Raw genomic sequence first — 115,343 nt, 5'->3', positions numbered from 1 at the left:
CACACGAGGCGACCGACGAACCGTTGTGGAATGAGAGTTGGTACTTCGACTTCGCCGATCTCGGTCAGGGATTGGGCGGCTGGATCCGGTTGGGGCTGTATCCCAACCAGGGAATCGCGTGGATCAACGCGCTGCTGTGCGGGCCCGACATGGCCACCGTGGCGATCAACGACTTCCAGGCGGCGCTGCCCGGCGATGTAGGCGCGGTGCAGACGGACCGCGTCGCACTCACCCTCGATGCGAGTGAACCGCTGCAGACCTACCGGGTGACGGTGCGTGGACAGGGTCAGGCGTACCAGGATCCGGCGGCGCTGCTGCGCGGCGAGACAGGTGAACCGGTCGAGATGACGATGGACCTGCTGTGGTCGACCACAGGAGCGCCGTACCTCTACCGGATCACGCCGCGTTACGAGATCCCGTGCACGGTGTCCGGCACGGTCACCGTCGACGACCGCGAGGTGATTCTCCGCGAGGTCGCAGGCCAGCGTGACCACTCGTGGGGCGTGCGCGATTGGTGGGCGATGGACTGGGTGTGGAGCGCACTGCATCTCGACGACGGCACACACCTGCACGGCGTGGACATCCGCATCCCTGGCGCTCCTCCGATGGGCATCGGATACGTGCAGCAAGCCGGCATGCCGCTGGTGGAACTGCAAGCCGTCGAATCGCGAGAGGCGTTCGACGACAACGGCTTACCGACGACGACCACCATCGCCTACCGCGATGTGACGGCTACCATCGACATCCGCGGGCACGCGCCGGTGCTGCTGACCGCTCCCGACGGCCGGATCAGCCACTTCCCGCGAGCCTGGGCGACGGTCACCACCGACGACGGCCGCAGCGGCGTCGGCTGGATCGAATGGAACCGCAACCAGTCCTGACCCCTTCTCCGCGAGCGCGCGTGTTTGTACGTCGACACGCCGCGAGATCCCGTGCAAAAGCGGTCGCTCAGCGCGGCCAGTCACAACCCGTCAACTCTGCGGAAAGCTCCCACAGTCGGCGGGCCGCCGCCGGATCGCGGGCCTTCTTGCGTAACCGGGTGACACGCGGCTTACCCCACTGATTGAACCGCGGCGCGAAATACGTACCGCTCGGCAAGTCGGTATCCACCGCCGCCAACGTGGCGCGCGCACCTTGAGCCGAGGTATGCATCATGTGCCACACCGGATTTCGTTCGCCCACGGGCAGCCCCTCGGCTGCCCGTCTGGTGATGCCGCTGTCGGTCATACCCGGGTCCGACGCATAGGCACGAACGCCGCGGGCCGAGAGTTCCCGCACGAACAGCAGATTGGCCAGCTTCGATTCCGAGTATGCCAACGTGCGTACATATCTCCTGTGCTGCCAATTCAGATCGTCGAAGTGGATGCGCGCGAAGTGATACATGGCGCTGGCCACCGAGACGACCCGGTCGGCGATCCTGTCGGCGAGCAGACACGTCAACGCAAAGTGGCCGAGATGGTTGGTTCCCATATGCGCCTCGAAGCCGTCCGCGGTCCGCGTCAACGGCAGATTCATCACCCCGGCGTTGTTGACAAGCACGTCAACGGTTTTCACCGATTCGGCGAAGGCTCGCACATTGGCCAGATCAGCAAGGTCCAGTTCAGCGACCGTGACATCACCGGACATGCCCGCGGCGGCTCGTTCGGCCTTGTCGATGCTCCGGCACGCGAGCACGACGCTGTGGCCCTTGTGGGCCAGGGCGGCGGCCGTGGCCTGTCCGACGCCGCTGTTGGCGCCGGTGACGATGATCCGCATCAGCGCGGAGCGTACATCAGCAGGCCAACGCCGATCAGGCTCACGACGGCACCCGTGATGTCCCAGCGGTCCGGCCGGAAGCCGTCGGCGACCATTCCCCAGATCAGCGAGCCAGCGATGAACACCCCGCCATACGCGGCCAGTACCCGTCCGAAATGGACGTCGGGCTGAAACGCCGCGACAAAACCGTAGGCACCCAGCGCGATCACCCCCGCGCCGGCCCACAACCATCCTCGATGTTCGCGCACGCCCTGCCACACCAGCCAGGCGCCCCCGATCTCCAGCAGCGCGGCGAGCACGAACAGAGCGACGGATTTCAGCACGATCACGTCCTCAGCGTGCCGTGAGCGTGCGCGAAATGTACGCAGAAGGCGGCGTGTCGGTGCGCAGACCCGCACGGTCGCGGGAAATCAGGGGAGGTGGGCGCTGTCGTCGTGCAGGTCGTCGCGGTCAAGGCCCATCGGCGTCGCGGCGGGCACATCACCTGCGGCGACCACCTTGCGCGTGATCGGCGTGAGCACTCGAAACAGTCGCTCGACCTCGTCGTCGGACAGCGCGTCGAGCGCCGACAACGCCAGCACGTCGGTCATGTCCTCGATGCGTTGCTTGAAGTCGCGGCCCGCGTCGGTGAGCGCACCGTCGTCGTCGAGCAGCCCTCGCTCAGACAGCTGCGAACAGTACCGCTGCCATTGCGCGTCGTCGTAGTCCCGGCTCCGCATGATCATCTCTTTAGGCACTCGGCCCGCTGCGGCGTGCAGGACGTTGCACTCGCGGCCCGACAGGCCCAGCGTCGCGAGCACCGCGACATGACCGTCACCCCGCTGTTCGCGCAGCAGAGTCACCGCATGCCACAACCGGGCGACGGGGTCCTCCGGCCAATCCAGGGCCAGGTTCGCCGCGAACAACGGCCGCCCATCCAGCGGTGCGTTACGCGCGGCCTTTTCAGCCAGCTCGGCCGCGGCGGCGGCTTCCTGGTCTGTCACGCCGTAACGGCGAAGCGCCTCGGCTGCGGATTCCTCGCGCACGCGCAGCGCATCCGCGGGCGTCGCGACGTCCCACGCCGCGGGTAGCGCCTTGGCGACGCGTTCTGGCGCGAAGTTGTAGAACGTGGCGGTGACGACCTGCGCCGGCACTGTGCCGAAAGGCGCGGACCGAGCCGCGAAGTAGCTCATCCAGAACCCGCGAAACCCCAGCCCGTCGAGGGCTGTTCGAGCTTCGGGGGCGAAATAGGTGACGGCGTGTACGGGTTCGAAGCGATCAAAGAACCGGCGGGCAAGCGATGGTTGTCTGCGCACGTCTGCAGTTAACCATCACGTCGTCGGGGCGCTGGTCTCGCCCTGAGATGCGGCTGTCGGCACGACGCCCTGAAGCCCTAGTTCGGGTCGGAAAACTCCTCGGCCACAGCCGAAACCGCCTCGTCGATGATGGCGCGCATGGCGCGCTCGGCGCCGGCTTCGTCGCGGAGCCGAACTGCGCGCGCGACCTGGTCGTGCAGTTCGATCGCGGCGGGGTTTGGCGTGTCGGGCATCATGCCGTGGTGGGTTCGGCCCGCCAGCACCTCGGCCACCACGCCGTTGAGCGCACGGAACATCTCGTTCCCGCTGGCTTCCAGCATGGTCTGGTGAAAAACCTTGTCCGCCAACAGGTATGCCTCGAGGTCGCCAGAGCGGCCGTGCATCACCATGTCTGAGACCGCGGCCGCCATGATCCGGCACTGGTGCGGATCGGCGCGTCTGGCGGCCAGCGCTGCGGCGGCGGGCTCGAAACCGCGACGCAGTTCAGACAGCGACACCAATTGCGCGGCGCGGTCGCCGGCCTCGAGCCGCCATCGAATGAGCCTGGGATCAAAAACATTCCACTTCAGCGCCGGCTGAATGGTGATGCCCACCCGGCGGCGCGATTCGACCATCCCCATCGACTCCAGCACGCGGATCGCCTCGCGGGCGACGCTGCGTGAGACCCCGTGTTCTGCGCCTACCCCGTCGAGTGTCAGCACCTGCCCCGCCGGGTGCTTCCCCGACACGATCGAGGTGCCCAACGCGGTGAGCAAATTGCCGTGCAGTGCGCCGACGTTTGCCTCGGAGGTCACACATACATCTTGTCATAGCTTTGCTGGCAGGGCTTAAACCATATTTTTTCGTGATTAGGTTGCAATCGTATGATCATTACTGCATGCTGTGTGATGTCAAGCACAACTGGGTAGGTGGAGGGAATGGCGTCACCAATCGTCGTCATGGGCGTTTCCGGCTCCGGAAAGTCGACGGTCGGTGCGGCGTTGGCACAGCGTCTGCGCGTGCCCTTCGCGGACGCCGATGACTTTCACCCGGCCGCCAACATCGCCAAAATGACCGCCGGTGAACCGCTCGACGACGATGACCGCTTCCCGTGGCTGGAGGCGATCGGGGGCTGGCTCGCCGAGCATTGCGGCAGCGGCGGGGTGGTGAGCTGTTCGGCGCTGAAGCGTAAGTACCGCGACCAATTGCGCCACCACTGCGAGAGCGTCGAATTCTTGCATCTCTCGGGCACACCCGAAGTCATCGGTCGACGCCAGGCCAGCAGGCCGGGCCACTTCATGCCCGCGTCGCTGCTGGCATCACAATTCGCCACCCTCGAGCCGCTCATTTCCGATGAACGTGGCATCGCCATCGACGTCGACCAGAACATCGACTCCATCATCGACAACTACGTCGCGTTATCCGCCGCGCGCACAACGGAACAGGAGAACTGATGACTTCCGATATCGGACAGGCGCTCACTGTCTTGGCGGCCGACGCCGAGCTACCGGAACCTGTTGCGCCCGGTTGGCAGCTGGTGCTGGCCGCGTTGGCGGGCATCGCGCTGATCGTCGTGTTGATCACCGTCACCAAGTTGCATCCGTTCCTTGCACTGATCTTCGGTGCACTGGCCGTCGGTATCGTCGCCGGCGAGAACGTCGGCGACGTGCTCGACTCGTTCGGCGACGGCTTCGGGACCACCGCGGCGGGGGTGGGCATCCTGATCGCTCTTGGCGCCATGTTCGCGAAACTGCTCGCCGACTCCGGCGGCGCCGACGAAATCGTCGACACCATCGTCGGCCATGCATCGCCGCGGGCGCTGCCGTGGGCGATGGCGTTGGTCGGCGCCATCATCGGGTTGCCGATGTTCTTCGAAATCGGCCTGGTGCTGTTGATGCCGGTCATCTACCTAGTTGCGCGGCGATCTCAACTGTCGCTGATCACGGTGGGAATCCCCGCGCTGGCAGGTCTTTCTGCCATGCACGGGCTGGTCCCTCCACACCCGGGGCCGTTGACGGCGATCGACCTGTTGAAGGCGGATCTGGGTGTCACATTGGCGCTGGGCGTGCTCGTCGCGATCCCGACGGTGATCGTCGCGGGCCCGCTGTTCGGCAGGCTGGCCGGGCGCTGGGTGGTCATCGACATTCCGGACCGGTTCGATGCCGACGACTTCTCGCGCGACGGCGGGGGATCGGTGGTGACCGCCGCGGACGTCGCCGAGGGAGAAGCCACGGCGACCAAGACGGCGACCCGCGTTGAACGGCAACGGCCCAGCTTCGGTATCACACTGTTCTCCGTGCTGCTGCCCGTCGGGTTGATGATGGGCAAGGCTTTGGTCGACATCTTCATAGACGAAAAGACGAACCTGTTGCGGCAGGTTTTCGACATTCTCGGCCGCCCGCTGATGGCGCTGCTGATCGCAGTGGTGGTCGGCATCTTCACACTGGGCCGCGGCGCGGCGATGACGCGCGATCAGATCGTCAAGTGCATCGAGACATCGCTGCCGCCGGTGGCGGGCATCATCCTGATCGTGGCGGCGGGCGGCGGGTTCAAACAGGAACTCGTGGACAGCGGAATCGGCACACTCCTCGCCGACTGGGCCAAGGGTGCCAACATTTCAGTGATCCTGCTGGCCTGGGTGTTGGCCGTATTGATCCGCCTCGCAACGGGTTCCGCGACCGTCGCCACCATCACCGCGTCGTCGCTGATGCTCGGGCTCGTCGAAGGCATGAGCACCGGCCAGGTTTCGTTGGTCGTGCTCGCGGTCGGCGCAGGCTCGTTGTTCTTCTCGCACGTGAACGACGCCGGCTTCTGGTTGGTCAAGGAGTTCTTCGGAATGAGCGTCGGTCAGACCATCAAGTCGTGGTCGATCATGGAGACCGTGTTGTCGGTGACCGGCCTGGTGCTGGTGCTGGTGCTCGGGATCTTTATCTGACGACCGCCGCTAGGCCTTGACGACCTGGGTGCCGCCCGCGAGTTCGTCGTGCTTGCCCTGCTTGGTCGGGCTGCCGTTGATGGTCACCGCGATCACGATGACCGCGATGAGGGTCAGCAGACCGCCGATGAAGGGCACGATGTTGAGCAGCGTCCACACGTTACGGATCGCGGCCTGCTTGAGATCGGGTTTCGCGGCGCCGCCAGGGCCGTGCACGCTCAAACCGAGCACCTTTTTTCCTGGCGTCCAGCCCTGACTGGACTCGAACGCCACGAAGTACAGGAACATCAGTAGACCGGAGAACAGGCCGGTCACCCAGTAGTTGTTCAGGGAACCGATGGCAATCGCGATCACAAACGCGACGATGTTGACGATGATGCCGTCGATGAAGCGCGCCACGAATCGCGGAACCAATCCGCCCGGTTCCTGACCACCGGGAGGCGGATATCCGCCGGGTTCGCCGTACTGCCCGGGCTGGGGTTGATACTCACCGCTTGTCATGCGGCAAATGTACCGCTCACGTGCGCAATTGCCGGCGGTTTGGCGCGCAAGCACCGCAACAGCCGATCATGGCGCGCAACGGAATTGGAGGTCAGCTCCAGGCGCGACGGCGCTGCTTGGCCTGGGCGCGCGCGGTTTCGGCCAACTCGCCCGCGCGTTCACGGGCGGTATCGGCCAGTTCGGGGGCGCGATCCCGGGCCACTTCTGCCCATTCTGCGCCTCGCTCGCGCGCCACCTCGGCCAGTTCTGCGCCGCGTTCGCGGGCCGCCTCCGCAAGGACGGGCGCGCGTTCACGGGCGATCTCGGCCAGCTCCGCACCTCGCTCGCGTGCCGCTTCGACAACGACCGGCGCGCGGTCGCGGGCGATCTCCGCCCATTCGGCGCCGCGTTCGCGAGCCACATGCGCCAGTTCCCGGCCTCGTTCGGCCCCGACCTGCAGGCCGTGCCCCACCTTCTCCGCGAAAGCGCTGTCCGTCAGCGCGCCGCCGGTGGCCGCACCGACCGGCAAGGCGGCGCCGACCGCCTCGGTGACCTTGTGAGCCGCACGGCGCCCGCGCCAGCCGAGCGAGGGTTTACCTTCGGTGTCGAGCGCGGCAATGATCAGGCCGCCGATCAGGCTCACGTCGGTGAAGAACGCGCGACGTTCGTCGGCTTTGCGTTGTGGATCTGTCTCACTCCAAAATGTATGTCCGCCAAGGCTTCCCGGCACAACGGAGAAGGCCAGCGCGGCAGATGCCAGGCGTGGCAGCTTTCCGCTGGCGAGCAGCAACCCGCCGCCGATCTGTACCGCGGCGTTGACGCGGGCCACCGTTTCGGCGTTGGACGGAACGTTGGTACCTACCGGATCCGGCAGCTTGCTCAGGCCCTCGAGGGTGGGTCGGGCCGCATCTGCCGCGGGTTTGGGGCTGCGAAGGGCATCGACGCCGCGGCTGATGAAGACTGCCGACAGCATGGGGCGCGCGATTCGTCGGATCAACATGGGCCCTGAGTTCCCCGGCCCACCATGACGCAAACGTCAGTAGCGGTTGTTCCGGCCGCGTCGACCGATCAGCGGCATGGCGTACCAGAAGGCCACCAACGCAATCAAGGTCAGGCCGCCTGCGATCCATGCTTGTGCCCCACCCACCACCGCGTCAAAGATGACGACGGCAACGCCTGCCAGCGCCACACCCAGCAGAACCAGGCCGACCATCGCGTAGCTGTGCGCTGCCGACACCAGCGTGTCGAGGCGGTGCCTGCGAAACAGAAGTCGGTGCATGCTCACCGGCGCGACCAGCAGTACCGTGGCGCCGATCGAACACCCGACGGTGATGAGGTAGACGGTGCGCATGACGTGATCGAGTTGGGTGAACCGTTGCTGGAACGGCAAGGTCAGCAGGAAGCCGGTGAGCAGCTGGACGCCGGTCTGCGCGACCCGCAACTCCTGAAGCAGGCTCGACCAATTCCGGTCCAGTCGTTGGGCTTCCGTCTCGTCACGATCCCGGTCCCACTTCTGGGCCTCCGGATGCTCGATGTCCGACACCAGGTAAGTGTGACAGTCGATGCGACGGCGCCTACCTTGAACGCGGCAATCACGCGGCGTAGCGCAACAGCGTGATGCCCGAGCGGAACGATTTCGGCGCTCCGATCGGTGTCAACCTGTCGATTGCCGTGCCGTCGGGAAACAGTCGGCGGCCTCGTCCCTGCACCGTGGGATAGACGAACAACCGGTACTCATCGACCACTGCGCCGGCGATCAGCGCGTGCGCCAGGCTGATGCTGCCGGTCACTACGATGTCGGAGCCGGGGTGAGACTTCAGCGCGGTCGCCTGCTCGACGGCATCCCCGGTGAGCACGGTCGAGTTCAGCCAACCGGGTTCGGTCAATGTCGACGACACCACGTATTTCCTCACGCGGTTGAGATAGTCGGTCACGCCGGTCGGGTCGTCGATCTGCTCGGGCCAGTAGCCGCGGAAGTCCTCGAACGTTTGACGCCCGAGGAGCAGCGCATCGGCCTGCGCGTCTTGGCGATGCGACTCCTCGAGCAGGTCCTCGTCCTGCAACTGCGGATCGAACCAGTCGTCCAGCATTTCGATGGAGCCGTCGAGTGTGACGTTTTCCGTGATCACGAGTTTCCGCATACAACTACTGACAACGCGGTTCCCGCGAACTCATCGGCCGGCGAGAAGCAACTCCGCCAGGTGTGTCGTGGTGGCGACCCCGTCGTCGTAGCCGCCTGCCCGGCGTAGATCGTTCATGATCGCGAGCGTGTACCGCTGCCCAGGCCCCGCGAAGCCGACGGAGTTGACCACCCATCCGGAGTCCTCCAACGACCAGCCGTCCTTGTTGCCGGGCGCCATCGCCGGTCCCGCACCCCACACGCCCCACTGCTGATTGGCATCGACGTGTTGCAGCTGAGCGACGATGCTTGCGGTGTCCGCTGGATGCAGTCCGGTGAGCGTGTAGTTGATCAACCGGTCGAGGTCGTCCGGGGCGGCCTTCTGAAAGCCCCAGTAGGGGAAGGTGTTGCTGTATCCGCGCTGCGGCCGAAGGCCCGACATCCCGTAGGCCGGGAAGTCTTTGTTGTAGGCCAGGTGGTCTGTTCCGCCGTAACGCGACCACAATGCGTCGGCCGCGTCATCGTCGGAGGAATGCAGCATGGCCGCGATGAGGCGGTTGTCGGTGTCTGTCAGTGTGATCGCGCCCGCGCGCTGACGGGTGAGCAGATCGACCACCATCGCGAGCTTGATGGTTGACGCCGTCCACACCGGGTCGGCGGCATGGGCGTTGCGGAATACCGCCCCCGTTACGCGGTCCCGCAAGACGTAGCCTGCGGTGCCCGGACGGGTGCGCAGATAGGAGTCCGCCGCGGCAACCCTGGCCGTCATGTCGTCGTCCCCGTGCGCGACGGGCGCCGCTGCCACGGTGAGCATCAACACCAGGATGGTGACCAACAGCCGTCGCACCGTAGTAGCTTCGCAGGCGTGGCTCTCGTTGCGGGAATCGACTCGTCCACCCAGTCCTGCAAGGTGGTTGTCTGTGACGCGGATACCGGTGAGATCGTCCGGTCCGCGTCCTCACCGCATCCGGACGGTACCGAGATCGATCCGCGGTTGTGGTGGTCGGCGTTGGAGGCGAGCATCACCGCCGCGGGCGGCATCGACGACGTCGCCGCCGTATCGGTCGGTGCCCAGCAGCACGGCATGGTGTGCCTGGATGGTGGGGGCGCCGTCGTCCGGGACGCGTTGCTCTGGAACGACACTCGATCCAGTGACGCGGCGGCGGCTCTCGTCGAGGAACTCGGCGGGCCCGGCGAATGGGCGAAACGGATCGGCGTGGTGCCCGTCGCGGCCATCACCGCCACCAAGTTGCGGTGGTTGACCGACCATGAGCCGGCCCACGCGGATTCGACAGCAGCGGTGTGCCTGCCTCACGACTGGCTGGCGTGGCGGCTGACGGGGTCGACGGACATTGCCACGTTGCGCACGGACCGTAGCGATGCGAGCGGCACCGGGTATTTCTCGTCGGAGACCGACAGTTACCAGCTCGATCTGCTCGAGTTGGCAATGCGCGGCCGGCGGCCGTCGCTGCCTACCGTGCTCGCGCCATCGGAGCCCGCGGGCCAGACTTCGACCGGCGCGGTCCTCGGTCCCGGAGCAGGTGACAACGCCGCCGCGGCATTGGGCCTCGGGGCGGCCACCGGCGACTGCGTCGTTTCCCTTGGCACGTCTGGGGTGGTCAGCGCCGTCGGGGAGGTCGCGCCCCACGATCCTGAGGGCATAGTCGCCGGATTCGCCGACGCAACCGGTCGACAACTACCCCTGGTGTGCACGCTCAACGGCGCGCCGGTGCTGGCGGCGGTGACGATGATGCTCGGCATCGACTTCGATGAGTTGGACAGGTTGGCGTTGTCCGCCCCTGCCGGCGCCGAGGGGCTCACCCTGGTGCCGTACCTGGAAGGCGAACGATCGCCGAACCTGCCCGCGGCGGCAGGCGCATTTCATGGTGTGACGACTCGTAATCTGTTGCCCGCCAACGTGGCTCGCGCGGCCGTCGAGGGACTGTTGGCCTCGATGGCGTATTGCGTCGACAAGATCGCCGGACAGGGGGTCGACGCCCAACGCATCATCCTGATCGGCGGTGGAGCGCGCTCGGAGGCGGTGCGCCGTATCGCCCCTGCGGTGCTCGGCGCACCGGTACATGTGCCCATCCCCGCGGAATATGTCGCGATCGGAGCGGCTAGGCAGGCGGCTTGGACTCTGTCGCAGCAGGATTCGCCGCCACAGTGGTCCGTGCAAACGACCGCGTCCTACACCGCTGACCCCACGCCGCAAGTCATCGAGCAATACCGGGCCGCGCAACCGCTGACGCTGGGGCAATGAAGTGTGACACAGGTCAATCTGCGAACGTGATTCAGATCATTGCTCGAGGCAGCGATCGTCGGGAACGCTACCGCGATGCGCGATCTGGATTTCTCATTCGACCTCACTTTTGATGAGGGCCGCCGTCGTGCGGCGGTACTCGAGGCGATCGGCGACGACTGGGACCCCGTAGCGGTGCTGGCCGAGGAGGAGAAAGCCCACGACATGCTGTACTCCGGCCTCGACGACGAGCAGCAGCGCATCTACGACGACCTTGTCAGTGCGGGCGTCCTGCCGGATCGGACGGCGAACTGTGTTGCCGATTGATCCAACCGCGGACCGCTGCCGCCGAGCCTGGCTGCCCTGCCCCGCGTGCGACCAGGGCGCAGACTGCGCCGATTGCCAAAGCACAACAAACTGCCCATCGCACTGGCAGTACTTGTTGAGCAATGAGGCGACCGTGGTGCATTTGCAGTGCCCGAACTGTGCCACGTTGTGGTCGACCGACACCCGCGAGCGCAGCGTGCGTCGCTACAGGGCCGCCTGACACTCACCGCTGCGGCGGCCTCCGGCCTGTATATGGTGGGCGATCATGAGTCGCCGGCAGTCGCAAGTGTCGTGGGCGCTGTGGGACTTCGGCGCGACGGGCGTGAACGCGATTGTGGTGACGTTCGTCTTCTCGGTCTATCTGACCAGCAGCGTCGGCGACGATCTGCCAGGGCAGACCAGCGCCGCCAGTTGGCTCGGCCGTGCGCTGGCCGTTGCGGGTCTCGTGGTTGCCGTACTGGCGCCTGTCACCGGGGTCTGGGTCGACGCGCCATGGCGGCGTCGCCGCGTCCTCGCCATGCTGACCGGTGCAGCAGTGCTGCTGACGGCCACCATGAGCCTGATCCGCGATGACTACCGCTACCTGTTGCCGGGTCTGATCCTGCTGGCGTGCACCGCCGCGTGCAACGACTTGGCGACGGTCCCGTACAACGCAATGCTGCGACAGGTGTCGACGACCGAGAGTGCCGGCCGAGTTTCCGGATTCGGTTTGGCCATGGGCTTTTTCGGCAGTGTGCTGTTGCTTCTGATCGTGTACTTCGGGTTCATTTCCGGCGACGGCGATCGGCATGGACTGTTGGGAATCTCAGGCGCCGACGGACAGAACGTGCGGGCGGCGGTGTTGCTCGCGGCCGTATGGTTCGCCGTCTTCGCGCTACCGGTGTTCATCGGCATGCCCGCCGCCGAACCGGGGGTTCGCCGCGAGTCGGTCGGATTTCTCGGGGCATACCGGGCGCTGTGGACCGAGATCGTCGGCGAGTGGCGGCGTGACCGCAATATCGTCTACTACCTGCTTGCCAGCGCGGTGTTTCGCGACGGAATCACCGGCGTCGCAACGTTCGGCGCGGTGCTCGGTGTCAAGGTCTACGGCATCTCGGCGGCCGACGTGCTGTTGTTCGGGGTCGGCGCCAGCGTGATCGCCGCCGCGGGCGCGGTGCTCGGTGGTTTCCTCGATGACCGACTCGGGTCGAAATCAGTGATCGTCGGGTCGTTGCTGGCGATGCTCGCGGTCGCGACCACTCTGATGGCCCTGTCAGGACCTGCGGCGTTCTGGCTGTGCGGGCTGTTGCTGTGCCTGTTCATCGGCCCGATCCAAGCGTCGGCGCGGACGCTGATGCTGCGCATGGCGGCCGACGGCAAGGAAGGCGTGGCGTTCGGCCTGTTCACCACGACGGGGCGGGCAGTGTCTTTCCTTGCGCCATGGTTGTTTTCGGTGTTCATCGACGTGTTCGGCACGGATCGCGCCGGGATGGGCGGAATTTGCGTGGTGCTCGCCGTCGGTCTTGCCGGCATGCTGGCCGTGCGGACACCGGCCCATCGCAATTCGGTTGCGGTGGTGCAGCCGAAATTGCCAACATAGTTGTGCACGGCTGTCGATCAAGCCAGCGACACGTGAGTTCCAGCGAGTCTGGGGGTAACTGAGATTCGGTACCGCAAAGGAGATCCCATCGTCGCTCGCCGGCGGATTGAGGGGATGAACGTTCCGGAAGTCCCTGCAGGCTCTGTCGGGACGGTGGAGTCCACCACCGTTCTCGGCAAACCGAAGACAGTTTACTTCGCCCTCGCCACAGGCTGGGGTCCGAAGCGATTCACCGTGGATGTCCGGCGTGGGGACGTCGAGGCAGTCAGCCAGACAAGCGCTTGACTGGATTCTGCCGCGTGCAGACACCGTCTATGTCGCGGGGACCGGGCGCGGCCATTTCGGCTGGGGCAGCGTGGCGCCGGGGGGTGATCGCATCCGGTCGAGAACAGTGCGCAGTGGTGGCCAGGTCGCCCGGCCACGCCGGATCACCGCATATGCGGTCAGTATCGCGGTCGGGTCCGATAGCGGCAGCACCTTGACGCCCGCCGAGGTCGGCCTTCCGATCGGCAACAGTCCGACGCCGTAGCCGGCGATGATCAGGTCCTCCACCAGTTCCAGGCTGTCGATCTCGTGTGCGATGCGCGGCACGAATCCGGCGAGCGAGGCCAGCGTGCGCACGGCGTCCTCGTCGGCGGTGTTGCGGGAGTTCACGATCCAAGTCCGGTCGGCGTAGTCGGCGATTTCTGCAGGCCCGTCCGGAGTGTCGGCGGGAACGCCGAGACCCCACGGAACTGTCCACAGCGCAACCGTTTCCAGCACCGGGCCTGGCGATGCGGGCGCCAGGTTGTAGTCATACGTCAGTGCGAGGTCCAGGTCGTCATTGGTCAACAGCGCGAACGCCTCGATGGGCTCGTACTCACTGATCACGAAGTGGACCTTGGGGAACTCCTCGGCAAGTTCGCCCACGATCGGCAACAGCGACAACCGGATGCCCGTCGCGAACCCACCGATCCGGACGGTGCCTGCGGGATCGGCGTCCGGATCGAGATCCAGGCGTGCACTGTCGACGGCAGCCAAGATCGTCACCGCGTGCTCGGCGAGACGCTGTCCGGCGGGCGTGAGCCGCACCCGACGTCCTGCGGGCTCGATCAACTGGGCCCCGGTTTCCTTGGCGAGCGCAGCGATCTGCTGCGACACGCTGGACGTGGTGAGGTGGTGCGTCTCCGCGACGGCCCGCATGGATCCGAGCCGCGACAGCGACAGCAACAGTTGCAGTCGACGGGTGTCCATCGCACGTCATTGTTCAGCATCTGTGAACGATGCAACCGCAATTCATCAGATTCAGGCCGACCTTCAGCGGTTTCGCAGGCATCCCTCTGGACAAAATGGGATAAACAGCCCAAATTAGTGGGTTGGATGTCCCAAAAACCGACCTGCCATGCGGACGGCTTATGGCCGCGATCGCCGATCGCAATTGCGGGCCGTCTTCATTCACCGGGCGGGAGGCGTTCAGGTAATCGGTGGCACGCAATGGGAGGAACAATCATGGAGACACCATCTGACCGCTACGACGTGATCGTGTTGGGTGCAGGCCCGGTCGGCCAGACTGTCGCGGCGCGTACCCGTGCCGCGGGTTTGACGGTAGCGGTCGTCGAGCGCGAACTGGTCGGCGGCGAATGCTCCTACTGGGGCTGCATTCCGAGCAAGTCTCTACTGCGACCGGTGCTTGCAGTGGCAGACGCCCGTAAGGTCGACGGTGCCCGTGAAGCGGTGACCGCGCCCGTCTCGGCGCAAGGCGTGTTCGGCCGCCGTGATCGCTACGTCACGCTGTGGGACGACACCGGCCAGGCCAATTGGGTCAAGGAGATCGGCGCCGACCTCATTCGCGGGCAGGCGAGACTGCACGGCCCCCGACGCGTCGCCATCGAGACCGCCGACGACGAACTCCTCGTGCTGACGGCCCGGCATGCCGTGGCGATCTGCACCGGAAGCACCGCGGCCCTGCCCGATATCCCGGGAATCGCCGAAGCGCAGCCGTGGACCAACCGCAAAGCCACCGACAGCAGCGAGGTACCGCGACGCCTTGCCGTCGTCGGAGCGGGCGGTATCGGCGTCGAAATGGCGACCGCCTGGCAGGGTCTCGGCTCACAGGTCACCCTGCTGGCTCGCACCCATGACCTGTTGCCCCGCATGGAACCTTTCGTCGGTGAACTGGTTTCCGCGGGTCTCAGGGCCGCCGGTGTCGATGTGCGCACAGGAGTCTCCGTCACCGAACTGCGCCGTCCCGGCGGCTTCGGCCCGGTCACGGTGATCCTCGACAACGATGAGGAACTGCACGTCGACGAGGTGCTCTTCGCAATCGGCCGGACCCCGAACACCGGCGACATCGGCCTGCACACAGTCGATCTCGCGCCGGGGTCCTGGCTCAACGTCGACGACTCCTGCCGAGTGGCTGGGGCTCACAATGAATGGTTGTATGCGCTCGGTGATGTCAACCATCGCGCACTGCTCACCCACCAGGGCAAATACCAGGCCCGGATAGCAGGCGCCGCGATCGCGGCATCGGCTGTTGGCGCGCCGTTGGACCGCGCACCGTGGAGCGCGCACATGGCAACCGCCGATCTGCACGCGGTGCCTCAGGTGTTCTTCACCGACCCAGAAGCAGCGGCTGTCGGACTCACCGCGAAAGAAGCCCAGCGCGCCGGCTACCGAGTACGTGTCGTCGACCTCGACATCGGCGAAAGCGTCCCAGGTGCAAACTTTTACGCCGACGGATACATCGGCCGGGCCCGCATGGTCGTCGATCTCGACGGTGGCTATCTGCTCGGGGTCACCTTCGTCGGCCCGGGCGTCTCGGAACTCCTGCACTCGGCGACGATCGCGGTCGCTGCCCGGGTTCCCGTGGACCGACTGTGGCACGCGGTGCCGTGTTTCCCGACGATCAGTGAGGTGTGGCTGAAGCTGATGGAGGCAAACCGGGACATGGCACTGGAGGGTCGTTCGTGAATCCGCACAAGCGCCGGTTCACGCGGGTGGCACGGCGCGCAGCCATCGTCGCGATGATCGTGATCACCGCTGGGTGCGCACACACCAACACCCCGACGCCAACGACCACGCCGCCGACCACGACAACCCCCTCGACCACCGCGTCGCCCGCACCGCCGACCGAGAAGAACATCAACCCGACGAGCGGCAATATGTTCACTCCTCAGGTGATCGCTCCGGCGGCGCCAACGGAACCTCCTGGCGTCCACCGCCACCGCCGAGGCTAACCGCGCCGACGGGCCGGAGAACTGGACAATTATTTGCTCGGCCCTGTCGACGTTTGCGTTGCGGCGCTGGACGGTGCCGGACCGGAGGACCACGTAGGGTTGTCGCGTGGACTTGCTGCTCGGCATCGACATGGGCACCGGGAGCACAAAAGGCGTCCTGGTGGACACCACGGGTTCGATCATGGCGTCTGAGGCCATCTCGCACACGATGGATCTGCCGCGGCCAGGGTGGGCCGAGGTCGATGCCGAGGCCCTGTGGTGGCACGAGGTGTGTTCGATCAGCGCCTCGCTGATGGCCAAGATGCCCGCAGGCGCAAAACTGGCTGGGATGTGTGTCAGCGGCGTCGGACCCTGCCTCGTGTTGTGCGACGACGACCTGCGACCACTGCGCCCGGCGATTCTCTACGGCATCGACACCAGGGCCACCGCCGAGATCGAGTCGTTGACCGCCGAGCTGGGCGAGCAGAACATCCTGGACCAGGCGGGCACCCTGCTGTCGAGTCAGGCCGTCGGCCCGAAACTCGAATGGGTCCGGCGCCGCGAACCAGAGGTGTTCGACAGGGCCACCGGATGGTACGGCTCCAACTCCTACATCGCGGCCAAGCTGACCGGTGAATACGTGATGGACCATCACACCGCCAGCCAGTGCGCCCCGCTGTATGCCGTGCGCAAATTCGACTGGAATCACCACTGGGCACAACGTATCTGTGGACACTTGCCACTGCCAAGACTGGTATGGCCGAGCGACGTGGTCGGCTCCGTGACCCCGGCCGCCGCGGAAGCGACGGGAGTTCCTGTCGGCACTCCGGTTTCGGCGGGCACAGTCGACGCCTACTCCGAGGCGTTCTCGGTGGGCGTGCGACAGCCAGGGGACCAGATGTTGATGTACGGCTCGACGATGTTCTTGGTGCAGATCATCGATGAGTACCACAGTGACCCGACGTTGTGGACCACGACCGGTGTGGAGCGCAACAGCTTGGCGTTGGCGGCGGGCACCTCAACGGCGGGCAGCCTCATCTCGTGGCTGCAAAAGGTCACCGGAGAACCGTCGTTCGACGAGCTGACGGCCGAGGCACAGGGCGTGCCACCCGGCAGCGAGGGCCTACTGGTGCTGCCCTACCTGGCGGGCGAGCGAACGCCGGTCTTCGACGCGCGGGCCCGTGGCGTTGTCGCGGGGCTGACCTTGCGCCACGGCCGCGGACATCTGTTCCGGGCTGCCTACGAAGGGATTTCGTTCGGCATCCGGCAGATCCTGGAGCGCTTCGACGACGCCCACAGCGCGACAAGGACAGTCGCCGTTGGCGGCGGGCTGCGCAGCCCGGTGTGGGCGCAGGCGGTCAGCGACATCACCGGACGCCCACAACTCGTTCCCGAACAGGCCATCGGCGCCAGCTACGGCGACGCGCTGCTCGCAGCCATCGGCGTCGGGCTTGTGGACGGCGACACCGATTGGGCGAAAATCGCCCGCGAGGTCAAGCCCGACGCACGCAACCGCGAGCTCTACGACGGCCTCTACTCGACGTGGCGTGAGCTGTACCCGGCCACCCGCGAACAGGTGCACCGGCTCGCCGAACCCGACATCGGGCAGCGTCAGCCCATCGTGTAGCCACCGTCGACGGGGATGTCGACGCCGTTGATCATGCTTGCCGCGTCGGACGCCAGCCATACCACCGCATCGGAGACTTCCTGTGGAACGGCAAAGCGGCCCAATGGAATCCGGTCGAGCATCGGTGCGGCTTTCGTCTCTTCGCCCCACACTCGCTGCCCCATCTCGGTGAGCACCACGGTAGGACACACCGAGTTGGCGCGGATACCGTACGGACCCAGTTCACGCGCCAAGACCTTGGTCGCCATCACAAGCCCTGCCTTCGACGCGCAGTACGCATAGTGGTCTGGCAGCGGAGCCAACGCCGCCGCCGACGCCACGGTGATGATGGATCCGCCAGTGCCCTGCTCCACCATGGCGGCGCCGACTGCGGAAGCCAGCAGCGCAGGGGCCCGAAGGTTCACCGCGATCGTCACGTCGAACAGCGCCGGATCCGTCTGCAGTACCGATTGCGGATGGGACACGCCCGCATTGTTAACCAGGACGTCGAGGCCGTCGAACACGTCGCGGGCCACCTGAGCCAGTTGCGCGGCCCCGTCCGGCTGCGCCAAATCCACTGCGGCGGTGTGTACTTCGGCGCCGAAGTCGACTTCCAACGCCTTCTTGGTGACCGCCAGCTCACCTTCGTCGCGGCCACTGAGCACCACGCGCGCACCTGCCGACGCGAACGCCTTCGCGATGTCGGCGCCGATGCCCTTCGTTGCACCGGTGATCAGTGCGCGCTTGCCGTCGAGTCTCAGGGCGCCCGCATAGCGCCGTTCCGCCGTCGTTGTCACGGGCCACCTTTCGCAGGCTGGTGGTCGGCGTCCACACTGGCCAGAATGGCCGCCGCGGTAGCCGGATCCGTCACCAGCTGGTTGAAATAGCCACCCCGCGCCCCGGCGATGATGGAGTCGATCTTTTCCTGCCCGACCGCCACCGCGATGGTCACCGGAACATGACGAAGGGTCTCGAGTTCGACGGCGATCAGACGCTCGCGTCCCTCGAAATCGACTTCGTCACCGGCACGGTCGTAGAACCGCGAGCAGACGTCGCCGACGGCAGAGCGTAACGACGTGGAATCCGTTGGCACGAACCGCGGAATGTCCGAACGCAGCAACGGTGGCGCGCCCACACCCATCAATGCGCAGCGGGCACGCGGCCACAAGTGGAGTACTCGCTGAATACTCGGGTCCTTCAACAGCGACGGGTACAGGTCTGGTCCCGGCAACGCGGGCGCGAACAGGTAGTTCGGCCGTCCGCCCACCCGGTTGGCGACCCGGCGGGTGATCTCGTTGGTCTGGTACCACTCCTCGGGCTGGTCGTTGCCGCCGACCGTCGGCGCCACCAGCACACCAGGTAGCGAAACCAGCTCATACTGCGCGACTTCGTAGACGGTGCGGCCGGACGACACCAGCAGCGCGTCGCCCGGCAACAGCCCGGCCGCCGCCAACGCGCGACCAACGGCGGGCGCCAGCGCGCCGCCCATCACGTCGATGATCGTCCGGCCCGGGCCGGGCGCGGGAAGCGGATGGCTGAGGAACACCGTCGTCAGCGACAGCGCGCGAACAAGCCGATCGGCGAGATCACCGGCTGCCACCTCCTCGGGTGGAACGACCTCGATGCGGACGATCCCGCGCCGCTTAGCCTCGGCGAGCAACCGGCTGACGGTGGCCCTGCTGGTGCCCAGTTGCGCTGCAACCTCGGCTTGGGTGGCCTCTTCGGTGTAGTACAGCTTGGCGGCCGTGTACAGCAACGATGGCTGGAAATGCCCGGCGTCGACCTCGGAAACGGCGCCGTCGACGCCGTCCGCTGGGGTGGGGTGTGCAGACCCTGGCACGTGACGAGTATGACACTGAACATCCGTTCGGAGTCAATTTTCTATGAACATCTGTTCTGGACATTTGTGCACCAGCTGTTTTAGTGTGACTGCAACCACATCGATATGGCGCTGTGACCGGCCGGTTAACCGACATCGAAGGAGCATCAGATGTCCGACCAAATTCCCGAGAAGATGCAGGCCGTGGTCTGCCACGGGCCACATGACTATCGCCTCGAGGAGGTGACGGTCCCCGACATCGGCCCCGGCGAGGCCCTGATCAAAGTCGAGGCCGTCGGCATCTGTGCCAGCGACTTGAAGTGCTACCACGGTGCGGCGAAGTTCTGGGGCGACGAGAATCGGCCTGCTTGGGCGGAGACCATGGTGATTCCCGGTCACGAATTCGCCGGGCGTGTGGTGGCACTCGACGAGGCCGCCGCCGCGCGATGGGGCATCACGATCGGCGACCGAGTGGTTTCCGAGCAGATAGTGCCGTGTTGGGAATGCCGCTTTTGCAAGCGCGGCCAGTACCACATGTGCCAACCGCACGACCTGTACGGCTTCAAGCGGCGCACCCCTGGGGCGATGGCGAGCTACATGGTGTATCCGGCGGAAGCGTTGGTGCACAAGGTCTCCGGTGATATCGCTGCACACCACGCGGCGTTCGCCGAGCCGCTGTCGTGCTCACTGCACGCCGTCGAACGCGGCCAGATCACCTTTGAAGACACCGTCGTGGTGGCGGGCTGCGGACCGATCGGGCTCGGCATGGTCGCCGGGGCCCGCGCCAAGAACCCGATGCATGTCATCGCGCTGGACATGGCGCCGGAGAAGCTCAAGCTGGCGGAGGCCTGCGGCGCCGACATCACGATCAACATCGCCGAGCAGGATCCGGTCAGCGTGATCAAGGACCTCACCGACGGTTACGGCGCTGACGTCTACCTGGAGGGGACCGGCCACCCGTCCGCGGTTCCCCAGGGTCTCAACGTGTTACGCAAACTCGGTCGCTACGTCGAGTACGGCGTCTTCGGCAGCGAGGCATCGGTCGACTGGAGCATCATCAGCGACGACAAGGAACTCGACGTCCTCGGTGCGCATCTGGGCCCGTACTGCTGGCCCGCCGCGATCAAGATGATCGAGTCCGGCGTGTTGCCGATGGACCAGATCTGCACACATCAATTGCCGCTCACCGACTTCCAGAAGGGGCTCGACCTGGTCGCAAGCGGCAAGGAGTCGGTCAAGGTATCGCTGATTCCGGCGTGATCACCCGAGTCGAAGCGAAGGACGAGAGATGAGTCGAGAACTGTCGCGTCGCGACATCTTGGCGGCCATGGGTCTTGCGGGCATGGCCGCGGTCAGCCTACCGGTGTTGTCGGCATGTGGCGTCGGAGGAAAAGCCAACGCCTCCAACGGGGCCGGCGAAGTCACCGGCGGCTTCGACTGGAAGAAGGCGTCCGGGTCGACCATCAACATCCTGCAAACCCCGCATCCATACCAGAAGTCCTATCAGCCCCTGCTCAAAGAGTTCACCGAACTCACCGGGATCAACGTCAACGTCGACCTGGTGCCTGAGGCCGACTATTTCACCAAACTGAACACCGAATTGGCCGGCGGCAGCGGCAAACACGACGCCTTCATGCTCGGTGCCTACTTCATCTGGCAATACGGGCCGGCCGGCTGGATCGAGAACCTGGACCCCTGGCTGCAGAACTCCTCAGCCACCGGGCCCGATTACGACTTCGAGGACATCTTCGAAGGGCTGCGGACCTCGACACGATGGGACTTCGTCACGGGCAACCCGTTGGGCACCGGCGGGCAGTGGGCGATCCCATGGGGATTCGAGAACAACGTTGTCGCCTACAACAAGAAATACTTCGACCAACGAGGCATCAAGAAGCTGCCGGACCGGTTCGACGACTTCATTCAACTCGCCGTCGACCTCACCGACCGCTCACAGAACCGCTACGGCATCGCCACCCGCGGCTCGAAATCATGGGCCACGATCCACCCCGGGTTCATGACGCAATACGTACGCGAAGGGGCAGTGGACTACACGTTCGACGGTTCCGACCTCGTCGCCCAGATGGCCAGCGATAAAGCGATCGATTTCACCAAGAAGTGGATCGAGATGCAGCACCAGGCGGGGCCGACCTCATGGACCTCGTATGACTACCCAAACGCCACAGGCGATCTCGGCGACGGCACGGCGATGATGGTGTACGACGCCGACAGCGCGACCTACCCGAAGAACAAGCCGGGCGCCAGCGCGCTTGCCGGCAACCTCGGCTGGTATCCGGGTCCGGCGGGCCCGGACGGCAACTACAAGACAAACCTCTGGACGTGGAGTTGGGCGATGAGCGCCAACTCTCGCAACAAGTTGCCTGCCTGGCTGTTCATCCAGTGGGCCACCGGTAAGGACTCGCTGAACAAGGCCGTGGAAGGCGGCACGTACGCCGATCCGGTTCGCAAATCGGTGTTCGACACCACGTTCAAGCGGGTGGCCGCCGACCAGTTCGGCTACCTGGAGGCGTTCGAGACCGTGATCGGGTCGTCGAAGATCCAGTTCACGCCGCAGAAGAAGTTCTTTGACACCACTCAGAATTGGGCTGTCGCGCTGCAGGACATCTACGGCGGGGCGGATACCGCGTCGCGACTGCGCAGCCTCGCCAAGACCAACACCTCCAAGGTCAACCTGTAGGAGTCAGGCGCACCATGACAACGCAGACGTCCAAGGCCGCACAGTCCGCACCCGAGCAACCCGACACCACTTCACGCCGCCCGCTGCCGGAGATCCCGCGGTGGCGCCGCAAGTTGCGGCCCTACCTGCTGTCGATCCCCGCGCTGGTGATCGTGATCGGCATCCTCTACCCGTTCGTGTTGGGCGCCTACTACGCATTCCTCAACTACGCGGCGGTCAACCCCAGCCCGCACTTCATCTGGTTCGACAACTTCAAGTCGGTACTGGGCGATCAGGTGTTCTGGCAGAGCGTCAAGGTCACCGGCATCTTCGCGGTGGCGGCGACAGCGATCGAGACCGTGATCGGCGTCGGCCTGGCTCTGCTGCTCAACCGGTCCAGCATGATTGGGCGGCTGTTCGAGAAGGTGCTGATCGTTCCGCTGATGATCGCGCCCGTGATCGCGGGTGTGATTTGGAAGCTGATGTTCAATCCGCAATTCGGCATCCTGAATCACGTTCTGGGGCTGGGGAGTACCTTCGACTGGCTGTCCGGCCGAACCGCCCTGATGTCGGTCATCCTTGTCGACACGTGGATCTTCACCCCGTTCGTGGCGATCCTGGTGCTGGCCGGCATCCGGTCACTACCCAAGGAACCGTTCGAAGCCTCCGAGGTGGACGGCGCCAGCTGGTTCTACATGTTCCGCAAGCTGATGCTTCCGATGCTGTGGCCCTACATCCTGGTCGCGGTGATCTTCCGGTTCATGGACAACCTGAAGGTGTTCGACCACATCTACGTCCTGACCGCCGGCGGACCCGGCGTGGCCACCCGAACGCTGCAGATCGGCGCATTCGAGGATTCGATCATCAACCTCGACTACTCCCGCGGCAGCACCTACATGCTGCTGCTGTGGATCATCGTGTTCATCACCGCGCGCTACCTGGTGAGCGTGCTCGGCAAGGCGCAGCGTCGGGCTGCGGGAGCGGAGTCGTAGACCATGGCCAAACAAGAGTTGCTGCCCGGCCAGAAGCGTTTCTCCGTGGGCGCCGCCGCCGCCGACCTCGGTCTGCTTTTCTGGTTCCTCTTCTCGCTCTTCCCGATTGCATGGATGTTGTTGTTGGCGTTGAAGAATGACGAGCAGCAGACAACCACCTACTTCCAGTTCAGCCCCACCTGGTCCAACTTCGCGACCGTGGTGAGTGACAAGGGCACCCAGATGACCAGTGTCGACTTCAAGGCGTCCCTGATCACCAGTCTGGTCAATTGCGGTGGCGCGGTGATCGTGTCACTGGTGATCGGCATTCCGGCGGCGTACGCCGCCGGGCGGTGGCGCTACCGCGGCAGCGAAGACCTGATGTTCCAGATGCTGTCCTTCCGGTTCGCGCCCGAATTGATGGTGATCGTGCCGTTGTTCGTGATCTACAACCAGATCGGGTTGTTCGACACCAAAGTCGGCATGATCTGGGTCCTGCAGCTCGTGACGATGCCATTGGTGGTGTGGATCCTTCGGTCATATTTCCAGGATCTACCCGAAGATCTTGAACAGGCTGCGCTGCTCGACGGCTACACCCGCACACGGGCGTTCCTGATGGTCGCACTGCCGATCGTGCGGCCAGGCATCGCCGCGGCGGCCTTGCTGGCCTTCATCTTCGCGTGGAACAACTATGTGTTCCCGTTGATCCTGGCCGACACCAACGCCGGCACCGTCACGGTCGCGATCACGAAGTTCCTCGGCGGCGGCGGGCAGGCGTACTACAACCTGACGGCCGCGGCGGCCATCATCGCCGCACTCCCGCCCCTGATCCTGGCGTTGACCATCCAGCGCTATCTGGTACGGGGCCTGTCGTTTGGGGCGGTGAAAGCCTGATGGCAACGGTGACGATCTCCGATCTGCGCAAGTCGTTCGGCAAGACCAAAGCCGTCGACGGCATCTCGGTCGACATCGACAACGGCGAGTTCTTCGTGATCCTCGGCCCCAGCGGGGCGGGGAAGACCACGACGCTGAAGTCGGTCGCAGGATTGGTCGACGTCGATGCCGGCGCCGTGACCATCGGCGGCGTCGACGTGACGCGCGTCGAGCCTTACCACCGCAATGTCGCAATGGCGTTCGAGAGCTACGCGTTGTACCCGCAGAAAACGGTCAGCGAAAACCTCGCCTCGCCGCTGAAGTCCGGACGCACCGGCAAGTACACCGAGCGGCAACGCGCCGAGCGGATCGACCAGGTGACCACGACACTGGGAATCAACCACCTGCTCAAGCGATTTCCGCGCGAGTTGTCGAACGGTCAACGACAGCGGGTGGCGTTGGGTCGTGTGCTGGTGCGTCCCGCGGACATCTACCTGCTCGACGAGCCGCTCAGCCACCTCGACGCCAAGCTACGGGCGTCGATGCGGGCTGAACTCAAACAGCTCGGCGCAATGTCGAACACCACCACGCTTTATGTCACACACGACTATCAGGAGGCGCTCGCGCTCGGTGACCGCATCGCCGTGATGCGCGAGGGGCGGTTGATCCAAATCGGTGCGCCCGAGGAGATCTGGCGGCGACCGGCGGACACGTTCGTCGCGCGTGCGCTGGGTCAACCGGAGATCAACCTCCTCGACGGAGTTGTCGACGACGACCGGGTCAGGCTGGGAGACGGATCGTTCGACGTCCCTGTACCGGATGGCGTGCGGTGCGACAGGGGTGATCGCGTGCGGGTGGGGCTGCGGCCCTGCGATATTCACGTAGCCGATCCGGATTCGGCCGCGATTCGCGGACAGGTGGTGCTAGCCGAGCGGCTTGGCCGCAACATCGAGCTCACCGTCGACGTCGCAGGAGCGCAACTGATCGTCCTTGCCTCCGGGCGTGACGGTGTCGGCGAAGGGGCGCGGGTAGGGCTGACGGTGGCCGACTCGAACATCCATGTGTTCGCCTCCGGCGCGGGGGATACGCCGCGACTGAATGCAAACGACTCGGTGGAGGTGGCACAGTGACCGCGACGCTCGACAAGTCAACGACTGCCACCGCACAAAGTCTCACGTTGACCGACCTGGTGAAAACTTATGCGTCACGAGGGCGGGAAAGCGTGACCGCGGTCAAGGGCATCAACTTGGCGATCGAACCCGGTGAACTGGTGGCCCTGCTGGGGCCGTCGGGTTGCGGGAAGACCACCACGCTGCGGATGATCGCCGGACTGGAAACCGTGACAAGCGGTTCCATTCGGATCGGCGAGCGTGAGGTGTCCGGGCTGCCTGCCGCCAAGCGGGGAATCGGAGTCGGCTTCGAAAGTTACGCGCTGTATCCGCCGCTTTCGGTCCGGGAGAACCTGCTCTACGGTCTCAAGGCCCGCAAGGTCAAGGGCGCCGAGCAGATGGTTGCCTCGATCAGCCGTCGGCTGGAGATGGACGACATGCTCGAGTTGCGCCCCGCTGGGCTGTCCAGCGGCCAGAAGCAGCGGGTCGCACTGGCCCGCGCGCTGGTGCGCAACCCTCCGGTGCTGCTGCTCGACGAACCGCTGTCACACCTCGACGCCTCGGCCAGGCAGCGGGTCCGTCGCGAACTCAAAGTGCTGCAGCGGGAATTCGGCTACACCACGATCGTCGTCACGCACGACCAGGTGGAGGCGCTGTCGCTGGCCGACCGCCTCGCGGTGATGGATGCCGGCGTGGTGCAGCAGTTCGGCACCCCCGACGAGGTGTTCGACGATCCGGCGAATCTGTTCGTCGCACAGTTCGTCGGTGAGCCGCAGATCAATGTTTTGCGCGGGGTGGCGAAGGTCGCCGACGGCACGGTGTGGGTCGAGATCGGTTCCAACGCAGGTGGTTTGGCAACCAACGTCAAGGGCGTGGCCGACGGCACCCGTGTCGCGGTGGGTATCCGCCCGCAGGACTGTGCGCTGACCTCGACGGCGGACACGGGCATCACCGCCACCGTCGCGTACTTCGAGCACCTGCTGGAGTTCGGCCTGGCGACCAGCACCGTGGCAGGCATGGAGGAAGGCATCATCGTGCAGACGCCTGCGGCCGATACCTACGAACCCGAACAGCGAGTCGTGGTGACCGCGCCGCCGGAACGCGTCTACCTGTTCGACACCGAAACCGGAGAGCGGTTGCGATGACCAAACTTTTCAACGATCCGGCCCGCTTCACCGAGGACATGCTCGTCGGCTTCCTCGACGCCAATGCGAAGTACGTCAGTGGTGTCCCCGGCGGCGTGGTGCGTGCACACAAGACGAGGCCGGGCAAGGTCGCGGTGGTGATCGGCGGCGGGTCGGGGCACTATCCGGCGTTCTGTGGCACGGTCGGGCCCGGATTCGCCGACGGTGCCGTGGTCGGCAACATCTTCACTTCGCCGTCGGCCGAGGAGGCCGCGTCGGTGGCGCGCGCGGCCCACGGCGATGCGGGCGTGTTGTTGACGACAGGGAACTACGCCGGCGACGTGATGAACTTCAACCTTGCTGTCGCGCAGTTGCGCAGTGAAGGCATCGACGCGCACTACTTCGCCGTCACCGACGACGTCGCCAGTGCGCCGAAGGGTGAGGAGAGCAAGCGTCGCGGGATCGCCGGAGACTTCACGGTTTTCAAGTGTGCAAGTGCGGCGGCCGAACAAGGGCTCGATCTCGTCAACGTGGTGCGGGTGGCCGAGAAGTCGAACGACGCCACCCGTACCCTCGGGGTCGCGTTCGACGGCTGCACCTTGCCGGGCGCGGATGAGCCGCTTTTCACCGTTCCCGACGGCCGGATGGGACTGGGACTGGGCATCCACGGCGAACCGGGTGTCGCGGAACGCGACATGCCGACCGCGGCGGGCCTGGCTGCCACGTTGGTCGACGGGGTGCTGGGTGACAATCCAGACGCAACGTCGCGGCGAATCGCGGTGATTCTCAACGGGCTCGGCCGAACCAAGTACGAAGAGCTGTTCGTGGTCTGGGGTGAGGTCGCGCGACTGCTTCGCGAGCGGGGCTACCAGCTTGTCGAGCCCGACGTGGGTGAACTGGTGACCAGCCTGGACATGGCGGGTTGTTCGCTCACGGTGATGTGGCTGGACGACGAACTCGAACGCTACTGGACGGCGCCAGCGGACACTCCCGCGTACAAGAAGGGAGCCGCCCATGCAGCGACCGCTGCGGGGGAGCGGCGGACCGACGCAGACGTTGAAAGCCGCACCGATGCAACGGAGCTGGCCGCACTCGCCGACAACGATGGCCGCAACGGCGGCAGGTTGGTGGCCCGGGCGTTGGAGGCGATGGCCGAGACGCTGATCGCGGCGGAACAAGAACTCGGCCGCATCGACGCGGTGGCAGGCGACGGAGACCACGGTCGCGGCATGGTCAAAGGGGTGACGGCTGCACGTGACGCCGCACTGCGCGCGGTTGACCAGGGCGCCGGTCAGGGTTCGGTGTTGGCACTCGCCGGTGAACAGTGGTCGGCAAGGGCCGGCGGCACCTCCGGGGTGTTGTGGGGTGCGTTCCTCAAGGCGCTCGGCGCGCGGTTGGGAGACACCGGAAGACCGGATGCCCGCACCGTTGCGGCGGGCATCCGTGATGGTTATGACGCCTTGATCCGACTCGGCGGCGCCGCGCCGGGAGACAAGACGATGCTCGACGCGTTGCTGCCGTTCGTCGAAGAACTCGAACGCCAAGTGGTGGATGGCACGGCCTGGCAGCGGGCGTGGGCGTCGGCCGCCGATGCTGCGACCGAGGCGGCGCGCGGCACGGCCGAGATGCGACCAAGAGTCGGCAGGGCCAGGCCGCTCGCCGACCGCAGCGTCGGGACGCCCGACGCCGGGGCGGTGTCCCTTGCCATGTGCGCGGTCACCGTCGCGGACTGCTTCACTCTGAGCGCCAAAGGAGAACGCTGAAATGACCGAAAATGCTTCGGGTTTGCGGATCGTGGTCGGCTCCGACGATGCCGGTTACGAATACAAAGAGGCGCTCAAGGGTGACCTGCTCGCCGATGACCGCGTCGCAGACGTGATCGACATCGGCGTAGGCGCCGACGACACCACCGCTTACCCGCATGTGGCGGTGGCGGCGGCCAGGATGGTGGCCGAGGGCACCGCCGATCGGGCATTGTTGGTGTGCGGCACCGGGTTGGGCGTGGCCATCAGCGCCAACAAGGTGCCCGGTGTCCGCGCCGTGACCGCCCACGACAGCTTCTCTGTCGAGCGGTCCGTCCTGTCGAACAACGCCCAGGTGCTGTGCTTCGGCCAACGCGTCATCGGCTTGGAACTGGCAAGGCGGCTGGCCCGCGAATGGCTGGGATATGAGTTCGATCCGCAGAGTTCATCGGCGGGCAAGGTGGAGGCGATCGGCGAATACGAACCAGCCAAACGAGCCAGTGCGGGGTGACGATGGCCGACACCCTCCTCGAATGTTCGGAAATCGCAAAGGGGTTCGGCGGTGTGCCGGTCCTCAAAGGTGTCACCCTGCATCTCGAACCAGGCACGGTGACCGCGCTGGCGGGTGAGAACGGCGCGGGCAAGTCGACGCTGATGAAGATCATCAGCGGTCAGTACAGCGCCGACGCCGGCACCGTATCGGTGTCCGGCACCGCACTGACACCAGGAAGTCCGCGCGACGCCGTCCGCCACGGCGTGGCCATCGTCCCGCAGGAACTGGCCTCCATCGAGGACATGACGGTGTACGAGAACATGTTCGTCGGGCGGGAGTTGCGCCGCGGACCGCTGCTGAATCGGCGTGCGATGATCGCCGAAGCCAAACAGACGCTCGGCTTGTTCGACGTCGCCATCTCGCCGACCGCGCGCATGGGCAGCCTGCCCGTCGGACTGCGACAGATCGTCGAGATCGTGAAGGCGGCTAGGACCGGTGCACGCGTGATGATGCTCGACGAGCCGACGTCGGCGATCTCCGAACGCGAGGTGGAGGGCCTCTACCGCATCGTGCGCCGCCTGCGTGACCAGGGCGTGGCGATGGTGTACACCACGCACAAGATGGCCGAGATTCGCGCCGTCGCAGACCGCGTGGTGGTGCTGCGCGACGGCGGGCTGATCATGGACAGTCCGATCGCCGAGGTGTCTGACGACGAGATCGTCACGGCGATGATCGGCCGTGAACTCGACGCCCTGTTCCCGCAGCGTCCCCAGCCCGGCACCGACACCGTGCTCGAGGTGCGGGATCTGGAGGTGACGGGCGCCGCGGGCGCGGTGTCGTTCTCGGTGCGCGCCGGTGAAATCGTCGGCCTGGCAGGGTTGGTCGGCGCGGGCCGGACCGAACTGCTCGAGGCGATCTTCGGCTCACGGCGCAGCACGGCGGGCTCGGTGCTGGTGCACGGCAAGCCGGTCAAACGCAACCAACCCGCGGCCGCCATCACCGCGGGCATGGCGATGGTGCCCGAGGATCGCAAACTCAACGGAGCTGTGTTGTCGATGAGCGTGCTCGACAACGGTTCGCTGCCGCGGCTGTCGTCGTTCTCGTTGGCCGGCTGGCTGCGCGGAAAAGCGCGCACCGCATCGGTTTCTGAGGTGATGACGTCGGTGCGTCTGCGCAGCCGCGGCCTCGGCCAGGAGGTCGGCACCCTCTCCGGGGGCAACCAGCAGAAGGTGGTACTGGCTCGGTGGCTGACCGGTGACGTCAACGTGCTGCTCCTCGACGAACCCACCCGTGGCGTCGACGTCGGCGCCCGCAGCGAGATCTACCGCATCATCACCGAATTCGCGGCCAACGGCATGGCGGTGGTGATGGCGTCGTCAGATATGCCCGAGATCGTCGGCTTGTCGCATCGCGCGTTCGTCATGCGCGCGGGGGTGTTGGTCGGCGAACTCGACCGCGACGCGCTGGACCACCCGGCAGTCCAGGAATCGGTTTTCCGTCTGGCCACCGCCCTGGACGCATCACCAACTCAGGAGGCCGCATCGTGACCACCCAGCTCGACAGCGAAGAAACCGCGCCCGTACGGGCGCGCAGGGTCGCCTCGCCGGCGACAGGAGAGCCGGTCCGCCTGTTCTCCCGCGAGTGGTTCGCCGGTTTGGCGCTGCGGTACGCGATGGTGCTGGTGATGCTGCTGGTCATCGCCTACTTCAGTTACCGCAGTGCGCGATTCAGCACCGTCGACAACCTGGTCACCATTCTGGTCGCCGCCGCCCCGTTCGCGCTGATCGCGCTCGGCCAGACGCTGGTGATCCTCACCGGAGGCATCGACCTGTCGGTCGGCAGCGTGATCGCCGCGTCGGCGATGGCGTCGGCGGCCACCGCCAAAGCCAACCCCGGGCAGGTGTGGCTGACGGTCGTGGTCGCGATGGCTGTCGGCCTCGCCGTGGGCTGCGTGAACGGAATCCTGGTGTCGCGCATCAACGTTCCGCCGTTCATCGCGACGCTCGGCACCCTGACCGCGGGTTCCGGGTTGGCCTACGTCATCGGCGGCGGCGCACCGATCAACGGGCTACCGCCGGAGTTCGGGTCCATCGCCAACACCAAGATCCTCGGGCTGCAGATCCCGGTGCTGTTGATGATCGTCGGCATCATCGCGCTCGCGGTGGTGATGAAACGCACCACGTACGGCATGCGGGTCTACGCCGTCGGCGGCAACCGCAACGCCGCCGAGATCGCAGGAATCAACACGAAAAACGTGCTGTTCAGCGTCTACGCGTTCTCCGGCCTACTCGCAGGCATCTCGGGAGTGATGCTGGCCTCCCGGGTGATTTCCGGACCGCCGAACCTCGGCCAGGGCTACGAACTCGACGCGATCGCCGCGGTGGTGATCGGCGGTGCCAGCCTAATGGGCGGCCGCGGCACCATCTGGGGCACCGCCCTCGGCCTGCTGATGATTCAGACGCTCAACAACGGCCTGGACATCCTCGTCGTCCCTGCCTACTGGCAGGACGTGATCAAAGGCGTGTTGATCGTGGCGGCCGTCGCCGTCGACGTGTGGTCGTCGCGCCGCCGAACCGGAACCTGAACGACTTCCCCCGATCCGCCGACTCCAGAAGAGAAAGAGAACCGTCACATGAAACTGGCAACCAAGATCGGCGCCATCGCCGCGGCAGGGGCGCTCACCGTCGGCATGACGGCCTGCGGCGCCGGCGACACCGAGGCCAAGAGCGGCACCACCAGGGTCGGGGTGACCGTGTACGACATGAGCTCGTTCATCACCGCCGGCAAAGAGGGCATGGACGCCTACGCCAAGGACAACAACATCGAATTGCTGTGGAATTCAGCCAATCTCGACGTATCCACGCAGGCCAGTCAGATCGATTCGATGATCAACCAGGGTGTGAAGGCCATCATCGTCGTTCCTGTGCAAGCCGATTCGCTCGGGCCTCAGGTCGCCGCGGCCAAGGCGAAGGGCATCCCGCTTGTCCCTGTCAACGCGGCGCTGAACAGCAAGGACGTCGCGGGTAATGTCCAGCCCAACGACGTGGCGGCCGGTGCGCAGGAGATGCAGATGATGGCCGACCGGCTTGGTGGCCGCGGGAACATCGTGATCCTCCAGGGTCCGTTGGGCCAGTCGGGTGAACTCGACCGCAGCAAGGGCATCGAACAGGTGTTGGCCAAGTATCCCGACATCAAGGTGCTCGCCAAGGACACCGCCAACTGGAAACGCGACGAGGCCGTCAACAAGATGAAGAACTGGATCTCCGGTTTCGGCCCCCAGATCACTGGCGTCGTTGCGCAGAACGACGATATGGGCCTCGGCGCCCTGCAGGCGCTGAAGGAGGCGGGCCGCACCGGCGTGCCGATCGTCGGCATCGACGGCATCGAGGACGGCCTCAACGCGGTGAAGAGCGGTGAATTCATCGGCACCTCACTGCAGAATGGCACCGTCGAACTGGCCGCAGGACTCGCGGTGGCTTCTCGGCTTGCCAAGGGCGAATCGGTGAAAACCGATCCGGTCTACATCATGCCGGCGATCACCAAAGACAATGTCGACGTCGCCATCCAGCATGTGGTGACCGAGCGTGCACAGTTCCTCAAGGGGTTGACCGAGTTGACCAACCGAAACCTCGAAACCGGTGACATCGCCTACGAGGGCATCCCGGGTCAGAAGCAGCCGTGACCCCCCAAACCGAAGTGGGCACAGTCGATCTCGACTTCCGGCTGGATGGTAAGGCCGCCGTGGTGACTGGCGCGGCCGCCGGCATCGGGTCCGCCATCGCCGCGGCCTACGCCGCCAAAGGGGCGCGCATCGCGGTCGTCGACCTCGACGAGACCGGTGCGGTGTCAAGAGCCGGCGGTCTTCCCACGGATAGTCGCGGCTTTCGTTGCGACGTAACCGATCCCGATTCAGTGCAGCGCACCGTCGGCGCGGTGCTGGACATGTTCGGACGGGTGGACATCCTGGTCAACAGCGCAGGTGTCGTCCATCTCGCGCCCGCCGAGGAGTTGTCGGAGAAGGCGTGGGACGCCACCCTCGACGTCAACCTCAAGGGCACCTTCCTGATGTGTCAGGCGGTAGGCCGGTCGATGCTCGACGCCGGCGGCGGAGTCATCGTCAACATGGCCTCGCAAGCAGCCAGCGTCGCACTCGACCAGCACGTGGCCTACTGCGCGTCGAAGTTCGGCGTGGTGGGGGTGTCGAAGGTGCTGGCCGCCGAATGGGGGCCGCGCGGCGTGCGCGTCAACACCATCTCGCCCACTGTGGTGCTCACCGAACTCGGCCGCAAGGCGTGGAACGGGCCGCACGGCGATGCGCTCAAGAAACTCATCCCCGTTGGGCGGTTCGCTTATCCGGACGAAATCGCCGCTGCTGCAGTGTATTTGGGGTCCGACGCGGCTGCCATGGTGAACGGCGCCGACCTGGTGATCGACGGCGGCTACACCATCAAGTGATCGTTCGTGATTCCTGAACGGTATATCCAGGAAAATCACGTGGACGTGAACGGTCGTCGTCCCGTTGAATTCAGGGGTGACCACGAACCAAGCCCGCACCGGCGCGCTGATGGCGATGGGGTCGATGCTGTGCGTCCAGATCGGCCTCGCGCTCGCCGTGACGCTCATCGACCGCATTGGCGTCGAGGGTGCGGCGTGGCTGCGACTGGCGTGGGCGGGCGTGCTGATGCTCATCATCGTCCGGCCCCGGTTCTCGGCCTTCACCTGGGCGACCTTCCGGGTCTGCGTGGCGCTGGGCACCGTGACCGCCGCCGTCACGCTGCTGTTCATGGCCGCGCTCGATCGGATTCCCCTCGGTACCGCCAGCGCACTGGAGTTTCTCGGACCCCTCGGCGTTGCGGTGGCGCACGGTAAGGGCAGCCATCGAGTGATCTGGCCTGGGCTGGCCGCCGTCGGCGTGGTCCTGCTCACCGGTCCGTGGACCGGTTCGGTCGACCCGGTCGGGGTGTTGTTCGCGCTGGGCGCGGCCGCGTGCTGGGCCTGCTACATCGTGCTCACCCAGCGCGCCGGTGACGAGGTGTCGGGCATCAACGCTTTGGCGGTTTCCATGCCCGTCGCCGGCCTTGTCGCCACCATCGCCGTCGGCCCAGCGGTGCTGCCGCGGATGACCCCCGACATCCTGCTGATCGGCATCGGCCTGGCGATCCTGCTGCCGGTGGTGCCGTTCGCCCTCGAACTGCTGGCACTGCGACGGTTGACCACCGCCGCGTTCGGCACCCTGATGGCACTGGAGCCGGCGTTCGCGATGATCGTCGGACTGATTGTGCTGCACCAGATCCCCGGCCCGGCGGGCACCGTCGGCATCTGCTTCGTGGTAGCCGCAGGCATCGGTGCCGCACGCACCGGTGCACGCCCGTCGCCGGTGCCCGCCGAGGTCGGCTGACTACCCTTTGGAGTCATGGCATCCGGACCCTTCTATACGCCCATCGCCGGCATCGTCAACAAGCTGTTCGTCGCTCTGATCGACGCGCCGATCCTGGGCCCGTTGGTGCGGCGCGGCGTGATCAACATCCGTTACGTCGGCCGTCGGTCGGGCAAGACGATCCAGACTCCGGTGGGTTACCGGCGGTCCGGCGATCGCATCGTCATCAATGTGATGTCACCCGACAACAAGACGTGGTGGCGTAACTTCCTTGGCGATGGCGGTCCGATCACGCTGCTCAGGCTCGACGGTCAAGACCGCACCGGACACGCGATCGCCAGTCGCGACGACAAGGGCCGCGTCAAGGTCGTCGTCCAGCTCGGCTAGTCAGAACAGTCAGGCCTCGAATCGCTTGCGCCGGTACAGGGTTCCGACGGCCAGCAATGCCAGGCTGATCACCAGGATCGCGGTCGCAAGCACGTTGATCTGCGGCGGCACCGCGGCCTTGACCGCAGCGTTCACGTACAGCGGGTAGGTCACCGTCGACCCGCTGACGAAGTAGGTGATGATGAAGTCGTCGAGCGACAGTGCGAACGACAGCATGCCCGCGGCCACGATGCCGGGAACGATCAGCGGAAGCGTCACTTTGAAGAACGTGCGAGTGGGGGAGGCCCCCAGATCCATCGACGCGTCCTCCAGCGTCCAGTCGAAGCCTCGCACCCGCGCCCTGACGGTCATCGCGATGAAGCTGATTTCGAAGGCGATGTGCGAGATGACGATCGTGGTGTAACCGGCCGCCCAGCCGAAATCCAGGAACAGAGTCAGCAGCGCGGCGCCGATCACCACCTCTGGCGCGGTAAGGGGTAACACCAGGAACGTGTCGACCGCGGTCTGGCCGCGGAACCGTTGCCGCACAAGCGCTATCGCCACCAGTGTGCCGAATACCAGCGCAATCAACGTCGACACCAACGCCACGTTCAGCGACAGCTTCAACGCGTCGGTCAACGCCGGATACTTGAATGGATGCATCCAGTTCTCGAGCGTGAAGCCCTGCCACGTGTAGTTGAACTTGCCAAGCGGCTTGTTGAACGAGAACAGGATGATCACGAAGATCGGCAGGAACAGGTACAGCAGCACCAGGCCCGCCACGATCCGCAGAATCAGGTCGCCCCACTTCGGGCTGCCCTTGACGACTGTGGTCTCGGTGCTGGCGAGGTCGGTCATGGCCTGAGTCGTCATACCAGGTCCTCCGTCCCAAGCGCCCGCGTGTACAGCAGCACACCGACGAGGATGATCGCCATCAGCACCATCGACAGCGCCGCGGCCGCCGGATAATCCTTGACCACCAGGAACTGTTTCTGAATGACGTTGCCGATCATCGTGGTTTGCGTACTGCCCAGATAGTCGGCATTGATGAAGTCACCGACCGCGGGAATGAACACCAGCATGCTGCCCGCCAGCACACCGGGCATCGCCAACGGCAGAATCACCCTGCGGAAGCTGCGCGGCGCACCGGAGTACAGATCGCGCGACGCCTCCAGCAGTCGTGGGTCGATCTTTTCCAGCGACACGTACAGCGGCAGGATCATGAAGATGATCCAGTTGTAGATCAGCCCGCCGATCACCGCCCATGCCGTCGAAAGCAACCGGCCCTCGTCGGGCAGCAGGCCGATCGTCCCGAGCGCTTTGACCACCCAACCGTCGTCTTCCAGAATCGTCTTCCACGCGATGGTGCGGATCAGGAACGTGACGAAGAAGGGCAGGATCACCAGCCCCAGGATCAGGTTCTTGTACCGGCCGGCCTTGAACGCAATGACGTAAGCCAGCGGAAAGGCGAGTAGCAGGCAGACCACCGTGGCAACCAACGCGTACGAGAACGACCGGATGATCTGATCGCGGTAGGTGCTGAACGCTTCGGCATAGTTGCCGAAATCCCAGTTGAACGTCAGCGTCGGCAGATACACCGAGCCACCGGAACTCGACAACGATGTGCGGGCCAGCGTGAACAGCGGCACCACAAAGAAAATCCCGAGGTACACGAGCGCGGGCAAAATCATCAGGTACGGCGCGATTTTGCTCCGCTGCCGACTGCTGCTGGCGACACCTGCCATCGGATCAACCGCCAGTGACTGCGGCGTACATCGTGTTGAACTCCTGCGTCTGCTCGTCGGTGAGGTCGGCCCAGGACTTCAGCTTGTCGAGGCTCGCCTGCGGCGGGTTGATCAACGGGTTGGCCCCCAGCTTCGGATCGATCTTGTTGAGCTCGTCCGTCATGTCCGAGAGGACGGGAACATACTGAGTGAAGGCGACCAACTTGGCGTAGTTGGGCCGGTCGTAGACATAGTTGATCCACGCCTCGGCGCCCTTCTGGTTCTGGGTCGTGTAGGGGATCACCATCGTGTCGATGAACCAGTCGCCGCCCGACTCGGGGATGACGAACTGCAGGTCGGGATTGTCGGCCTGCAACTGCACCACGTCACCCGAATATGCCTGCGCGACAGCGATATTGCCGGCCGCCAGGTCGTCGGCGTAGTCGTTGCCGGTGAACCGTCGGATCTGGCCCTTGTCCTTCTGTTCCCTGACCAGATCGACTGCCTTCTGGACGGCCTCCGTGGTCGGCTTCTCGATGGAGTTGCCCTGCGACTGCATGATCATCCCGAGCCCGTCCTGCGTGTCGGAGAGCAGGCTGACCCGGCCCTTGAACGCGGGGTCCCACAAGTCGTCGATCGTTCTGATGTCTCGCTTGGTGGCGGACTTGTTGTAGGCCAGCCCGACCATGCCGGTCATGTAGGGCGCGGTCTTCTTGCGGCCGGGATCGATTTGTGAATCCAGCAAGTCCTTACGCAGGTTCTTCCGGTTCGGAACGCCTGCATCGCTGATCTCGTTGAGCCAGCCGAGGCGGTTGATCCGGGCGGCCATGAACTGCGTCGGCACCACGAGGTCGGCACCGATGTCCTGCTTGCGCGACAACGGCTCCTTGACCTTCGCGAACCACTGCTCGTTGTCGTTGAAGTCTTCCTTGTAATCCACGGTCAGGCCGGACGCCTTCTGGAAGGCCGCGACGAAGCCGTCGGCCATGTACAGCGGCCAGTTCGAGATCCGCACCGTGCCGGTGGCGGGACCCTCCTGCGTCGTCGTGGCGCCGCCCGAGGAGGACTTGTTGTCCGAGCTACATGCGGCCAGGAAGGAACCCCCCATGGCCAGCGCCGCGGCCGCCGCGGCACCACCGCCGATGAACCGACGGCGCGAAGTACGGTTCGCGGCAAGACGATTCAGGATCTGCGGATCGAAGTCTCTGGAGGGCATGGCGACTGTGCCTTTCGACGAAGGGAGAGGAGGAACTACAACCAACGGTTAGGAGTCGTCGAGCATCTCTTCGAGATCCTCGGTGGTCGGGATGTCGGCGGCAGGCAGCACCAGCGACGCCTCGGGCAGCCAGCTGACATGAACCTCGTCACCGGGACGCAACATCGGCAGGTCCTGCTCGGCACCGACATGGGCGACGATCGCCGAGTCGTCGGGAGCGGCCATCGACACCCGCAGCACCGGACCTTGAAACGTCAGGTCCGAGACCGTCGCGCGCACGGTTGCGACATCTCCGGACGGTGCGTCCATCGACACCCGCACCCGCTCAGGCCGCACCATCAGCGTGGCGTGGCCACCGGGCTCGATCGTGGTGTCACCTGGGCGCGCCTTCAACTTCGTACCCAACACCTCGACCTCGACGAAGTCGCGGTTGACCCGGCCGGTCTGCGTGCCCGCCCACAGGTTGGCCTGTCCGATGAAGCTCGCCACGAACACCGTCGACGGCCGATCGTAGATCTCGGTGGGGGAGCCGATCTGATCAACATTGCCCGCATTCATGACCGCGATCCGGTCGCTCATCGTGAGCGCTTCCTCCTGGTCGTGGGTCACGTAGATGAACGTGATTCCGACCTCCCGCTGGATGCGCTTGAGCTCGAACTGCATGGCGTGACGCAGTTTGAGGTCAAGCGCGCCGAGCGGTTCGTCGAGCAGCAGCGCGCTGGGGTAGTTCACCAGGGCACGCGCCAGTGCGACCCGCTGCTGCTGGCCGCCGGACAACTGCGCGGGCTTGCGCTGGGCGAAGTCAGTGAGCCGCACGATCTCCAGCAGCTCGTCGACCCGCTTGCGGACTTCAGACTTGTCTTTCTTCTTGCTGCGCGGTCCGTAGGCGACGTTGTCCCACACCGTCATGTGCGGGAATAGCGCGTAATGCTGAAACACCGTGTTGACGTTGCGCTTGTGCGGCGGCACGCGCGACACGTCGGCGCCTTCCAGCCGGATAGCGCCTTCGGTCGGCGTTTCGAATCCGGCGATCATCCGCAGCGTCGTCGTCTTCCCGCAGCCCGACGGGCCTAGCATCGAGAAGAACTCGCCCGATGCGATGGAGAAGTCGGCTTCGGCAACGGCGACGTAATCGCCGAACCGCTTGGTGACATGATCGATCTCGATGACCGGGCCGCCCTTTGTGCGGGCCCCGTCTGATCCCGCCGCTTGTTCGACGGGGGTGTGTGTGCCGGTCAGGGCGAATCCTCCTCAAGACACAGCAGTGAAGCTGTGGGTAAACCTTCGCGGATCGGGCGGTGCTTCGCAAGCGATTCCGCAACGAATTTACATTTTTACAATGGAATCCTTCGTCACGGGCCCTCTGGACCGAGAAAATCCGCGGAATGGGGCGTCGTCCGCCATCGCCTGACCGCTGGGGGCAGGCTGACAGGGAGCGCCGGTGCGCCCCCAGTTTCCCAGCCCTGCACCATGTCGTCGGGGAAACCGCCGACACCGTTTACCTGATGTGCATCGCCGGGTAGTGCTGGAAGATGGCAAAGGTTGATGTGGCGGTGTCGTCGAGTCTGAGTCCGGAGAAAGCCTGGGCGTTGGCGTCTGACCTGGGTCGCTTCGAGGAGTGGCTGACCATCTTCAACGGCTGGCGCAGCGAGGTTCCGTCCCAGCTCGAGGTGGGTTCGTGTGTGTCGTCCTGCATCAAGGTCAAGGGCGTTCGTAACGTGATCCACTGGCGAATCACCCGCTACGACGAGCCAAAGCTGATCGAGATGGTCGGTCGCGGCCGACCCGGCATCCGCATCGGCCTGTGCATTCACGTGGTCGACGATGATCCGGGCACGACGTTCCGCGTGGTTGCCGACCTGTCCGGCGGCGTGCTGAACACGCCAGTGGGGAACTTCGTGGCGAAGCTCATCCGCAACGACGTGCGCAAGTCCGTTGAGAATCTCGCCGCCCTCGGTTAACCCCATTCGTGGTTCATGGCACGAGATTCGTAGCGCGCCTCGACGGATTCGATGGTCGCACGCCGCGGACGTGAGAACGCGATCAACACCATCGCCAGGGCGGCGGTGATCGCACCCCCCGCGAAGATGGCCACGAAGCTGCTCTCCATCGGCACGCCGTTGACGGAGCGACCGAGCAGCACCGCGACGACGGCTGCGGCCAGCGCGCTGCCGACGGTCCTCGCGATCGCGTTCATGCTGGTGGCGATCCCCGTCTCGGCTGCGCCGACCTCCGCGACCACCAGTGCGGGCAGCGCCCCGTAGCCAAGGCTGATGTACGCGTTGGCCAGAATGCCTGCCGCAATGATCTGCCATGGCGCATCGTGGGCCAGCGCGATGAACACAAAGCCGGCGATCCCCGCGACGGCTGCCACCATCAACACCGGACCGGCGCCGAACCGGTCGATGAACCGGCCGCTCGCCAGCGCCACCAGGAAGCCGGTCAGTGCGCCGGGCAAGAGATAGACGACGCTGGCCTGAAGTACGGTCGCCCCGAAGCCGTATCCCGCTGCGTCATGCGAGATCTGGACGAATTGGGTGAGACCGAGGAACGCGAAGTACAGGCCCATGCCGACGAACACGGTCGCCAGGTTGGTGAGCATGATCGGTCGGCGGGTCATCATCCGGGTTGATACCAAGGGCTGGCTGGCGCGACGTTCCCACCACCACCAACCGCAGAGCACCACCCCGCCGCCCGCCGCGCAACTGATCGTCGGGGCCGACGTCCATCCCCATGAGTGACCCTGCGTGATCGCCAGCAACACCGCCGAAAGGCCGGTGGCCAACCCGAACGCGCCGAGCCAGTCGATTGTCCCGGTCGCGGCGCGCTCGCGGGCGGGCACGACGAACACCGCGATCGCGATGACGACGACCGTGAACGCCGTGGTGAGCCAGAAGACCCGGTGATATCCGGCCTGCCCGCTCATCAGCAGGCCGACCACCACCAGACCCGTGCCGCCACCGAACCCCAACGTGCCCGATAGCACCGACATCGCCGAGCCCATCCGGTCGTCGGGCAGTTCTTCGCGAAGGATCGCGATACTGATCGGATACAGGCCGTACGACGCGGCCTGCAGCACGCGCGCGACGACCAGCAGGGCCAGCGACGTCGTGGTGGCCGCCAGGATCGAACCGGCGAGCACCACGATCAGCACGATCAACAGCACCCTTTTCTTGCTGTGCAGGTCGGCCAGTCGACCGATCAACGGGGTGGCCGCAGCGGCGGCGAGAAGGTTCGCGGTGACGGCCCAACTGGCCGCGACCATGGAGACGCTGAGTTGGTTGGCGATGACGCCGAGCACCGGTACGACGGCGGTCTGCAGCACGGCGACGGTCAGCACCACGATTGACAGGCCGGGGATGAGCAGTCCGGCTCTGGCGCCGCCGCCGAGGGCGGACCGCTTCACCTCGGTCTCGACCACGGCCCTGCTCCATCGTCGGCTCATCTTCGGCTCTCGCATTATGTCCCGTTGCCCCATCGCGCCTCGTCCCGCCACCCGGCGTTCGGCCGAAGTGCGGGTAGTCCAGCAGCGTCAGCAACCGGTCATGCGGAAGAGCAGGAGAGCGGTGGCCGTCGCGGCCGACCATGTCGTCGTTGACCACAAGCGCGTTGAGTACCGCTTCCTCGACGGCCTGCACGACCGCGGTGTAGAGGTCGTCCATGCGGCCCCACGGGACGAATCTGAGCGTGCCGAACTCGTCGTCATCAACCGGTCCGACAGGAAACGCGCTGGCCAATCCGGGCACATCAGCTGTCGAGAAGGCAAGGAAGATGTCTCCGGAGAAGTGGCTGCCCGTCGTTCCCGTGCGCGCCAGACCCAGCGGAACACGACGGGCGACCGCCTTGCACTGGCCGGGCAACAGTGGTGCATCGGTGGCCACGATCGCGATAACGGACCCCGCGCCCGGCGGCGGTTTGAGGCCGAGCTCCACCTCGAACCAGTCGCCGGCCATCGGATTGTCGTCGAGTAGCCGTGGACCGACGTGGGTTCCGGCAACGGTCAATTCAGCTCGCGCACCGAAGTTCGCCTGGACGAACGCTGCGACGGTGAACGTCGTGGACCCGTAACCGACGCGCCGCGACGCGGTGCCGTTGCCGCCCTTGAACTCGTAGCAGTTCATCCCGGTCCCGCCGCCGACGGACCCCTCGGCCACCGGTCCCCCCGCGGCCGCGTCGAGCGCGGCCTCGACATGTTCGATCGTGACGTGGCCGGCGTTGATGTCGTTGAGGTAGCCGTCCCACGTCTCGGCGCACACAGGCAACAGCCATTGGCGAGCCAGCCGCGGATTGATCCGGTTGACCCAGCTGACGACGCCGCTGTGGCAGGCGCCGATCGCGTGCGTATTCGAAAGCAGCACAGGCAAATTGAATGCTCCGGCTTCATCGATCCACGTCGTCCCGGTCATCTCGCCGTTGCCGTTCAGCGAATACCAGCCCGCCGCGCACGGTCGGCCGACGCCGTCGCGGCCGCGCGGCAGGATCGCGGTGACGCCGGTGCGCACCGACGCGCCGTCGATCAGCGTCGTCGTCCCGACGGCGACGCCCTCGACGTCGGTGATCGCGTTGAGCGGCCCGGGTTCGCCGGGCAGGCCGATGCCCAGCCCTCGGGCGCGTGGCCGGCCATCCGTGGTGTGGGTCATGGTCACCGGGCGATCCTCTCAACCGTCGTGATCGAATGGAGCAATGAGCGCGCTGTCCGAACCGACCTTCGCAGGCCACCGACCCGCGGCCGCAGGGGATCTATCCGTCGAGACGCACGGCATCGCGCCGATCCCGGAGGATCAGCGATACGGTTCGCCGGTCCGGCTGTTCACAGTATGGTTCGCGCCCCAGGTCAACATGACCGGCGTTTTCACAGGTGCGCTGGCGATCGTGCTGGGGTTGGGCTTCTGGCTTGGTCTGCTGGCGATGGTGATCGGCACGGTGCTCGGCTCGCTGGTGGTCGGCTATCTGTCGACGTGGGGCCCGCGCACGGGCACAGGACAGCTGCCCAACTCGCGAATGGCGTTCGGTGGCGCGGTGGTGTTGCCTGCGGTGCTGCAGTGGCTGGGCACCATCGCGTGGGATGCCCTGGTCGGTTTGTTCGGTGGGCAGGCGTTGTCCCTGTTGGTCGGCGTGCCGTTCTGGCTCGCGGTGTTGATCGTGCTCGCCGTGCAGGCGGCGGTGGGATTCTTCGGCTACGAAGTGATCCACCGTATGCAGGCGGTGCTGACCGTGGTGCTGTTCGTGACGTTCGTGGTGTTCGCGGTGAAACTCATCAGCGGAGAGGACATCATCACGCCTGCGGCTTTTCAGGGCGCCGACCTCGCGGGCGCGTTCGTGCTCGAGGTGACCATCGCGTTCAGCCTCGCGGTGTCATGGGCTACTTATGCCGCCGATTTCAGCCGCTACCTGCCCGCCGACTCGTCGCGGGCGCGGGTCTTCGGTTTCACGTTCGCCGGAATCGTGTTGGCATACACGTTCATCCAGGCGATCGGCATTGCCGCGGGCGACGTGGTCTCCGACCAGACGGCCGAGGGGGTGCGGTCGGTGATGGGCGGCGGTCTGCTGGGTGGGCTGGCCTTGTTGATCATCGTGCTGGCGTCCATCGGCTCCGGGGTGATGAACGACTACAGCGGTTCGCTCGCGCTACAGACGATCGGGGTCAAGGTGCGGCGGCCGGTATCGGCCTTGATCGTTGCGGCCCTGGCGTATCCGCTGATTCTGTGGATCAATCACGTCGACACGGCAGCCCGATTCCAGGCAGTGCTGCTGTTGGTGAGCTACTGGATCCCGGCCTTCGTGTCGATCGTGGTGATCGACTGGGTGCTGCGCGTCAAGGGCAGGGCGAGCATCAACCCGGCCGAGGAAACGACCCGCCGTCGGGATGCGGTGGTCGCGGTGATCGTCTTCGTGCTGGCGTACATCGCAGCGATTCCTTTCATGAACACATCGCTGTTCGAAGGGCCTGTCGCCATGGCCTGGCACGGTGCCGACATCGCGTACTTCGTCAACATCGTCGTCGCGGCGGTGCTCTACGGCGGCTACCGCTGGCTGTCGCGGCCGTCGAACCGTCAGCGCGGCTAAATGTGTTTCACCCCGCGTGTCACCGCTTGCAGCTTGTCGGGGTTGGCGACGTTGTGAACCGTGGCGATGCGACCGTCCGCGTCAAGGTCGACGGTGAGGGTGGCGATGACCCGACCGGCGCCGGTCAACAGGATGCCCGGTCCGCCGTTGATGTCGACCACTTCGGCTGCCATATCGCTGATTTCGACACCCTCGTACGGGCGCTGACTGGCCCCGGCGATCCATCGCGCGACGTTGTCGATACCCGAGATCGGACGTATCGCCTGGCGGACCTTGCCTCCGCCGTCGGTCCACAGCGTCACCTCAGGCGCAAGCAGTTCCATCAGTGAGTTGATGTCGCCGCCGGTGATCGCGGCGAAGAAGCGCTCGGTGGCTTGACGCTTCTTGGCGCGATCGGTTTCGAACCGTGGACGTCGCGCCCGGATGTGTTCACGGGCCCGGTGAGCCGCTTGCCGCACTGCGGATTCCGACCGCTCGACGGCGTCGCCGATTTCGGCGTAACTGAAGTCGAACACCTCCTTGAGCACGAACACCGCGCGCTCCAGAGGGCTCAGGGTCTCGAGCACGACGAGCATCGCCATCGACACCGATTCGGCGGTAGCGACGTTGTCGGACGCGTCGGCCTGCGTGAGGATCGGCTCGGGAAGCCAAGGCCCCACATACGTTTCGCGCTGGTGCCGGGTGGAACGAAGCCGCTCCATCGACAGATTGGAAATGATGCGGGCCAGATAAGCCTTCGGATCGGATACCCGCGAGCGGTCGTTGGCCGACCACTTGAACCACGCGTCCTGGACGACGTCTTCGGCGTCCGCTGCCGAGCCGAGGATCCGGTAGGCGATCGAGAACAACAGGGTCCTGTGGTCGGCGAACGTCTGCTGGTCGGATGTCATCTCGTTGACCGGCCGCCGCGTCGCCACGTCGCCGCCCCGAGGGCGGGCAGCACCTTGAGCAGTCGATATGTGGTCCATGGGCTGGAACTCACCGTTTCTTTGTACGCGACCGCGTACCGGCCCGCCAAGTAGAACCGGCCGGGGCTGTCGTCCGCGTGGGTGAATTGGATGACGCCGTCATGGCGTCCCAGGCTGACCGGTTGATGCACGTAGCCGAAGCGGAACCGCTTGGGCTGCTTGCCTTTGAGTTCGCGGGTGATCGACGCGGCCGCGTGCAGCGCGGTCGGGATGCCGCTCTGACAGGTGCCGTGCATGACCCCGTAACCCTGCCGGATGGCGGCGGCGTCGCCGACCGCGTAGACGTTGGGATGGGATATGGATCGTAGTGACTCGTCGGTCACTATGCGTCCACGGTCGTCGACGTCGAAGCCCGCGGCCGCGGCAATCGGGGACACCCGCACACCCGTCGTCCACAACACCGCCTGGGCGGCGACGACCTCGCCATCGTCGAGCGCGACGCCGTCAGACATCACCTTGACGATTTCGACACCGGAGCGTATTCGCACTCCTAGCCGGTCAAGGCCGGCGTGCAACCGGGTCCGCGCCTTGTCGCCCATCATGGCTCCTGGCAGCTGCCTGCTCAGCAGGATGACATCGAGTTCGGGATGTTGCTCAGCGATTTCGGCCGCGGACTCGACTCCGGTCAGTCCGCCGCCCGCCACCACCACGGTGCCGTTGGCGAGACGGTCCAAGTGGCAGGCAAGAAGCGACGCGTCCTGTGCACTGTTGAGCGTGTAAGCGAATTCCTCTACGCCGGGCACGGTTTCGGTGTCGGTGACGCTACCAAGCGCGAATACCAGTGTGTCGTAGTGCAATATGTCGGTGTCGTCGACGCGCACCGTCTGCGTGTCGGCGTCGACACCGGTCACCCAGCCCTCGACGAAGTCGACGCCGGTGCCGTCCAGTTGAGCGGGGATTTGCAGGTCGGCCAGCGCCTGTCCGGAGGCAATCTGGTGTAGACGCAGTCGTTCGGTGAACTGGGTCTGCGGGTTGACGATGGTGATGTGGACGTCGTCACGATGTTTGAGTCGGCCCACGAGGCCCGCGGTCGCGGCCATGCCGGCGTACCCAGCGCCGAGAATCAGGATCTCGTTCATGTTCTGCCTTCCGTGTCGGCGGTTGATGAACAGGAGACGCGAGACGGGGCGCGATTCGTGACATCGACTCCGGGGTAAATACGGTCATGCAACCAAAGGCACTGGTCAGCACCGTTGGAGCTGTCCTCCTCACCGGGACGGTCGGCGGTTTGGCGAGCCGGCCCGCACAGTCGGGTTGGTATGCCCGTCTGAAGAAGCCGAGTTTCCAGCCGCCGCGCCAGGTTTTTCCGATCGTGTGGCCGCTGCTGTATGCCGATATCGCCGCCGTGTCGGCGTCGACGCTGGATCACCTGCGCGCCCGCGACCCCGGGCAGGCCCGCACGTTCGCGGGGTTGCTCGGCGCGAATCTTGTGCTGAACGCGAGTTGGTCGTGGTTGTTCTTCAACCGCCGACGGCTCGGCACCTCGGCCGTCGCGGCCGCGGCCTTGACGGCGAGCAGCGCCGACCTCACCCGGCGCGCGGTCGCGGTGCGCGGCCCTGCGGCGGGCGCGCTTGTCGCCTACCCGGTGTGGTGCGCCTTCGCGACGCTGCTGTCCACGCGCATCTGGCAGCTGAACCGCGGCCGGTGAGAGCTCAGTAGCGCGGAAAAGCGCCCCGGCGAGCTCCGGTGAAACGGGTCATCTCGGTGTCCTCGCCTGCGACCATGGGAATGCGTCCACCGTGGTGCGGGAGGTGTGAGGCATGGCCAGACGGCTCGTGGCGTATGTCCTCTCGGTGTTGTTGATCTCGGTCGCAGCGTGTTCGGGAGGCGACAACACGGCAACATCGACCCGATCGAGTCCGTCCAGCGGCCCGCCCCGCGCGACGGTAGCCCTCGTCACCCATCAATCGCCCGGTGACACGTTTTGGGATCTCGTTCGCCGTGGCGCCGAGGCGGCCGCCGTCAAGGACAACGTCGATCTGCAGTATTCGCACGATCCGAGTTCGGCGGCCCAAGCCGATCTCGTGCGGTCGGCCGTGCGCGCGAAGGTGTCGGGCATCGCCGTCACACTCGCCGACCCTGTGGTGATGGGGCCCGCGGTACAGGAGGCGACGCGAGCCGGGATTCCAGTGGTGGCGCTCAATTCCGGGATCCGGGCCTGGAAACCGCTGGCGGTGATGGAATATTTCGGTCAAGACGAGATGATCGCCGGCCGTGCGGCAGGTGAGCGCTTCACCAATGAAGAAGCGAAGAACGCGCTGTGTGTGGTCCATGAGCCGGGTCACGTCGGACTCGAAGCCCGATGCGAAGGATTGGCAGAGGCATTCGCGGGAAAGACCCAGAAGCTTGAAGTCGACGGTGTAGACAGGTCCACTGTCAAGTCGGCTGTGGCCGCACGTCTGCATGAGGACTTCAGCATCGACCGCATACTCACCCTCGGCGCCCCGGTGGCGTTGGCGGCGTTGGAGGCGGTCGCCGAGGCGAACAGCTACGCCAAGGTGGCGACGTTCGATACCGACGCCGGGGTCGTCGATGCGATCAAGAACGGCATGATCGAATGGGCGATCGATCAACAGCCTTTCCTGCAGGGCTATCTCGCGGTCGACTCGTTGTGGTTGTACTTCACCAACAAGAATGTGATCGGCGGCGGTCAATCCACGTTGACGGGGCCGTCGTTCGTCGACGAGACCAACATCAACTCGGTGGCAGACCTCGCCCGGGCCGGTACGCGCTGAGCCGACGTGACCGTCATCTTTCTCACCGGCGATGTGATGACCGGGCGCGGGATCGATCAACTGCTACCGCGGCCCGGGGACCCCGTACTGCGCGAACGTGTGGTCAGCGATGCGCGGAGATACATCACGCTGGCCGAACGGGTCAACGGCCCGATCCCCGCACCAATCGACTACGCGTGGCCCTGGGGGGAAGCGGTGGAGATCGTGGACCAGTTCGCTCCCGACGTTCGATTGCTCAACCTGGAGACCAGTATCACCACGTCCAACGACTTCGCGCCTGCCAAGGCAGTGCACTACCGGATGCATCCGTACAACATCGATTGCTTGACCGCGATTCATCCGGACGTCTGCATGCTGGCCAACAACCATGTCCTCGACTTCGGGCATCGGGGACTGGCAGACACGTTACGGGTCATCGCAAACGCCGGAATACGCAGTGTTGGTGCAGGATTGGATGCCGAGCAGGCTTGGCGCCCCGTTGTCGTCTCTGGTGTGGTGATCGCGGGATGCGGAATGGGATCCAGCGGCATCCCGCGTGCCTGGGCCGCGACGGGTGAGCGCCCCGGCGTCGCATTCGTTCCGGAGAGTTCCGACGACGCTGCCGATCTGATCGCCGCGCGCGTGCTGGAACTGCGACGGCCGGGTGAGGTGGCGGTGGTGTCGATACATTGGGGGTCGAACTGGGGTTACGACGTCAGCGAGGCCCAGATCCGCTTCGCGCACAGGTTGATTGACGCCGGTCTGGACGTGGTGCACGGCCATTCGTCGCATCACCCGCGGCCGATCGAGTGGTACCGAGGGAAACTGATCACGTACGGCTGCGGTGACATCATCGACGATTACGAAGGCATCGCCATGTACGAGTCGTACCGGCACGACCTGCGACTGCTGTACTTTGCTTCGGCCCAGGAATGCGCGCTGCGCATGGTTCCCATGCGGATGCGACGGATGCGCCTCGAGCGTGCACCAGAATCAGATGCCGAGTGGCTGCGGACGAACCTGACGGAGATCAGCCAACGGTTCGGCACCAGCGTCGAACGCGCAGCCGACGGCGTGCTCGTCACAGTCGGTTAGCTTTACGAATGGCTAGTACAGTACTGTACGTTCGTAAATCTGGTCTGCCGGGATGAGGAGGTGGCCGGCGAGGTGAAGGCGGTCATGGCGGGCGCGGTGGGCGGCGTACGTCTCGACGACGACGCAGTGCGTGAACATCTTGCAGACGCCGGGCGTCGCACACTGGGGCTGCGCACGCCTCGGCGCACCTGAGGCAATCATCAGTTCGGACAACCGATTCGGAAGGACACGATATGAAGACGGCAGTCGTCACCGGGGGCGGCTCTGGCATCGGGCGGGCGGTCGCGGATCGGCTGCGCGCCGACGGTTATCACGTCGCCACCATCGACGTTAACCCCTCCGAAGACGAGTTCGCCCAGACCGCCGACGTGACCGATCGCGCACAAGTCGAGTCGGCATTTTTTGCTGTGCGTTCGCAGCTGGGACCAGTGACCATTCTGGTCAACGCCGCCGGACTGGACGGGTTCAAGCGATTTGTCGACATCACCTTCGCCGAGTGGCAGAAGGTGATCGACGTCAATCTGAACGGGGTGTTTCATTGCACGCAGGCGGTATTGCCCGACATGATCGCCGCCGGCTGGGGCCGCATCGTCAACATCTCGTCGTCGAGCACCCATTCCGGAACACCCCACATGTCGCACTACGTCGCCGCGAAGTCGGCGGTCAACGGTCTGACCAAGTCGCTGGCGTTGGAGTACGGGCCTGCCGGCATCACCGTCAACGCGGTGCCGCCAGGCTTCATCGACATGCCGATGCTGCGCAGCGCTGAGGCCCGCGGCACCATCCGCGATGTGCAGGCGACCATCGACGCCACACCGGTCCGCCGGATGGGCAGACCCGAAGACATCGCCGCCGCTTGCGCCTTCCTGGTCTCCGATGAGGCCGGCTACATCACCGGCCAAATCCTCGGCGTCAACGGTGGCCGCAACACGTAGCAGGTCGGGCGCTGTGCGACGATGATCGGATGCCGAAGCAACCGGCGCATTTCGCTCTGACAGAGGGCGGCGCTTTCATGCCGACGCCATTCGCGCAGAGCCATTGGGGCGACGATCACCTCAATGGTCCTGCCGTCGTCGGATTGGCTGCGCGGGAACTCGAAAAGCAGCTGGGCGCACCCGGATTCATGCCAGCTCGGTTCACTGCGGATCTGTTTCGAGCCCGCAATGTGCCGACGACGATCGATGTCCGGGTGGTGCGGGACGGCCGACGGGTGCGCACAGCGGAATGCGATGTGCTGCAGGATGGCCGACCGGTTACGCGTGCAACACTTGTGCAGTACCGGCGGTCGTCGGCCCCGCCCGGCCGCGAGTGGACCCCGCCGATGGCGCTTCCGCAACCGCCGACGCCGGACGATTCGATCCTTCCGTTCGTCGGCAGCGACGAGGCGGGATGGACCAGGTCGCCCGCCGCCCATCAGAACGGCTCTCGGAAGTGCTTTTTCAACGACGGAATCAACGTGGTTGAGGGCGAGGGGAACTCGGCATTCGTCCGGGCCGTCATGGTCGCCGAGTCGACGAGTCTGGTCACCAACCTCGGCACCAGGGGCATCGGTTACATCAACGGTGACCTGACAGCTGCGTTGGCGCGGTTGCCCGTCGACAAATGGATTGCGTTACAAGCAGACTCGCACTGGACCGCCGACGGCATTTCGGTCGGCACGGCGACGCTGTTCGACTCTGGCGGTGCGTTCGGTTCAGGTATGGTCACCGCGGTCGCCAATCCGGCAGCGCAAATTGATTTTTCAACTCGCTCAACGCCGGTGGCGGGCCTCAATTACGAGTAGCTGTTGCCTCAGCACCAGCCCGCGCAGCCCGGCTTGTCGCTTTCGCCGAGGGAGTTGCGTTCGGTGGGTTTCCGCGGCACCGGTGCCACGCTGATGGGAGAACGGGTCACTGGCGTGGGCGCCTTGGCGGTGGGCTCCGGCGCGGGACGCGTCCAGTACGGCTCGTCGTATGTCGGCGCACTTCCACCGTCTTGCGGGGACGGCGGTGGAGAAGGTGGCGGTGGCGCTGGCGCTGGCGGTGGTGTCGGCGGTGGCACGTTGATCGGCGTCGAGGCGGCGGTGGTGGGACTGGGCTGCGGGGTCGCGGGCCGGGGTGCAACGGATGTGGACGGGCCGGGGGCGGGTGAGGAGTTGTCGGGCAGGACGAGCACGGCGATCGGCACAATCAGGGCGGCCGCCGCGACGACGAGCAGTGCCACAGCCGCCTGCTTGGTCCGATACCACGGCCTCGGAGGGGGCCGGAAGGTCAATGTGCTGCTGCCCGACGCGCGAAGCTGGCCGTTGATCGTCCAGGTGGACACGGTCGGATTCGTCCTGGCGGGGGCGGGCGGCGAGGGGGCCTCGAAGCGATTCGGCCGCACGGGCGTGACCGGTTCGCGTGGGGGAGCAGACACCTCGTCCACGTATGTCGGGTCAGCGACCCGCTCACCGCCGAACCACCCGTCGTTCTCATACGGGTCGTCCCGCCGGTACTCGAAGCCCAAACCCGGCGGGGCTTCGCGCTCAGTCACACCCCGATGCTAACGGTGTGGTCCACTGACCTATCGAAACGTTGGTCTGTCAGACGGATTCGATGGAGGTCAGTACGCGCCGACCACAACTTCCTCATCAGTGCGTTTCCTGCCCAGACTGCGCAGAGATTGGCCGACGCGGGCGGCCGCTGTCAACGCCTCGCTCGTCCCGTGCGGACGGCCGAAATGAAGCAGCAGCGTGGCACGAAGGGCGCCGGATTGGCATGGCATGTTCCCGTGCAGACTGCGATAACCCCAGAACAAGTAGGCGTTTCCGATTTCCATGTCGACCCTGTGCAGTTTTTCGAGCTTGCTCACAATTTGCTTGCGATAGAAATTACATTGCCCGACGGCTTTGTCGACGATGTTCGTGAGAACAAAACGCCGGAAAGGCCGCTTGTTGAACAGACCCACTAATTCGCCCGCGTTTCCGGGTGGGGCTTGGGGCAGAAAGATGGGCACGACCATTGTCACAATGCTGGCGTCGTAGTGAAACCAGAACGCATCGCCTTCGCCGCGCGGTCCGGCAATAATTCGCAGCGCGGAACCGGTGAGTTGCAAAGTGGCGGGTTCATCAGGGAAGCGGGTGCGCACGATGTCGGTCAGTAGTGACGCCGCCGACGGGCTGTCGGTGAGAACCTTTGCAGCGCTGCGCTCGTCATTCTGAGGTGACCGGATGAAGTGATCGCGGACCCCGTGAGTTCGAAGCCGATCTTCGACATCTGCGCGGGCGTGCGCCAGCCATTCTCGAGGAACGGCATTCGGCAGGCATACCACGGCTGTCTCGTCCAACTGGTCGGCGACTTCATGAGGGTCGCGATACTCGTAATCGGCTGCATCATCGTCGCAGCAGTATAGGTGCGGATGAATTGTGGTTCGCAGACGGACCTCATATGTTGCGTGGGCTAATCGTGACCAATTGTCTTTCGACCACCATGCCGTCACGTGACGCAAGACCGTAAGCCACCACGAATCTTCAATCGATTCAGCCCATGCTGATCGTCCGCGGCGTAAATTCCCTGGCGCGGGACATCCCGTCGTGCAAGGAGCCGAGATGGGTTACGTCAGCTACGTCGGCAGGGTGGGGGCGCTGGCAGTCGCGCTGGGGGTCGGGATCGCGGTCGGAACGATGCCCGGCGTCGCGGTCGCGGAACCAGGCGGTTCGGCCACCGATTCGGTGTCGAACACGTTGGATTCACCCGTCCCGAAGAAAGAACCGAAGAAGAAACCATCCCGTCCGGCCGTGGTGGTCAACGGACCCGCATCGGCGGACGGCGACAGGTCCTCCGGTGCGAATCAGTCCACCGATGCGGATACGAGCGCCGGTCCGCCGAGTGGACACCGCGATACCACCGGGACCGCCGTCGATCAAAGAGACGACACGCCGATTGCGACGAAGAATTCGCCGCGCAAGACCCGCGTGGACGAGACGAGCAAGAAATCATCGCCTAGCGCATCACCGTCGAGCGCCGTAATCCACCACGTCCACGCCGAATCGACAACCACCACGTCAAAACCAGAGCAGCCCAGCGCCTTTCGGGCAGCGACAACAGCACCGAATCCGGCCAAGCCGACGAACACGCTGAGCGCTCCTGTCATTTCGCCAGTGACGGTGGTCTCCCCGATAACCCAGACGACCGCTTCGCACGTCGACCCGCCCACGTTCAGCGGGCCGCTCACCCCGCTGAACATCGTGACAGAGGTGGTTTCCAGCCTTCTTGGTTGGGTTGGCCGGGCCCCGTCGATGACGGCCAGTCCTCTTGCCCCGCTTCAAGAACCGGTGCTGTGGGCCATGTTGGCGTGGGTGCGCCGCGAGATCGAACAGACGCTGCTGACCCTCGCGCCCGCGGCCAATGTCCAGCACGTACCCGCGCTCACGGTTCAGGGCCCCAATCTGCTGGTCAACCCTGGCGCCGAACTCGGCGATCCGTCACTGTCGGGATACAGTTCCGTGACCGTGCCGGGTTGGACGGTGACTGGTACCCCGACCGTCATCGAGTACGGCACGCCACGCCGGTTCCCATGGCCCACCGCCTCGCCGGGCCCGACCTTCCCGGCCTTTCTCGGATTCCCCACCGTGGCCAGCGCGCCGCCCGACAGCGGCGAGCAATTCTTCGGCGGCGGCCCCGTCGCGACATCCACGCTCAGCCAGACGGTCGATCTCCGCGCCGCCGCCACCGAAATCGACAGTGGTGTAGTTCCTTACGCGCTGGGCGGTGACTTCGGTGGCTTCACCGTCGATCCGTCGGCGGCCTCGCTGCGCGTCGAGTTCCTCGATGCCAACGGGGCAACGCTGAGCAGCGCCAGGATCCGCCCGGTGGGTGTGCTCGATCGCTTCTTCCAGACCCGATTCCTCGAACGTGAGATCGCAGGCACCGTTCCGATCGGCGCACGCAGTGCGCGTGTGGTCGTGACGCTGACGGACCTCAATCCGGTGCTCGGCCATTACAACAACGCCTACGCCGACAACGTTTTCTTCAAAGTCGACTCGGCGAACCTCGTCCCTGCGACTCTCACTGCACCGGAGCCGAACGTAGGCCAACTCGATCACGTGTTCATGGTGTACATGGAGAACAAGGGCTTCGCCGACATCGTCGGCAGCCGCAACGCCCCGTACCTGAACAGTCTCATCCAGCAGTATGGATTCGCATCGAATTACTATGCGCCGACCCATCCGAGCGACCCGAATTACTATCCGATCATCGGCGGTTCGGACTTCGGGTTCAACTACAACTGCCCGGCGGACTGTTTCGACCCTGCGTTGAACCTCGCCGACAACATCGAGTTGGCCCACAAGACCTGGGCCGGCTACATGGAAGGTGGCGGCGGCTACAGCACGCCCACCGACCGGTTGCCGTTCCTGGCCTTCCATGACATCTACGACGACCCGGCCCGCGTCGAGGGCCACCTGTTCGACCTGTCGGAGATGGCGGGAGATCTCGTCGTTCCCAGCGCGGCTCCTGACTTCGTGTGGTTCGCCGCGGACGACGCGACCAACATGGAGGGCCCCACGGATACCCTCAGCGGCATCATCCAATGGGCGTTGAGTCAGCTCACGCCGACTTTCCTTGGTGGGCACCAATACAACGTGGCGGCAGGCGACGCATGGCTCGCGGAGACACTGCCGATCATCATGAACTCGAACACCTGGAACGACCCGAACGAGAAGAGCGCGATCTTTTTGACCTTCGACGAGGACTACAACAACATCTCGTTGGGCATCGGTAACGAAGGCAATCACATCGTCACCGTCGTCATCCCGTCCCCGGGCGCGGTCGCAGGCGGGATGCGGCCGGGGCCGTTCATCGCAGATGATCGCTACGACCACTACAGCCTGCTGCGAACAATCGAGGTGTCACTCGGACTTCCACCGTTGACGAACAACGATCGCTATGCGCAACCCATGAACGAATTCTGGACGTAGAACGCCGACGTACGATCCCGGTGTGACCAGCCCGTCCCCGGATGCGCAGCGGCTTCGTGACCTCAAACTGTTGCGCCGCGTCCGCGACCGGATGGACCGTGAGTATGCTCAACCGTTGAACGTCGAGGCGCTGGCGCGCGGTGTGAACATGTCGGCCGGGCACCTGTCCCGGCAGTTCAAACTCGCCTACGGGGAATCGCCGTATTCGTACTTGATGACGCGGCGCATCGAACGCGCGATGGCGCTGCTCCGACAGGGTGACATGAGCGTCACCGAGGTCTGCTTCGCGGTCGGATGCTCGTCGTTGGGCACGTTCAGCACTCGCTTCACCGAATTGGTCGGCATCACGCCGAGCGCGTACCGGGACCAGGCCTCACGTGCGGCAGGCGCACTTCCGTCGTGCGTGGAGAAACAAGTCACCAGACCGATCAGGAATCGAGAAGCCCCGGCCGTGCGGCTGCACATAACCTAAGTCCCCATGGACATCACCATTCACTCCAGCATGTTGCCGCTCGACGACCCGGAAGAGTCGTTGGCGTTCTATCGCGACACCCTCGGCTTCGAGGTCCGCCTCGACGTCGGCAACGGCAAGATGCGATGGATCACGGTAGGGCCCCCGAGCCAGCCCGATACGAACGTCGTTTTGTACCCACCGACGGCGACCCCCGGCCTCACCGACGACGAGCGCCGGGTGATCACCGAGATGATGGCCAAGGGCACCTTCGGCACGCTTCTGCTGGCCACCAAGGACCTGGATGGCACTTTCGAGCAGATCCAGGCCAGCGATGTCGAGGTGGTCCAGGAGCCGACCGAGCAGCCGTACGGGGTTCGTGACTGCGCGCTACGCGACCCCGCAGGCAACATGGTCCGCATCCAGGAGCTGCGCTAGCACATGGGGAACGCGAAGTCGCCGGCCGTGCACGCCGCGGACAGCCACGAGGTGATCCGCGTGCACGGCGCCCGCGAAAACAACCTCAAGGATGTCGACGTCGAATTGCCGAAGCGTCGGCTGACGGTGTTCACCGGCGTATCGGGTTCAGGTAAGAGCTCGCTGGTGTTCGACACGATCGCCGCGGAATCGCAGCGGTTGATCAACGAGACCTACAGCGCGTTCGTGCAAGGGTTCATGCCGACGCTGGCGCGGCCCGACGTCGACGTACTGGAGGGGCTGACCACCGCGATCGTCGTTGGTCAGGAGCGGTTGGGCACCGACCCCCGCTCCACCGTCGGGACCGCCACCGACGCCAACGCCATGCTGCGCATCCTGTTCAGCAGGCTCGGCAAGCCGCACATCGGTTCGCCGCAGGCCTTCTCCTTCAACGTCGCCTCGATCAGCGGCGCGGGCGCGGTGACATTCGAGCGAGGCGGCAAGACCGTCAAGGAGCGCCGCGATTTCAGCATCACCGGCGGGATGTGCCCACGATGCGAGGGTCGCGGCGCGGTCAACGACTTCGATCTGACCGCGCTGTACGACGAGAGCAAGTCGCTCAACGACGGTGCGCTGACCATCCCGGGCTACAGCATGGACGGGTGGTACGGCCGGATCTATCGCGGCTGCGGATTCTTCGATCCGGACAAGCCGGTTCGCGAATACACGAAGAAGGAACTCGACGCCCTTCTGTACAAGGAGCCGACCAAGATCAAGGTCGACGGCGTCAACCTGACCTACTCGGGGCTCATCCCGACGATCCAGAAGTCGATGCTGTCCAAGGACGTCGACGCGATGCAACCGCACATTCGTGCCTTCGTCGAGCGGGCGGTGACATTCACGACTTGTTCAGCGTGTGACGGCACCCGGCTGTCGGAACTGGCCCGATCGTCCAAAATCGACGAGATCAGCATCGCGGATGCGTGTGCGATGCAGATCAATGATCTCGCCGAGTGGGTCAAGGGTGTGGATGCGCCATCGGTGGCGCCGCTGTTGACGGCGCTTCAGCACAGCCTCGACTCGTTCGTCCAGATCGGGCTGGGGTACCTGTCGCTCGACCGCCCCGCGGGCACGTTGTCGGGCGGTGAGGCGCAGCGCGTGAAGATGGTGCGCCATCTCGGTTCGTCGCTGACCGACATCAGCTACGTCTTCGACGAGCCGACGATCGGCCTACACCCGCACGACATCCAGCGGATGAACGACCTTCTGCTGCAACTTCGGGACAAGGGCAACACCGTGCTGGTCGTCGAGCACAAGCCCGAGGCGATCGCGATCGCTGACCACGTGGTCGACCTCGGTCCAGGGGCGGGTGCGGCGGGCGGTGAGGTGGTGTTCCAGGGCACCGTGGCCGAGCTGAGGAAAAGCGACACCCTCACCGGAAGGCACCTCGACGACCGGGCAGCGTTGAAGCAGAGCACGCGAAAGCCGAACGGCGCGTTGCAGATTCGCGCCGATAACACCCACAATTTGCAGAGCGTCGACGTCGACATCCCGCTGGGGGTGCTGGTCGTGGTTACCGGCGTCGCGGGCTCGGGCAAGAGTTCGTTGATCCATGGTTCCGTGGCGGGCAGGGCCGGCGTGGTGGCGATGGACCAGACGCCGATCCGTGGCTCCCGACGGAGTAATCCGGCGACCTACACCGGACTGCTGGAACCGATACGTAAAGCGTTCGCGAAGGAAAACGGCGTGAAGCCGGCACTGTTCAGCGCCAACTCCGAAGGCGCCTGCCCGAACTGCAATGGCGCCGGCGTGATCTACACCGATCTGGCGATGATGGCCGGCGTCGCGATTACCTGTGACGTGTGCGAGGGCAAGCGGTTCGACGCGACGGTGCTGGAGTACAAGTTCGGCGGGCGTGACATCAGCGAGGTGCTGACAATGTCGGTTGCCGACGCGTTGAGTTTCTTCGCCGACGCAGATACCAAAGTGCCTGCGGCGCATAGGGTTCTGGTCCGGCTGGCCGACGTCGGGCTGGGTTATCTGACGTTGGGGCAGCCGCTCACCACGTTGTCCGGTGGTGAGCGGCAACGGCTCAAGCTCGCGACGCAGATGGCCGACAAGGAGGACATCTACATCCTCGATGAGCCGACCAGCGGCCTGCACCTCGCGGACGTCGAACAGTTGCTCGCTCTGCTGGATCGTCTTGTCGACGCGGGTAAGTCGGTGATCGTCATCGAACATCACCAAGCGGTGATGGCACACGCGGACTGGATCATCGACCTCGGCCCCGGCGCCGGGCACGACGGCGGACGCATCGTGTTCGAGGGCACGCCGGCCGATCTGGTCGCCGATCGTTCGACGCTGACCGGCGAGCACCTGGCGGCGTACGTCGGTTGATCGGTCGGGCCAGCGAGTCCCGCGGTGAGTAAGTAGGCTCCGGCCATGGCGAACGTGCTGGCGGTCAATCTGGCTCATCCGCACCCGAATTCCGACAAGGGGACGTTGTTGACCGGCATCGAAAAGCGGCCCACCGATGACGCGGTCACGGTGCGTGCTCCTGGGCCGAAGCAGGGCGGACTCGGCAGCGGCCTAGTGGGTGACTACATCGGCGACCAGCAATATCACGGCGGCGACGATCAGGCGGTGTACGTGTACGCCCGCGAGGACCTCAACGAATGGGAACGAGAGCTGCAGCGCGACCTGAAAAACGGGGAGTTCGGAGAGAACTTCACCACGGAAGGGCTCGACGTCACCGGCGCGCGAATCGGCGAGCGGTGGCGGGTCGGCGCCGCTGGGCTGCTGCTCGAGGTGACCCGGCCGCGCATTCCGTGCCGGACGTTCGCGACGTGGCTGTCGATCCGGGGCTGGGTGAAGACGTTCACCAAGGCGGCGACGCCCGGTGCGTACCTCCGAGTGATCGAGTCCGGTTCGGTGCGCGCGGGCGATTCGATCGTCGTCACCGATCGACCGAGCCACGATGTGACCGTGGGTTTTGTGTTCCGAGCGCTCACGCTGGAACCGGAACTACTGCCGGAAGTTCTTCAAGCCGATGCTTTGGCCGACGAGATCAAGGATCTGGCTCGGCGCCGCATCGATTCGTAACCCCGTCGGTGGCGTTGCTCCGCGATGAGTATTGCCTTGCGGTGCAGTCTTATCTGCATGGGCAAGCCCATCTATGGCTTCAATGTGTCGGTGGACGGGTACATCGCCGACGCACAGGGCAACATCGACTGGTCCGAGCCGAGCGAAGAACTGCACCAGTACTGGAACGACTTCGAGCACGAGACCGCCCTGTCGCGCTACGGCCGGCGGCTCTACGAACTCATGTCCGCGTACTGGCCGACCGGGCGCCGGATGCCACCCCGTTGATCGTCGACTTCGCCCGCATTTGGCGTGACACGCCCAAGGTCGTGTTCTCGCACACCCTGGAGTCCGTCGACTACAACTCCTGCCTGGAACGCGGCGACCCGGTCGAGGTGGTGACGAAGCTGAAAGCCGAAACCGACGGGCAGCTTGAGGTGGCCGGCGCGACGCTGGCCGCGCCGATCGTGCAGGCCGAACTGGGTGGATGAATACCGCGTCGTGATCGCGCCCACCGCTGTGGGCGGCGGCACGGGTTTCTTCCCGACACTACCGTCGTGGTTACCGCTGCGACTGGTGGAGAACCGCACCTTCCCGGGCGGCGCGGTCCTGCTGCACTACCAGACCTGACCGAATCAGTCTCGTTGCGGCGCGGAGAGTTTGGCGCATCTGAATCGTCACCGTGACGTATCGAAGGGCTTGACTGTGTGGATACCGCAGGTGCAGTCGTCGATCGACGGACAGGTGCAACGCATGCCCCACTCGATGATCTGACGTGCGCGTTGCAACTCGTCGATGCGCACGTCGATCTCGGCCAGTTTGGTCTCCGCGAGCGCGCGACTCGCGGGCCGGCCGGAGGCGTCGTCGGCGAACAACAGCTGGATCTCGTCGAGTGCGAATCCGGCGGCCTTGCACAGCCTGATCACCTCGAGGCGCGCGACGATCGACTCGTCGTAGCGGCGCTGACCGCCGACGCGTTCGGGGGAGCGGATGAGGCCGATCCGCTCGTAGTAGCGCAGGGTGGTGGCCGCCACGGCCGTCTGCTGAGCCAGTGCGCCGATCGTCAGGGTGCGGGTCATCGTGATCCTTCAATCCGGGGCTTGACTTAGAGTCAACTCTAAGTCGTTCACTATAGACATGCAGAAGCACCCACAGTCAGTCGACCTTGTCCATGAGTTGAGCCGCGCTCGCTACGCGATGCTGCGGACGTACCGGCGCGACGGGAGTGCGGTCGACACTCCGATATGGTTCGACCTACACGGCAACGGATTGGTCTTCCGGACCAAGGTGGGGCCGAAGACGAAGCGGCTGGTCGCACGCCCCGAGGTCGAGCTCACCGCCTGCGACCACCGCGGACGGATCGTCCGCGGGGCCGGCAGGTTCGCCGGTCGAGCGACGATACTGTCCGGCCGCGAGGCCACGTTGGCCAATGATGCCTTGCATCGACGGTACGGGTGGCAGTGGAACGTTGTGCCTCTGATCAAGATCCCCGGCGTGGCCAACGTGCACAAGGATCTGCGGTGGCGGGAGAAGTTCCGGCGGGCATTCGACCGAAATGTGTGGCCCGACAGCGCAATTGTCCGAGTCGAGTTTCGGTGACGGTCGTCCGTGTGAATGCGGGTCGCGCCGTGCCGTACCCATCCAGGAAGCTTGCAGCTTCAAACTTCCGGTAGCATTCGCCAGCGGGGAATTTGCGCACGAAGCGTCAATTGCCTTGAACGTCAATTCTTTTGGAGGCGACTGTGAGTACCAACCCGTTCGACGACGACAACGGCAGCTTCTTCGTGCTGGTCAACGAGGAGGAACAGCACAGTTTATGGCCGACATTCGCCGACGTGCCCGAGGGCTGGCGGGTGGTCTTCGGCGAAGCGGACCGGGCGGCATGCCTCGACTACATCGAGCGGGAGTGGACCGATATCAGGCCCAAGAGTTTGCGCGATAGGTTGGCCGAAAGCCAGCGTGGCTGAGCATTCCATCGTCGCAATTCGAGGGTAGTGGATGGATTTTGACGACCACGCGTTGCCGATCACGCGCGGACAACTGGACATCTGGCTCGCGCAGGAAACATGCCGTGAGGCAACGGAGTGGCAGCTCGGGCTTTTCGTAAGAATTCACGGTGCCGTCGAGCAGGATGCGCTCGAATGGGCGACCCGGCGGGTGGTCGCCGAGGCCGAGCCTGTTCGCTCGACCTTCTTCGAGGCGGACGGCCAGGTGTATCAGCGGCCGTTCGATCATGCGGATTTCGAGCTGTCCGTCATCGACTTGGGTCACACGACCCAGCCGATGCGCGAAGCGCGGGAGATGGCGTTGTCCATTCAGCGGACGCCGCTACCCATGGACGGCCAACTCTTCCGGTTCCTGCTGTTCAAGGCTCGGGCGGACGAAGCCTATCTGTACGTCTGCTGCCACCACATTGTGATCGATGGGCTCGGTCTCGGACTTGTTTGCCAGCGGATAGCATCTGTTTATTCGGCGGTCGTCTCAGGTGCGCCGATTCCGCCTCCAATTTTCGGAACTTTGCAGGAATTGCTCGACTGTGAGGCCGATTACGAATCGTCGGAATCCTATACCGAGGATGAGGCCTACTGGGCAGAAGTTCTCCGGGGTCAAGCCGGTTCTGACCATCGTTTGCCGGAAGGCGCCAATTCAACCGGATCCGCTGAGCCCGTTCCGCTGAACCCAGCGATACTGGCCCGGGTCGCGCAGCTGTGCGAGGCATGGCACATGCCCCGGTCGACGCTGATCACCGCGGCATGCGCGTTGGTGGTTCGGAACTGGGGCGGTAACAACCGCGAGGTCGTGCTCGATTTCCCAGTGAGCAGGCGAGTGCTGCCGGAGTCGAGAACCCTCCCCGGGATGATCGCCGGCGTGGTGCCGTTGGTGCTGCAGATATCCCCGGAGTCGACGGTGGCCGACTTCTGTGCCCACGTTGATTCACGTATTCGTGAAGCCTTACAACATCAGCGTTTTCCTGTGCAGGCCCTGGAACGCAAGTTGCATCTCCGTGATCCCGGCGAGGTGGCCGACAGGGTCGTGGTTGATTTCCTTCCCGCTGGGTTCAGTGTGCCTTTCGGTGGTGCGGAGGCATCGGCATCTCTGATCTCCGGTCTCGGTCGCAGCTTCGGACTCGTCTTCTCCGGGGCCGGCGACGAGCTGCTGCTCAGCACCTTGGGCGCGGGGCGGGCGGCCGTCGACGTCGAGGGGCTGGCCCGTCAGCTGGAGCGGGTGTTGACCGCGATGACCATCGACCCTGGCCGGCAGTTGTCCTCGGTGCCGGTGCTCGGTCAGCAGGAACGTGCCGGGCTGGAAGAGCTCGGCAACTGGGCGACGTTGAAGCGCGAGTCCGCCGCACCAGTGTCGATTCCGGAGATGTTCGCCGCGCAAGCGGGCCGCACCCCAGGCGCCGTAGCGATCAGCAGCGAAGATCGGTCCCTGACGTATCGAGAGCTGGACGACGCGTCGAACCGGTTCGCGCATCTGCTCATCAATCGCGGCGTCGATGCGGGGCAACGCGTCGCAGTGCTCGTGCCACGCTCGGTCGAGGCCGTGGTCGCGATCCTCGGGATCTTGAAAGCCGGGTCGGTCTACCTGCCAATAGATCCGGCGCTGCCCCCGGCGCGTATCGCCTTCATGCTCACCGACGCCGCGCCCGCCGCGGCGGTCACCACGGCCGAGCTCGCACACCTTGTCGACGGTGTCGGTCTCGACATCGTTTCTGCAGAAGGGGCCGCCGAGCCTACCGCGGAGGTGCAGCCCATCGCGGCGCTGCCTTCGCCCTCGGCCGACGATCTGGCGTATCTGATCTACACCTCGGGCACCACGGGCACCCCCAAGGGCGTGGCCATCGCCCATCACAATCTGACGCAGTTGATCGCGTCGTTGGATGGGGGCTTACCTGCGCCATCCGAGCAGGCGTGGTCGCATTGGCACTCCTATGCCTTCGACTTCTCGGTCTGGGAGATCTTCGCGGCGGTGCTGCGTGGCGGCCGACTGGTGATCGTGCCGGAGTCGGCCGCAAGCGATCCCGCCGACTTCCACGATGTGCTGGTCGCCCACAAGGTCAATGTGCTCACCCAAACGCCCTCTGCCATAGGCATGTTGGCCCCCGACGGGTTGGAATCGACCGCGTTGGTGATGGGCGGTGAGGCCTGTCCCGCCGAGGTCGTCGATCAATGGGCGCCGGGACGGGTGATGATCAACGCCTACGGTCCGACCGAGACCACGATCTATGTGGCGATCAGCGCGCCACTGACAGCGGGCAGCGGTGCGGCGCCCATCGGGTCTCCGGTGCCAGGGGCGGCGTTGTTCGTGCTGGACGGATGGTTGCAGCCGGTGCAGGCTGGCGTCGTCGGCGAGTTGTATGTGGCCGGAGCCGGCGTCGGTGTGGGCTATCTGCACAGAGCCGGGTTGACCGGGTCCCGCTTCGTGGCGTGCCCGTTCGGCTCCAGTGGGCAGCGGATGTATCGGACCGGCGACCTCGTTTACTGGGGTGCCGACGGCCAGCTGCGCTATATCGGGCGCGCCGACGAACAGGTCAAGATCCGCGGGCACCGCATCGAACTCGGCGAAGTACAAACAGTTTTGGCCGGTCTCGACGGGGTGCATCAGGCGGCCGTGATCGCCCGCGAGGACCGCCCCGGGGACAGGCGACTCATCGGCTATGTCATCGGTGGCGTCGACGCGGGCGCGGCGCGGGCGGCGCTGGCTGCGCGGCTGCCGGGTTACATGGTGCCGTCGGCGGTGGTGGTGTTGGCGGAACTACCGTTGACACCAAACGGAAAACTCGACACCAGGGCGCTACCGGCGCCGGAATACAGCGCGGGCGAGTACCGTTCGCCGGGCAACGCGGTCGAGGAGACGCTGGCCGGCATCTATGCCGAGGTGCTCGGCGTCGAACCAACCCAAATCGGGGTCGACGATTCGTTTTTCGAACTCGGTGGCGACAGCATCCTTTCGATGCAGGTGGCGGCGCGGGCCCGCGCCGCCGGGTTGGCGTGCCGGCCGCGCGATGTCTTCGTCGAGCAGACGGTGGCCCGACTGGCCCGTGTGGTCGGCGTCCAGGACGGCGAAGCTGAGGTCATCGACCTGGGCGTCGGGCCGGTGGTGGCTACTCCCATCATGCGGTGGCTCGCCGGCCTGGATGGACCGGTGGACGAGTTCAACCAAACCGTCGTGGTGCAGGCCCCGCCGGGCGTTACCGAAGCCGACGTCGCAATCCTCTTGCAGGCCTTGATGGATCGGCACGCGATGCTGCGGCTTCGGGCGGTCGACGACGGAGCAGACGGTTGGTCGTTGCAGGTGCCCGAACAATCGGCAGATGCCCGCGGCTACCTGCATGCGGTAGACGAATTGTCCGACGACGTGGTCGCTGCGGCGCGGTCGCGTTTGAACCCGGCGGCCGGGGTGATGCTCAACGGGTTGTGGGCCGCTTCGAGCGGCCAACTGATGCTGATCATCCACCACCTCGCGGTCGACGCCGTGTCGTGGCGAATTCTGTTGGAAGACCTCAATGTCGCTTGGGCGCAACACCGCGCCGGGCAGCCGATAGCGCTGACCGCGACGGGTACCTCGTTTCAACGGTGGGCGTCGCTGCTCGCTGAACATGCCCAACTCCCCGACGTCATAGCACAGACCGACGGGTGGAAGCGGGTGTCCGCGGCGCCGGCCACGCTGCCCGCCGTACATCGCGACGTCGATACCTACGCCACGGCCGGTCGCCTGTCGGTGACGCTGGACACCGAGAACACGGGCAGGCTGCTCGCAGAGGTGCCGGCGGCGTTCCACGCCGGGGTTCAAGACATACTGTTGATCGGCTTCGCGTTGGCCACGGCGGAATTCATGCGTGACCGTCCGCAGGCCGGGGCGCCGGTACGTTTCGACGTCGAGGGGCATGGGCGCCACGAGGAACTGATCCCGGATGTCGATCTGTCGCGCACGGTCGGGTGGTTCACTGCCAAGTACCCGGTGGCCCTGATTGTCGGAGAACTGACATGGGAGCAGGTCGTTGCCGGCGAGGCCGCTTTGGGTGCGGTGATCAAGAACGTCAAGGAACAGCTGCGCGCACTGCCGCATCCGCTGACCTACGGCCTCCTCCGCTACCTCAACGACGACATCGTCCTCGACGGAGAAGACCCGACTATCGGCTTCAATTACCTTGGGCGCGTTGGATCTCCGATAGCCGACTCGGCCGAAGGGCTGTGGCGGCCCGCTCTCGAGAGCTTGTCGCCGACGGGTGCCGCCTCAGCGGTGTCGATGCCGCTGCTGCACACCCTGGAGCTCAATGCCGCCACCGTCGACAGCGGAACGGGCCCACGTCTGCAGGCCGATTGGACCTGGGCTACCTCAGTGCTCGACCACACTGAAGTAGCCCGGCTGAGTCGGCTGTGGTTCGAGTCTCTGGCGGGTATCTGTACGCACGTGCGAGCTGGTGGGGGAGGACTGACGCCGTCCGACATCGCACCAACGCGGCTGCGCCAGCAGGACATCGACGAGCTTGCGCGGCAGTACCGCATCGTCGACATCCTGCCCCTGACACCTCTTCAGCAGGGACTTCTTTTTCACACCAGCACGGCGCTGGATGCCGTCGACATGTATGCGGTGCAACTCGACTTCACTCTGACCGGCGCGCTCGACCCGGACCGACTCCGCGACGCGGTCGGCGCAGTCGTAGCCCGTCATCCGCACTTGGCGGCGCAGTTCTGCAGGCAATTCGTCGAACCGGTGCAGGTGCTTCTGGCCGATCCTGTAATCGGTTGGCATTACTACGATTTGGTCGGCGCGGCCGACGAAGACGAGATCGAGCGAATCTGCGCGGCCGAACGGTCCGCAGTGGCTGAGCTCGCCGATCAGCCGGCGTTCCGAGCCGTGCTGATCCGCGTTGCAGACGACCGGCATCGGTTTGTGCTGACCAACCATCACATCGTGCTCGACGGGTGGTCCATGCCGATTCTGATGCGCGAGATCTTCGACGCGTACGCGGGTCGGCGGCTGCCCACAGCCACCTCGTACCGAAGATTCATCAGCTGGCTGGCTGAGCGAGACCTGGACGCTGCCCGCTCCGCGTGGCGGGAAGTGCTGGCGGGCTTCGACAACCCTGCGCTGGTGGGCCCCCGGGAACGGCTGCACGATCGCTTGGGGCTCGGGCGGCGGGGATTCGCGTCATCACACGTCTCGGCGGAAATCACCGGTGCTCTCAGCCAGTTGGCCCGCGCCTGCCACACCACCGTCAGCACCGTGCTGCAGGGTGCTTGGGCGGTTCTGCTCACCTCATTGACCGGCAAGCGCGACGTTGCCTTCGGCACGGCGCGGTCCCGGCTGGGTCACCTCGACGTCGACGACTCGGAATCCATGGTGGGTCTGCTCATCAACACGGTGCCGGTGCGCGCCAACATCACCGCTACCACCACTGCCAACGACCTGTTCGAGCAACTGCAGACCGCTCACAACGACACCCTCGAGCACCAACATCTGGCACTCAGCGAAATCCATCGCGCCACCGGGCACGACGTGCTGTTCGACACCTTGTTCGTCTACGAGAACTACCCGATCGACGTCGGCGCGTCCTTGGGCGTCGACGATTTGGCGATTGCCGGGGTCAATAATCGCGAATACAACCACTATCCGCTGACGATGGAAGCCCTGCCGGGCGCCGAACTCGATCTGCACGTCGAATATGACACCGGCGTGTTCACCGCGGCGGCCATTGAAGCGCTGATCGGGCGGTTCAACACGCTCCTGGCGGCGATGACCGCGGATCCGACGCGGAAGCTGTTGTCGATCAACCTGATCGACCCCGACGAGCAGGCGCAGTTGCAGCGGTGGTCGGGCGCGGGTATTCAGGCGCCGATCGGGATCGCGCCGCAGTTGTTGGCCGCGGCAGTCGCCGCCGCCGCCGACGCAACCGCCGTCGTCGACGGCATCCGCAGCCTGTCCTACCGTGAGCTCGACGAGTGGTCGACGACGTTGGCGCGCAAGCTGATCGGCGTCGGTATCGGCCCCGAGCGCGCCGTTGCAGTGATGATGGACCGAAGCGTCGAGTTGGTGGTGGCGTGGTGGGCAGTCAGCAAGGCCGGCGGCATCTACGTGCCGCTCGATCGAAATCATCCCATCGAACGGATCGCCAGCGTTCTCGACTCCGTGGCGGCGGAATGTGTGCTGACCTCCGACACCGATGCAGTGGGCGGAGCGGGGGCACGTCCGGTGCTCCGCATCGACGGGTTCGACCTCGCGGCGGGCCGCCCTGAGGGCGCAGCACCGATCATCGACAGTGACCGCAGGGCTCCGCTTGGCGTGAACAACACCGCCTACGTCATATTCACCTCCGGGTCCACGGGCGAACCCAAGGGTGTGGCAGTGAGCCACACCGGTTTACTGGGAGCGGCTGCGGCTCAACGGACTATGTGCGAGGTGGACCAGCACGCACGGGTGCTGATGGCGGCCTCGCCGACATTCGATGCCTCGCTGTTCGAGATGCTGCTGGCCACCGGCGCAGGTGCGGCGTTGGTGATAGCGCCACACGATGTGTATGCCGGTGAGGCGCTGACCGCACTGATGCAGCGGCAACGGGTCAGCGCCGCGTTGCTGACCCCGACGGTCGTTTCATCGCTGGACAGGGCCCGCCTCGACCACCTCGCAACGCTGATCACCGGCGGTGAAGCGTGCCCGGAGGAGTTGGTGCATGCCTGGGCGCCCGGTAGACGAATGTTCAACGCCTACGGTCCCAGCGAGGCCACCATCTGGGCAACCGGCACACCGCTGTCGCCCACCCAGCCGGTCAACATCGGCCGGCCGATCGCCGGCGTGCAGACGCTGGTTCTCGACGCGCAGTTGAACCCGGTACCCGTCGGCGTGATCGGCGAGCTGTATCTGGCCGGGCCGGCGTTGGCGCAGGGCTATTCCGGCCGCGCGACCCTGACCGCCGAACGCTTCGTGGCCAATCCGCACGGCGGCCAGAGCGCTCGCGGTGCGCGCATGTATCGCACGGGTGATCTGGCACGGTGGACCGCCGACGGCACTCTGGACTACCTGGGTCGAGTCGACACCCAGATCAAACTGCGCGGGCAGCGAATCGAACTCGGTGAAATCGAAAGCGCGCTGCTGGCGTGTCCGCAGGTCAACCAGGCCGCCGCCACGGTGCACCACGGTGCCGCTGGATCCCAGCTGGTCGCCTACATCACCTTCGAGCACTCAGACGCCAACCGTGACACTCGCTACGACGCGGAAATCGTGGATCAGTGGCAGAACATCTACGACGAACTCTACGGGTCCGATGCCGAAGCAAGCAGCTTCGGAAACGATTTCCGCGGCTGGAACAGCAGTTACACCGGCGACCCGATTCCGATCGAGGAGATGGAGGAGTGGCGGTCGGCCACGGTGGCGCGCATCATGGCCCTTGCGCCACAACGGCTTTTGGAAATCGGTGCTGGCTCGGGGCTGTTGCTGTCACAGATCGCACCGCGATGTGAGCGCTATGTCGCGACCGACATCTCGGAGGCCGCAATCGAGGTGCTCACTACCTCGTTGGCACAGTTGCAGGTGCCGTGGCGTGACCGCGTCCAGCTGATGACCCGGCCTGCTCACGTCGCCGCTGGGCTGCCGGCAGGCTATTTCGACACCATTGTCCTGAACTCGGTTGTGCAGTACTTTCCGAACACCGGATATCTGACGGAGGTCATCGACAACGCAGTACAACTGCTGGCCCCTGGTGGGACACTGTTCATCGGTGACGTCCGAAATCACGGGCTGCAGAAGGCGTTCCAGACCGCAGTCAGCATCGCGCGCGTCGGCGCCGCAGGCTCCGCCGATGCGGCGGTGATCCGCCAACGGGTCCAGCATGCGCTGCTGGGTGAACCAGAACTGCTGTTGGCTCCTGAGTTCTTCACCATGTGGGCCGCGGAGACCGAATCGGTGGCCGGGCTGGACATCCAAGTCAAACGTGGCGTGGCCGACAATGAACTGAGCCGCTACCGCTATGACGTGATCATCCACAAGGCGCCCGTGCAAGCACGCTCGCTTGCCGACGTACCGACGTGGACGTGGGCGCAGTGCGCAGATCTGACCGGACTGCAGGCTCGCTTGACCGAGCAGCGGCCGGACGCCATCCGCATCACCGAGATCCCGCATGTCGGCGTGATTTCCGACGTCAAACTGGAAGCGGCACTGGACGCCGGAGAAGCGGTGGCCGACGCTGTACGGCGAGTCGCGGGCGAGACTTCAGCGGTCATCCCCGAACAATTGCACCGCATCGGCGAGGCCCTCGACTATTACGTGGCTGTCACATGGGGAGCGGCGCCGGGCACGGTAGACGCCGTCTTCGTCACGCCGGTGGGCACCGGCCGCCCAGTACTCACCGATCTGTACCAATCCACGCAGCAGCACATCGTTGTAGCCAACGAACCCCACAGCGGCACGAAGATCAGTGCGGTGCGGCAGCGGCTCAGCGCTTGGTTGCCCGATTACATGGTGCCCCCGCATATCGTGGTGCTCGAGGAGATGCCGTTGACCTCGTCGGGCAAATTGGACCGCAAGGCCCTGCCCGCTCCCGAGTATTCCGACGGCGATGGCTACCGCGCGCCGGCCGGCGCGGTCGAAGAAATTCTGGCCGACATCTACGCCCAAGTTCTCGGCCTGCCACGGGTCGGAGTGGACGAGTCGTTCTTCGATCTGGGCGGCGACTCGCTGTCGGCGATGCGGCTGATCGGTGCGGTCAATTCCAGTCTGGGCGCTGATCTTTCCGTGCGGGTCGTCTTCGAGGCGCCGACTGTTGCCCAATTGGCGCCCCGTATCGGCGGAGACGCGTGTCGGCTGGAGCCCTTACTGGCCGCCGAACGGCCCGCCGTCATTCCGTTGTCGTTCGCGCAGAGCCGGTTGTGGTTCTTCGACCAACTGCAGGGTCCCTCACCGATCTACAACTTGGCGGTGGCGTTACAACTGCAGGGTCGGATCGACGAGGATGCGCTGCGGGCTGCGCTGACGGACGTGGTGGCCCGTCACGAGTCCCTGCGCACCTTGTTCGTCGCCTCTGAAGGCACGCCGAAACAGTTGGTGTTGCCCATCGACCGCATCGACATCGGTTGGCAGACAACTGACACCATGGGATGGACGGCGGCGCGACTGGAGGAGGCCGTCGCCGCCGCGGCGCGACACACGTTCGATCTGGCCGCTCAAATCCCGTTCCACGCTGAACTTTTCCGCCAGAACAACAACGAACACGTGTTGGTGGTGGCGGTGCACCACATCGCCGCCGACGGGTGGTCGATCACCCCGCTCGTCCGCGACCTCGGGCTGGCATATGCCAGCCGGTGCGTCGGGCACAGCCCGGACTGGGCACCGCTGCCCGTGCAGTACGCCGATTACACGCTGTGGCAGCGCGCGCAACTCGGAGAACTGGACGACAGCAGCAGCCCGATCGCCGCACAGTTGACGTTCTGGGAGGAGGCCCTGGCCGGGTTGCCCGAACGGCTGCAGATTCCAACCGATCGTCCCTATCCGACGGCGGCTGATCACCGTGGTGCGCGGGTGACCATGCAGTGGCCGGTGGAGGTGCAGCAACTGATCCGTCGGGTGGCGCGGGAACACAACGCCACCAGCTTCATGGTGATCCAGGCTGCCTTTGCCACGCTGTTATCCAAGATCGGCGCAACTTCCGATGTGGCGGTGGGCTTCCCGATCGCGGGTCGCCGCGATGACGCGCTGGACAACCTCGTCGGCTTCTTCGTCAACACACTGGTGTTGCGGGTCGATGTCGGCGGTGACCCCACCTTCGCCGAACTACTCGGACAGGTCCGTCGGCGCAGCTTGGCTGCCTACGAACATCAGGATGTGCCGTTCGAGGTCCTGGTCGAACGGCTGAATCCCACCCGCAGCCTGACCCATCATCCACTGGTCCAGGTGATGTTGGGTTGGCAGAACTTCTCCTGGCAGGTGAGTGACGCCGGCGGCTTGGCCCTCGGCGATCTGCAGGTGACACCGTGGCCTGTCGACACCGAGACCGCCCGCATGGATTTGGCGTTCTCGTTGGGTGAACGCTGGGACGACAGTGGCGAGCCCGCCGGCCTGGACGTGATGGCGGAGTTCCGTACGGACATCTTCGACGCCGACACCGTCGAGGCGCTCACCCGCCGGTTGGAAAGAGTGCTGATCGGACTGGCCACCGACCCGGACCGGCGGCTGTCATCGCTGGATCTGCTCGACGAGGACGAACACGGTCGTCTCGATCGATGGGGTAACCGGGCGGTGCTGACGCGGCCTGCGCCGGAATCGACGGTACCTGCGCTGTTCGCTGCGCAGGTGGCGCGCGCCCCGGAGGCGGTCGCGTTGGTGTGCGGCGAGAGCTCCTGGACGTACCGGGAGCTCGACGAGGCCGCGAACCGGCTGGCGCATCTGCTGGTCGGCAAGGGGGCCGGCCCCGGTTCGTCGGTGGCTCTTGTGTTTCCGCGTTCGGCCGAAGCCATCGTCGCGATCCTGGCGGTGCTCAAGTCTGGCGCGGCCTACCTGCCAATCGACCCGGCGCTGCCGTCGGCGCGGATCGAGTTCATGCTGAGCGACGCTGCTCCCATCGTCGCGGTCACCGTCGGCTCGATGGCCGACCGGCTCGACGGTTTCGGCGTCAGCGTCGTCGCACTGAACGATCTGGCTGACACCGTCCTCGAAGCCCAGCCCAGCACGCCACCACAAGGGCCCGCGCCCGACGACGTGGCGCACATCATCTACACGTCCGGAACCACCGGCGTGCCCAAAGGTGTTGCAGTTACTCAACACAACGTCACGCAGCTGTTCCAAGGCCTGGAAATCGGTGTGCAGCTGACCCCCGGGCAGGTGTGGACGCAGTTTCACTCGTATGCCTTCGACTTCTCGGTGTGGGAGATCTGGGGTGCACTACTGCACGGTGGGCGGCTGGTAGTGGTGCCTGACGCGGTAGCGCGCTCGGCCGAGGATTTCCACGCCCTGCTGGTCCGCGAGCGCGTCACGGTATTGACGCAAACCCCCTCCGCTGCGGCAGTGCTGGCGATCGAGGGACTGGAGTCGGCGGCGTTGGTGATCGGTGCCGAGCCGTGCCCTCCTGAATTGGTCGATCGGTGGGCGCCGGGTCGGGTCATGGTCAACGTCTACGGGCCGACCGAGACGACCATGTGGGCCTGCAAGAGCACACCGTTGGAGGCTGGGTCGGGTGCGCCGCCGATCGGTTCCCCGACGGCGGGCGCCGCCTTCTTCGTACTCGACGAATGGTTGCGGCCGGTGCCGCCTGGGGTGGTCGGGGAACTGTACTTGGCCGGTCGGGGTGTCGGGATCGGATACTGGCGCCGATCAGGCTTGACCGCAACGCGTTTCATGGCCTGCCCGTTCGGGGCGCCCGGTCAGCGGATGTACCGCACCGGGGACCTGGTGTCATGGGGCCCCGATGGGCAACTGCGCTACCTGGGGCGCGCCGATGAGCAGGTGAAGGTGCGCGGGTACCGGATCGAACTCGGCGAAGTCCGCTCTGCGCTGCTGGCGCTGCCCGGGGTGCAACAGGCGGCGGTGGTTTCTCGTGAGGACCGCCCGGGTGAGAAGCGCTTGGTGGGTTACATCACGGGCAGCGCGGACTCAACCGAGGCGCGCAGCGCGCTCGCGCAACGCTTACCGGCCTACATGGTGCCGGCGGCGGTCGTCGCAGTGGAGTCGATGCCGGTCACCGTGAACGGCAAACTCGATACGCGAGCACTGCCGGCGCCGGGATTCACCGACGCTGCCCGCTACCGCGCTCCTTCGGGCGCGGTCGAGGAGATTCTGACGGCCATCTACGCGGAGTTGCTGGATGTCGACAAGGTCGGAGTCGACGACTCGTTCTTCGATCTCGGCGGCGACTCGTTGACCACGATGCGCCTGATCGCGGCGATCAACGCGGCGCTCGGCGCCGACATCCGCGTTCGCACGGTGTTCGAAGCACCGACCGTCGCCCAGTTGGCATTGTGCATCGGTGAGGGCGAGTCGCGCCGCGATCCATTGGTCGCGGGTGATCGTCCGACGGTGGTTCCGTTGTCGTTCGCGCAGAACCGGCTGTGGTTCATCGACCAATTGCAAGGCCCCTCACCGGTCTACAACATGCCGGTGGCGTTGCGGTTGTGCGGTCGCCTCGATATCGCGGCGCTTCGCGCGGCGCTGGCGGATGTGGTCGGTCGTCACGAGAGCCTGCGCACGGTTTACGCGTCGTGCGACGGCACCCCACATCAGGTAGTGATCCCTGCCGAAGACGCCGATATCGACTGGCAGACAACAGACGCCAGCAACTGGTCCGCGGACAGGCTGGCCGATGCCGTCCGCTCAACGGCGCAGCACACTTTCGATCTCAGCACCGACATCCCGTTGCGGATCACACTGTTCCGGCTGGCCGACGACGAACACATCCTGGTCGCGGTAATACACCACATCGCCGCTGACGGCTGGTCCTTGCGGCCGCTGGTAGCCGATCTGGGAACCGCGTACGCCAGCCGGTGTGTGGGTCAGACGCCGCACTGGGCGCCGCTACCGGTGCAGTATGTCGACTACACGTTGTGGCAGCGGACCCAACTCGGCGACCTCGAGGACCACGAGAGTCCGATCGCCGCGCAGCTGGCGTATTGGGAAGACGTGCTGGCCGGCCTGCCAGAGCGGCTCGAACTGCCGACGGATCGACCCTATCCGCCGGTGGCCGACCAGCGCGGTGCGACTGTCGAGGTCGACTGGCCTGCGCAGTTGCAGCAGCAGGTGGCTCGGGTTGCGCGAGAGCACAATGCGACCAGCTTCATGGTGATTCAAGCCGCGCTGGCCGTCCTGCTGTCGCGGATCACTGCGAGTTCCGATGTGGCCGTTGGCTTTCCGATAGCCGGCCGCAGTGACCCGGCGCTCGACGACCTGGTCGGGTTTTTCGTCAACACCCTGGTGTTGCGGGTCGATCTGACCGGAAACCCCACTTTCGTGGACCTTTTGGCGCAGGTGCGTACCCGCAGCGTGGCCGCATTCGAACACCAGGACGTGCCGTTCGAGGTGCTGGTCGAGCGGCTCAACCCGGCCCGCAGCCTGACTCATCACCCCCTGGTGCAGGTGTTGATGGGGTGGCAGAACCTGCCGTGGCAGAACGTCGGCAATGCTGCGGGACTAAATCTGGGCGGGCTGCAGGTGAGCCCGTTGCCGGTCGATACCCAGTCGGCCCGAATGGATCTGGCGTTCTCGTTGTCCGAGCGATGGACCGACACCGGCGAGCCCGCCGGGATCGGCGGCATTGTCGAATTCCGGACCGACGTGTTCGACCCGACGACTGTCGAGGCGTTGGTGGAGCGGTTGTACGGCGTGGTGGTGGCGGTGACCGCCGACCCGACAACAACGCTATCAACAGTGGATCTCTTGGCCGAGCCGGAGCGCACCAGACTCGACGCGATGGGTAATCGGGCCGTCTTGACGACTGCGGACCGATTCCCGTCGATTCAAGAACTCTTCGGTGCTCACGTCATCCGAAACCCCAGCGCGGTGGCGGTCAGCGATGACGGCCGGTCGGTGACGTACGCCGAATTGGACGCGGCCTCGAACCGGTTGGCGCATCTGTTGACCGGACACGGGGTGAGAGCCGGACAGTATGTCGCGCTGGTGTTGTCGCGCTCGGCCGAGGCCATCACCGCCATGCTGGCGGTGCTCAAATGCGGGGCGGCATACCTGCCAATCGACCCCGGATTGCCCTCGGACCGAATCGACTTCGTATTGACCGATGCGATGCCGGTGGCGGCCATCACCGCGGCCGAATTCGCCGATCGGCTGGCCGGGTTCGGTGGACCGGTGATCGACGTCAATGACTCACAGTCCGATGACCATCCGGAAACGCCGCTTGAGCAAGCGACCGCCCCTGAGGACCTGGCCTACGTCATCTACACCTCCGGCACCACGGGTGTACCCAAAGGCGTTGGGCTGACCCACGCCAACGTGACACAGCTGCTCGGTTCGCTGGATGCGGGGTTGCCGGCAACCGGAGTGTGGAGCCACGCGCATTCACTGGCGTTCGACGCATCGGTGTGGGAAATCTTCGGTGCACTGTTGCGCGGCGGCAGGGTGGTGGTGATCCCCGATGCGGTGGCGCGCTCGGCGGCGGATCTTCATCTGCTGCTGATCGCCGAGGACGTCACGGTGTTGACCCAGACACCGTCGGCGGCAGCCGTATTGGATCCGCAGGGCTTGGAATCGGTAGCTCTGGTGGTCGTGGGCGAGGCGTGCCCGCCGGAAGTAGTGGACCGCTGGGCGCCGGGACGGCTGATGGTCAACGCCTACGGGCCGACCGAAACCACGATGTGTGTAGCGATCAGCGAACCGCTGACTGCGGAATCCGGTGTGGTGCCGATCGGATCCCCCGTCGCCGAAGCCGGACTGTTCGTGCTCGACTCTTGGTTGCGTCCCGTTCCGCCTGGCGTCGCGGGTGAGTTGTACGTAGCGGGTGCCGGGGTGGGCACCGGCTACCTTCGCCGCCCATCGTTGACGGGGTCGCGATTTGTCGCCTGCCCGTTCGGTGCACCGGGGCAGCGGATGTACCGCACCGGCGATTTGGTGTCCTGGGGTGTAGACGGCCAGTTGCGCTATCTCGGCCGCGCCGACGAGCAAGTCAAGATTCGCGGCTACCGCATCGAACTCGGTGACGTCCAGGCCGCGCTGAGCGCGCTCGCCGGCGTAGCGCAGGCGGTGGTGCTGGCACGCGAGGACCAGCCGGGTGACAAGCGTCTGGTCGGCTACGTGACCGGTGACGTCGATCCTGCCGACGCGCGCGCCGCGTTGGCGCACCGGTTGCCGGCCTACATGATTCCCGCCGAAGTCGTGGTGTTGAACGCGTTCCCGCTGACGACCAATGGCAAGCTCGACACTCGCGCCCTCCCTGCGCCCGAGCACACCCTCGACGCCTACCGCGCCCCTGCCGATCCGGTGGAAGAAATCCTGACCGGAATCTACGCGCAGTTGCTCGGACGCGACCGTGTCGGCGTCGACGATTCGTTCTTCGACCTCGGTGGCGACAGCATCACCGCCATGCGCCTCATCTCGGCGATCAACTCAACCCTCGATGCCGATGTCGCCGTGCGAACGGTGTTCGAAGCGCCGACGGTCGCCGATCTGGCGCCACGCATCGGTAAGGGAGCGGGAAGACTGCGGCCCGTGGTGGCGGGTGAGCGTCCGCCGGTCATCCCATTGTCGTTTGCGCAGAACCGGTTGTGGTTCCTCGAGCAGTTGCAGGGCCCCTCAGCGGTCTACAACTTGGCGACGACACTGCGGCTGTCGGGCCACTTGGATGACGAGGCGTTGCGTGTCGCGTTCTGCGACGTGGTGGCCCGCCACGAGAGCCTGCGCACCCTGTTCGCGGCAACCGACGGGGTACCGCAGCAGGTGATCGTTCCTGCCCACGACGCGGAAGTCAGCTGGCGAGTGGTCGATGCCGCGGGTTGGTCGGCGCAGGAGCTGACCGAGGCGGTCCACGATGTTACCCGCTACGCATTTGATCTCACTGCTGAAATGCCGTTGCGAGCAATCCTTTTCAAGATGTCTGATGGCGAGCACATGCTGGTGGTTGCAGTGCATCACATCGCCGCCGACGGGTGGTCGATAACGCCCTTGGCGCGCGACCTCAGCGTCGCCTATGCCTGCCGGTGCGCCGGTCGGGCGCCCGACTGGGCGCCGCTGCCGGTGCAGTACGTCGATTACACGCTGTGGCAGCGGGCCCTATTCGGCGATGTGGAGGATCCTTTCAGTCCGATCGCCGCTCAACTGGCGTACTGGGAGGATGCGCTCGCCGGATTACCCGAGCGGCTGCAGTTGCCCACCGATCGTCCTTACCCGCTGGTTGCAGATCAGCGGGGCGCAACTGTGACGGTGGAGTGGCCCGCCGAATTACAGCGGCAGATCACCGGCTTGGCACGTGAGTACCAGGCGACCAGTTTCATGGTGGTGCAGGCCGCGCTGGCAGTGCTGTTGTCCAAGCTGAGTGCGAGTTCCGATGTGGCCGTGGGCTTCCCGATTGCAGGTCGACGCGATCCCGCGCTCGACGAACTGGTGGGGTTCTTCGTCAACACACTGGTGCTGCGCGTTGAGGTGGCAGGCGACGCCACCTTCGTCGACCTGCTGGCCCAGGTGCAACAACGCAGTCTGGCCGCCTACGAGAACCAGGATGTCTCCTTCGAGGTGCTGGTGGAGCGGCTGAACCCGATCCGCAGCCTGGCGCACCACCCCCTGGTGCAGGTGATGTTGGCCTGGCAGAACTTTCCGGCGGAGGGCAACAGTCCACTTGCGGGTCTCGCGCTGGGAGATCTTCAGGTCCAGCCGATACCGGTGGACACCAAGACGGCCCGGATGGACCTGACGTTCTCGCTCGGGGAACGCTGGACCGCAGACGGCCAGCCCGCTGGGATCGTGGGCAACGTCGAATACCGCACCGATGTTTTCGAGGCCGAAAGCATCGAGATGCTGATCGGACGGTTGCAGCGGCTGTTGACGGTCATGACGGCGGACCCGCGCCGAACACTGTCTTCGGTGGACCTACTCGACGGGGACGAGCAGGCGACGATCAATTCGTTCGAGCATCGGGCGGTGTTGGCGCGTCCGGCGAACACGCCTGCCGCCATCCCGCAGATCTTCGCGACGCAGGTGGCTCGCACACCGGATGCGGTCGCGGTGAGCCTTCAGGGCCGATCCCTGACGTATTCGGAATTGGATGCGGCGTCGAACGGGTTGGCGCATCTGCTGATCGGTCATGGGGCGGGTCCGGGACGGTACGTGGGACTGTTGATATCGCGCTCGACCGAGGCGATCGTGGCGATCCTCGCGGTGCTCAAGACCGGGGCGGCGTATGTGCCGATCGATCCTGCGTTGCCGTCGGCGCGGGTCGAGTTCATGCTCGAGGATTGCGACCCGGTCGCGGTCGTCACCACCGCGGATTTGGCTCGACTGCTCGGCGGATCGACCGTGCCGGTCATCGATGCCGCCGAACGAGTCGTCGACGATCCTGTCACGCCGCTGGTGATGCCGGCGCCGGATGACCTGGCCTACCTGATCTACACCTCGGGAACAACGGGTGTGCCGAAAGGTGTTGCGGTCACTCACCGTAACGTCACACAGCTGCTGGCGTCGGCCGAATCTGGGCTACCCGTGTCCGGGGTGTGGTCGCAGTGGCACTCGTTGGCTTTCGATGTGTCGGTGTGGGAGATCTTCGGGGCGTTGTTGCGGGGCGGGCGGTTGGTGGTGGTGCCCGAGTCGGTGGCCCGTTCACCGGAGGACCTGCACGCGCTGCTGGTCGCCGAGCAGGTGAGTGTGGTCAGCCAGACGCCGTCGGCGGCGATGATGTTGTCGCCCGAAGGCTTGGACGCGGTGACGTTGGTGGTGGCCGGTGAGGCGTGCCCGGCCGATCTGGTGAATCGGTGGGCGCCGGGGCGGACCATGATCAACGCATACGGTCCGACCGAGGCGACCATTTATGCGACGGTCAGTGCGCCGTTGAGCGCGGGGTCGGGTGTGGTGCCGATCGGGTCGCCGATAACGAATGCGGCGGCGTTCGTGTTGGACCCGTGGTTGCGGCCGGTTCCGATCGGTGTGGTCGGTGAGCTGTATGTGGCCGGTGCCGGGGTGGCTGCGGGATATGTGCGGCGTGCCGGGTTGACGGCGTCGCGGTTCGTGGCATGCCCGTTTGGTGGAGCGGGGGCGCGGATGTACCGCACCGGGGATTTGGTGCGGTGGCGTGCAGATGGTCAGTTGGACTATCTCGGGCGTGTCGATGACCAGGTCAAGATTCGCGGTTACCGCATCGAATTGGGCGATGTGCAAACGGCTTTGGCCGGTCTCGACGGAGTTCAACAGGCAGCGGTGGTGGTGCGTGAGGACAGTCCCGGCGTCAAACGGCTGATCGGCTACATCACCGGCACAGCCGAGCCCGCCGGACTGCGGGCCCAACTGGAAGAGCGGCTACCGGGGTACATGGTGCCGGCGGCGGTGGTGGCGGTGCCCGCGTTGCCACTGACACCCAACGGCAAGCTCGACCAACGCGCCCTGCCAGCACCCGAATACGCCGCACGGGAGTATCGCCCTCCGGCCACCGACTCCGAGGAGATTCTGGCCGGCATCTATGCCGAGGTGCTGGGAGTCGAGCGGGTTGGTGTCGACGACTCGTTCTTCGATCTTGGCGGCGACAGCATCATGTCGATGCAGGTGGTGGCTCGGGCTCGCGCCGCAGGGTTGACGTGCCGGCCCCGCGACATCTTCGTCGAACAGACGGTGGCCCGGCTCGCCGGAGTCACAGGCGTCGTCGAGACGGTAGTCGCGGACGAAGGCGTCGGAGCAGTACCGCTCACGCCGATCATGCGGTGGCTGCAAGCGGTGGATGGACCGGTCGACGAGTTCAACCAGACCGTGGTGGTGCAGGCTCCGCAGGGCGCCTGCGAAGATGACGTGGCGATCTTGTTGCAGGCCTTGCTGGATCGGCATGCGATGCTGCGGCTGCGCGTCGGGGACGACGGCGTCGGTGGTTGGTCGTTGCAGGTGCCAACGGTGGGATCGGTGGATGCCCGCGAGTGCCTGACCACCGTCGACGGCTTGTCGGATGCGGCGGTGATCGCGGCGCGGTCGCGGTTGGATCCCGCGGCAGGCGTGATGTGCAGCGCACTTTGGGTTGCCCCTGTCGGTCAGCTGGTGCTGATTGTGCATCACCTGGCCGTGGACGCCGTGTCGTGGCGAATCCTGTTGGAAGACCTCAATATCGCCTGGACACAGCATCGGGCCGGGCAGCAGGTGGCTCTACCGGCGGGCGGGACGTCGTTCCAGCGGTGGGCATCCCTGCTCAACGAACACGCCACCCGAGCGCACGTCGTCGCTGAGACGGACGCATGGAGGCGGGTGTCCCAATTGCCCGCCGCCCTGCCCGCGGTACAGCCGACCCAGGACACCTTCGCCACCGCAGGGCACCTGTCGGTACAACTGGATGCCGAAACCACCGGCATGATCCTTGCTGACGTGCCGGCGGCGTTCCACGCCGGCGTTCAGGACATCCTGTTGATCGCGTTCGGCTTGGCGATTGCCGAATTCGTCGACAACGGCGCCGCGCCGGTTGTCATCGACGTCGAAGGACACGGCCGCCACGAGGACCTGGCCGGTGATGTCGACCTGTCCCGCACCATCGGCTGGTTCACCACCAAATATCCGGTGCCCGTGCCCGTCAACACCGTGTCCTGGCAGCAGGTGACGGCCGGAGACACAGCGCTGGGCGCTGCGATCAAGAACGCCAAAGAGCAACTGCGCGCACTGCCTGATCCGTACACCTACGGCCTGCTGCGGTACCTGAACCCCGGCTCCGGCCTTGACGCACCCGACCCGACCATAGGTTTTAACTACCTTGGCCGCCAAGGCGTTACCGGCCGGCTACCCGAGAACCTGTGGCGGATGAGCGACGATTGGGCGGCCACCGGCGTGGCCTCCGCGGTGTCGATGCCGTTGATGCACACTGTCGAGCTCAATGCCGGCACCGTTGACACGGATGCCGGCCCGCAGTTGCACGCCAACTGGACCTGGGCCCGGTCGGCGTTGGACTCCGAGCAGGTCGCCCGGCTCAACCAATTGTGGTTGGAGGCGCTGGCCGGCATCTGCACGCTGGTGCGAAACGGTGAAGGGGGGTTGACCCCGTCGGACATCGCGCCTGCCCGTCTGGACCAACAGCAGATCGACGAACTGCAACAGCACTATCGGGTCGTCGACGTGCTACCCCTGACCCCGGTGCAACAAGGACTCCTGTTCCACACCAACACCGGCCACGGCGGTGACGATCTCTACGCCGGACAGGTCGACATCGGGATAGCCGGTCGGCTCGATCCCCAGCGCCTACGCGACGCCGTGCACACCGCGGTCACCAGACATCCCAACGTGGTGGCCCGCTTCTATCAGCGGTTCGGCGAACCGGTGCAGGTGATCACCGCCGACGCCTCCGAGTGCTGGCAATATGTCGACCTCGTCGGCACCGCCGATCCGGCCGACGAGATCCAGCGATTCTGCGCCGCCGAGCGTGCCGCGGTGTGCGACCTCGCCGACCAACCGCCGTTCCGCGCCGCCCTCATTCGCGTCGAACCGGACCAGTACCGCTTCGTATTGACCAACCACCACATCGTGCTCGACGGCTGGTCGATGCCAATACTGTTGGGCGAGATCTTCGCCGGCTATCACGGGCATCGACTGCCCACGACGCGGCCTTACCGGGACTTCGTCACCTGGCTGGCCGACCGGGATCAAGAAGCTGCCCGCGCTGCCTGGGGCGAGCTCTTCGACGGATTCGACACACCCACACTGGTCGGCCCACAGGCGGGGCTGCGTCAGGGGCAGCGACGCGTCGAATCCTTCACGTTGCCTGCGGAAACCAGCGAAGCAGCCAGCGATCTGGCCCGATCATGCCACACCACCGTCAACATCGTGCTGCAGGCGGGCTTCGCGCAATTGTTGGGCTGGTTGACCGGTAGCCACGATGTCGCGTTCGGTACAACGGTGTCGGGCAGGCCCGCCGAAGTCACCGGTGTCGAGTCGATGGTCGGCCTGTTCATCAACACCGTGCCGGTGCGCGCGACCATGCCCGCAACCGCCACCGCCGCAGATCTGGTGGCGCGGCTACACGACGCCTACCACACCACACTGGACCACCAGCACCTGGCGCTCAACGAGATTCATCGAATCGCCGGGCAGGACACACTGTTCGACACGCTGTTCGCGTTCGAGAACTATCCGGTCGACACCGACGCGTTGTCGGGCGGCGACGCGCTGACACTCACCGACATAGCCACCCGCGAGTCAACCCACTACCCGTTGGCAGTGCAGGCGCAGGCCGCCGGGCCGGAACTGATGTTTCGTGTCGAATACGACGCCGACGTCTTCACCGCCGACACGATCAAGGCGTTGATGAAGCGCTTCGAGCGGGTGTTGTCGGACATGTCATCGGATCCGGCGCGACTGTTGTCGTCGATGGCGGCGCTCAGCGCTGAAGAACAAACGACGGTTGATCGGTGGGGCGGCCGTGCGATCTTGAACCAGAAACATTCAGGTGCTTCGGTTCCCGCGCTGTTCACCGCGCAGGCGGCCCGCACACCCGATGCGGTTGCCCTGGTTTGCGGGTCCCGGTCGTGGACTTACCAGGAACTCGATGAGGCCGCGAACCGGTTGGCACACATGCTGGCCGACCGCGGCGCAGGACCGGGACGAAATGTCGCACTGCTGTTTCCGCGGTCCGCAGAGGCCATCGTGGCAATCCTGGCAACGCTCAAAACCGGAGCCGCCTACCTGCCCATCGACCCCGCCCTGCCGTCGGCGCGAATCGATTTCATGCTCGATGACACCGCGCCGATCGCCGCGGTCACCACCGCTGATCTGGCCGAAGGACTGGGCGCACACCCGGGATTCGTGATCGCAGACTTCGATGTCGAAGCTCCAGCAGACCGCGCGCACGCCTCCACGCCGTTGCCCACCCCGTCGCCCGACGACATCGCCCACATCATCTACACCTCCGGAACCACGGGCATGCCCAAGGGAGTCGCGGTCACCCATCGCAACGTCTGCCAGTTGTTCGACTCCCTCGACATCGGTGTCGAGCTGGCGCCGGGCCAGATCTGGACGCAGTTCCATTCCTATGCCTTCGACTTCTCGGTGTGGGAAATCTGGGCCGCGCTGCTGCATGGCGGCCGTCTGGTGGTGGTGCCCGACGCGATCGCCCGTTCCGCGGAAGAGTTCCACGCGCTGATCGTTCGCGAGCAAGTCACCGTTCTCACCCAAACACCCTCTGCAGCAGCGGTTCTTGCGGTCGACGGACTCGATACGGCGGCGCTGGTGATCGGGGCCGAGGCATGCCCGCCCGAGCTCGTGGATCGCTGGGCGCCGGACCGTGTGATGGTGAATGTCTACGGTCCGACCGAGACGACGATGTGGGCGTCGGCGAGCACGCCCTTGGCCGCCGGGTCCGGGGCGCCGCCGATCGGCTCACCCGTACCCGGGGCGGCGTTCTTCGTGCTCGACGACTGGTTGCGACCGGTTCGCCCCGGCGTGATCGGAGAACTGTACGTGGCCGGCCGGGGCGTCGGAGTCGGATATTGGCGACGCTCGGCCCTGACCGCATCGCGCTTCGTCGCCTGCCCGTTCGGCGGCGCCGGTGCGCGAATGTATCGAACAGGGGATTTGGTCTGCTGGGACCGCGACGGGCAGTTGCGCTACTTCGGCCGCGCCGACGAGCAGGTCAAGATTCGCGGGTACCGCATCGAACTGGGTGAAGTGCGCTCGGCACTGTCCGCAGTGGACGGGGTGGACCAGGCGGCGGTGATCGCCCGTGAGGACCGTGTCGGCGACAAGCGCTTGCTCGGCTACATCACCGGCACGGCTGACCCGACAGCCGCAAGGGCGGTGCTCGCCGACCGACTGCCGGCCTACATGGTTCCAGCCGCGGTGGTCAGTCTGCAGGCACTGCCGGTGACGGTGAACGGCAAGCTCGATACTCGCGCGCTGCCGGACCCGGACTTCGGCGCGGGCGGGTACCGCGCTCCGGGCAGCCACACCGAGGAGATTCTGGCCGGCGTGTACGCGGAGGTCCTCGACCTCGAGCGGGTCGGCGTCGACGATTCGTTCTTCGATCTCGGCGGCGATTCGCTGTCCACCATGCGACTGGTCGCGGCCATCAACGCCGCACTCAACGTCGATCTCCCGGTGCGCACCGTGTTCGAGGCGCCCACCGTGGCGCAATTGACACCGCGTATCGGTGAAGGTGAGCGTCGGCTTCAGCCGCTGGTAGCCGTCGACCGACCAGCAGTGGTTCCGCTGTCGTTCGCGCAGAACCGGTTGTGGATGGTCGACCAACTGCAAGGCCCCACAGCGATTTACAACATGGCGGCCGCGCTGCGGTTGCGCGGACAGCTCGACATCGATGCTCTCGCAGCTGCGTTGGCCGATGTGGTGGCCCGCCACGAGAGCCTACGAACACTGTTCCCGGCAGCCGAGGGAATACCCGAGCAGGTGGTGATACCCGCTGGGCAGGCTGATTTCGGTTGGGACGTGGTCGACGCGAGTCACTGGACACTCAACCGGCTACACGAAACCCTCCGAGCCGCGGCCCGCGAGACATTCGACCTGGCCGTTGATATTCCGTTGCGGGTGCGCCTGTTCCGGGTGGCCGGCGACGAGCACGTGTTTGTGGCCGTGGTCCATCACATCGCCGCCGACGGGTGGTCACTGCGACCCTTGGTTGCTGACCTCGGCACCGCCTACGCCAGCCGGTGCGCCGGCCAGGCTCCGGACTGGGCGCCGCTGCCGGTGCAGTACGTCGACTACACGCTATGGCAGCGGGCCCAATTCGGTGATCTGCAGGACCGTTTCAGTCCGATCGCCGCGCAACTGGACTACTGGGAGGATGCCCTCGCCGGGCTGCCCGAACGCCTGGACCTACCCACCGATCGCCCCTACCCCCTGATCGCCGACATGGCAGGCGCCACCGTGGTCGTGGATTGGCCGGCCGAGTTGCAGCAGCAGGTCGCACGGCTGGCCCGACAGCACAACGCGACCAGTTTCATGGTGGTGCAGGCCGCACTGGTGGCCGTGCTGTCGAAGATCAGCGCGAGTACCGATGTGGCCGTTGGCTTCCCAATCGCCGGGCGCCGCGACCCCGCACTCGATGACCTCGTTGGATTCTTCGTCAACACCCTGGTGCTGCGTGCCGATGTCGCCGATAACCCCACCCTCGCCGAGTTGGTGAGGCAGGTTCGCGCGCGCACTCTGGAAGCCTTCGAACATCAGGACGTGCCCTTCGAGGTGCTCGTCGAGCGGCTGAACCCGATCCGCAGCCTGACCCACCATCCGCTTGTGCAGGTGCTGCTTTCCTGGCAGAACTTCGCCGGCCTCAACGATCCCGCCGCTGGCTCAGGGCTCAAGGGCGTAGAGGCCACCTCGATTCCGTTGAGCACTCAGTCCGCCCGCATGGACCTGACCTTCTCGCTGGCCGAACGCTGGACCGAAACGGGTGCACCTGCCGGGATCGGCGGTGAGGTGGAATTCCGCACTGACGTATTCGACGCGCAAACCATCGATACGCTGATCAAACGATTGGAACGAGTCCTGGTGGTCATGACCGCCGACCCGGATCGGTCGTTGTCGTCGCTGAATCTTCTGGACGAGGCCGAGCGGGCGTCGATCGATGAGTTCGGCAACCACGCGGTGCTCACACAGCAGGCGCCCACGTCCGCCGCCATTCCAGAACTGTTCGCCGCACAGGTGGCGCGCACGCCGAACGCGGTCGCGGTCAGCTTTGAAGGCCGAGCCCTGACGTATTCGGAATTGGATGCGGCGTCGGACGGGTTGGCGCGCGTGCTTGCCGGTGCCGGTGCAGGTCCGGGACAGGCCGTGGCTTTGTTGGTGTCGCGGTCGGTCGAGGCGATCGTGGCGATCGTGGCGGTGTTGAAGACGGGGGCGGCGTATGTGCCGGTTGATCCGGCGCTGCCGTCGGCGCGGATCGGGTTCATGCTCGCCGATTCCGGGCCGGTCGCTGTGGTCACGACCAGCGATTTGGCCGGGCGGCTGGCGGAATTCGACGTCAAGGTGATCGACGTGGCGGCCGATCCCGTTGTCGACGAAGATCCTGGCAGGCCGGTGGCGGTGGTGGCGCCGGATGATGTGGCGTATGTGATTTACACGTCGGGGACGACGGGTGTGCCGAAAGGTGTTGCGGTGTCTCACCGTAACGTCGTTCAGTTGTTGACGTCGGCGGACTCGGGGCTGCCGGTGTCTGGTGTGTGGTCGCAGTGGCATTCGTTGGCCTTTGATGTGTCGGTGTGGGAGATCTTCGGGGCGTTGTTGCGGGGCGGGCGCTTGGTGGTGGTGCCGGAGTCGGTGGCGGCTTCACCGGAGGATCTGCATGCGCTCTTGCTTGCTGAGCGGGTCAGTGTGGTCAGCCAGACGCCCTCGGCGGCGATGATGTTGCGTCCTGAGGGTCTGGATGCGGTGACGTTGGTGGTGGCGGGGGAGGCGTGTCCAGTCGAGTTGGTGGATCGGTGGGCGCCTGGCCGTGTGGTCATCAATGCTTATGGCCCGACTGAGGCAACGGTTTATGCGGCGGTCAGTGCGCCATTGAGTGCCGGGTCGGCGGGGGTGCCGATCGGGTCACCGGTGCCAGGTGCGGCGGCGTTTGTGTTGGATCCGTGGTTGCGACCGGTGCCGGTTGGTGTGGTGGGGGAGTTGTACCTCGCTGGCGCGGGGGTGGCTGCGGGATATGTGCGGCGTGCCGGGTTGACGGCCTCGCGGTTCGTGGCGTGTCCGTTTGGTGGGGCGGGGATGCGGATGTATCGCACCGGGGATTTGGTGCGTTGGCGTGCTGATGGGCAGTTGGATTACTTGGGGCGGGTCGATGAGCAGGTCAAGGTCCGCGGCTATCGCATCGAACTCGGGGAGATACAAACGGCTTTGGCCGCTGTTGAGGGAGTCGAGCAGGCGGCGGTGATGGCGCGCGAGGACCGTCCCGGAGACAAGCGTCTCGTCGGCTACATCACCGGCAGCACCGATGCGGGGCGGGTGCGGGCGGCCTTGGCTGAGCACCTGCCGGCCTACATGATTCCGGCCGCAGTGGTAGCGGTGGCGGAGTTGCCGTTGACGCCCAACGGAAAACTCGACAAACGCGCCTTACCCGCACCGACATACGGAGATGTCGACCACTACCGCGGGCCCGCCAGCGTGGTCGAGGAGGCGCTGGCCGCCATCTACGCCGAGGTACTCGGCGTCGACCGGGTGGGCGTCGACGACTCCTTCTTTGACCTCGGTGGCGACAGCATCATGTCGATGCAGGTGGTGGCACGCGCGCGCGCCGCCGGCCTGACCTGCCGACCTCGCGACGTGTTCGTCGAACAGACGGTGGCCCGACTGGCGCGTGTCGTGAACGTCGCGGACGGCCAGGCTGACCTCGTCGACGAGGGAGTCGGAGCAGTACAGCTCACGCCGATCATGCGGTGGCTGGCAGCGGTGGACGGACCGGTCGAGGAGTTCAACCAGACGGTGGTGGTGCGGGCGCCGCAGGGTGCCACCGAGGACGACGCGGCGATTGTGTTGCAGGCCTTGCTGGATCGGCACGCGATGCTGCGGCTGCGCGTGGACGTCGACGGTGACGGGGGTTGGTCGTTGCAGGTGCCGCCGGCGGGATCGGTGGATGCCCTCGCGTGCCTGATCAGCGTCGACGTCTTGTCGGATCCGGTGGTGATCGCGGCGCGGTCGCGGTTGGATCCGGCGGCCGGGGCGATGCTCAGCGCCGTGTGGGTGTCGCGCACGCGGGAGTTGGTGGTGATCATCCACCACCTGGCTGTGGACGGGGTGTCGTGGCGAATTCTGTTGGAAGACCTCAACATCGCCTGGACACAACACCGCGCCGGGCAGTCAGTGGCGCTACCAGCAGGCGGGACGTCGTTCCAACGCTGGGCAGCACTGCTCAACGAACACGCCCAGCACGAGAACGTCACCGCCCAAACGGAGTGCTGGCGTCGCGTAGCGGCGACTCCCTCTGTGTTGCCTCCCGCGCAGCCGGAGGCAGACACGTATGCCACCGCCGGTCAGCTGTCGGCGGCACTAGATGACGCTGACGACGTGCAAACGCTGCTGCGTGATGTGCCGTCGGCGTTCCACACGGGTATCAACGACATCTTGGTGATCGGATTCGCGTTGGCGGTCGCCGAATTCGTGGGCACCGGTAGCGCACCCATCGCGATCGACGTGGAAGGACATGGCCGTCACGACGAGCTGGCCGACGATGTCGACCTGTCTCGCACCGTGGGCTGGTTCACCACCAAATATCCGGTGTCGCTGACGGTCAGCGAGCTGTCCTGGTCTCAGGTCATCGCCGGGGACGCGGCGTTGGGTGCGGTGATCAAGGACGCCAAGGAACAACTGCGCGCCCAGCCCGACGGCCTCACCTACGGACTGCTGCGATACCTCAACGACGACATCGACGTCCACGCTCCCGACCCGACCATCGGTTTCAATTACCTCGGCCGGCTCGGTGCCGGAGCCGAAATGTCCGGTGAGTTCTGGCAGATCAGCCCGGACGGTGCTTCGGTGACCGGTGTCAGCACCGCGGTGTCGATGCCGTTGATGCACACTGTCGAATTGAATGCCGGCGCCGTTGACACGGATGCCGGTCCGCGGTTGCACGCCAACTGGACCTGGGCCCGGTCGGCGTTGGACTCCGAGCAGGTCGCTCGGCTCAACCAATTGTGGTTGGAGGCGCTGGCCGGTATCTGCACGCTGGTGCGAAATGGTGGAGGGGGGTTGACCCCGTCGGACATCGTTCCTGCCCGTCTGGACCAACAGCAGATCGACGAACTGCAACAGCACTATCGGGTCGTCGACGTGCTACCCCTGACCCCGGTGCAACAGGGGTTGCTCTTCCACACCGCGCACGCGGGTGACGAGCTGTCCGACGTGTATGCGGTCCAGCTGGATTTGACGGTGACCGGCGCACTGGATCCCCGGCGCCTACGCGATGCGGTGCACACGGTGATCGTCCGGCACCCCCACCTGGTGGCCAGATTCTGCAGCGACTTCGACCGACCGGTGCAGATCATCTCCGAGGCGCCCGAAGTGGCTTGGCAGTTCACGGATGTCAGCGCCACCGCCGAGGACGTCCACGACCGCATCGAGCGCATCCGCGCTGCCGAACGCCTCGCCGTCCGCGACTTGGCCGACCAACCGCCGTTCCGTGTCGCACTGATCCGCACCGGAGAGCGCCAACACCGACTGGTGCTGACCAACCACCACATCGTGATGGACGGTTGGTCGATGCCAATACTGTTGGGTGAAATCTTCGCCGCCTATTACGGCCAGCAGCTACCCGCGGCTGCCCCGTATCGGAGCTTCATCACCTGGCTGGCGGACCGCGACCTCGACGCGGCCCGCACCGCCTGGGCCGAACTGATGGCCGGTTTCGACACGCCGACCCTGGTCGGTTCTCATACGCTGCCGCGGCGTGGAAGCAAGCCGGCCCGGCGCGAAGTCCGCACCTTCCGCCTACCCGAACACACCATGCAGGCCGCGACCGAGGTTGCCCGTTCCTGCCGCACCACGGTGAACGTCGTGTTGCAGGGCGTCTATGCGCAGCTTCTGTCCGGGCTCACCGGCCAACAGGACGTCGTGTTCGGTACCGCTGTCTCCGGTCGGCCGACCGACGTCGTGGGCGCGGACTCCATGCTGGGCCTGATGATCAACACGGTGCCGGTGCGAGCCAGCTTCACCGCCGCCACCAATACCGCGGATCTGCTTAATCTGCTGCAGAACTCGCACAACGCGACTCTCGAGCACCAGCATCTCGGGCTCGGCGAGATACATCGGATCACCGGCCACGACAAGCTTTTTGACACCCTCTTCGCCTACGAGAACTACCCCGTCGACACCAACGTCTCGGCAGGTGACGATGAGCTGGCCATCACCGACTTCACCACTCACGAACAGAACCACTATCCGCTGACGATTCAGGCCACGCCCGGTCAGGAACTCGGACTCCGCGTCGAATACGACGCCGACGTCTTCGACGCCGCACGCATCGACACCCTCGTCCGCCGGTTCGACCGCCTCCTGCTGGCGATGGCCGCAGATCCCACGCGGCGTCTGTCGTCGGTCGATCTGCTCGACGACGACCAACATGCCCGGCTCGATCGGATCGGCAATCGGGCGGCGCTGAACCAGCCGGTGGGAACAGCGTCGATCCCTCAACTGTTCGCCGCACAGGTCGAGCGCGCGTCGACGGCGCTGGCGGTGACGTTCGGGGCGTCGTCGATGACATACGCCCAACTCGACGATTCGTCCAGCCGGTTGGCGCATCTGCTGGCCCGCCACGGTGCAGGTCCCGGATCCTTTGTCGCGCTGCTGTTTCCGCGGTCCGCCGAAGCAATCGTGGCAATCCTGGCTGTGCTCAAGACCGGAGCCGCCTACCTGCCGATCGACCCGAGCCTTCCGGATGACCGGATCGCGTTCATGCTGGCCGACACTGCTCCTGTCGCCGCCGTCACGACCAATGAGCTGGCCGAGCGATTCGACGGGTCGCCGGTGACGGTGATCGACGTCGGTGATCCTGCCGTTGACACCGAACCCGGCACGGCGCTGCCTGCGCCGGCCCCTGACGACCTCGCGTATGTCATCTACACCTCCGGCACCACCGGGGTGCCCAAGGCCGTCGCCGTGACGCACCGCAACGTGACCGAGCAGTTCGGGCCGCTCAACGGCGCACTGCCGACGGAACAGGTTTGGACACAATGCCATTCGTATGCCTTCGACTTCTCGGTGTGGGAGATCTGGGGCGCCCTGCTGCACGGTGGACGGCTGGTGGTCGTGCCGGAATCCGTGACGGCCGCACCCGACGCGTTCCAGGCGATGCTTGCTGCCGAACAGGTCACCGTGCTCACCCAAACCCCGTCTGCGGCGGGGATGCTCTCGCCCGAGGCGGTCGGGGCGGCGGCATTGCTGGTCGGCGGCGAGTCCTGTCCGGCCGAACTGGTCGACCGCTGGGCGCCCGGGCGCGTGATGATCAACGCCTACGGCCCGACCGAAACCACGGTGTACGCGGCGATGAGCACCCCGTTGCGAGCCGCCGCTGGTGCGGTACCGATCGGCTCGCCGGTGCCCGCGGCGGCATTGTTCGTGCTCGACGCCTGGCTGCGTCCGGTGCCGCCCGGTGTGGTCGGGGAGCTGTACATCGCCGGTGCCGCAGTCAGCGCCGGCTATCTGCGCCGGTCGGCGTTGACGGCGTCGCGGTTCGTGGCTTGTCCGTTCGGTGGAGCGCCGGGAACCCGCATGTATCGCAGCGGGGACCTGGTGCGTTGGGATGCCGATGGACGGCTGCACTACCTGGGGCGCGCCGACGATCAGGTCAAGATCCGCGGCTTCCGCGTCGAACTCGGTGAGGTTCAGGCCGCGCTGGCCCGACTCGAAGGAATCGGTCAAGCCGCCGTGCTCGCTCGCCAGGATCGTCCGGGCGACACGCGCCTGGTGGCCTATGTCACCGGCACCGCGGACGCCGCCGCCGCGCGCATGCAGCTCGCCGAGCAGCTACCGGCCCACATGGTGCCGGCCGCGGTGGTGGTGCTGCCAGAGTTGCCCGTGACGGTCAACGGCAAGCTCGACACCCGCGCGTTGCCCGCACCCGAATATCGCGCAGGCGAATACCGCCGTCCGAGCACACCCACCGAGGAAGCGCTGGCCGCCATCTACGGTCGGATCCTCGGTATCGAGGGGGTCGGCGTCGACGAATCCTTCTTCGACCTCGGCGGCGACAGCATCTCGGCGATGCGCCTGATCGCCGCCGTGAACACCAGCCTGGACGCCGATCTGTCGGTGCCAACCGTTTTTGAGGCGCCCACTGTGCGCGCATTGAGTCATCGGCTGCTGACCGACAGTGCTGCTGGGCAGGAAATGGCTCCGATACAGGTGTTGAAGGACGGCACCGGAGTTCCGTTGTTCTGCCTGCATGCGGTCAGCGGCGTCAGTTGGCCTTATCAGGTTCTCGGCAATTACCTCGACTGCCCGATCGTCGGTGTCCAGCAGACATCCGACGCTGACAGGGTCGAACCGCGATCGCTGCGCGACATGGCGGCGACGTACGCCGACAGGATCCAGGCGCACTATCCGTGCGGCCCGTACCACCTGCTCGGCTGGTCGTTCGGCGGTGTCGTCGCTCACGCGGTCGCCGTCGAGCTCGAGCGCCGCGGCGCCACCGTCGCGCGGCTGGTCCTCCTGGACGCCGAACCGCAGCTCAACAGCGCGGCCAGCCAGGCCGTGGACCGAGACCAGCTCGACGAATTGGTGGGCCCACAAGGCGAATTCGCCGGCTATGCAGCACTTCTCGACCGTCTGGTGCAGAATTTCGACACCAACGTCGGTTTTTATCGAGAGCATGAGGCCGGTGTTTTCCACGGCGATGTGACCGTGTTCTGCGCCGAACGCGACGGAACAGACCGCAGGTCCGCCTTGCAGCGCAGCTGGCGACCGTACGTGAGCGGCGACGTCATCGTGCATGCCGCCGATTGCACCCATCAGGCGATGCTGACCACCGACGCGCTGGGCTTGTATGGGCAGCAACTCAGCGAGGTGCTCGGCGGTGAGACGATGTGAGCTTGCACTGGCCACGGAAGCGCGCGGCGGGAGAACCCGGCAACCTTGTCGAGGGGTTGTCGGTGAACGGCATATTCGAGCGACTGGCCCGTGTGGTGGTGCGCTGGCCGTGGCTGGTGATCGCCGCCTGGCTGCTCGTGGTCGCGGTGCTGGCCGGGACGGTGACGCCGTTGATGCGGCTGGCCAGCGACCGCAACCAGGAGTTGCTGCCTGCCGACTCCGCGGTGATGGTGGCGACACGTCAGATGACCGAGGCCTTCGGCGAGCCGGGGATCCAGAACATCGCCCTGGTGGTGCTCACCAACGAGCGGGGGCTGACGCGCGCTGACGAGGATGTCTACCGCAACTTGGTGGACAAACTGCATCGCGATCAACGCGACGTCGTGATGGTGCAGGACTTCGTGTCCCAACCGCCGCTGCGCAACGTGATGGAGAGCAAGGACCACAAAGCGTGGTTCATCCCTGTCGGTGTCGCCGGTGAACTGGGATCCCCCGAGTCAAACGCGGCTTACCAGCGCGTGGTGGCCACCGTCAATCAAACGGTTGCAGGTTCGGGGCTGACTGTGCACATGACGGGGCTGACGGCGACCGTCGCGGAACGCGAGGAACTGGGGCTGCGTGATCTGCGGGTGATCGAAACCGCGACATTGGTCATGGTGCTGGTCATCCTGCTCGTGGTGTACCGCAGCGTGGTGACGATTCTGTTGCCGCTGGTGACCATCGGCGTCTCGCAGGCCGCCGCAACGCAGTTGGTCGCCGGGCTCGCGCAGTTGGGCCTTGCCATTTCGCAGCAGACGGTCGTGTTCATGAGCGCGATGATGATCGGCGCCGGAGTCGACTACGCCGTGTTCTTGATCAGCCGGTATCACGAATACATTCGGCAAGGGCTGGACTCCGATCAAGCCGTCACACGGGCGCTGACGGCAATCGGCAAGGTGATCGCTGCCTCCGCGGCGACCGTCGCGGTGACGTTCCTAGGCATGAGTTTCACCAGCCTCAAGGTGTTCTCGACGACGGGACCCGCGCTGGCTGTCGCGGTGGCGGTGGCGTTTCTGGCCGCTATCACGCTGTTGCCTGCGATGCTGACGCTGGGTGGGCGACGGGGTTGGGTGAGGCCGAGACGGGAGCTGACCAACCGGTTCTGGAGACGTTCGGGCATCCACATCGTGCGGCGCCCAGTTGCGCATCTCGCCGCCAGCCTGGCCGTGTTGATTCCGCTGGCCGCCTGTGTGCTGTTCTTGCACACCAGTTATGACGCGCGTACGACGCTGCCGGCGACAGCGGAGAGCAACGTCGGGATGGCCGCCATCGAACGGCATTTCCCGGCCAGTGTGACAGCGCCGCAATACATCTTCATCCAATCCCCGCACGACCTGCGGACCACCAAGGGACTGGCCGACCTCGAACAGATGGCGCAACGAGTCAGCCAACTGCCCGATATCGCGACAGTGCAAGGCGTCACCCGGCCCACGGGCGCACCGTTGGAGCAGGCCACACTCAGCTATCAGGCCGGCGAGATCGGCAACAAGCTTGCAGACGCGTCGTCGAAGATCGCGGCCAGCACCGACGAGCGCGCGGCACTCACCGGGGGCGCCGACAAACTCGCCGAAAGCCTCGGCACGGTGCGCAGCCAACTGGGCCGGACGACCAAGGTCCTCGACGGTCTGCGTCAGACCCTCACCAATGTGCGGGCGCAGCTCTCCAATTCAAAGGCGTTCCAGGACATCGAGGCTCAGCTCGCGCAGGCCCGCGCCGCCGACGACCCGGCGACCGGCAATCTGGATGACACTGCCAACCTGATCGGTGACGTGCTCAACGGATTGAACACCGACCCGACATGCGACGCCCAGCCCTCCTGCGCGAAGTTGAAAGAGCAGCTGCAGAACCTTCCTGACATTCTTCGCAAGGTGCAGCCGTCGCTTGACGCGGCGCTCAAATCCATGCGGACCCTCGGCGCGAACAACCCGGGGGGTCTGCAGAACAGCCTCGCGACGCTCGACCAGGGAGCCGCCGCGCTGGCGGACGGCAGCCGAAAGATCGCCGACGGGGTACGGATCCTGGACGACCAGACCAAAGAGTTGGGTGAGGGTCTGTCGCATGCATCGGCGTTCCTACTGGCGATGAAGCTCAACGCATCCGACCCGGGCGCGGCGGGCTTCTACATCTCGCCCGAGATACTGGGCGACGACCAGTTCAAGGACCTGGCGAAGGTTTTCATGTCGTCGGACGGGCATTCGGCTCGTTACCTGGTGCAATCGAAGCTGGACCCGTACGACACCAAGGCGATGGACCAGGTCAAGACGATCCTCGCCACCGCGCGAGGGGCACAGGCGAACACCTCGCTGGCTGATGCGTCGATATCGATGTCCGGGATGACGCCGTACTACAGCGAACTGCGCGACTACTACAACGATGATCTGCGATTCATCGTGCTCATGACAGTTGCCGTGGTGACGGTGATCCTGGTGCTGTTACTGCGAGCCATCGTGGCGCCCCTGTATCTCGTTGGCACGGTGATTCTCTCGTGCCTTTCCTCGTTGGGCATCGGGGTGATCGTGCTGCAGCTGATTGGCGGCCAGTCCATGACCGCCAGCACACCCGGGATGGCGTTCATCGTGCTGGTGGCCGTCGGCGCTGATTACAACATGCTGCTGATCTCCCGGATCCGGGACGAATCGCCGCATGGCATCAGATCCGGAGTCATCCGTACCGTGCGCGCTACCGGAAGCGTGATCACCTCTGCGGGAATGATTTTCGCCGCACCCATGCTGGCGATGCTGTTCAGCAGCATCGGTTCGATGGTGCAAGGCGGCTTCATCATCGGCGTCGGCCTGCTCTTGGACACCTTCCTGGTCCGCACCATCACCGTGCCGGCGCTGGCGGTTCTGGTCGGCAAGGCCAACTGGTGGCCGTCAGGCTGGCGGCCGAAGCCCGACGCGTCGCGTCGCAGGACTTCGATAGGTGCCGCCATCCGTGCGCGACTGCCGGAGTCGCAGGCGCTTCCCGACGGGAGCGCATAGCTGTCGAGTCACCGGACTTAGGTGGGCGCCAACCTTTCGCAGATCAGTTCCGCAAGCGCCCGAATGGTGGTGACCTCGGGGGCCCTGACCCGAACCCCCGTCGTGGCTTCGACCCGGCCGCACAGTTCGAGCGCGCCCAGTGAGTCGATACCGCTTTCGGTCAGCGGGCGGTCGGGATCGATGCTGCGACGTAGCACCACGCTGACCTGATCGGAAATCATTTTTCGCAGCTGCCCGGCCCAGTCTTCACGGGGAAGCGCGTCGAGCCGCGCGCGCAGCTCCTCAGCCGCCGCGGTGTTCGGCCTGACACGGAACGCCTCGGCGAAAGGGGTGCGTTGGGCAAAGGTCGACAGCCACGCCGTGCCCGCAACCGGACCGCAGGCGCTGAACGGACGGTCATGGCGCAACAATGCGTCGAAAACATCAACCCTCTCCTGCGGTGCGATCGCGTCGGTGGTGTCGGCCACGGCGCCCCAGGCGATGGTGGTGGCGGGTAGGCCGTGATCTCGACGCCATCGTGCGAAACCCTGCAGCCAGCTGTCGGCCGCAGCATATGCGCCGTGTCCCGGTGCGCCCACCAAGGCTGCTGCCGAAGAGAACGAGCAGAACCAGTCCAGCGGCTGGAGGACGGTCGCGGTATGCAGATTCCAGGCGCCGAGAACCCTTGGCGCCCAATCCCGGTCGAACGTGTCCTCGGTGAGGTCGGCCAGCATACCGATGTCGGTCACGGCGGCGGCGTGTAGTGCGCCGCGCACGGGAAGACCCGTGGCAGTGGCGATGTCCACCAACCGTGACGCAGTAGCAGATGCGGCGATGTCACCACACTCCACGACGACGTCGGCGCCGGCCATCCGAAGGGATTCAACTCTCTTCACCGTTGCCGGTGACGGTTGCGTCCGCGAGCACAGCACGATACGGCCGGCCCCGTCCGCGGACAGGCGCTCGGCGAAGAACAGCCCCAAGCGTCCCAATCCGCCGGTGACGATGTAGGCGCCGTCGCGCCGGCAGACCGGCGCTTGTGCCGGCGGCATCACCACGCGAACGGGGTCGTCGACCGGCATGTCGAGCACGAGCCTGCCGGTATGTCGTGCACCGCTCAGCGCACGAATGGCCTCGGCCGCGTTGGCCAGTGGGTAGCGGTTGTACTGCGGTGATGGCAATGTCTCGTCGGCGACCAGTCGGTACACGGTGCTCAACAGGACCCGTAACCGCTCCGGGTGGCTTTGTGCCAGCAGTTCGAGATCGACGGGGTGGAAACTCGAGTTGCGCTGGAGCACGAGGGAACCCGCCGGGATGTTGACCGTCATGTCGTGCTTGCCGACGTCGACGAATCGTCCTCCGGGCGCCAGCAATTCGAGGCCGGCGCGCCGGGCGGCGCCGGATGCCGAATTGAGGACGATGTCGACACCGTACCCCTGCGTGTCGCGGCGGATCAGCGCGGCGAACTCGCCGCTTCGCGAGTCGTATACCCGTTCGATACCCATGCTGCGCAACAAGTCTCGACGCGCCTCGCTGCCGGCGGTGGTGAAGACCTCGGCCCCGGCGGCGCGGGCGATCGCGATCGCCGCCTGCCCCACACCACCGGCCGCGGAGTGGATCAACACCTTGTCGCCTGCGGTGACGTGGGCCACGTCGCGCAGCGCGTAGTGCGCGAGGGCATGCGTCGTGGTGACCGCCGCCGCGGTGCCGAAGTCCAGCCCGGCCGGCAGCGGCACGGCCAACCGGGCGTCGCAGGTCACGAACGTGCCCCAGCAACCGTTGCCGTCGAGGCCCCCCACGTGGTCGCCCGGCTTGAGGTGCGTGACGCCGGGCCCGACAGCGGTCACCACCCCGGCGAAGTCCGCGCCGAGTTGCGCCACGGCGCCTCCTGAGGCGACTAGTGCGTCGGCGAGGTTGACGCTCGACGACCGCACCGCCACCTCGACCTGGCCAGCACCGGGTGGGATCCGTTCGCAGGCAACGAGTTCCACCGACTCCAGGTCACCCGGCGTGCGGATCTGCACCCGTATTCCATCGTGCTCCGGGTCGGCGACGGCGGTCCGTCGCTCCTCGGGCAGAAGCGGCGCAGGATGAAGACGCGCGGTGTACCACTGGCCACCCCGCCACGCCGTCTCGTCTTCTTCTGACCCGACGAGAAGTTGTCGTGCCAGATGTTCTGCGGTTCCGTCGACATCATCGACGTCGATGTGGGCTGCGCCGAGTTCCGGATGTTCGTTGCCGATCACCCTGATCAAACCCCGCACGCCGGCTTGCGTCAGGTTCGGCCGCTCGTCAGCCAGAACGGTCTGGGCGTTGTGCGTCACCGCATACAACCGGGGAGACTCTCCGGGCGCCTGCGCCAGTTCACGCGCGAGGCACACCAACTGCTGTACACAATCGCGGGCCCGCGAAGCGTCCGGCTCGTCTCCATCGGGCGGTTGCCCCACCCACACCACGCCGGTCAGTTCGGCGCCTCGCAGACGATTCCTGAACAGTTCGGCGCTTTCGCCGCCGGATCCCGGCAGCCACTCCATGCTCGTGCAATGTGCGCCATGGGTTTCCAACACTTTGGTCAACTCTGCCGACAGGGCATCGCCAGTGCCACAAGCAATCAGTAGCCACGTTCCCGGGTCGGTCTTGGGCGGTTCGGGAAGTTGGCGCTGCTGCCATCCGACGGTGAACAGGTCGGCACGATTCTGGTCGATCTGGCTGTCGGATGTGGTGATTGCGAACCGCGCACGCTGCGCAACCAACAACACGGCGCCGTGCTGATCGAGAACCTCGATGTCGGCCTCGATGCCGGCGTCGTCGGTGCCGGTGAGGCGGGTGTAGCAGTAGCGGGCATCGCGGATTTGACCATAGGCGCGGAGACGCCCGATACCGGTCGGCGCGGCCGTCACCTCGGTGCCCGTTGCGAGCGCAGTCACCGACTGGAAACACGCGTCCAGCAGCCCAGGGTGTACGCAGTAACCGGTGTGTTGACAACGCATCGTTGCATTCACCGCAATTTCGGCGACGACCGTGTCCGTGGCCTCATCACCGGTGTGGACGGCAACCAGCCCTGTGAACGCTGGACCATACTGAAGTCCGCTGTGCCGCAGCCGATCCCGTATCTCTTCACCCTGCCGGGTGGTCGCATGCGCGGCAAGCAGGGCGGGCACGTCGCGAGCAGAGGGGGAGTCGTCGGTGTCGGGTTCGGTGCGGTGAAAGGCGCCGGCGGCATGCCGCACCGGCGCACGGTCAGGGTAGGTTTCCACGACAAAGCGGAACGTGTCCGGCGATTCGGCCGTTGCCACGGTGCTGATCGAGATGGCGGTATCGCCGACCAGCACGTGCTCGAAACGGATATCTCGCACCTCGGCGGCGTCGCCCAGGACCGTGCCCGCCGCGGAAAGCGCCATCTCGCAGTAGATTGCCGCGGGAAACACTGGAGCACCGTGGATTTGGTGATCCGGCAGCCAGGGCAGGCGATCTGTGTCCAGTGCGGACTGCCAAATGTGTCGCTCGGGCTCCTCGCGCAGATGGACATGTGGTCCCAACAGCGGATGTGCAGACACGCTGTGCCCGGTAGGGCGCGAATGTGCGTCGTCGCGGAACCACAGTTGCCGGCGGGTCCAGGCTGGCAGCGGCGCATCCACCAGCGTGCCATCCGGGTACAGCGCCGAGAAGTCAACAGCACCGCCAGCGCAGTGCAGTTCGCCGACGAAATCCCTTAAGTCATAGGGGAGGTCGCGTTCGCGTCGCATCACGCTTATCGCGGTCACCGGCACGTCGAGGCTGCGGCCGACGTCCTCAACGGCAGCGGCCAGCACCCAATCGGGGGCCAGCTCCGTGAAGATCCGGTGCCCATCTTCCAAGGCTGCCCGCACCGCCGCGGCGAAGCGCACCATCCGGCGCATGTTGGCCGCCCAGTAGCGGCCATCACAGGCTGGTTGTTCGCGGGGGTCGTAGGAAGTCGTCGAATAGAAGGGAACTTCCGGGGTCATCGGGTGAAGCCCGGCCAGTGACTCGGTGAGCTCGCCGACGATCGGATCGATGTGAGCCGAGTGAAACGCCAATTCCGTGGGAAGCTCGCGCGCCTCGACGTTTCGTTGTTGCCATGCCGCAACAAGTTCGCGAACGGCGAGGGCGGACCCGGCGATTACCGTGGAGTTCGGCGATGTGACCGCGGCAACGGCGACTTCGTTTCCGCGCAGCGCCAACTCGGAGAGCACCTGCTGGGCGGGAAGGTCTACTGACGCCGTGGCACCATCACCCGAGATGCGGGACATCAACTGTGCGCGGCGGCACACCACTTGGAGTCCGTCTTCGAACGAGAGCGCCCCCGAGACGACGGCCGCTGCCACTTCGCCGACCGAGTGTCCGATGACAGCACCAGGGCGAACGCCGGCTGCCTTCAAAGCGGCGGCCAGCGCCAGCTGCATGGTGAACAGCGTCGGCTGGATCCGATCTTGACCGCTCAGCGGTTGACGGACCGACAGTGCTTCGGTGACGGAAAAGCCGCATTCGCGAAGGATGACCGGTTCGGCCAAAGCCACGGTCGCCGCGAAAGCCGGTTCCTTCACCAATAGGTCGGCGCCCATGCCTGGCCATTGCGAACCTTGGTCGGAGAACACCCATACCGGGTCCGCATTGTCGGCCTCCAGTGCGGCCGCATGTGTGGCGTCGCCTTGGGCGATTTCGCGCAAAGCCTCGACCAGCTCGGCCTTGTCGCTTGCACTGACGGCGGTGCGAAGCGGGCGGTGGGCGCGCCGGCGCGCCAGCGTGTAGGCCAGATCAGGCAGCGCGACGTCGTCGTGTGCCCCTACCCAGTCCGCCAGCCTGCCTGCCGTACGACGTAGCGCGTCGGCCGAGCTAGCGGACAGGACGTACAACCACGACCCGCGGCGCACGGGTTCGTTGATCGGGTCGACGTGCGGGGGCGCCGGAGCCTGTTCCAAGACTCCGTGGACATTGGTTCCTGACAATCCGTACGACGTCACCGCCGCCCGGCGCGGCTGACCGCCATTGCGGGACCATGGCGAAACGCGTTGTGGCACAAATAGGTTTGTGGTTACGCGGTCGAGCGCGTCAGGCAGCTGAGTGAAGTGCAGGTTCGGCGGTACCACCCCGTGTTGCAGCGCGAGGACGGTCTTCATCAGACCGAGCACTCCGGCTGCCGCCTGGGTGTGGCCGAGGTTGGTTTTCACCGACGCGACGGCGCATGGGGTCTCGACGCCGTACACCTCGGCCAGGCTCGCAAATTCAATTGGGTCACCGAACGCGAGGCCCGCGCCGTGCGCTTCGACCATGCCTACTGTGCTGGGATCAAAACCGGCTGTTGCCAACGCGTTCCGGTACACGGCGGTTTGTGCACGTTGCGATGGTGGCTCGTTGTGGAGGACGCGCCCGTTTTGATTGGCCGCAGTGCCGTGGATCACCGCCAGGATTCGGTCACCGTCGCGGAGGGCCTCTGGCAGCCGTTTGAGCATCACCATGCCGGCGCCCTCGCCGGCCACGAGCCCGTCTGCCGCGGCGTCGAACGCGCGGCAGCGCCCGGTGGGTGACAGCAGGCCTTGTGCGGAGGCTGCGGCGAACCGGCGCGGTTCCAACAGGACACACGCACCGCCCGCGAGCGCAAGGTCGCTTTCGCCACGGTCGAGGCTGCGACACGCCATGTGCACCGCGAGCAGGCTGGACGAACCCGCGGTGTCGACGGTGACGGCGGGGCCGTGGGTGCGCAGGGCATGCGCGATCCGACCAGAGGCCATGCTGAGCACATTCCCGTGGACCCCGTGCGGCCCGTTCATGGGATCGGAGTGGGCGCCGACGATTTGGTAATCGACATGGGTGAGCCCGATGAATACACCGGTCAGTGATTCGGTCAGTTCGCGCGGGAGGATTCCGGCGTGCTCAACGACTTCCCAGGAAGTCTCCAGTAACAGCCGCTGCTGGGGGTCGAGCGCCGTCGCCTCGGCGTCATCGATGCCGAAGAAGTCGGCGTCGAAGCTTGCGACATCGTCTAAGAAAGCGCCCCACTTGGACACCGACCGGCCCTGCATCTGAGGGTCGGGGTCGTAGTGTTCGTCGGCGTCCCAGCGGTCAGCAGGGACTTCGGTGACCAGATCGTCACCGCGCACCAGCGCATCCCACAGTTTCTCCGGCGAATCGATTCCGCCGGGCAGTCGGCATGCCATGCCGATCACCGCGATGGGCGTGACCTCCGCACCCGGAGTCGATCGGTGTGTCTGACCATTGACAGCCTCGACTGAGACCATTGCGCTCCCATTGCTATCTCGAGATACAACCCATTACCTGATCCGCGTCCGAAAGACTGCTCGAGGCGCGGAAATGTGTCGGCATTACGATAGACCGCCGTTGCTGAGGCCAATGTCTACGCATCCGTCAGTTTCGCCAAAAGCTGGTTCTCCGAACGCTTTAACCAAGGCTTGTCGCGTAACCTGACGGACGTGATTGAGACTTCCATCCCGGCCGTCCTTCGTGAGCGCGCCAATCTCCAACCGGACGACGTAGCGGTCACCTTCATCGATTACGACCGAGACTGCGCCGGTGAGCCTCAGTCGCTGACGTGGTCACAGCTTTATCAGCGCACCTCGAGTGTCGCGCAGGAGCTGACTCAGAACGGGTCGCCAGGAGATCGTGCCGTCATTCTGGCGCCGCAGGGCCTGGATTACATGGTTGGGTTTCTTGGGGCCTTGCAGGCGGGCCGCGTTGCGGTTCCGCTTTCTGTTCCGCTTGGCGGCGCCACCGACGAGCGTGTCGATTTGGTATTGCAGGACGCCGCCCCCGCCGCTGTCCTCACGACATCCGCGGTGGCGGGAACGGTCGCTCACCACCTCGTTCCGGGACCGACGCCGGCCCCGTCATTGATCGAAGTCGACCTGTTGAGCCGTGACCCTGGTATCCGTGCCCACGTGGAGGCGGGCGACAGCCGCAGTACCGCCTATCTGCAATACACGTCCGGGTCGACCCGTCAGCCGGCCGGGGTGATGATGTCGAACCAGAATGTGCTGACAAATTTCGACCAGCTGATGTCAGGCTATTTCGCCGACCGTGGGAAGCTTCCGCCGCCGGACACCACGATCGTTTCGTGGCTGCCCTTTTACCACGACATGGGTCTCCTGTTAGGAATATGCGCGCCAGTCATTTTGGGGCTACGCACAGTACTCACCAGTCCGGTCGCGTTCCTGCAGCGCCCGGCCCGGTGGATGCATCTGATGGCCAGCAATCCACACGTCTATACGGCGGGACCGAATTTCGCATTTGAATTGGCGGCGCGCAAAACGTCGGATGACGACACGGCCGGGCTCGACCTTTCTGATCTGCTGATCATCGTCACCGGCAGCGAACGGGTGCACCCGGCGACAATGCGCCGCTTCGTCCAGCGGTTCGCGCGGTTCAACCTGCGCGAGTCGGTGATCCGTCCGTCCTACGGATTGGCGGAGGCGACGGTATACGTGGCGACCCGGGCACCGGGAGAACCGCCGAAGGTGGTTCATTTCAACGCTGAGAAGCTGGCCGACGGGCACGCGAAGCCGCTCGCGGGGGGCGCCGGCACACCGCTGATCAGTTACGGCGTGCCGGAAGCGCCGCTGGTGCGCATCGTTGATCCCGACACCAACACCGAACGGCCGGCGGGAACGACGGGCGAGGTCTGGGTGCACGGCGGCAATATCGCCGAGGGCTATTGGGGTAAACCGAAGGAAACCGCGGACACGTTCGGAGGGATGCTGGTCGGCCCGTCGGACGGTACGCCGGAAGGCCCGTGGTTGCGGACCGGTGACCTCGGGTTCATCTCCGACGGAGAGTTGTTCATTGTCGGTCGCATCAAAGATCTGCTCATCGTGTACGGACGCAACCATGCACCTGACGACATCGAGGCGACGATCCAAGAACGCACCGGGGGCCGGGTCGCGGCGATCGCGGTGGCCGACGGTCCCACCGAGAAGCTCGTCGTCATTGTCGAGCAAAAAAGGCGCGGGTCGTCGGACGAGGAGATCTCGGACAACCTCGCTGCCGTGCGGCGGGAGGTGGCGTCGGCGGTTTACGACGTACACGGCCTCAGCATCGCGGATCTGGTTCTGGTGCCGCCAGGTTCGATACCGATCACCACCAGCGGCAAGGTTCGGCGAGCGACGTGTGTCGAGCACTATCGGCATGGTCAATTCGACCGCTTGGACGCGTGATCCGTTGTCCTGCAAGGAAATACCCCAGTGGTCAGTTATTCTGAATGACAGGGTGCAGTAGTTGTCGGCGATGTGGAGCTCGGTTGCGGTTTTAGCACTTCCGATTGCACTTGATCCAGTGCGGCTCGGCGTCAACCTGCTGCTGGTGTCGAGGCCGCGTCCGGCGCAGAACTTGTTGGTGTACTGGATAGGTTGCGTGAGCGCGAGTTTCATCTTGCTGCTCGTGCCGCTGCTGGTGCTGCACTTCACGCCGTTGTTTTCGTCTTTTGTGCATGATCTGGCGAACCCGGCCACAACTGCAAGCGCGACTGTGCGACATATCGAGATCTTCGTCGGGGTGCTGGTATTGGTCGTCGCCGCAGTGATGGGCGCGCGTTTTGTCACGTCCCGGCGTGCGATGGCGCGAAGCCGGAATGCGAAGGTGTCGACCGCCGTGTCGGATCCGGATGCGGGCAGTCCCATCGCACGGTTGCTCAAGCGGGGCCAAGATGCGCCTGCACAAGGCGGATCTGTGGTTCAGCGAGTGCTTGGTCGCGCCCACAATGCCTGGGAGAGCGGCGCTTTGTGGGTGGCGGCGGTGATCGGGTTCTGGGCAGGGCCGAATCCGTCCTTGGTCATGTTCTCGCTGGCCACCATTCTGACCTCCGGCGCCGCGATCGGCACCCAGCTTGGCGCTGCAGTGGTGTTCATTGTCGTGAGCTTGGCGGTGGTGGAGATCGTTCTGATCAGTAACCTGGCCGCGCCGATCAGAACCGAAGCCGCGCTGCGGCGAGTGCACGACTGGGTCGGTGGCTATCGCCGACAGATTCTGGTCGCCATCCTCACGTTGGTGGGTATCGCGTTCGTCGGACAAGGCACGGGACTGTTGTGAGCCGTCGACTGTAACGTCGGCATGCGGTGGGCGGCTATGCCGGTGCGACAGGTTATCTGGCGTGCCAGCTCCACTGAGTGCTGGCAATCTCTCCGACCAGGCCGACGCCACCGCCTAGGTGCTCAGGTCCTGTCGAGTAATGGACAGGCCAACGACCACGGCCCGGGTCGGCAAAAAGTCGATCCAACGGGTAATGCCAGCTGGACAATTCACCGAATCACTTCTTGAACAGGTGCGAGGCGTGTGTGACGGCCGCGCCGGCACGCATGGCAGCCGCCACGACTGCGACCTCGGAAAGCTGCGCGTCGTCTGCTCCCGCCTTGCGGGCGGCACTGACATGCAGCTCAATGCAATACGGGCACTGCGTCGTCAGTGCGACGGCGACTGCAATGAGTTGCTTGTCGCGTTGGGACAGTGCTCCGTCGGCAAAAGCCTGCTTGTCGAATGCCCAGAACGCCTGCATCGCATCTGGAGCATGCTCGTCAAGCGCCTTCAGATTGCTCAGATTTTTCATGTCGTACACGCGAGACCTCCTTGGACTTAATATATGCATGGCGCATACATCGGCAGACACTACACCGCCAAGCTGAAAAGAGAAGACGATGACCGGGTCGACGGGCCGCACAGCGAATCTTGTTGGCGCACTGTCGGTTGCGGTTACCGACCGCATCAAATGGGCAGTATTCGACGGCGCCAACCTCGGCGGCGAGGCGGTAGCAGCGCTCGTTGCGATCGGTCACTCGCCCGGCATGACGATCACCCAGCTTGGCAGTGTGCTTGAGCGGTCCCATCCAGCGGCGGTCCGCATCGTAGACCGGTTGCAGGATGCGAAACTGGTCAAGCGCGACAGAGCATCCGGTGATCGCCGAAGTGTGACACTGACATTGACGTCTCGGGGATTTGCCCATCGTCACGCCATACTTGACCGCCGACAATTGGCGCTGCAGCGGATCGTCGACTTGGTCGAGCCGGCCGACCGCCGGACATTGGAACGCCTCGCCGCTGCCATCCTGGGTGCCCTGCCGCAAGACGCGGCTTCGGCCTTGGCAATCTGTCGCTATTGCGACGAACAACGATGCGGAAGTTGTCCGATGGAACCGTTCGGATCAGTGTCGGGACAGGCGGCCGGGCGAGGCTGACCGCTTAGGTGCGTGGCCTACTACATTTTCGTCACAGTGACGTATAGACGCGGCGCCAAGGGGTGAGCAGGGGAGCGTGTGTCGGCATGCACCGTCATAGGGATCGACAATCCCAGCGCTCCGACGGCGGACCCGGCAACCGTCACGGTGTCGGTCGACGTCGAATGCCCGAACGCGAAATAGTCAGCGGCACCGCGCCCCGGTGTGAATTCGTCACGGTGACGAATTGGTAGGCACCGGCGGGGAAGGGTTGAGGACAAGCCTGCCGGTCGACCGTTCGCGTTCACGTGTGATTTCGGTGTGATTAGTCGCACTCATCGCGACCGAACACGCCGAAATTGCGCGCGGTGGCGCCTGATCGGCGGTCCGGCGTGCGGAGGCAGCTCATCGGTAGTCCGACGGCACAGAACGCACCGCGCGAAAATCAAACAGTCATCGAGGGGTGCGAGCACTTGCATCTAATGCAACGCGCATGCTTTGAGCGCCGATAAGCCACATTATGTCAAGTAAACGTCGCCGTTTTCATCTGATGAACCACGGACGTTCAAGAGTGTCCCCCCTCGCCCACCGTATTGGGTCGTCCGAACTAAACTGCCTCGACAACAACGGTTTACGACAGGCTCGGTACTGGGTTCTCCTACTCGTATCGAATGGACCACGGCTGAAACGGCCACGCTGACCGGCGTGATTGCTCCGGCCGACATCGACCACACGGACACCAGCGTTGTCTGGACGCTGGTCATTCTCTCCCCGGGGCGGACTTCTACCTTCTTGTCTCACAGCCTGAACATGAGAGCGCCGACACGCGTTGATACGGGTTGCCGGGAGACGCACGCTTCCCTGGGAAACGCACCGAGCAAGGAGTCAACGATGCAGGTAGGACTTAAACTTTTCGCCGAGCTGTACTCTCCGCTCGAGCTGGTGCGGCAGGCCGTGGTCGCGGAACAGGCGGGCTTCGACTTCGTCGAGATGAGCGACCACTTTCACCCGTGGCTGGATCAGTCGGACGACTTGCCGCTGGCCGGGCATTCCGGCTTCGCGTGGTCGGTGCTGGCGATGGTTGCCGCTCGTACCAGCTCGATTCGGTTTGGCACCGGCGTCACCTGCCCGACCGTGCGCTATCACCCGGCGATCATCGCCCAGGCGGCCGCCACCATGAGCATTCTGTCCGAGGGCCGGTTCTTCCTCGGTATCGGCTCCGGTGAGCGACTCAACGAACACATCGTCGGCCGCGGCTGGCACAGCGTGGCGGTACGCCAGGAAATGCTTCGTGAGGCACTGCACATCATCACGATGTTGTGGAGCGGCGGGTTCCACTCCTTCCACGGCAAGCACCTGCAACTGGAGGACGCCAGGGTCTATGACCTGCCCGACGAACTTCCGGAGATACTCGTCGCGGCGGGCGGCCCCAATGCCGCCCGGATCGCTGCGGACTACGGCGGCATGTTCACCAGCTCCACCACGCCAGATCCGGCGTTGGTAAAAGTTCACCGTGAACAAGGTGGGTCAGGAACCATTTTCGGCGAGATGTTCATCGCCTACGACCCGGACTCGAAGGAAGCCGGACTGCGGGCGGGAGCTCGCTCCGCGCGCTGGGCGGCACTCGGGGTGCAGGCTCTTCCGGAAATTCCACGCGCCTCCGCCTTCGAATCCGCCACGCAGTTCATCCAGACCAGCGACCTGGCGAACGCGGTTGTGGCCGGTCCGGAGGCCGCCGACTATGTGGCTCAGGCCGAGAAGTTCGCCGCTGCCGGCATCGACGGACTCGCGTTCGTCAACTGCTCACCCGATATAGACAAGTTCATCGACTTCGCCGCCGAGCATCTGATCGAGACGATCCACGGTATGAAAACGGCGTGAGCCCACATGAGTGACGGCGGGTGCGACTGATTCACATGTCGTCTATCTCGAGTCCTGGTCCATTTCTCCTCGGGCCTGCTCGATTTGGTCATAGGCGTACGCGACGATGGCAGCCGTGGTCATCGCCTCGCCAGTGCGGGCGAACGATTCGTAGGGCTGATTGCCGAGCACCTCGCGGCGGTGCATGATGGTGGCGCCCGGGCCAGGCCTCACCACTCCCGGCGGGGGATTGACACGCCAACTAGATGGTACGTCCAGGCACTGGAACTACTTGCAGCGCAATCACACTGGCCTGAACCTCACAGCACTAAGCCACCGCTCGGAAGTTTCAGCGATTCGTTGTGAGGTGAGCGCGCTTCTAAGTTGCCTCCATCAGTACCTGCAATACGGCGGACACTCCATCTCGGGCCACCGGTACACCGCTGAGCGCCGCGCAGGGGCGGCACCACATGATCAGTCCATAGCCGCCCTGCTGCAACAGTGCCTTTCCCCTGCCACGCCTTCCTGATGCACTGCTGCGCGGGGGGAAGGAATACGGCGGAGTTGAATATGGCGGGTTAGAGGCAAACTACACCGTATTACCCTGTGGTTCAACGGGTTTCATTGCCGATGGCCCGAATATGCGCGTAAACCTGCAGGGTGTTAGATAGGTCGCCGATCCGCTTCCGGAGCCAGATTGTCTATAGCGGCCGGTTGAGGCTCTTAGCTGCCGCGACAACGGCTGGGTGGTGGAGGTTCAGATGCTCGAGTTCGACGAGCTTGGGCCGTTCCCAGCTGGCGATGACGGTCCAAGTCGGCCGATGGAAGGACCACCACTGCACCGCCTGCCATTTTCGGTCATCGATGGCAGGAGAACGCTGAGACCAGATCCGGTGCGCCCACTCCGACGTGACCGCCAGGTTGCGAGTGACGATCTGTGTCGGTCGAAGCCCTAGCTCTATTAGACGGTGCGGATCATCAAGGTCGCAAATGCGTAGATCGTCGGGCAGTTCGTACACCCCGAGCGTCTTTTGTGCACCAGGTACTGCCGGAAAATCGAACATTGAGTCGATCCAGCGCGACAGGTTGCCGAACGCCTCGCCGCAAGCGGCCTCGGGCTGGCGGGCGACATACCAAACGTAATAGTCGGGGTGGTCAGCCCGGCCACCGCGCTGCGGGTGATGCTCATACAGAGGATGGCCTGGCTCGCCGGGCGGAGCCGCTTCAAGGTAGGGGAAAACGCGATATACCAGCACTCACGCCGCCCCGCCCCACATCTCTGCGTCGAGCGCTTGAAGAACCCGAGCGGCTCCTTCGGTTGTCAAGACATCAAGAGGTCGAGCTCCCCCGAGGAAGGCGTTAGCGCTCTCCATCCAGATACGCGCTGAGTCACCACCCCATACCAGGCGCGCCCGCGAATACACATGTTCTAGATCAATCAGAGCTGGAGCTGCGGCGGGGCCAGGACGTTCTTCCCCTGATGCCCACCGGGAAGTCTGCGATGGGCTGACGCCAATCAACTTCGCCAGCTGTGCACGCGAAAACACGTTCGCGAGGTACAGGACCCGGTATTCAGACAAGGGATCGTCGGCGGCGACCCGACCCCGTCGCGCAGCCCCGACTACGGCTGCCTTCGCGGTGGGCGCACTCTTCGCTGGAGCTCTGACGGCCGCCTTCTTTGACGCACTCTTGGCGTCGCTAGCCTTCTTTGTAGCCATATAATCACTCTACCCAATGTTTTTCGTGGGCAGTAACGCGAAGAGTAACTGGGCACGAGCATCAATGGGAAGTCTGGTCGCTTGATCCGACCGAACCGCGCGGGAGCGCTGATGCACCGCTACTGTCCCACGCTTGAGCAAACTAACTTGCCTGGAACCTCTGCAAAACTTTCCGCTTGATCTGGCTGCCAGCCACACCAGCAATCGATGCCTCCCCCGCCGCATCTCGACTGATGCACTGCCGGCGTACCGGCGGAATCAAATATGGCGGGTCACCGGTAACCACTGCACTGCATACCGCGCCTGATGAATCATTGTCCGACCTCCTGCCCTTCCGTATCGGGTCCAAGGCTGGGCGGCCAGCTCCGCGTGGCGGTGTGCGATGCGCTTTCACCTTTCCAGGAAGATCTCGGTGCTTCTGCTAGTCGCTATATCCGCGGGCATCATTGACTGCCTGTTTGCGTGCGCCGGCTACGCCTTCGTCCATGGCCGCTGACATCACATCACGTCAGGGCGCGGGCCGGCGGCCTGGCCGTACAAGTCCGCGGCCGCGCCCATCGCGGCTCGGACAGTGTCGTAGTAGTGCGTGCCGACGCCGCCGCTACGGTATGTGCGCAGTTGCGGGTTCTGCGCAAGTGTGGCCGCGAGCACGCTGTCGCTGATGCCGTACTTCCTGAACGCATCGCTGAATCGGACGATGAACCGCGCAATCGCCTTCTCGGGGTCTTGGCGCTCTTCGACCGTGCCGAAACTGGCTTTCTCCTGGAACAGGCCGATTACCTCGTCAGCCCTGGTACCCCGGCTCCCGTAGGCCTGCACACCGCCGGACACCGCCGGGCGAAAACCGGACTCGATCTTCGCGGTGGCGATGATTGTCATGATCTGATCTTCACTCAGCCCGGCCGCCTGCCCGTGCCTCACGATGGCCCTGACTATCGCCAGCGCGTCGGAGTCCTTATTCACCGCCGCCACCGGTGCGGGCGCGGCTGCCGGTGCAGGGGCGGGTGCGACCGCGGGGACGACTGCGGTTTCGAGCGCCGCCTGTTGCTCAGTCGCGACCGATGTCGCGCGGTTCGTCGGAGTAGACAGCAAAGCCGCGCCGCCGATGCCCGTCGCCACAAGAACGCCCGCCAGGATCTTCTTCCCAGGTTCCTGTGCTCCGGATGTGGTGGGCGCTCGGTGTTTGGCCATGGTTGTGCTCTCTTCTCGGGGTTTGAACTTGTGGATCCGTGTGCCGGACCTCGGACTCCCCCTCGAGCCCCGCAGCTCGGGAGCCGAGCAGCCGGGTCTGACCGCGCACTGGTCGCGATCCGGTGACTTGTCACCGAAATCATCGGTGCGCGCCAGCAATTTGCTGAGCGCGTTAGAGCTGCAGTGACGCACAAGCTGGCTCGCCACGGACACACCACACCCGTCGCGACGGATGCGCTTGGTTTGCCATATTGTGATCGGCGTCACTCAAACTGGTGCTACTGCAACTGTCGCCGTTGCCCGTGAACTGTATTAGAACGGTCGCGATTCGCAAAATCGCACAGGAACTTCACAAGTCGAGCAACACAGCTCGCGCATCATCCGCGACCGGATGAATTTTGCTGGGAGATACGGCAGCTGAGTATGTGCGCGAGTACCCGTTGAAGCCGAGGCACCTACCGGTCAACTCATGCGAATCGCCAGGCCGTCAAAGCGGATTAGCGCATCCGAGGTCGCAGCGTACCAATAGTCGATTTGAAACCTGATGCCGCCCAGTCAGTTTCAACGTAGCTCCTCGAGCCCATTCCGATGGCACCGAGCGCATCGCCGGTCACAATCGACGGCAACCACTGCGGCTTCTGTTTTCAGTGCTGTACTCCAGGATGTAGTGGACCACGACGCCGCTGTGCACCGGGACCCAGTAGACACTGCGACACGCATCTTCCGATGGCCGTTCGGAGAGCTGACAAGCTACGCGCGTGACGATGCCGCTCCGAACTGCCAGACGGCGCGATGCTTCCGTTCACGCCGTAGGCTCACGGCGTGCACAACGTGACCCTGGCCAGCGCCGCGTCAACGGCGGCGCTGACGGTGGGGCTGGCGGCCTATGCATGGTTGATCTTCGCCGGCATCGCGGTGGCGATCTACGACATACGCCGGCACCGACAGGGCCGGGCGATTGCCGCCGCGGTGATGGTTGGGGTGCTGACCCTGGGCGGGCTGGTTATCGCGATCGTCAGCAGTGTCGCGTGAACCGTCACAACGCGGTGGGTGTGGACACCGGACATCAATCCCGATTCTTCGCGCCGCGTTCTTCAGTTCGGGATTGGTACAGATGGTCAACACTGGCGGCGTAGCTTCCCGGCGGTGCCAGCGCGAGGAGTAGCGCGGCGGCGGCGGCGCTGAAAACCGATGCACTCAGCGGTGTCTCGAAGCCGGCGAAGAAGAACATCGACAGGGCGAACACAACAAGTGTTGCGGCGCTGCCGAGCGCGGCCCATCGAAGCTTTACTCCCAACAGCAATGCACTGCTGAGCAGGATTTCGACGGCCGTGGCACCCCATGCGACGGCGGTAACGAGTTTGGCAGGTAGATATGGGGCCAGAGTGTGCACGTACTGTGTGAAGGTCTCGAAGTCTCCCCAACCAACCTGATTGGTCCCGGGCGCTCCCCATAAACCGAATCGATCGGCCACGGCCGACAAGAACGCCGCCGCAAGCGCCGCTCTCGCAAAAATCGTTGCTGCTGACCAGGTTCTGGTGTCGTGTGACATCCATGTCAGATCTCGACGCGTTACGTCCGCCATTGTCTTTTCCTCTTCGTTCTATTGGCAGCGCGGCCCAGATTGCACGGTACGCCTGGAGGTCCGAAACCTTCATCCTTCCTGGACCCTTTTCGCGGGCCCGTCGTGTATTGGGTTTCACGAGTAAGCGATCCGCTTATGGTGATTTACGCGCACAACACCGATGTGATGGCGATCCACGAAGATGGCGTTGGACTGTGGCACCACATCGTGACGGGCGCCGCCCGCGGCTTATGCCGATGCGGTGAAGGCGGTGGCGCCCACTCCTGCGTCCGCGATGGGGCTAGCCGACTGCTGTCCCCGGCGAAGTGACCGCACAACCCCAGTGTGAGCGCCTAGGTCGTTACCGATGTCAGATGGTCACGGCTTCTATGACCGCGAACTGCCCAGTCTGGTTGACGGATGTGTGACGAAGCCCGGCGGCATCGAAGAGTTCATCGAACTCGTCGATGCTTCGTTCCTTGCCGTTTGTCATGACGAGCATGTTCATGTCCATCAGAGTTGGCAATCCCGGCGTACCCAATTCACCAACAAGGTTGTCGATCACCACGACGCGGCCGCCCGCTTCCAGGGAAGCCCCGCAGTTCTTCAAGATACGTATGCAGGTTTCGTCGTCCCAGTCGTGCAGGATGTACTTGAGCACGTACAAGTCAGCGGGCGGGACCGCGACGAAGAAGTCGCCTCCCACGGCGGTGAAGCGGTCATCCAAGCCGTCTTCGCGAGCGGCGGCCTCGGCGGCTGGCACCACGAACGGCAGATCGAAGACGCCCCCGCGTAGGCCGGGGTTCGCCCGCATCATCGCACGTATGACTTCGCCGTTGGCTCCTCCGACGTCCAGCGCCAAGTTGACATCGTGTGTGTCGACGATTGCCGCGATGTCGATCGCCACGGCACTGCTGAGGTTCGACATCGCCTCGGTGAAAATATCGGCCTCGTCGGGATGTTTGGCGAAGTAATCGAAGATCGTGTCGACGTCCCCGTGTGCGGCCTTTATCTGCCGTTCACCACTGCGCACAGCATCAAGGAAGCGTCCCCAGCTCAACCAGTGCCCAGGTGCGGCCTGCGCAAGCGCCATGCCGCGCAATGAGTTCGGATCCTCCTTGCGCAGTGTGCTCAGCAACGACGTCCCTGCGAAGTGCACTCCGTCGGCGGACGTCACAAGCCCCAACGAGGCGCAGGTACGCATCAAGCGTCCAGTGGCGTCGAGGTTGGTGGATTCGGCGGCCGCAATCGCGTCCGCGGTGTCGACACCGGCCGCGAGGTGATCAGCCAGGTTGAAAGCCGCCGCCGCACGGACAATCTGAGTGACCCAAAATCCGGTCACCATGGTTGTCATGAGCGAATAGTCTTGCGCTCCCGCTGGCACGGATTCTGTCATCGATTCTCCTTGGGCTGAACGGTTCGGTTGCAGGCCGAAGACCGTTGATGGAGCGTCCGGCCGCGTGTCGGCGTAGTCGCAGTCGACGCCCTGACCTCGTTATCGGGCGCCTCGATGACCAGCGTATCCGACATCGGAACAAAAAGGACTATATAGTCCTTAGAGTTGGCTGTCATCTGTCCCATTGGGCGGTGTCAACAGCCGCCGGCGTGTGGAACATGGTGGTCAATCCAGGAGGAGAGGTGGCCCGGTGCGCATAGTTGACGTCGTCGGTATTTGCTCGAATAACCCTGAGGGGCAAGTGGTCTCAAATCCAATCAGTCATCAGGGCCGGACGAGAGCACCGTCCGGTTTTCCCGGCCGCCCACAACAGAAAGTAGTGCAATGATTCTCATCGACAACGACATGCGCGACATCGTCGACAGCGCCAAACTCGGGTTCGTCGCCACCGTCAACCCCGACGGGTCACCCAACCTCTCCCCTAAAGCATCTCTGCGCGTATACGACGACAACCACATCGCATTCATGGACATCGCCTCACCGGACACCGTCGCGAACCTGTCGGTGAACCCACGCATCGAGATCGCTGTCGTGGATTTCCTGCGTCGACGTGGCTACCGCTTCACTGGCAGTGCTGAACTGCACCAGCCCGGCAGCGCCGTGCACACCTGGTTACACGAATGGCTGCTTGAGCTCAACGGGCCGGGTTATCCCGCCAGACAGGCGGTGTTGGTGAACGTCGAACGCGTACGGCCGATCCTGTCGCCGGCATACACCTACGGCAATGCTGACGAACAAAGCCTTGTCACGCAGTATGCGGCCACCTACCTCAACGGCACGCACACCACCGATCAGTCCGCAGCCGACCGGAAGTGACATCGCTCCCGGATCCTGTCGCCACGGCGCAGTACGAACCAATGCCGTTGGTGCCCGCCGGTTCCCGAACGCAATGGTCACGCGGGCAGATGGCGGTTGCCCGTTGACAGGTCCGACCGCTGCTTGTTCCATCGCCGGTTGATCATCATCATCATGTAGAGATGATCGCCTCGGCGCGACGCCTCGGCTCGCGCGGATGTTCTCTTGACCGGAAGGCCACCATGACGACCACGCAGACGACCGACCGAGGCAGCGCAGCGTTGGCATCGGCGCGGGAGTCGGTGGCTGCCCGCGCCACCGCACTCGATGAGCTGCGTACCGATGTCCGCGAGGATCTCGCGATGTTGGGCCGCGCAGGGCTATTCGACGCGGCCTTGCAAGAGAGCGGTACCGCAGACCTGGTTCAGGTTATCGACACAATCGCTGCAGAGAGCCTTGCTGTCGGCTTCTCGACGTGGGCTCACGCGATGACACTGCTGTACCTGCAGCGGGCGTCGGCCGGCCTGCGCGAAGAGTATGTCGATGCGCTGCGCACCGGGTCCCGTGTGGGAGTAACGGCCATGGCACCCGCACTGAAACAGCTGGCCGGTCTGGGAGACATGCCGGTGATCGCCGACGAGTCCGGCGGTATGGTGCGTGTCACCGGCTCAATACCTTGGGCGTCAAACCTATTCGACAACGCTGTGATCGTCTTGCCGGCACGCAGCATCAGCGGAGGAACGTACGTGGTCGCCGTGGATGCTCATACCACGGGCCTCACGATCAATCCCGCGCCGGCATTGATGGCGCTGGGGGCAACGGCATCCACTTCCGTGAATCTTCACGACGTGGAAGTGCCCAGGACACACATCATCAGCCGTGACTTGGGTGAGTTCGTCAAACGATTCCGCCCGATGCTCCTGCTGTTGCAAACGGCATTCGCCCTGGGTGTGGGTCGGGCGTCCCTTGATGCGGCCCGACAGTTCACCGGACCGTTGACGGCGCCTTTCGCCGACGACCTCGCGGCACTTTCCCGTCAAATGACCAAGCTTGGCGATCTGCTGTACGCCGTCGGCGGTGAGCCGCCCCACCGTCCGATCAAGGACATCATCCAACTGCGTCTGGACACCGGCGCGGCAGCGGTATCGGCGACTCGGTTGGAGTTCACGTTGGCCGGGGCCAGCGGCTATCGCAGCGGCACCGCTACAAATCGCCGGTTTCGCGAGGCCGCGTTCTTGCCGATCCAAGCCCCGTCGGAAGGCCAGTTGCGTCGGGAATTACAGCTGTTCCACCAGCAGAGCCAGCGTTGTGCGAGGTAGGAACGACCGGTTTGACATGAGCTGACTGTGTTCGGACCCGCTTGGCGCACCGTCAAGTGGGCGCCACGCCGCTACGTCAGCCGGGGCATCGCTGGCACCGAGCTGCCTTTTCGCGAAATTGCTGAGAGTGGCCTCACCGGGTTCGCCGACCGTCGATGACGGTGTACTGCCCGTCATCGGTGGTGGCGGGTTCGCTCATCTGCCGATCGCATGCGGCCGGATCCCCAGTCGGTCGCACTTCGACGAGTGATGCGCCGAGATGTTTCCGCTGTGAAAAATACTCACATCGATCTATGCATGACCCAATTAGCTGTTGTAAATTAACACTACTTGCGCACGCGACAGCGAGTTTAGTCGTCTAAAGGAGTGCTACCTGTGAAATTCGCACAAGGCCGGCGACTATGACCATGGACGCGAAGACGCGTCGAGACCGCATCGCGCACCGGGTAACCGTCGCGCGTGAAGTGACGTACGCGGAGCTGGCCGCCGAGTTCGACGTGTCCGAGATGACCATCCGGCGCGATGTCGAGGCGCTCGAGACTCTCGGCGTGGTCAGGCGAGTGGTCGGAGGTGCGATCGCGCTCCAGGGCAAGGACCACGAGCCCGCCTTCGCCGCCCGACTCGCCGACGCGGCGGAAGAAAAGCGGCACATCGCCGACGCTGTCGCCGGCCTGATCGCACACAACGAGACGTTGATCCTCGACTCCGGCAGCACCGCGCTCGCGGTGGCGAAGTCGTTGAAGGGGCGCGGATTGGGCCTGACCGTTCTGACGCCAAGCCTGTTGGTAGCGCTCGAATTGATCGACGAGCCCGAGACCACAGTCGTAATGACCGGTGGCGAATTGCGGCCGGGCGAATTGAGCCTGATCGGTCCGGTGGCCGAGGACACGTTGGCCAACTACAACTGCGACACCTTCGTGATGGGCGTGGCGGGTATCGACGCCGACCGCGGGATCTCCGACTATCACCAGGGTGAGAGCCGCGTGAAACGCGCGGCGAGCAGACGCGCGGACCGGGTCATCGTCGCTGCCGACCAAAGCAAGCTCGGGCGCGTCACCTTCACCAGCATCGCTGCCCTCGCCGACATCGACGTGATCATCACCGACGGTGATCCCGGCCATCCGGCGCTCGTAGCGGCGCGCGCCGCGGGTGTCGACGTCTTCTGCGTCGACAACCGCGTTCACAGCGGCTCGGCGGAGCAGCGGGCGGAGCAGCCGTGAGTTCGTACACCATCGGGATCGACATCGGGACCACCGGCACCAAGACCGTGCTGTTCGACACGTCGCACGGGATCGTCGGGCAAGCGTCCCGGGAGACTGCGTTGCACTCACCGCACCCCGGATTCGCCGAGGCCGACACCGGTCAATGGCACCGCAACGTTGCCGAATCCATCCGAGAAGTGGTGGCTGGCAGCGACATCCGC

78 protein-coding genes and 2 pseudogenes (2 of these 80 running past the window's edge) are annotated in these 115,343 nt (G+C 65.1%); 49 read left to right on the top strand and 31 right to left on the bottom strand.

Annotated features, from left to right (window positions below):
- On the top strand, window positions 1-881 hold the end of the coding sequence (locus tag ACGFK1_RS20290; RefSeq protein ID WP_393433216.1) for a phosphotransferase. It extends 1,081 nt beyond the left edge of the window; 881 of the gene's 1,962 nt are visible here — the last part of the coding sequence; the start codon falls outside the window, past its left edge; it ends in the stop codon at window positions 879-881.
- Window positions 882-948: 67 nt separating this feature from the next.
- On the opposite strand, the gene ACGFK1_RS20285 is transcribed toward ACGFK1_RS20290, so the two are convergent.
- The 4 genes from ACGFK1_RS20285 to ACGFK1_RS20270 all read right to left on the bottom strand — a co-directional run bounded on the left by ACGFK1_RS20285 (window position 949) and on the right by ACGFK1_RS20270 (window position 3,844).
- A complete protein-coding gene (locus tag ACGFK1_RS20285; protein ID WP_393433089.1) occupies window positions 949-1,755 on the bottom strand; it encodes an SDR family NAD(P)-dependent oxidoreductase in 807 nt (268 codons plus the stop codon).
- A complete protein-coding gene (locus ACGFK1_RS20280) occupies window positions 1,755-2,081 on the bottom strand; it encodes a YnfA family protein (protein WP_393433213.1) in 327 nt (108 codons plus the stop codon). Before ACGFK1_RS20280 ends, ACGFK1_RS20285 begins: the two co-directional genes overlap by 1 nt.
- 84 nt (window positions 2,082-2,165) lie before the next feature.
- Window positions 2,166-3,050 carry a hypothetical protein gene (locus ACGFK1_RS20275; RefSeq protein WP_393433086.1) on the bottom strand — a complete coding sequence of 295 codons (885 nt, stop codon included), beginning with the start codon at window positions 3,048-3,050 and terminating at the stop codon, window positions 2,166-2,168.
- Between the two features lie 77 nt (window positions 3,051-3,127).
- Window positions 3,128-3,844 carry a FadR/GntR family transcriptional regulator gene (locus tag ACGFK1_RS20270; RefSeq protein WP_393433084.1) on the bottom strand — a complete coding sequence of 239 codons (717 nt, stop codon included), beginning with the start codon at window positions 3,842-3,844 and terminating at the stop codon, window positions 3,128-3,130.
- A 123-nt stretch (window positions 3,845-3,967) separates the two neighbouring features.
- Here ACGFK1_RS20270 and ACGFK1_RS20265 point away from each other — a divergent pair, with 123 nt between their 5' ends.
- Together ACGFK1_RS20265 and ACGFK1_RS20260 are read left to right on the top strand one after the other, a co-directional pair.
- A complete protein-coding gene (locus ACGFK1_RS20265; RefSeq protein ID WP_393433081.1) occupies window positions 3,968-4,483 on the top strand; it encodes a gluconokinase in 516 nt (171 codons plus the stop codon).
- Window positions 4,483-5,964, top strand: a complete 1,482-nt coding sequence (locus ACGFK1_RS20260) for a GntP family permease (protein ID WP_393433078.1) — start codon at window positions 4,483-4,485, stop codon at window positions 5,962-5,964. The genes ACGFK1_RS20265 and ACGFK1_RS20260 overlap by 1 nt, the downstream gene beginning before the upstream one ends.
- A gap of 9 nt (window positions 5,965-5,973) precedes the next feature.
- Here ACGFK1_RS20260 and ACGFK1_RS20255 read toward each other — a convergent pair whose 3' ends face one another.
- The 5 genes from ACGFK1_RS20255 to ACGFK1_RS20235 form a co-directional block, all read right to left on the bottom strand.
- Complete coding sequence (locus ACGFK1_RS20255; protein WP_393433075.1) at window positions 5,974-6,465, bottom strand: RDD family protein; 492 nt, start codon at window positions 6,463-6,465, stop codon at window positions 5,974-5,976.
- Between the two features lie 91 nt (window positions 6,466-6,556).
- A complete protein-coding gene (locus ACGFK1_RS20250) occupies window positions 6,557-7,444 on the bottom strand; it encodes a DoxX family membrane protein (protein ID WP_393433072.1) in 888 nt (295 codons plus the stop codon).
- 36 nt (window positions 7,445-7,480) lie between these two features.
- A complete protein-coding gene (locus tag ACGFK1_RS20245; protein WP_393433210.1) occupies window positions 7,481-7,990 on the bottom strand; it encodes a DUF6328 family protein in 510 nt (169 codons plus the stop codon).
- A gap of 46 nt (window positions 7,991-8,036) precedes the next feature.
- Window positions 8,037-8,585 carry a dihydrofolate reductase family protein gene (locus ACGFK1_RS20240; RefSeq protein ID WP_393433069.1) on the bottom strand — a complete coding sequence of 183 codons (549 nt, stop codon included), beginning with the start codon at window positions 8,583-8,585 and terminating at the stop codon, window positions 8,037-8,039.
- Window positions 8,586-8,615: 30 nt separating this feature from the next.
- Window positions 8,616-9,377: a tat pathway signal sequence gene (locus ACGFK1_RS20235; protein ID WP_393433207.1), complete on the bottom strand. Its 762-nt coding sequence runs from the start codon at window positions 9,375-9,377 to the stop codon at window positions 8,616-8,618.
- 51 nt (window positions 9,378-9,428) lie between these two features.
- On the opposite strand from ACGFK1_RS20235, the gene xylB reads away from it, so the two are divergent.
- The 3 genes from xylB (at window position 9,429) to ACGFK1_RS20220 (ending at window position 12,711) form a co-directional block, all read left to right on the top strand.
- Window positions 9,429-10,826: a xylulokinase gene (gene xylB / locus ACGFK1_RS20230; RefSeq protein WP_393433066.1), complete on the top strand. Its 1,398-nt coding sequence runs from the start codon at window positions 9,429-9,431 to the stop codon at window positions 10,824-10,826.
- A 75-nt stretch (window positions 10,827-10,901) separates the two neighbouring features.
- Window positions 10,902-11,132: a DUF6400 family protein gene (locus ACGFK1_RS20225; protein ID WP_393433063.1), complete on the top strand. Its 231-nt coding sequence runs from the start codon at window positions 10,902-10,904 to the stop codon at window positions 11,130-11,132.
- A gap of 265 nt (window positions 11,133-11,397) precedes the next feature.
- A complete protein-coding gene (locus ACGFK1_RS20220) occupies window positions 11,398-12,711 on the top strand; it encodes an MFS transporter (RefSeq protein WP_393433060.1) in 1,314 nt (437 codons plus the stop codon).
- 312 nt (window positions 12,712-13,023) lie between these two features.
- Here ACGFK1_RS20220 and ACGFK1_RS20215 read toward each other — a convergent pair whose 3' ends face one another.
- Window positions 13,024-13,944, bottom strand: a complete 921-nt coding sequence (locus tag ACGFK1_RS20215; protein WP_393433057.1) for a LysR family transcriptional regulator — start codon at window positions 13,942-13,944, stop codon at window positions 13,024-13,026.
- 255 nt (window positions 13,945-14,199) lie between these two features.
- On the opposite strand from ACGFK1_RS20215, the gene ACGFK1_RS20210 reads away from it, so the two are divergent.
- The 3 genes from ACGFK1_RS20210 to ACGFK1_RS20200 all read left to right on the top strand — a co-directional run bounded on the left by ACGFK1_RS20210 (window position 14,200) and on the right by ACGFK1_RS20200 (window position 17,532).
- Complete coding sequence (locus ACGFK1_RS20210; RefSeq protein WP_393433054.1) at window positions 14,200-15,660, top strand: dihydrolipoyl dehydrogenase family protein; 1,461 nt, start codon at window positions 14,200-14,202, stop codon at window positions 15,658-15,660.
- Window positions 15,657-15,926, top strand: coding sequence for a hypothetical protein (locus ACGFK1_RS20205; RefSeq protein ID WP_393433051.1), 270 nt, complete (start codon window positions 15,657-15,659; stop codon window positions 15,924-15,926). The genes ACGFK1_RS20210 and ACGFK1_RS20205 overlap by 4 nt, the downstream gene beginning before the upstream one ends.
- Window positions 15,927-16,032: 106 nt before the next feature.
- Window positions 16,033-17,532: an FGGY-family carbohydrate kinase gene (locus tag ACGFK1_RS20200; protein WP_393433048.1), complete on the top strand. Its 1,500-nt coding sequence runs from the start codon at window positions 16,033-16,035 to the stop codon at window positions 17,530-17,532.
- On the opposite strand, the gene ACGFK1_RS20195 is transcribed toward ACGFK1_RS20200, so the two are convergent.
- A complete protein-coding gene (locus ACGFK1_RS20195) occupies window positions 17,517-18,308 on the bottom strand; it encodes an SDR family NAD(P)-dependent oxidoreductase (protein ID WP_393433045.1) in 792 nt (263 codons plus the stop codon). The genes ACGFK1_RS20200 and ACGFK1_RS20195 overlap by 16 nt on opposite strands.
- Complete coding sequence (locus ACGFK1_RS20190; RefSeq protein WP_393433042.1) at window positions 18,305-19,351, bottom strand: sugar-binding transcriptional regulator; 1,047 nt, start codon at window positions 19,349-19,351, stop codon at window positions 18,305-18,307. Before ACGFK1_RS20190 ends, ACGFK1_RS20195 begins: the two co-directional genes overlap by 4 nt.
- Before the next feature lie 150 nt (window positions 19,352-19,501).
- Between ACGFK1_RS20190 and eltD the strand changes: the two genes are divergently transcribed.
- The 14 genes from eltD (at window position 19,502) to ACGFK1_RS20120 (ending at window position 34,080) form a co-directional block, all read left to right on the top strand.
- Complete coding sequence (gene eltD / locus ACGFK1_RS20185; RefSeq protein WP_393433039.1) at window positions 19,502-20,590, top strand: erythritol/L-threitol dehyrogenase; 1,089 nt, start codon at window positions 19,502-19,504, stop codon at window positions 20,588-20,590.
- 28 nt (window positions 20,591-20,618) lie between these two features.
- On the top strand, window positions 20,619-22,025 hold the full coding sequence (locus tag ACGFK1_RS20180; RefSeq protein WP_393433036.1) for an extracellular solute-binding protein: 1,407 nt from the start codon (window positions 20,619-20,621) through the stop codon (window positions 22,023-22,025).
- 14 nt (window positions 22,026-22,039) lie between these two features.
- Window positions 22,040-22,996 carry a carbohydrate ABC transporter permease gene (locus tag ACGFK1_RS20175; RefSeq protein ID WP_393433033.1) on the top strand — a complete coding sequence of 319 codons (957 nt, stop codon included), beginning with the start codon at window positions 22,040-22,042 and terminating at the stop codon, window positions 22,994-22,996.
- A 3-nt stretch (window positions 22,997-22,999) separates the two neighbouring features.
- On the top strand, window positions 23,000-23,869 hold the full coding sequence (locus tag ACGFK1_RS20170) for a carbohydrate ABC transporter permease (RefSeq protein ID WP_393433030.1): 870 nt from the start codon (window positions 23,000-23,002) through the stop codon (window positions 23,867-23,869).
- Window positions 23,869-24,978 (top strand): ABC transporter ATP-binding protein, encoded by a 1,110-nt coding sequence (locus ACGFK1_RS20165; RefSeq protein WP_393433027.1) that lies wholly within the window; start codon window positions 23,869-23,871, stop codon window positions 24,976-24,978. The genes ACGFK1_RS20170 and ACGFK1_RS20165 overlap by 1 nt, the downstream gene beginning before the upstream one ends.
- On the top strand, window positions 24,975-26,102 hold the full coding sequence (locus ACGFK1_RS20160) for an ABC transporter ATP-binding protein (RefSeq protein WP_393433024.1): 1,128 nt from the start codon (window positions 24,975-24,977) through the stop codon (window positions 26,100-26,102). Before ACGFK1_RS20165 ends, ACGFK1_RS20160 begins: the two co-directional genes overlap by 4 nt.
- Window positions 26,099-27,844, top strand: a complete 1,746-nt coding sequence (gene derK, locus ACGFK1_RS20155; RefSeq protein ID WP_393433020.1) for a D-erythrulose 4-kinase — start codon at window positions 26,099-26,101, stop codon at window positions 27,842-27,844. The genes ACGFK1_RS20160 and derK overlap by 4 nt, the downstream gene beginning before the upstream one ends.
- Before the next feature lies 1 nt (window position 27,845).
- Window positions 27,846-28,334: a ribose-5-phosphate isomerase gene (locus tag ACGFK1_RS20150; RefSeq protein ID WP_393433017.1), complete on the top strand. Its 489-nt coding sequence runs from the start codon at window positions 27,846-27,848 to the stop codon at window positions 28,332-28,334.
- A gap of 2 nt (window positions 28,335-28,336) precedes the next feature.
- A complete protein-coding gene (locus ACGFK1_RS20145; protein WP_393433014.1) occupies window positions 28,337-29,863 on the top strand; it encodes a sugar ABC transporter ATP-binding protein in 1,527 nt (508 codons plus the stop codon).
- Window positions 29,860-30,900: an ABC transporter permease gene (locus ACGFK1_RS20140; RefSeq protein WP_393433011.1), complete on the top strand. Its 1,041-nt coding sequence runs from the start codon at window positions 29,860-29,862 to the stop codon at window positions 30,898-30,900. The genes ACGFK1_RS20145 and ACGFK1_RS20140 overlap by 4 nt, the downstream gene beginning before the upstream one ends.
- A gap of 48 nt (window positions 30,901-30,948) precedes the next feature.
- Window positions 30,949-31,998: a substrate-binding domain-containing protein gene (locus tag ACGFK1_RS20135; RefSeq protein ID WP_393433008.1), complete on the top strand. Its 1,050-nt coding sequence runs from the start codon at window positions 30,949-30,951 to the stop codon at window positions 31,996-31,998.
- Window positions 31,995-32,771, top strand: coding sequence for a GolD/DthD family dehydrogenase (locus tag ACGFK1_RS20130; protein ID WP_393433005.1), 777 nt, complete (start codon window positions 31,995-31,997; stop codon window positions 32,769-32,771). The genes ACGFK1_RS20135 and ACGFK1_RS20130 overlap by 4 nt, the downstream gene beginning before the upstream one ends.
- A gap of 76 nt (window positions 32,772-32,847) precedes the next feature.
- A complete protein-coding gene (locus ACGFK1_RS20125; protein WP_393433002.1) occupies window positions 32,848-33,714 on the top strand; it encodes a DMT family transporter in 867 nt (288 codons plus the stop codon).
- Window positions 33,715-33,729: 15 nt separating this feature from the next.
- Window positions 33,730-34,080 (top strand): hypothetical protein, encoded by a 351-nt coding sequence (locus ACGFK1_RS20120; RefSeq protein WP_393432999.1) that lies wholly within the window; start codon window positions 33,730-33,732, stop codon window positions 34,078-34,080.
- 9 nt (window positions 34,081-34,089) lie between these two features.
- Here ACGFK1_RS20120 and ACGFK1_RS20115 read toward each other — a convergent pair whose 3' ends face one another.
- The 4 genes from ACGFK1_RS20115 to ACGFK1_RS20100 are packed head-to-tail and all read right to left on the bottom strand — an operon-like array spanning window position 34,090 to window position 38,076.
- Window positions 34,090-34,932 (bottom strand): ABC transporter permease, encoded by an 843-nt coding sequence (locus tag ACGFK1_RS20115; protein WP_393432996.1) that lies wholly within the window; start codon window positions 34,930-34,932, stop codon window positions 34,090-34,092.
- Complete coding sequence (locus tag ACGFK1_RS20110) at window positions 34,929-35,804, bottom strand: ABC transporter permease (protein WP_393432993.1); 876 nt, start codon at window positions 35,802-35,804, stop codon at window positions 34,929-34,931. The genes ACGFK1_RS20115 and ACGFK1_RS20110 overlap by 4 nt, the downstream gene beginning before the upstream one ends.
- Before the next feature lie 4 nt (window positions 35,805-35,808).
- A complete protein-coding gene (locus ACGFK1_RS20105; RefSeq protein WP_393432990.1) occupies window positions 35,809-36,999 on the bottom strand; it encodes a spermidine/putrescine ABC transporter substrate-binding protein in 1,191 nt (396 codons plus the stop codon).
- A gap of 48 nt (window positions 37,000-37,047) precedes the next feature.
- Window positions 37,048-38,076 carry an ABC transporter ATP-binding protein gene (locus tag ACGFK1_RS20100; RefSeq protein WP_393432987.1) on the bottom strand — a complete coding sequence of 343 codons (1,029 nt, stop codon included), beginning with the start codon at window positions 38,074-38,076 and terminating at the stop codon, window positions 37,048-37,050.
- 455 nt (window positions 38,077-38,531) lie between these two features.
- On the opposite strand from ACGFK1_RS20100, the gene ACGFK1_RS20095 reads away from it, so the two are divergent.
- Window positions 38,532-38,960, top strand: coding sequence for an SRPBCC family protein (locus ACGFK1_RS20095; RefSeq protein WP_393432984.1), 429 nt, complete (start codon window positions 38,532-38,534; stop codon window positions 38,958-38,960).
- Here the strand turns inward: ACGFK1_RS20095 and ACGFK1_RS20090 are convergent.
- Entirely contained in the window at window positions 38,957-40,420 is a 1,464-nt protein-coding gene (locus ACGFK1_RS20090) for an MFS transporter (protein ID WP_393432981.1), read from the bottom strand. The genes ACGFK1_RS20095 and ACGFK1_RS20090 overlap by 4 nt on opposite strands.
- Before the next feature lie 202 nt (window positions 40,421-40,622).
- Window positions 40,623-41,639, bottom strand: a pseudogene (locus tag ACGFK1_RS20085) (P1 family peptidase); the annotation flags it as partial.
- Between the two features lie 43 nt (window positions 41,640-41,682).
- Here ACGFK1_RS20085 and ACGFK1_RS20080 point away from each other — a divergent pair.
- Window positions 41,683-43,065 carry a purine-cytosine permease family protein gene (locus ACGFK1_RS20080; RefSeq protein ID WP_393432979.1) on the top strand — a complete coding sequence of 461 codons (1,383 nt, stop codon included), beginning with the start codon at window positions 41,683-41,685 and terminating at the stop codon, window positions 43,063-43,065.
- Here ACGFK1_RS20080 and ACGFK1_RS20075 read toward each other — a convergent pair.
- A complete protein-coding gene (locus ACGFK1_RS20075) occupies window positions 43,062-43,955 on the bottom strand; it encodes an RNA polymerase sigma-70 factor (RefSeq protein WP_393432977.1) in 894 nt (297 codons plus the stop codon). The genes ACGFK1_RS20080 and ACGFK1_RS20075 overlap by 4 nt on opposite strands.
- Complete coding sequence (locus tag ACGFK1_RS20070) at window positions 43,952-45,112, bottom strand: NAD(P)/FAD-dependent oxidoreductase (RefSeq protein WP_393432975.1); 1,161 nt, start codon at window positions 45,110-45,112, stop codon at window positions 43,952-43,954. Before ACGFK1_RS20070 ends, ACGFK1_RS20075 begins: the two co-directional genes overlap by 4 nt.
- Window positions 45,113-45,198: 86 nt before the next feature.
- On the opposite strand from ACGFK1_RS20070, the gene ACGFK1_RS20065 reads away from it, so the two are divergent.
- The 5 genes from ACGFK1_RS20065 (at window position 45,199) to ACGFK1_RS20045 (ending at window position 49,625) form a co-directional block, all read left to right on the top strand.
- A complete protein-coding gene (locus ACGFK1_RS20065; RefSeq protein ID WP_393432972.1) occupies window positions 45,199-45,681 on the top strand; it encodes a TspO/MBR family protein in 483 nt (160 codons plus the stop codon).
- A 112-nt stretch (window positions 45,682-45,793) separates the two neighbouring features.
- A complete protein-coding gene (locus ACGFK1_RS20060; RefSeq protein WP_393432969.1) occupies window positions 45,794-46,768 on the top strand; it encodes a substrate-binding domain-containing protein in 975 nt (324 codons plus the stop codon).
- A gap of 6 nt (window positions 46,769-46,774) precedes the next feature.
- The gene (locus tag ACGFK1_RS20055) at window positions 46,775-47,842 is read left to right on the top strand and encodes a CapA family protein (protein WP_393432966.1); all 1,068 of its coding nucleotides are present in this window, start codon (window positions 46,775-46,777) and stop codon (window positions 47,840-47,842) included.
- 233 nt (window positions 47,843-48,075) lie between these two features.
- Window positions 48,076-48,777, top strand: coding sequence for an SDR family NAD(P)-dependent oxidoreductase (locus ACGFK1_RS20050; protein ID WP_393432963.1), 702 nt, complete (start codon window positions 48,076-48,078; stop codon window positions 48,775-48,777).
- A 29-nt stretch (window positions 48,778-48,806) separates the two neighbouring features.
- Window positions 48,807-49,625 carry an acyl-CoA thioesterase domain-containing protein gene (locus ACGFK1_RS20045; protein ID WP_393432959.1) on the top strand — a complete coding sequence of 273 codons (819 nt, stop codon included), beginning with the start codon at window positions 48,807-48,809 and terminating at the stop codon, window positions 49,623-49,625.
- Window positions 49,626-49,633: 8 nt separating this feature from the next.
- Here the strand turns inward: ACGFK1_RS20045 and ACGFK1_RS20040 are convergent, their stop codons facing one another.
- Both ACGFK1_RS20040 and ACGFK1_RS20035 read right to left on the bottom strand, forming a co-directional pair.
- Window positions 49,634-50,356, bottom strand: a complete 723-nt coding sequence (locus ACGFK1_RS20040) for a hypothetical protein (RefSeq protein WP_393432956.1) — start codon at window positions 50,354-50,356, stop codon at window positions 49,634-49,636.
- A 69-nt stretch (window positions 50,357-50,425) separates the two neighbouring features.
- Entirely contained in the window at window positions 50,426-51,301 is an 876-nt protein-coding gene (locus ACGFK1_RS20035) for a hypothetical protein (RefSeq protein ID WP_393432953.1), read from the bottom strand.
- 109 nt (window positions 51,302-51,410) lie between these two features.
- Here ACGFK1_RS20035 and ACGFK1_RS20030 point away from each other — a divergent pair, with 109 nt between their 5' ends.
- The 6 genes and pseudogenes from ACGFK1_RS20030 (at window position 51,411) to ACGFK1_RS20005 (ending at window position 58,359) form a co-directional block, all read left to right on the top strand.
- Complete coding sequence (locus ACGFK1_RS20030) at window positions 51,411-53,780, top strand: alkaline phosphatase family protein (RefSeq protein WP_393432950.1); 2,370 nt, start codon at window positions 51,411-51,413, stop codon at window positions 53,778-53,780.
- A gap of 91 nt (window positions 53,781-53,871) precedes the next feature.
- On the top strand, window positions 53,872-54,252 hold the full coding sequence (locus ACGFK1_RS20025; RefSeq protein ID WP_393433204.1) for a helix-turn-helix transcriptional regulator: 381 nt from the start codon (window positions 53,872-53,874) through the stop codon (window positions 54,250-54,252).
- A gap of 6 nt (window positions 54,253-54,258) precedes the next feature.
- Entirely contained in the window at window positions 54,259-54,669 is a 411-nt protein-coding gene (locus ACGFK1_RS20020; protein WP_393432947.1) for a VOC family protein, read from the top strand.
- 3 nt (window positions 54,670-54,672) lie between these two features.
- Window positions 54,673-57,045, top strand: a complete 2,373-nt coding sequence (locus ACGFK1_RS20015; RefSeq protein ID WP_393432944.1) for an ATP-binding cassette domain-containing protein — start codon at window positions 54,673-54,675, stop codon at window positions 57,043-57,045.
- A 45-nt stretch (window positions 57,046-57,090) separates the two neighbouring features.
- Entirely contained in the window at window positions 57,091-57,750 is a 660-nt protein-coding gene (locus tag ACGFK1_RS20010; protein ID WP_393432941.1) for an MOSC domain-containing protein, read from the top strand.
- A 57-nt stretch (window positions 57,751-57,807) separates the two neighbouring features.
- Window positions 57,808-58,359: pseudogene (locus ACGFK1_RS20005) on the top strand (dihydrofolate reductase family protein).
- A gap of 47 nt (window positions 58,360-58,406) precedes the next feature.
- On the opposite strand, the gene ACGFK1_RS20000 reads toward ACGFK1_RS20005, so the two are convergent.
- A complete protein-coding gene (locus ACGFK1_RS20000; RefSeq protein WP_393432939.1) occupies window positions 58,407-58,808 on the bottom strand; it encodes a MerR family transcriptional regulator in 402 nt (133 codons plus the stop codon).
- A 58-nt stretch (window positions 58,809-58,866) separates the two neighbouring features.
- On the opposite strand from ACGFK1_RS20000, the gene ACGFK1_RS19995 reads away from it, so the two are divergent.
- The 4 genes from ACGFK1_RS19995 (at window position 58,867) to ACGFK1_RS19980 (ending at window position 93,863) form a co-directional block, all read left to right on the top strand.
- Window positions 58,867-59,328 carry a PPOX class F420-dependent oxidoreductase gene (locus ACGFK1_RS19995; RefSeq protein WP_393432936.1) on the top strand — a complete coding sequence of 154 codons (462 nt, stop codon included), beginning with the start codon at window positions 58,867-58,869 and terminating at the stop codon, window positions 59,326-59,328.
- 143 nt (window positions 59,329-59,471) lie between these two features.
- Window positions 59,472-59,696, top strand: coding sequence for an MbtH family protein (locus ACGFK1_RS19990; protein ID WP_393432933.1), 225 nt, complete (start codon window positions 59,472-59,474; stop codon window positions 59,694-59,696).
- 31 nt (window positions 59,697-59,727) lie between these two features.
- Window positions 59,728-90,843 (top strand): non-ribosomal peptide synthase/polyketide synthase, encoded by a 31,116-nt coding sequence (locus ACGFK1_RS19985; protein WP_393432930.1) that lies wholly within the window; start codon window positions 59,728-59,730, stop codon window positions 90,841-90,843.
- A 116-nt stretch (window positions 90,844-90,959) separates the two neighbouring features.
- On the top strand, window positions 90,960-93,863 hold the full coding sequence (locus tag ACGFK1_RS19980; RefSeq protein ID WP_393433202.1) for an RND family transporter: 2,904 nt from the start codon (window positions 90,960-90,962) through the stop codon (window positions 93,861-93,863).
- Between the two features lie 17 nt (window positions 93,864-93,880).
- Here the strand turns inward: ACGFK1_RS19980 and pks2 are convergent, their stop codons facing one another.
- A complete protein-coding gene (gene pks2 / locus ACGFK1_RS19975; RefSeq protein ID WP_393432927.1) occupies window positions 93,881-100,099 on the bottom strand; it encodes a sulfolipid-1 biosynthesis phthioceranic/hydroxyphthioceranic acid synthase in 6,219 nt (2,072 codons plus the stop codon).
- A 192-nt stretch (window positions 100,100-100,291) separates the two neighbouring features.
- Here pks2 and ACGFK1_RS19970 point away from each other — a divergent pair, with 192 nt between their 5' ends.
- Window positions 100,292-102,028, top strand: a complete 1,737-nt coding sequence (locus tag ACGFK1_RS19970; protein WP_393432924.1) for an AMP-binding protein — start codon at window positions 100,292-100,294, stop codon at window positions 102,026-102,028.
- A gap of 70 nt (window positions 102,029-102,098) precedes the next feature.
- A complete protein-coding gene (locus ACGFK1_RS19965) occupies window positions 102,099-102,899 on the top strand; it encodes a GAP family protein (RefSeq protein ID WP_393432921.1) in 801 nt (266 codons plus the stop codon).
- 217 nt (window positions 102,900-103,116) lie between these two features.
- Here ACGFK1_RS19965 and ACGFK1_RS19960 read toward each other — a convergent pair whose 3' ends face one another.
- Entirely contained in the window at window positions 103,117-103,413 is a 297-nt protein-coding gene (locus ACGFK1_RS19960; RefSeq protein ID WP_393433199.1) for a carboxymuconolactone decarboxylase family protein, read from the bottom strand.
- 88 nt (window positions 103,414-103,501) lie between these two features.
- Here ACGFK1_RS19960 and ACGFK1_RS19955 point away from each other — a divergent pair, with 88 nt between their 5' ends.
- Together ACGFK1_RS19955 and ACGFK1_RS19950 are read left to right on the top strand one after the other, a co-directional pair.
- Window positions 103,502-104,038 carry a MarR family winged helix-turn-helix transcriptional regulator gene (locus ACGFK1_RS19955; RefSeq protein WP_393432918.1) on the top strand — a complete coding sequence of 179 codons (537 nt, stop codon included), beginning with the start codon at window positions 103,502-103,504 and terminating at the stop codon, window positions 104,036-104,038.
- Between the two features lie 870 nt (window positions 104,039-104,908).
- Window positions 104,909-105,898: a TIGR03557 family F420-dependent LLM class oxidoreductase gene (locus tag ACGFK1_RS19950; RefSeq protein ID WP_393432915.1), complete on the top strand. Its 990-nt coding sequence runs from the start codon at window positions 104,909-104,911 to the stop codon at window positions 105,896-105,898.
- Between the two features lie 42 nt (window positions 105,899-105,940).
- Here the strand turns inward: ACGFK1_RS19950 and ACGFK1_RS19945 are convergent, their stop codons facing one another.
- The 4 genes from ACGFK1_RS19945 to ACGFK1_RS19930 form a co-directional block, all read right to left on the bottom strand.
- Window positions 105,941-106,111 (bottom strand): hypothetical protein, encoded by a 171-nt coding sequence (locus tag ACGFK1_RS19945; protein WP_393432912.1) that lies wholly within the window; start codon window positions 106,109-106,111, stop codon window positions 105,941-105,943.
- A gap of 467 nt (window positions 106,112-106,578) precedes the next feature.
- Window positions 106,579-107,133, bottom strand: coding sequence for an RES family NAD+ phosphorylase (locus ACGFK1_RS19940; RefSeq protein ID WP_393432910.1), 555 nt, complete (start codon window positions 107,131-107,133; stop codon window positions 106,579-106,581).
- Window positions 107,134-107,595, bottom strand: a complete 462-nt coding sequence (locus tag ACGFK1_RS19935; protein ID WP_393432907.1) for an antitoxin Xre/MbcA/ParS toxin-binding domain-containing protein — start codon at window positions 107,593-107,595, stop codon at window positions 107,134-107,136. It abuts the gene before it with no gap.
- A 498-nt stretch (window positions 107,596-108,093) separates the two neighbouring features.
- Window positions 108,094-108,786, bottom strand: coding sequence for a hypothetical protein (locus ACGFK1_RS19930; protein ID WP_393432904.1), 693 nt, complete (start codon window positions 108,784-108,786; stop codon window positions 108,094-108,096).
- A gap of 822 nt (window positions 108,787-109,608) precedes the next feature.
- Here ACGFK1_RS19930 and ACGFK1_RS19925 point away from each other — a divergent pair.
- Window positions 109,609-109,818: a hypothetical protein gene (locus ACGFK1_RS19925; RefSeq protein ID WP_393432902.1), complete on the top strand. Its 210-nt coding sequence runs from the start codon at window positions 109,609-109,611 to the stop codon at window positions 109,816-109,818.
- A 34-nt stretch (window positions 109,819-109,852) separates the two neighbouring features.
- Here ACGFK1_RS19925 and ACGFK1_RS19920 read toward each other — a convergent pair whose 3' ends face one another.
- Window positions 109,853-110,371, bottom strand: a complete 519-nt coding sequence (locus tag ACGFK1_RS19920; RefSeq protein WP_393432899.1) for a hypothetical protein — start codon at window positions 110,369-110,371, stop codon at window positions 109,853-109,855.
- A gap of 349 nt (window positions 110,372-110,720) precedes the next feature.
- Entirely contained in the window at window positions 110,721-111,704 is a 984-nt protein-coding gene (locus tag ACGFK1_RS19915) for a methyltransferase (protein ID WP_393432896.1), read from the bottom strand.
- A 426-nt stretch (window positions 111,705-112,130) separates the two neighbouring features.
- Here ACGFK1_RS19915 and ACGFK1_RS19910 point away from each other — a divergent pair, with 426 nt between their 5' ends.
- The 4 genes from ACGFK1_RS19910 to ACGFK1_RS19895 all read left to right on the top strand — a co-directional run.
- Complete coding sequence (locus tag ACGFK1_RS19910; RefSeq protein WP_393432893.1) at window positions 112,131-112,622, top strand: pyridoxamine 5'-phosphate oxidase family protein; 492 nt, start codon at window positions 112,131-112,133, stop codon at window positions 112,620-112,622.
- Window positions 112,623-112,843: 221 nt separating this feature from the next.
- Window positions 112,844-113,920, top strand: a complete 1,077-nt coding sequence (locus ACGFK1_RS19905; RefSeq protein ID WP_393432890.1) for an acyl-CoA dehydrogenase — start codon at window positions 112,844-112,846, stop codon at window positions 113,918-113,920.
- Between the two features lie 401 nt (window positions 113,921-114,321).
- Window positions 114,322-115,140, top strand: a complete 819-nt coding sequence (locus ACGFK1_RS19900; protein WP_393432887.1) for a DeoR/GlpR family DNA-binding transcription regulator — start codon at window positions 114,322-114,324, stop codon at window positions 115,138-115,140.
- Window positions 115,137-115,343, top strand: the start of a protein-coding gene (locus ACGFK1_RS19895; RefSeq protein ID WP_393432884.1) for an FGGY-family carbohydrate kinase. 1,308 nt of this gene lie beyond the right edge of the window; 207 of the gene's 1,515 nt are visible here — the first part of the coding sequence; the start codon lies at window positions 115,137-115,139; its stop codon lies off the right edge, out of view. The genes ACGFK1_RS19900 and ACGFK1_RS19895 overlap by 4 nt, the downstream gene beginning before the upstream one ends.

This window comes from Mycobacterium sp. NPDC048908 (assembly GCF_043197955.1).
Taxonomy (GTDB): Bacteria; Actinomycetota; Actinomycetes; order Mycobacteriales; family Mycobacteriaceae; genus Mycobacterium.
This window is presented reverse-complemented; position numbering and strand designations above follow the sequence as displayed.

Bases quoted from the DNA above. Each gene is read 5' to 3' on its own strand.
- ACGFK1_RS20110 (WP_393432993.1), bottom strand. From the start codon at position 35,804: ATGGCAGGTGTCGCCAGCAGCAGTCGGCAGCGGAGCAAAATCGCGCCG.
- ACGFK1_RS20180 (WP_393433036.1), top strand. From the start codon at position 20,619: ATGAGTCGAGAACTGTCGCGTCGCGACATCTTGGCGGCCATGGGTCTT.
- ACGFK1_RS19905 (WP_393432890.1), top strand. From the start codon at position 112,844: ATGACGACCACGCAGACGACCGACCGAGGCAGCGCAGCGTTGGCATCG.
- ACGFK1_RS19960 (WP_393433199.1), bottom strand. From the start codon at position 103,413: ATGAAAAATCTGAGCAATCTGAAGGCGCTTGACGAGCATGCTCCAGAT.
- ACGFK1_RS20215 (WP_393433057.1), bottom strand. From the start codon at position 13,944: ATGGACACCCGTCGACTGCAACTGTTGCTGTCGCTGTCGCGGCTCGGA.
- ACGFK1_RS20075 (WP_393432977.1), bottom strand. From the start codon at position 43,955: ATGACATCCGACCAGCAGACGTTCGCCGACCACAGGACCCTGTTGTTC.
- ACGFK1_RS20210 (WP_393433054.1), top strand. From the start codon at position 14,200: ATGGAGACACCATCTGACCGCTACGACGTGATCGTGTTGGGTGCAGGC.
- ACGFK1_RS20285 (WP_393433089.1), bottom strand. From the start codon at position 1,755: ATGCGGATCATCGTCACCGGCGCCAACAGCGGCGTCGGACAGGCCACG.
- ACGFK1_RS20145 (WP_393433014.1), top strand. From the start codon at position 28,337: ATGGCCGACACCCTCCTCGAATGTTCGGAAATCGCAAAGGGGTTCGGC.
- ACGFK1_RS20250 (WP_393433072.1), bottom strand. From the start codon at position 7,444: ATGTTGATCCGACGAATCGCGCGCCCCATGCTGTCGGCAGTCTTCATC.
- ACGFK1_RS20170 (WP_393433030.1), top strand. From the start codon at position 23,000: ATGGCCAAACAAGAGTTGCTGCCCGGCCAGAAGCGTTTCTCCGTGGGC.
- derK (WP_393433020.1), top strand. From the start codon at position 26,099: ATGACCAAACTTTTCAACGATCCGGCCCGCTTCACCGAGGACATGCTC.
- ACGFK1_RS20175 (WP_393433033.1), top strand. From the start codon at position 22,040: ATGACAACGCAGACGTCCAAGGCCGCACAGTCCGCACCCGAGCAACCC.
- ACGFK1_RS19995 (WP_393432936.1), top strand. From the start codon at position 58,867: ATGCAGAAGCACCCACAGTCAGTCGACCTTGTCCATGAGTTGAGCCGC.
- ACGFK1_RS20115 (WP_393432996.1), bottom strand. From the start codon at position 34,932: ATGACGACTCAGGCCATGACCGACCTCGCCAGCACCGAGACCACAGTC.
- ACGFK1_RS20095 (WP_393432984.1), top strand. From the start codon at position 38,532: ATGGCAAAGGTTGATGTGGCGGTGTCGTCGAGTCTGAGTCCGGAGAAA.
- ACGFK1_RS20135 (WP_393433008.1), top strand. From the start codon at position 30,949: ATGAAACTGGCAACCAAGATCGGCGCCATCGCCGCGGCAGGGGCGCTC.
- ACGFK1_RS20255 (WP_393433075.1), bottom strand. From the start codon at position 6,465: ATGACAAGCGGTGAGTATCAACCCCAGCCCGGGCAGTACGGCGAACCC.
- ACGFK1_RS20120 (WP_393432999.1), top strand. From the start codon at position 33,730: ATGGCATCCGGACCCTTCTATACGCCCATCGCCGGCATCGTCAACAAG.
- ACGFK1_RS19910 (WP_393432893.1), top strand. From the start codon at position 112,131: ATGATTCTCATCGACAACGACATGCGCGACATCGTCGACAGCGCCAAA.
- ACGFK1_RS20025 (WP_393433204.1), top strand. From the start codon at position 53,872: ATGGACCGTGAGTATGCTCAACCGTTGAACGTCGAGGCGCTGGCGCGC.
- ACGFK1_RS20165 (WP_393433027.1), top strand. From the start codon at position 23,869: ATGGCAACGGTGACGATCTCCGATCTGCGCAAGTCGTTCGGCAAGACC.
- ACGFK1_RS20015 (WP_393432944.1), top strand. From the start codon at position 54,673: ATGGGGAACGCGAAGTCGCCGGCCGTGCACGCCGCGGACAGCCACGAG.
- ACGFK1_RS20050 (WP_393432963.1), top strand. From the start codon at position 48,076: ATGAAGACGGCAGTCGTCACCGGGGGCGGCTCTGGCATCGGGCGGGCG.
- ACGFK1_RS20265 (WP_393433081.1), top strand. From the start codon at position 3,968: ATGGCGTCACCAATCGTCGTCATGGGCGTTTCCGGCTCCGGAAAGTCG.
- ACGFK1_RS19965 (WP_393432921.1), top strand. From the start codon at position 102,099: ATGTGGAGCTCGGTTGCGGTTTTAGCACTTCCGATTGCACTTGATCCA.
- ACGFK1_RS20150 (WP_393433017.1), top strand. From the start codon at position 27,846: ATGACCGAAAATGCTTCGGGTTTGCGGATCGTGGTCGGCTCCGACGAT.
- eltD (WP_393433039.1), top strand. From the start codon at position 19,502: ATGTCCGACCAAATTCCCGAGAAGATGCAGGCCGTGGTCTGCCACGGG.
- ACGFK1_RS19920 (WP_393432899.1), bottom strand. From the start codon at position 110,371: ATGGCGGACGTAACGCGTCGAGATCTGACATGGATGTCACACGACACC.
- ACGFK1_RS20065 (WP_393432972.1), top strand. From the start codon at position 45,199: ATGCAACCAAAGGCACTGGTCAGCACCGTTGGAGCTGTCCTCCTCACC.
- ACGFK1_RS20225 (WP_393433063.1), top strand. From the start codon at position 10,902: ATGCGCGATCTGGATTTCTCATTCGACCTCACTTTTGATGAGGGCCGC.
- ACGFK1_RS20030 (WP_393432950.1), top strand. From the start codon at position 51,411: ATGGGTTACGTCAGCTACGTCGGCAGGGTGGGGGCGCTGGCAGTCGCG.
- ACGFK1_RS20020 (WP_393432947.1), top strand. From the start codon at position 54,259: ATGGACATCACCATTCACTCCAGCATGTTGCCGCTCGACGACCCGGAA.
- ACGFK1_RS20010 (WP_393432941.1), top strand. From the start codon at position 57,091: ATGGCGAACGTGCTGGCGGTCAATCTGGCTCATCCGCACCCGAATTCC.
- ACGFK1_RS20235 (WP_393433207.1), bottom strand. From the start codon at position 9,377: ATGCTCACCGTGGCAGCGGCGCCCGTCGCGCACGGGGACGACGACATG.
- ACGFK1_RS20100 (WP_393432987.1), bottom strand. From the start codon at position 38,076: ATGCTAGGCCCGTCGGGCTGCGGGAAGACGACGACGCTGCGGATGATC.
- ACGFK1_RS20105 (WP_393432990.1), bottom strand. From the start codon at position 36,999: ATGCCCTCCAGAGACTTCGATCCGCAGATCCTGAATCGTCTTGCCGCG.
- ACGFK1_RS20045 (WP_393432959.1), top strand. From the start codon at position 48,807: ATGCCGAAGCAACCGGCGCATTTCGCTCTGACAGAGGGCGGCGCTTTC.
- ACGFK1_RS19935 (WP_393432907.1), bottom strand. From the start codon at position 107,595: ATGGCTACAAAGAAGGCTAGCGACGCCAAGAGTGCGTCAAAGAAGGCG.
- ACGFK1_RS20070 (WP_393432975.1), bottom strand. From the start codon at position 45,112: ATGAACGAGATCCTGATTCTCGGCGCTGGGTACGCCGGCATGGCCGCG.
- ACGFK1_RS19900 (WP_393432887.1), top strand. From the start codon at position 114,322: ATGACCATGGACGCGAAGACGCGTCGAGACCGCATCGCGCACCGGGTA.
- ACGFK1_RS20220 (WP_393433060.1), top strand. From the start codon at position 11,398: ATGAGTCGCCGGCAGTCGCAAGTGTCGTGGGCGCTGTGGGACTTCGGC.
- ACGFK1_RS20080 (WP_393432979.1), top strand. From the start codon at position 41,683: ATGAGCGCGCTGTCCGAACCGACCTTCGCAGGCCACCGACCCGCGGCC.
- pks2 (WP_393432927.1), bottom strand. From the start codon at position 100,099: ATGGTCTCAGTCGAGGCTGTCAATGGTCAGACACACCGATCGACTCCG.
- ACGFK1_RS20060 (WP_393432969.1), top strand. From the start codon at position 45,794: ATGGCCAGACGGCTCGTGGCGTATGTCCTCTCGGTGTTGTTGATCTCG.
- ACGFK1_RS20000 (WP_393432939.1), bottom strand. From the start codon at position 58,808: ATGACCCGCACCCTGACGATCGGCGCACTGGCTCAGCAGACGGCCGTG.
- ACGFK1_RS20260 (WP_393433078.1), top strand. From the start codon at position 4,483: ATGACTTCCGATATCGGACAGGCGCTCACTGTCTTGGCGGCCGACGCC.
- ACGFK1_RS19985 (WP_393432930.1), top strand. From the start codon at position 59,728: ATGGATTTTGACGACCACGCGTTGCCGATCACGCGCGGACAACTGGAC.
- ACGFK1_RS19930 (WP_393432904.1), bottom strand. From the start codon at position 108,786: ATGGCCAAACACCGAGCGCCCACCACATCCGGAGCACAGGAACCTGGG.
- ACGFK1_RS20240 (WP_393433069.1), bottom strand. From the start codon at position 8,585: ATGCGGAAACTCGTGATCACGGAAAACGTCACACTCGACGGCTCCATC.
- ACGFK1_RS19955 (WP_393432918.1), top strand. From the start codon at position 103,502: ATGACCGGGTCGACGGGCCGCACAGCGAATCTTGTTGGCGCACTGTCG.
- ACGFK1_RS19915 (WP_393432896.1), bottom strand. From the start codon at position 111,704: ATGACAACCATGGTGACCGGATTTTGGGTCACTCAGATTGTCCGTGCG.
- ACGFK1_RS19950 (WP_393432915.1), top strand. From the start codon at position 104,909: ATGCAGGTAGGACTTAAACTTTTCGCCGAGCTGTACTCTCCGCTCGAG.